Here is a 110,333-nt window from a genome sequence, read left to right on the forward strand (position 1 = left end):
CTCGGCGCCTACCTGCGGCTGCTCCTCGACTGGCAGACCACCCTGTTCGGCTACGGCATCGCCCTGGAGTCGCACCAGCAGAACATCTCCCTCGTCCTCGACCGCGGCCCGGCCGGCGACACCCGCCTGCGGCTGCTGTTCAAGGACGACGACGGCCCGCGCGTCCACGCCGCCCGCGTACGCGCCACGCTCGGCGCCGACGCCCCCCTCGGCTTCGACGACCCCCGCGCCTTCAGCGAGGACGACCGCCCGCTCACCGACCTGTTCACCACCATCACCCTGCACCTGTGCGCCGGTTCCTACGCCTTCGGGCTGGCCCGGCACGGCCGCGCCGACGCCCGGGTCCTGCTGGACCTCGTACGCGACCGGCTCGCCGAGGCCGCCGAACGGCTCGGCACCGCACCGGGGGAGCCCGGCGCCGTGCTGCGCGCCCACGTCCTGGACGCTCCGCAGCTGCCCGTCAAGGCGATGGTCACCGCCGGAACGCTGCTCAGCAAGGAGCGCTCGGGCGCCGCCGACATCAACAAGCACTACACCACCGGACCCAACTACCTCCTCCGGCAGGAGGGTTCACCATGAGTACCGAAGCCCCCGCGGACCAGCGCACGGCGGTCCCCGCCGCCGGCCCCGAGCCCGAGCTCCGCCCGGCGCTCGGCCGTAGACAGGTGCACGCGGTGGCCGGCTGCTACTTCGTGGCCTCCTTCGCGGCGCTCGGCCTGCCGCCCTTCCTCACCGAGATCCTCCCGGAGCTCGGCGACCGCGACGCGAGCTGGGCCGGGGTGCTCTACATCGTCCCCACCATCTTCGCCGCCGTCGGCGCCCCCCTGTGGGGGCGGCTCGCCGACCGGTTCGGCCGCAAGCGGCTCCTGCTGCGCGCCCAGCTGGGCCTCGCGGTGTCCTTCCTGCTGGCCGGCTGGGCCGACTCGATCGCCGCCTTCACCGTCGCCCTGGTCCTCCAGGGCGTGCTCGGCGGCACCTTCGCCGCGTCCAACGGCTACCTGGGCGCCGCGCTGGAAGGAGCACAGCTGTCCAAGGCGCTGACGCTGATGCAGGGCGCCGCGCGCGCCGCGCTGGTCTTCGCCCCGATCGTGGTCGGCAGCCTCTCCCCCTGGCTGTCCCCGCACCGCCAGTACGCCCTGCTCGCCGTCCTGCCGCTGACGGCCGCGGCGCTGATCGCCGCGCTGCCGGAATCCCGCGGCGGGCGCACACGGCCGCGTACGCCCGCGGCGGCGCCGTCCGACGCCCCGGCCGCGGAGCCGGGCGGGGAGCCGGGCCGCGGGCGGGCCACGCTGTACCGGCTGTACGCCCTGGAGTTCGCCTTCGTCTTCTCCACGGTCATCTCCTTCCCGTACCTGATCTCCCTCGTCGACGAGCGGATCCCCGGCACCTCGCCGGCGGTCTCCGGCGTCCTCTTCGCCCTGCCCCACCTGTGCTACCTCGCCGCCGCGATGTGGGTGCACTCCACGTTCCACGCGCGCCCCCGCCTCGGCGTGGCGATCGGCTTCGCCTGCATAGCCCTCGGGCTGGCCGGACACTGGCCGGCCCACTCGCTCGCCACCCTGGCCGCCGTCCGCCTGCTGCTGGGCGCGGGCCTGACCCTCGGTCTGGTCTGCCTCTCCGTGATGGCCTCCGAGTGCGCCAAGGGGCGTGCGCCGGGCGGGCTGTTCGGCTCGATCGAGTTCTTCTCCAAGGCCGGAGCCGTCGCCGCGGGCCTCGCCGCCGCCGTCGGCAACAGCCTGTACGGGCCGACCGCCCCCGTGCTGACCGGTACCGCCGTGGCCCTGGCCACCGTCTGCGCGACCGCGCTCCCGGCCCTGAACCTCCGTTCCCCCCGCTCTCTCCGCACCCGCTGGAGCCGTTGATGTCCCTGACCGATGCAAGCGGTGCCGCCCCCGTCGCCACCCGTGCCGCCGTATCCCCGGCCGGGCTGCCCACGGCCGACGAAGCGGTCGCCCACACCCTCCTGAACTGCCTGCTGCGCGAGCTGTCCGGGCCGGAACACCAGACCGCCGTGGCCGACGGCCACCTGCTGCTGTGGCTGCCCCGCCGCGGAGTGCTGCTGCGCGCCGCCCTGCGCCGCACCTCGCTGCTCGGCGCCCACCGCTTCACCGGTCCGGTGCGCGAGCGCCGGGACGGCGGGTGGGCCGCGGTCGGCTGGCGCCGGCTCGCCGAGTACGTCCAGGACGAACTGGCGCTGCGGACCGACGTGCGCAACGAGGAGTTCCTGGAGCAGGTCGCCTCCAGCCACGAGGCCGTCTCGGCCGCCCTCGCCGTACGCGCCGCCCGGCCGGCCACGGGCACCGCCGTCGGGGACGGCGACGGGCTCGCCGCCTACCTGGAGTCCGAGCAGTCCCTCGTCCTCGGCCACCGCTTCCACCCCACCCCCAAGGCCCGCAGCGGCGACACCGCCTCCTGGCTCGCCTACGCGCCCGAGACCGGCGCCACCTTCCGGCTGCGCCACCTCGCCGTGCGCGAGCACCTCGTCATCGAGGAGAGCGCCGAGGACGGTGCGACACGGCCCCTCGACGCCCTGCGCGCCGACGTCCCCGACGGCTACCGGCTGCTGCCGGCGCACCCCTGGCAGTACGAGATGCTCAGCGGGTCCCCGCAGCTGCGCGCGGCCCTCGACCGCGGCGACGTGCTGGACCTCGGCGAGGGCGGCGAGCCCTTCGCCGCCACCGCCTCGGTCCGCACCCTGTACGACGGGGACACCTTCCTGAAGTTCAGCCTCAACGTCCGCATCACCAACTGCCTGCGCAAGAACGCCAGTTACGAACTCTCCGGCGCGGTCGCCCTGACCCGCCTGCTGGCCCCGGTCCTGGCGGACCTGGAGGCCCGCTTCCCCGGCACCGCCATGCTCCGCGAGCCCGCCTACCGCAGCATCGCCCTGCCCGGCCCCGACGGCACCCCGGACCGGTCCCTCCTGGAGGGCTTCGGCGTGATCGTCCGGGAGGGCCTGCTCACCCGGCTCATGCCCGGCACCACCCCCCTCCTGGCCGCCGCCGTCGCCGACGAGTACCCCACGGGCCCCGGACACATCTCCCGCCTCATCGACACCGGGGACCCGCAGGCCGCCCTCGCCTGGTGGGCCGCGTACGTGAAGCTGCTCGTACCGCCGGTCCTGTCCGCGTATTTCGACCACGGCCTGGTCCTGGAGCCGCACCTGCAGAACGTCGTCGTCTGCGTCGACGACGAGGGCATGCCGGCCCAGGTGCTCTTCCGCGACCTCGAGGGCACCAAGCTCGTCCCCGAGCACCACGCGGACCTCCTCGCCGCACTGCCGGCCGACGTCGCCGGCCCCATGACGTACGACGCCCAGCGCGGCTGGGACAGGGTCGTCTACTGCCTGCTGGTCAACCACATCGCCGAGATGCTCGCCGCCCTCGCCGACCTCCACCCGCAGACCGAGGCCGCCCTGTGGTCCCAGGTCCGCGCCACCGTCCAGGAGCACGCCGACCGGCACGGCTGCCCCCCGCGCCTGGCCGCCCTGCTCGCCGGCGTGCCGCTGCCCGCCAAGGCGAACCTGCTCACCCGCTGGGAGCGCAAGGCCGACCGCGAAGCCGGATACGTCCGGCTGGCCTCCCCGCTCACCGAGGACGTGCTGTCCCAGGTGCTGCGCGACCACACCGACGACGACCGCACCGAAGACGCCCACGCCGAAACCACCCGGAGCCCCCGTTGACCGCCCCCACCGCAGCCGTACGCGACCGCGTCCTCGACCTCGCGGCGACGGAACTGCCCGCCTATTTGTACGACCTGACGGCCCTGCGCGAGCACGCCGCCGCCGTACGGGCCGCCCTGCCGGAGCGCGTCGAGCTCTACTACGCGGCCAAGGCCAACCCGGAGGCGGAGATCCTCGCCGCCCTCGCACCGTACGTCGACGGCTACGAGGTCTCCTCCGGCGGCGAACTCGCCCACGTCACCAAGGCGGTGCCGGGCAGCCCCCTCGCCTTCGGCGGACCCGGGAAGACCCCGGCGGAGATCGTGAGCGCCCTCGAACTGGGCGTGCAGCGCTTCCACGTGGAGAGCCTGCACGAGCTGCGGATGCTGGCCGACCTCGTCACGCGCACCGCCCCCGGCTCCGCGGCCCCCGGGGTGCTGCTCCGCTTCAACCTGCCCCTGGACGCCGCCTCCCTCGAAGGCAGCTCCCTGGCCATGGGCGGCCGCCCCACCCCCTTCGGCCTGGACCCCGACGACGCCGACACGGCGGTGCGCCTGCTCACCGACGGCACCTACCCGCGGCTGCGCCTGCTGGGCGTCCACGCCCACCTGGCCAGCGGGCTCGACGCCCCCGAGCAGCTCGCCGTCGCCGAGTCCGTCCTGACCTGGGCCGCCGGCCTCGCCGCCCGCCACCGCGTCACGTTCACGGAGGTCAACGTGGGCGGCGGCATGAACGTCGACTACGCGGACCCGGACGCCCGTTTCGACTGGACGGCCTACGGCGCGGGCCTCGCCCGGCTCGCGGACGCGCACCCCGGCCTGACCCTGCGCATCGAGCCCGGCCGCGCCCTGACCGCGTACTGCGGCTGGTACGCCACCGAGGTACTGGACGTCAAGCACAGCCGCGGCGAGGAGTTCGCCGTGGTCCGCGGCGGCACCCACCACCTGCGCACCCCGGCGACCAAGGGCCACGACCAGCCCTGCACCGTGCTGCCCGTCGCCGCATGGCCCCACCCCTGGCCCCGGCCGGGTGCCGAGGGGGAGCGGATCACGCTCACCGGCCAGCTGTGCACGCCCAAGGACCTGCTGGCGCGCGGCGTGCCGGCCGCCGGCCTGCGGGCGGGGGACCGGGTGGCGTTCGGGGTCGCGGGAGCCTACGCCTGGAACATCTCGCACCACGACTTCCTGATGCACCCGCGCCCCGGCTTCCACTTCCTGGAGGCCGACCGGACCCGAACCGGCGGCTGAGGGGCCGTTCGAGAAACGGGCCCGCGACGCGGCACGGCGTGGCCCCCGGCCGGTTCCGGCCGGGGGCCACGCCGTACGGGGCCGCGGGGGATCAGGTCTCGCGGCGACGGTCGCGCAGGGAGTCGCCCACTCCGCGCGCGCTCTCGTCGGCCTTGCCCATGGTTTCCTTCGTCTTGCCCTTGACCTGGTCCATCTTGCCTTCGGCCTTCATCCGGTCGTTGCCGGTGACCTTGCCGACGGCCTCCTTCGCCTTGCCCTTGGCCTGGTCCATCTTGCCCTTGGCCTTCTCCGCCATGGTGATCTCCTTTCCGAGAGCCTCATGGGACCGCCTGCCCAGCTTCCGCCGTCCAAACCCGATCGGGTGGAACCGGGCCCCGATGCGGTGCGGGACGCCGCCGACCGGTTACACGCCAAGGGGCGGTGAGGACCGTCAGGAGAGGCAGGCGTTTCGGCATGGACGGCCACGAAGCCACGCACGCGCAGGTCACGCTGTACGTCAACGGCGAACGGCACACCCTCGACCTGGACCACCGCACGACCCTGCTCGACGCGCTGCGCGAGCGGCTCGACCTCACCGGCTCGAAGAAGGGCTGCGACCACGGCCAGTGCGGGGCCTGCACCGTCCTCGTCGACGGCCGGCGGCTCAACAGCTGCCTGCTGCTCGCCGTCGCCCAGGACGGCGCGCGGGTCACCACCGTCGAGGGCCTCGCCGGGCCCGACGGGCGGCCCCACCCCCTCCAGGAGGCCTTCGCGGCCCGGGACGCCTTCCAGTGCGGCTACTGCACGGCCGGCCAGCTGTGCTCGGCCGTCGGCCTGCTCGCCGAGGCGAAGGCGGAGGGCGCGGACCTCACCCGCGAGGCGATCGCCGAACGGCTGAGCGGCAACCTGTGCCGCTGCGGCGCCTACCCGCGCATCGTCGACGCCGTACGGGACGTGGTCGCGTGAAGCCCTTCCACTACGTCCGCCCCGCCGGCCTCGCCGAAGCGGCCGGGGCCCACGGCGGCCGGCCCGGCTCCGCCTACCTCGCCGGCGGCACCAACCTCGTGGACCTGATGAAGCTCGGCGTCGAGCGGCCCGACACCGTCGTGGACATCGCCCGCCTGCTGCCCGCCGAGGTCGAGGCCACCGCGGACGGCGGGGTCCGCGTCGGCGCCGGCGTGCGCAACGCCGACCTCGCCACGCACCCGGTCGCCGGGGCCCGCTGTCCGGCCCTCGCCCAGGCCCTCCTGGCCGGGGCGTCGGCGCAGCTGCGCAATGCCGCGACGACCGGCGGCAACCTGCTCCAGCGCACCCGCTGCGGCTACTTCCAGGACGTGTCCAAGGCCTGCAACAAGCGGGAGCCCGGCAGCGGCTGCGCCGCCCTCGACGGCGTCAACCGCGAGCACGCCGTACTCGGGCACTCCCCGCTGTGCGTCGCCACCCACCCCTCCGACCTCGCCGTGGCGCTGAGCGCGCTCGACGCCGAGGTGGAGGTCACCGGCGCCGACGGCGTCCGCAGGGTGCCGCTCGACGGCTTCCTGCGGCTGCCCGGGGAGCACCCCGAGCGGGACACGACGCTGGGGCACGGGGAGCTCGTCACGGCGGTCATCCTGCCGCCCGGCGCGTTCGGCGTCCCCTCCGCCTACCGCAAGGCCAGGGACCGCGCCTCGTACGCCTTCGCGCTCGCGTCGGCCGCAGCGGTCCTGGAGACCCGGGACGGCCGGATCTCCCGGGTGGCGCTCGCCTTCGGCGGGCTGGCGCACCGGCCCTGGCGGGCCCGGGTCGCCGAGGAGCGCCTGCTGGGGGAGCGGCCGGCGGAAGACGTCCTGCGCACGGCCGTGGACGCGGAACTCCAGGCGGCCCGCCCGCTGCGCGACAACGCCTTCAAGGTGCGCCTCGCCCGCAACCTCGCCGTCGACGTACTGGGCCGGCTCGCCGGGTCCCTGCCGGACTGACCCCGGCGGCCGCCCCGCCCGCCCGGCGGGGTGCGCGCGGCGCGACAGAAGGAGAGACATGGAAGGCTTCACCGCGCTCGGCTCGCCCGCGACCCGGCGGGAGGCCGTGCCGAAGGTCACCGGCACCGCCCGCTACGCCGCCGACCACACCCCGCCCGGCTGCCTGTACGCCTGGCCGGTACCCGCCACCGTGGCGTCCGGCCGGACGGTCCGCGTGGACACGGCCGCGGCCGCGGCGCTGCCCGGCGTGGTGACCGTGCTCACCGCCTCCGACGCCCCCCGGCTGGGGCCGACCGAGGACGCCGAGCTGCGGCTGCTCCAGGACGCGCGGGTGCCCCACCGCGGCTGGTACGTCGCCCTGGCGGTGGCCGACACCCTGGAGCGCGCCCGGGCCGCCGCCGAGGCCGTGACCGTGACCTACGAGGCCGAGGGCGCCCCCGACGTCCGGCTGTACGAGGAGCACCCCGGCGCCTACGCCCCCGAGAAGGCCAACGGCGGCTACCCCGGGCGCAGCGAGCGGGGCGACGCGCTCGCCGCGTACGCCTCCGCGCCGGTGCGCGTCGACTGCCGGTACACGGTGCCCCCGCTGCACAACCACCCGATGGAGCCGCACGCGGCCACCGCCGTCTGGGACGCGGACGAGGGCCGGCTGACGGTGTACGACTCCAGCCAGGGCGCCAACACCGTCCGGACCGAGCTGGCCTCCCTGTTCGGCCTGCCGGAGGAGCGGATCACCGTGAACTCCGAGCACGTGGGCGGCGGATTCGGCTGCAAGGGCACGCCCCGTCCGCACGTCGTGCTCGCCGTCATGGCGGCCCGGCACACCGGCCGGCCCGTGAAGCTCGCCCTGCCCCGCGGCCACCTGCCCGCCGTGGTGGGCCACCGCGCCCCCACCCTGCACCGGCTCCGCATCGGCGCCCGCCCCGACGGCACCCTCACGGCCCTGGCGCACGAGGTCACCACCCACACCTCGCGGATCCGCGAGTTCGTCGAGCAGGCGGCCGTCCCCGCCCGGGTGATGTACGAGGCCCCCGGCCTCCTCACCGCGCACCGGGTCGTACCGCTCGACGTCCCCACCCCGTCCTGGATGCGGGCGCCCGGCGAAACGCCCGGCATGTACGCGCTGGAGTCGGCGATGGACGAACTCGCCGACGTCCTGGGCATCGACCCCGTCGAGCTGCGGCTGCGCAACGAGCCGGACGCGGAGCCGGACAGCGGACGCCCGTACAGCAGCCGCAACCTGGCGGCCTGTCTGCGCGAGGGCGCACGGCGCTTCGGCTGGGCGGACGCCCGCGCAGCCCGGGCGTCCGGCGCCCTGCTGACCGGCGCCGGCGTGGCCGCGTCCACGTACCCGGTGCTGGTGGCCCCCTCCCAGGCGCTGGCACACGCCCTGCCGGACGGCACCTACCGGGTGGAGGTGGCCGCCACCGACATCGGGACCGGGGCCCGCACCGTCCTGGCCCTGGTCGCCGCCGACGCGCTGGGCGTGCCCGCGGACCGGGTGACGAGCGTGGTCGGGCACACCGGCCTGCCCCAGGCACCGCTCGCGGGCGGCTCGTCCGGTACCGCGTCCTGGGGATGGGCGGTGCACGAGGCCTGCCGCGCGCTCGCACTGAAGCTGGAGCGGCGGGACGGGAACGTCCCCGAGGGCGGGCTCTGCGCCTCCGCCGACACCACCGCCGCCGCCAAACAGCGCTCGCCGTACGCGCGCCACGCCTTCGGCGCCCAGTTCGCCGAGGTGCGGGTCGACACGGTGACCGGGGAGGTGCGGGTGCTGCGCATGCTGGGCGTCTTCGCGGCCGGCCGCATCCTCAACCCGCTCACGGCCCGCTCCCAGTTCGTCGGAGGCATGACGATGGGCCTGGGCATGGCCCTCACCGAGCACTCCCCGCTGGATCCGGTGTACGGCGACTTCACCGCGCGCGACCTGGCCTCGTACCACGTGCCGGTGCACGCCGACGTACCCGACATCGAGGCGTACTGGGTGGACGAGCACGACAAGCACCTGAACCCCATGGGCAGCAAGGGGATCGGCGAGATCGGCACGGTGGGCGCGGCCGCCGCCATCGGCAACGCCTTCGCCCGCGCGACCGGCCGCCGGATCCGCGAGCTGCCCCTCACCCCCGACCGGGTCCTCGCCGCCCTGGCCGGGGAGGAGGCCTGAGCGGCGCGGGGTCGGCGCGCACGGTTGCCCCGCCGGAGTGCGGGTAGCCGACGATGAGGAGCCGTCCGGGAGGAAGTCCCATGATCCAGGTGTCGATACCGCTGTTCCCCGCAGAAGACGGGGGTCTGCTGATCCCCGCCGACCACGTCACCGCGCTGCTGCGCCGCCTGGCCGAGGACTGGGTGGACGCCACCGAGACGGGCGAGATGCCCGCCGACGAGCGGACGGTGTCCGACCTGGCCGACGTACTGACCGAGCTCGCCGACCAGATCGACGTCGAGTGCATCGGCTGCGCGTCCGCACAGGAGGAGCGGAAGGGCTGACGCCCTTCCGCTCCTCCTGTGGTGGCCGGCCGGTCCGGTCTCAGGTCTTCAGCAGGCGGTTGAAGAACGACCGGTAGTGCTGGAGCGCCATGCGCAGGTCCTCGGTGGCCACCTGGTCCCCGCGCTGCCACTGGCCCTGCAGGTCCTGCTTGTGCGCGTTGAACGTCCCGGCGAGGTCCTGCATGAGCTCGGCCACCAGGCTGTCCGCGGAGGTGACCGCCTCCTGCGGGTCGTCGACGAAACGGCCCTGGATCTCGCCCCATGCGGTGCGGTACCGCTCGGCGTCCGCGGCGGCGACCAGCGGCTGGTCGTCCCCGGCGCCGCCCGGCTCCGCGGGCCCGCCCCGCAGGGCGCCGTCGTCCGCGCCGGCCGTGGTGCTCCGGTCGCCGAGCCCCGCCGGTCCGAGGCCGTCGTCCTGGGAGCGCCCGAGCTCCTCGTCCCGGCCGCGTCCGAGGTCGTCGTCCCGGCCACCGGTGTCCGCGACCTGGTCGTCGCGGCCCGTCAGCGGCGCGTCCCCCTCGTCCTGGCCGCCCCTCCGCGCCTCGGACAGGGTGTCCCCGGACGCCTCGCCCGGGTAGACGGGCACCGCGCCCCCGCCGGACTCGTCCGGGCCCGCCAAGTCCTCCGTGCTCAGCGGGGTGCGCTCGGTCGTCTCGTTCTCGTCATGGTTGCGCATCTCACCGGCTCCTCTGGTCCGTGAGCAGTTCTTCGAACAGGGCGCGGTAGTGCACCATCGCCCCGCGCAGCTCCTCCGTCGTCGCCCGGCCCGCGGAGCTCCGCGTCCGGACGTCGTGAGCCGCGCGGTAGTGCTCCAGCGTGCTGCCGTGCTCGACCGACAGGTCGCGCACCGCCCCCTCGAAGCCCTCGGTGGGGTAGCCGCGTTCCCGCATCAGCCTGGACACCAGGTCGTCGGCCTCGTCGACGGCGCCCGCCGGGCGGTCGACGAAGTGCTCCTGGACGCCCGTCCACTCCTCGGCGTACCGGCGCCGCCGGTCGGCGGGGAGTTCCTTGATGTCGAGCCGGTCGTGCCGGGCCTCACGGGCGCGCAGCTCGCGCTCGGCGGCCAGCGCGCCGCCCTTCTCCTCGACCGTGCGCGCGTACTCCGGCCCGAAGCGGTCGCGCAGATGGCGCCGCCGCGCCAGCAGCCACAGAATCGTGGCGAGGGCGATCACCACGACCACCCCGGCGACGATCACCGCTATGAGCGTGCTTGTGGACATCTTGGGCCTCCGTCCTGGCGGCCTTGCGCCTTTATGGCGCGGCTGCCCACCCTGCTGCCCGACAAACCCGGCGGCCCGGCGCCACACGGCCCCGGACAGCTGCGCGCGCAGGGTGGTGGAGGGCCGTACAGTACCTCCGCCCCACCTCCGGCATGGCATCCTCGACCTATGGAGGGCGAGTCCGTGCTACCCGCCGCGGGCGACGCCGCGGCCCCTGAGCTGCTGGCGCTGGCCAGGGTCGTGGCCAGGCTGCGTGCCGAGGTCGTCGACCTGGAGAACGTCGCCTCGATGACGGCCGTCCTGGAACGGGCCAAGGGCGTGGTGATGGCCCAGGCCGGCGTCTCGGCCGACGCCGCGTACCAGTTGCTGGCCGACCGCGCCGCGCAACGCCGTCGCACCGTCCTGGAAGAGTGCTGGATCACGCTGGGGCGGGCGGGCAGCGCCCCTCCCGAGCCGCCGCCGGCCGGCCCACAGGACCCGGCCCCCGTACTCGCCCAGCCGGACGCCTCGCCCTTCCGTACGAGCCGCTACCTCGTCTCCGGAACGCCCCGGGCCGGGAGCCGGTCGCTGCTCGCCCGGCTGGCCCAGGGGCTGGCAGGCGTCCGCACCCCCGACGAGGTCGCGGAGCTGCTGCGGTCGGTGTTCGCCGAGCCGGAGGACGTGGACGCGGTGATGATCTACACCGTGGCGGCCGCCGGCAGCCTGGCGCTGGCCGGACAGGCCGGCGCGGGCGACGCGACGGCCGAACAGTGGCGCCACATCCCCCCGCTCAGCGGGGTGGCCGCCCTGGAGGCCCTCAGCACCGGCGAGGCCCTGTGGCTGGAGGACCCGGACCGGGACGCCGCCCGGTACCTGCTGATCGGCGATCCCCCCGCCCGGTGGCCCTCGCGCGCCTGGCTCCCGGTGCCCGGCAGCGCGCCGGTGACGGCGGTGGTCGGGTTCTTCCGCAGCCGCCAGGGCCCCTTCGACGCCCGCACCCGGACCCTGCTGCGGCGGGCCGTGCGGCTCTGCGGTGGCCTGCTGCGCGAGGACCCGGGTCCGCACGGACCCGACCCGCTGCGCGACGACGTGACCGCCGTCCAGACCGTCTTCGACGCCATCGCCGGACCCGCGGTCCTGCTGACACCGCTGCGCTCGCGCGCGGGGGAGGTCGAGGACTACCGGATCGAGGCGGCCGCACCCGAGTCGGTGGACGTGGCGGGGCGGCGCGGGAAGGAACTGGTCGGCCGGCGGATCCTGGAGACCTATCCGACGGTGGCCGGCACCGCGCTGTGGGAGGGCTACCTCGACGCCCTGACCACCGGGGCGGTGTACGAGGGCGAGCCGTTCGTCTACGAGGAGGTCAGCGCCGGGGTGCCGCAGCAGTCCGTGTACTCCGTGCGCGCGGCCCGGCTGGGGGAGCGGCTGGTGGTGTCGTGGATCCGCCACGACACGAGCGAGCGGGAGACCCGCCGGCTGGCCGACATGCAGCGGCTGGGGAACCTCGGCTGGGCGGGCTGGAACCTGGTCACGGACACCATCACCTGGTCCGACCAGGTCTACGCGATCTTCGACCGGGAGCCGGCGCTGGGCCCGATGCGGCTGGAGGAACTGCCCCGCCACCTGCTGGCGGAGGACCTCCCCAGGCTGGCCTCGGCGGTGCAGCGGCTGCTGGCCGACGGCAGGGCGGTCGACCAGCAGTTCCGCATCAGCACCCGTCAGGGGGTACGGCACCTGCGGATCGTGGCGGAGGCCCAGACGGACGCGGACGGCAGCCCGGTGGAGGTGCACGGCTTCTTCCAGGACCTGACCGCGCAGCGGGACGTCGAACAGGCCCTGCTGGAGAGCGAACGCGCCAACCTCGTCCAGCGCGGCATGCTGAAGGCCGAACGCGCCCTCGCCGCCCGCCTCCAGGACACCCTCCTGCCCATCCCCGAACAGTCGCTGGAGCTGGCCGGCCTGCGCGTCGACGTCGCGTACGTTCCCGCCGACAGCGGGATCAACGTCGGCGGCGACTGGTACTCGGCCATCGAACTCCCGGACAGGAGCGCCCTGTTCGTGGTCGGTGACGTCGCCGGACACGGCCTGGGCGCCGTCGGCACCATGGCCCAGCTGCGGTTCACCACCAAGGGCATGACCATCACCGGCTCCCCCCTCCCGGAGGTGCTGCGCCTGCTGAACACCCTCCTGCTGCACACGGCGGTCGATCCGCACGGGGCGACGGCCACCATGGTGATGGGCCGCTACCAGCCCTGGGACCACCGCCTGACCTGGGTACGGGCCGGACACCTGCCGCCCCTGCTGCTCCGGGACGGCGAGGCGCGCTTCCTGCCGCAGCCGGAAGGCTGCCTGCTGGGGGCCGCGTACGACTCCTCGTACGGCCAGGAGACGATCGACCTGCTGCCGGGGGACCACCTGCTGCTCTACACGGACGGCCTGGTGGAGGACCCCGGCGAGGACATCGGAGCGGGCCTCGACCGGCTCGCCGACACCGCCCTGCGGCTGCTGCGGGAGGGCCGGGGCGACACCCTCGCCCGCTCCCTGGCGGCGCTGCGGCAGCTGAACCGGGACGACATCTGCGTCCTCGACATCAACGTGCCCGGCACCCGCCCCCGGTGATCATGAACGGTGGGCGATGGGGGAGAATCGCCTGCACCGGACATGACCACCGAAGAAGGACAGGAGCACGCCCGTTGAACGAGGAAAGTCGCCAACAGGCCCGGCAGTTCCTCCAGCCGGGGGAGCACCTCATAGCCGCCTGCTCCCACGAACTCGGCCCGGGCGTGCCCACCCCTCCCGAGTCGATGCTCGCGCCGCCGGAACCCCCCGACCTCCAGCGGCGGATCGAGGCGCGCCTGCCCCGCCCGCTGCGGCAGCTGGCCAAGTCCCGGGGCCTCGACCCCCGTCGGTCGAGGCCGGCCGCCGCGGCGGACGCGGCCGACCGGATGCCGGACGCCCCGGACGGCCTCGGCTCGCGCGCGACGTACGGCACGAGCATGGAGGGCGGCTGGGAGAGCGCGGCCGGACACTTCGTCATCGGCCGCGCCAACGTACGCGGTTCGCTCACCTGCGTGCTGGCCCTCACGGACCGGCGCTGGTTCGGCCTCAGCGACGTCTCGCCGCTGTGGCAGACGACCCCCGTGATGAAGCAGTTCTGGGAAGTGCCCCGTTCGGCCGTGGCCGCCGTGCGCGCCAACCCGACGGGCGCCCTCCAGATGGGCCGTATGGACATCGAGTTCACCGACGGCTCCTGGGTCGCCCTCCTCGCCACGGCACCCGCGCACGCGAGGCCCTTCGCCGCCGCCTCCGCCCGCTACCGCTGACCCGCCCACCCGGCCGACGGTCGACCTGTCCGACGTCTGCGTCGTCGCCGCCCCCGAGACGGCGGTGGCAGAATGGCGGAACGTGAGCGAACCCCTGAGCCGCCGGCCCGTCCTGATCGTCGACGCGGCGAACGTCGTGGGCTCCGTGCCCGACGGGTGGTGGCGCGACCGCAAGGGCGCCGCGGAGCGGCTGCGCGACCTCCTCGCCGGACGGGACGCGGGCGAGGAGGTCATCCTCGTCGTCGAGGGCGCGGCCCGGGGCGTCGAGTCCGTGCCCGGGGTCCGCGTCGACGCCGCCCCCGGCAGCGGCGACGACCGCATCGTGGAGCTGGCCGCCGCCCATGCCGACCGCCCCTGCGTGGTGGTCACCGCCGACCGGGCGTTGCGCGAACGGGTGAAGGCGTACGGCGCGCAGTGCGCCGGCCCCCGCAGCGTGCGACCGTCCTAGAGGGACACCGCATCCGGCCACGCCCGGGCTCCAACGGGAAAATCCCCGACGGCGACCCTAGGCTGGTGGGCTGTTCGCCGCCGGACCGGAACAACCCGGGCAGACCCGGGCTCCACCGGGGCCCCGGACGCCTCCGGGAGCGAGACGTGAGGGCCCATGGCAGCCACACCTGAGCGTGCTGACCTCACTCTGACGGCCGACGGGGCCAGGCCGGCCGAGGCCGCCCCCGCCCCCGGCCGCGTGGTCTCGCACGGGATCCTGCCCGAAGGCGCTCTGCCCGACCGGATCCTGTCCGAGCGGGCGGTGTCCGGCGGGGTCCCGCCCGGCGAGGCCGACCGGGCTGCGGACGGTGGCGGAGAGCCGTCGGGGGGCGCCGGCGCGTACGCCCTGTTCTCCGCCGGGCCCGCCGCCCCGCCCCGCACCCTCCTCGACGTCTTCGAGGCCTCCGTACGGGCCCACCCCGACGAACCCGCCCTGGACGACGGCACCTCCCGGCTGACCTACCGGGCCCTGGCCGCGCAGGTCGAGCGCCGGCGGCGGGCGCTCGCGGCCGCCGGGGTGGGGCTCGGCGACCGGGTCGGCGTCCGCATCCCCTCCGGTACCAACGAGCTGTACGTGGCCGTCCTCGCCGTCCTCGCCGCGGGCGCCGCCTACGTGCCGGTCGACGCCGAGGACCCGGACGAGCGGGCCCGGCTGGTCTTCGGCGAAGCCGGCGTACGCGCGGTGATGGGCGCCGGACGGCGCATCGACCCCGTTGACGGCGCCCGCCCCGCCGGCCCCCGCGCTCCCGCCCCCGCCGCCCGGCCCGGCCCCGGACACGACGCGTGGATCATCTTCACCTCCGGCTCCACCGGCAGGCCCAAGGGCGTCGCCGTCAGCCACCGCAGCGCCGCCGCCTTCGTGGACGCCGAGGCCGCCCTGTTCCTCGCCGACGAGCCGATCGGGCCCGGCGACCGGGTCATGGCCGGGCTCTCCGTCGCCTTCGACGCCTCCTGCGAGGAGATGTGGCTGGCCTGGCGCCACGGCGCCTGCCTCGTGCCCGTCCCCCGCCACCGCGTCCGCAGCGGCGCCGACCTCGGTCCGTGGCTGGTGGAGCAGGAGATCACCGTCGTCTCCACCGTGCCGACACTGGCCGCGCTCTGGGAGCCCGCAGCCCTCGACGAGGTCCGGCTGCTGATCTTCGGCGGGGAGGCCTGCCCGCCCGAACTGGCCGCCCGCCTGGTCACCGAGGGCCGCGAGGTCTGGAACACCTACGGCCCCACCGAGACCACCGTCGTCGCCTGCGCCGCCCTGCTGACCGGCGAGGCACCCGTCAGGATCGGACTCCCGCTCGGCGGGTGGGAGCTGGCCGTGGTCGACGGCGCGGGCGAGCCCGTCCCCATGGGCGGCAGCGGCATGCTCGTGATCGGCGGCGCCGGCCTCGCCCGCTACCTCGACCCCGCCAAGGACGCCGAGAAGTACGCCCCGCTGGAATCCCTCGGCTGGCCGCGCGCCTACCGCAGCGGCGACCTCGTGCGCGCCGAACCGGAGGGCCTGGTCTTCCTCGGCAGGAGCGACGAGCAGGTCAAGCTCGGCGGCCGCCGGATCGAACTCGGCGAGGTCGACGCCGCGCTCCAGGCCCTGCCCGGGGTCGCCGGCGCGGCCGCCGCCGTCCGCACCGCCCGCGGCGGCAACCAGCTCCTCGTCGGCTACCTCGTCACCCAGGACGGCTGGGACCGGACCGCCGCGCTCGAACGGCTGCGCGCCGAACTGCCCGCCGCGCTCGTACCGCTGCTCGCGCCGGTCGACGCCCTGCCGACCCGCACCTCCGGCAAGGTCGACCGCGACGCGCTGCCCTGGCCCCTGCCGGGACCGGAGACGGCGGGCCCCGCCGCGCAGCTGTACGGCACGGAGGCCTGGCTCGCCGAACAGTGGAGCGAGACCCTCGGCGTCCCCGTGACCGGCCCGGACGACGACTTCTTCGCGGCCGGCGGCAACAGCCTCGCCGCCGCGCAGCTCACCACCCGGCTGCGCACCCGCTACCCCCGGGTGGCCGTCCTCGACGTCTACCAGAACCCGACGCTGCGCAGACTGGCCCGGCGGCTGGAGAGGTCCGTGCGCGAGGACGGCGCCGCCCGGACCGTCGCACCGGTGCCGTTGCGCTCCAGGGCCGCCCAGTGTCTGCTGCTGCTCCCGCTTTTCACCCTCGTCGGCCTGCGCTGGACGGTGGTCGCGCTGGCCCTGGGCAACCTGCTGCACCGGCTCGGGCCGTACCCGTGGGCGCCGACCGCCTCCTGGTGGTACGTCGCCGCCGGCGCGGCCCTGCTCTTCAGCCCGCCCGGCCGCCTCGCGGTCGCCGCCGGCGGCGCGCGCCTGCTGCTGCGCGGGGTCAGGCCGGGACGCCACCCGCGCGGCGGGAGCGTGCACCTGCGGCTGTGGACGGCCGAGCGGCTCGCCGAGTGCTCCGGCGCCACCTCCCTCACCGGCCCCTGGCTCCAGCGCTACGCCCGGGCCCTCGGCGCCCGCGTCGGCCCCGAGGTGGACCTGCACTCCCTGCCCCCCGTCACCGGCATGCTCAGGCTCGGCCGCGGCTGCGCCGTGGAGTCGGAGGTGGACCTCTGCGGCCACTGGCTCGACGGGGACCGGCTCGAGATCGGCCCGGTCAGGATCGGCGCGGGAGCGGTGGTCGGCACCCGCAGCACGCTCTTCCCCGGCGCACGGGTCGGCAAGCGCGCCGAGGTGGCACCGGGCTCCGCCGTGACCGGACAGGTCCCGACCGGCCAGCGCTGGGCCGGAGCCCCGGCCGTCAAGCTCGGCCGGGCCAAGCACGCCTGGCCGCAGGAGCGCCCGCCGCGCGGCGCCCACTGGCGGGCCGTCTACGGCGCCACCGGCACCTGCCTCACCGCCCTGCCCCTGCTCGCCGCCCTGCCCGCCCTGCTCGTCGCGGCCCGGTTCGTGCCCGCCGACGCCGGCCCCGCCGAGGCCCTGCGCGGCGCCCTCCTCGCCGTGGTGCCCGGGGCGCTCGCCTACGCCCTGGCGTACGCGCTGCTCCTGCTGGCCGCCGTACGGCTGCTCAGCCTCGGACTGCGCACCGGCACCCATCCCACCCACAGCCGCGTCGGCTGGCAGGCCTGGGCGGTGGTCCAGCTGATGGACCTGGCCCGTGCGACCCTCTTCCCGCTGTACGCCGGCCTGGTCACACCGGTGTGGCTGCGGCTGCTCGGCATGCGCGTGGGGCGGGGCGCGGAGGTGTCCACCGTTCTCGCCCTGCCGAGCCTCACCACCGTCGGCGACGGCGCGTTCCTGGCCGACGACACCCTGACCGCCCCCTGCGAACGGGGCGGCGGCTGGGTGCGGATCGGACGCTCCGAGATCGGCCGCGGGGCGTTCCTCGGCAACTCCGGGATGACCGCGCCCGGCCGCACCGTGCCCGACGGAGGGCTGGTCGGCGTCCTCTCCGCCACTCCGAAGAAGGCCAAGAAGGGCAGCTCCTACCTGGGCCTGCCCCCGGTCAGGCTGCCGCGGTCCGCCGCGGCCGCCGACCGCAGCCGTACGTACGACCCGCCCGCGCGGCTCCTGTGGGCGCGCGGGCTCGTCGAGCTGGGCCGGCTGCTCCCCGTGTTCTGCTCGGCCGCGCTGGCCGTCCTCACCCTGGCGGCGCTGTGCGCCCTCGGCTCGGGGAGCGCGCTGGGCGTGGCGGGAGCCGCCCTGGCCTCGGGGGCGGTGCTGCTCACCGCCGGTGCGGCCGCCGCCGCGGTCACCGTCGCCGCGAAGTGGCTGCTGGCGGGCCGCCACCGCCGGGGGGAGCACCCGCTGTGGAGCGGCTCCGTGTGGCGGGGCGAACTGGCCGACACCTTCGTGGAGGTCCTGGCCGTGCCCTGGCTCGCCGGATCGGTACCCGGCACACCGCTGCTGGTCCTGCTGCTGCGCGGGCTCGGGGCGCGCATCGGCCGCGGCGTGTGGTGCGAGAGCCACTGGCTGCCCGAGGCGGACCTCGTGACCCTCGGCGACGCCGTCACCGTGAACCGCGGCTGCGTGCTCCAGACGCACCTCTTCCACGACCGGATCATGCGGACGGATACTGTGGTCCTCCGCGAGGGCGCCACCCTGGGCCCGGGCGGAATCGTCCTGCCCGGGAGCACGGTCGGGGAACGCAGCACCCTGGGTCCCGCCTCCCTCGTGATGGCCGGGGAGTCCGTCCCCGCCGACACCCGGTGGCTGGGCAATCCGATCGAGGCGTGGCGGTCCTGAGCGGACCCGGGCACAGCGCAGGGAGCGGAACCGGCGATGAGCGGCCAGACGGGGGCGGCGGACCCCTACTTCCCGGACAACGGCGACCACCGGTACCGCGTGCACCGGTACGAACTCGCCCTGGAGTACCGGCCCGGGCCCAACCGCCTCTCCGGGACCGCGCGGCTCAGCGCCATCGCCGGCCCGGCCGCGCTGGCCGAGTTCCAGCTGAACCTGGCCGCGTTCCGCGTCGGCCGGGTCCTGGTGGACGGCCGGGCCCCCCAGTACACCCACCGGGCCGGCCGGCTGCGCGTCCGGCCGGCCAAACCCCTGCCCGCCACGTCCGCGTTCACCGTCGAGGTGCAGTGGGCGGGCAACCCCAGGCCGGTGCGCAGCCCCTGGGGCGGCATCGGCTGGGAGGAGCTGACCGACGGGGCGCTGGTCGCCAGCCAGCCCGTGGGAGCGCCCTCCTGGTACCCGTGCAACGACCGCCCGGCCGACAAGGCGAGCTACCACATCTCGCTCAACGTCCCTTCCGCCTACACGGTGGCCGCCGTGGGCCGCCTGCTCACCCGCACCACCCGGTCCAGCACCACCACCTGGGTGTACGAGCAGCCCGCGCCCACCCCCAGCTACCTGGTGGGCCTCTCCATCGGCCCGTACCGGACGGTGCTGCTCGGCGACCCCGAGTCCGGCGGCGTCCCGCAGAGCGCCCACGTGCCGGCCCGCCTGCTGCCCCGGTTCTCCCACGACTTCGCCCGCCAGCCCGCCATGATGCGGCTCTTCGAGGAGCTGTTCGGCCCCTACCCCTTCGGCGAGTACGCGGTGGTGGTCGCCGACGAGGAGCTGGACGTCCCCGTGGAGGCGCAGGGGCTGTCCCTGTTCGGCGCCAACCACGTGGACGGCGTACGCGGTGCGGAGCGGCTCGTCGCCCACGAGCTGGCCCACCAGTGGTTCGGCAACAGCGTGGGCATCGCGGACTGGCGCCACATCTGGCTCAACGAGGGCTTCGCCAAGTACGCCGAATGGCTCTGGTCGGAGCGCTCCGGCGGCCGCCCCGCGCACGAGCACGCGGCCGCCGCGCACCGCCTGCTGGCCTCGCGGCCCCAGGACCTCAGGCCGGCCGACCCCGGCCGCAAGCTGATGTTCGACGACCGCCTCTACCAGCGGGGCGGCCTCGCGGTGCACGCGGTGCGCTGCGCCCTGGGGGACGGGCGGTTCTTCCGCATGCTCCGCGACTGGACCACCCGGCACCGCCACGGGGTGGTGACCACCGGCGCCTTCACCGCCCATGCGGGCGGCTACGCCCCCGGACCGCTGGACGGCCTGTTCTCGGCCTGGCTGTACGAGCCGGCCCTGCCGCCGCTGCCGCCCCCGCCGTCCGGCGGCGGGGGCGGCTGAGCGGGCGGGGGCTCCTGAGCGGGCGGCGGCGTCACCGCCCGGCGCGGCCGCTCACGAGGGGCCACTCGCGGTGCAGGGCGCCCAGCGGGATGCGGCGCTCGACGAGCGGCGTGCCGAAGACCGAGAGCTGGAGCTGCAGCTGTCCGTTCAGGTCGAAGCCGCCGTACAGCGCCCAGGAGCCGTTCGCCGAGGTCTTCCCGTCGGAGGACGCGCTCGCCGCGGCGTCCGCCTCGCCGCGCAGGTAGGGGGCGAAGTCCGCGGTGACACCGACGGCCCCGTACAGGCCGACGGAGGCCTCGGCGCCGAGGGCGCCCTTGACGCGCCCGGCGGCGGTGACCGACGCCTTCACGGGGGTGCTGCGCACGGCCGAGGTGCTGACCGGGTTCCAGCCCTTGCCCGCCGCGTAGCTGCCGCCGACGCGGAAGTCGCCCTGGACGTCCTGCCGGACGTCGAGGGTGACCCGGCCGTCGGCCTCCACCTGGACGTAGCAGGTCAGTTCGAGGTTGACGACGACGGGGACCGGGCCCACCTGGATCACGGGGTTGCTGCGGAGCTTGGCGAACGGGATCCGCTTGGGCGCGCCCGTGCTCGCCGCGGCGCGGCCCTTGAGCGCCCACTGCGAGGACCAGTCGCCGCTCATGCCGAGGAAGGCGGCGTCCGGACCGTGGCCCGCGCCCTTGCCGCCGTCGTACGAGAACTCCACGCGGGGAGCGAGCTGTACGAAGCCGGACACCGAGGCGCCCGCGGAGGCGGGGGCGTCCGGGGCGGTGTCGACGGCGGCGTCCACGTCGAGCCGCAGGGTGCCCAGGGGCAGCTTGGCGCCCTCGGGCCCGAACCGGGCCCCCTGGCCCTTCGCCCACGAGAAGGTGACGCCCTTCATGAGGGGCTCGACGACGACCGAGGACGGGTCGACCGGGACCTTGCCGTCGGCCTTGTCGTCGCCGAGGGCGGCGGCCAGCGTCGCCGGAGCGGTCTTCACCTCGGTGCCGCGGTCGGTCTTCCCGACGACCTCGGTGACCGTGGCGAGCAGGCCGTCGGGAGCGCCGGGCGCCGGCGCACTGGCGATCACGTCGCCCACCGCGACGGGCTTGGCGGGGGAGGAAGGAGCGGCGGAGGGACCGGCAGAGGGACCGGCGGAGCGGCTCGGCGGGGCACCACCGCCCTGCTGGGCGGCGGATATGACGGCCCGTCCGCTCGCCTTGTCGTAGGAGGCGACCTTCAGAGCGGCCTTCTCCGGGCCCTGACCGCCGCGGGTGCGGGCGATGGGCGTGGGGGCGGACGACCCTTGGGGGGCGGCGTCCACGTCCAGTTGGCGCGTCCCGTCGGCGGCGGGAGCGAGGGCGGCGGGGCTGCCGGGCCCGTCCGCGGTCGTGGGGGCCGGAGACGAGCAGCCGGCGGCGGCGAGCGCCAGTGTGGTCAGTCCGGGCACCAGGAGGCGCCTGGCGAGCGTACGCACGTGGGTGTGACCTTCGCATAGGGGGGTGAAAGGCCGTTACCGATGGGTAACGTGAAGGCCGATCATGCCATGCGCGCCGGGTACCGGTCATATCGGGTCGGGCCCAACTCGCCCGCCTGACAAGGTGGTTGAAGTTTCATGCACGGAGCGCGCGGGTCAGCGCTGCCAGATCCTGCGGTACGCCTCGCGGTAGCCGGGCGGGTCCCAGGAGGCGGCCCCCCGGCTGTTGGCCGCCGTGGCGATGTGGACGGGGGCGACGTAGCCGCTCGCCGGCCGGCCGGCGAAGGCCCGGTTGAACTCGTCGACGATCTGCCAGCCCTGCTGGGACAGCGGCTCGGGCACCGTGGCGGCCTGGTACTGGCCCGAGTTGATGCGCTGGAAGGCGGAGGGGTCGCCGTCGCCCGCGCCGATGTTCAGCGGCGGACCCCCGCCGGGCCGCCCGGCCGCGCGCAGGGCCGCCGCCGCGTCCGCGAAGTACAGGTCGTTGATGGCGACCGAACGGCTCCACTCCTCCCGGAACCGGGACAGGAGCGAGGAGACCGCCTGCGGGGTGCGGCTGCTCGCGTCCGGGATCGGGATGTTCTCGTACGCCAGGATCCGCACCCCGGGGCAGGTGGCCAGCTCCCGCTTGATCAGCTCGGCCTTGTTGCGGGCGAAGGGGATCGAGTCGTCGGTGAACAGGACCACCCCGGCCGCGCCGCGCGACCCGGCGATGACCCAGTCGGCGCTGATCCGCGCCACGTCCCCCACCTCGGTGGTCACGTTGGTGAAGAGCGCCGGGTCCCTGCTCGGCCCGGGGGCGTCCACGGCGTGCCAGCCGATCACCGGGATGTGCGCCGCCCCCGCCCGCGCCATCTGCTGCGCCGTCAGGCGGGGGTCGAAGCCGCCGATCACGATGCCCGACGGCCTCAGGGTGACGGCCTGGGCGAGCGCCGCCTGGATGCCGGCCGGCGTGCCCTCCCCGTCGATCACCCGGACCGGCCAGCCGATGGCCCGCCCCGCCTCCTCGACCCCCTTCGCGACGCCCGCGACGCCGGGGTTGGTCATGGTCTGGGCGACGTAGACGAGGCTGCGCCCGGGGACCGCGGCGGGGCCGGTGGCGGGGCCGTTCCAGGACGCTCCGGTGCCCTCGGCCCGTCGCACGGCCGCCTCGGCCCGGGCGAGGGCGGCCGGGCAGCCGCCCTCCGACGGTCCGCTCCCGGCCGACGGGCCCTGCTCGCAGCCGGCCAGGAGGACGGCGGCCGCCGCGAGCAGGGCCGCGGTGGTGAGGGGGGTGCTGCGGTTCGGGTACACGGTGCTCCTGGCGTGGTGCGCGTACGGGGACTACGGGGTGGGCCCGGGCGGCCGGCGGGACGCGGCGGCCCCGGCGCGCAGCCGGCGGCGGGCCGCGTAGCCGGCCAGGCCGACGGCGATGAGCAGGGTCGCGCCGTTGAACAGCGGAGTGGCCCAGAACTGGGCGCCGAGCTGGCCGATCCCGGCGAGCCCGACGGCGAGCACGGCGACGGCCACGACCGTGCCGAGGGCGTTGGCGCGGCCGGGCCGGATCGTGGTGGACCCGAGGAGGGCGCCCACGAAGGCCGGCAGCAGGTAGTCCAGACCGACGCTCGGGTTGCCGGTCTGCTGCTGGGCGGCGAGGAGCACCCCGGCGAAGCCGGTGACCAGGCCCGAGCCGGCGAAGGCGGCCACGCAGTAGGCACGCGTGGGGATACCGAGGACGGCGGCGGCCCGCGGGCTGGAGCCGATGACGTACAGGCAGCGGCCGGCCGGCAGCCGCTCCAGCACCAACCACAGCACGGCCGCGACGGCCAGGACGTAGAAGGCGGGCAGCGGCAGCCCGAGGAACCGGGAGCCGTAGAGCGCGGTGAAGGAGGCGGGCAGACCCTGCGGACCGGGGACGATCCGGGCGCCGTCGGTGATCCACCCGGTGACGGCGTACATCATGCTGCCGGTGCCGAGCGTGGCGATGAAGGAGTCGATCTGCCCGAACTCGACGATCACGCCGGCCAGCGCGCCGGCCGCCGCGCCCGCGCACACCACCACCAGGCAGGCCAGGGGCCAGGGCCAGCCCTCGGTGACGACGAGCCGCATCACCATGACGTGCGCCAGCCCGAGGCCGTAGCCGATGGAGAGGTCGAACCTGCCGGTGGCGATCGGGATCGTCGCGCCGAGCGCCAGTACGGCGGGGATGGCCTGGCTGGACAGGATCGCGGCGACGTTGTCCCGGGTGGGGAAGGTGTCCGGCAGGACGAGGGAGAAGACCAGGAACAGCAGGGCGGCGAGGATCGGCAGGCCGTAACTGCCGACGTGGCGGCCGTGCAGGCGGTCCCGCGGGGAACGGGGCGAGAGGGCACGGGTCATGGGCCGGGCACGGTTCCGGTGACGGCCGGTACGGCCGAGGCGGTCCGGGTGAGCGCGGCCACGGTCAGGTCCGGGCCGGCCAGTTCGGCGTGGACGGTTCCGCGGACGAAGACCAGGGCGCGGTGGCACACGTCCGCGACCTCCTCGAAGTCGCCGGAGACGAGCAGCACCCCCAGCCCGGACGCCGCCGCCTCGTCGAGCAGCCGGTGGATCACGGCCTTGGCGCCCACGTCCACACCGGCCGTCGGCTCCTCCAGGACGAGCAGCCGCAGGCCTCCCCGCAGCCACCGGCCGACCACCACCTTCTGCTGGTTGCCGCCGGAGAGGGTGGCGATCGGCACCTCGGTGTCGCGCGGGTGTACGGAGAACCGGTCGATTAGGGCGGCCGCCCCGGCGCGCTCGCGCCGCGGCGCGGTCCAGCGCCACCAGGGAACACCGGCGGCACGGGGGTTCGCCAGGAAGTTCTCCCGCACCGTCAGGTCCGGGGCCAGACCCTCCTCCTGGCGGTTTCCGGCCACGAAGCCGACACCGGCGCGGAGGGCGCCCGCGACGGTGCGCGGGTGGTACGGGCGGCCCCCGAGCAGCACCCGGCCGCCGCGTACCGGCCGGACTCCGGCCAGGGCGCGGCCCACCTCCCGGTGCCCGGCGCCGGTCAGGCCGACCATGCCGAGGACCTCGCCGGCGCGCAGCTCCAGGCCGACCGGTCCGGCGTGCGCGGTCCGTACGCCGTCGAGCCGCAGCAGGGGTGCTCCCGCGGGGGCGGCGGCGCGCCGCCGCCGGGCCGGCTCGTGGCCCACGACGGCGTGAACCAGCCGGGCCGGGCCGTAGTCCGCGACCGCGCCCCGCTCGACCAGCCGGCCGTCGCGCAGGACGGCGAAGCCGTCCGCGACCCGGTACACCTCGTCGAGCCGGTGGGTGACGTAGAGGATGCCGTGCCCCCGGTCGCGCAGGGTGTGCAGCACTCCGAACAGCCGGGCGCAGTCGGCGGCCGGCAGCGTGGCGGTCGGCTCGTCGAGCACGATGACCTCGGCCCGCGCGGCCAGGGCCCGGGCGATGGCGACCAGCGAGCGTTCGGCGGGGGCCAGTTCGGCGATCCGGGCGTCGGCGTCGAGGTGCCCGGCGACCACCGCGAGGGCTTCCCCGCACTGCTCCCGGGTGCGGCGCCAGGAGATCAGGCCCGCGCGGCGCGGGTAGCCGGTGCCCAGGGCGATGTTCTCGGCGACCGTCATCCACTCGACCAGACCGAGGTCCTGATGGATGAACGACAGGTGCCGGGCTGCGCCGTGGGAGCCGAGGGGCTGCCCGGCCACCGTCACCCGGCCCGCGTCGGCGCGGTGGACCCCGGCGAGCACCTTGATGAGAGTGGACTTCCCGGCGCCGTTGGGGCCGAGCAGGGCGAGGACGCTGCCCCGGTGGAGGTCGAGGTCGACCGAGTCCAGCGCGAGGGTGCCGCCGAAGCGCTTGCACAGACCGCGCACGCGGACCAGAGGTTCTCCACCGAAGCGCGGAGGTGGGCTCATTCCCCGACTCTAGAGGATCACCCGGCGCGATCAGGTCACGCCGCGTCCAGGGCGCACTCGGCCCAGATGACCTTCCCCTCGGGCGTGTAGCGGGTGCCCCAGGCCTGGGCGAGCTGCGCCACCAGGAACAGGCCCCGCCCGCCCTCGTCGGTGTTGGCCGCCTGGCGCATGCGCGGGGCGGTGCTGCTGGCGTCGTACACCTCGCAGATCAGGGTGCGGTCGCGGATGAGGCGTACCCGGATGGGCTCGGCGCCGTAGCGGATGCCGTTCGTGACCAGCTCGCTGAGCAGCAGTTCGGTCGCGAAGGCGGATTCCTCCAGGCCCCAGCTGCTGAGCTGCCCCAGGGCGGCGGCGCGCACGTCGCAGACGCGGGCCGGGTCGGCGGGCAGCTCCCAGGTGGCGATCCGGTCGGCGGGCGTGGCGCGGGTACGGGCGACGAGGAGCGCGATGTCGTCGGCGGGGTGCTCGGGGGCCAGGGCGTCGAGGAGCGCCCGGCAGGTGTCCTCCGGGGAGCGGCCGGGGTCGGCGGCCAGGGTGCGCCGGAGCTCGTCCAGGGCCACGTCGATGTCGCGGTGGCGGTCCTCGACGAGCCCGTCGGTGTACAGGACCAGCCGGCTGCCTTCCGGAAGGTGCAGTTCGGCCGATTCGAAGGGCAGACCGCCCAGGCCCAGAGGGGGGCCGGCGGGCAGGTCGGGGAAGGAGACGGTGCCGTCGGGGAGCACCAGCGCGGGCGGCGGGTGGCCGGCACGGGCCATCACACACCGCTGCGTCGTCGGGTCGTAGACCGCGTACAGGCAGGAGGCGCCGACGATGGCGGTCCCGCCGAAGGCCGGGTCGTCCCCGCCCTCCTCCCGGTCCAGCCGCACCATGAGGTTGTCCAGGTGGGTGAGCAGCTCGTCGGGGGCCAGTTCCAGCTCGGCGAAGTTGCGGGCGGCGGTGCGCAGCCGGCCCATGGTCGCCGCCGCGTGCAGCCCGTGGCCGACGACGTCGCCGACGAGGAGGGCGACGCGGGTCCCCGACAGGGGGATGACGTCGAACCAGTCGCCGCCCACACCGGTTTCGGCGGGCAGGTAGCGGTGGGCGACCTCGACGGCGCTCTGTTCGGGCAGGCCGTGGGGGAGCAGGCTCCGCTGGAGGGTCAGGGCCAGCGTGTGCTCGCGGGTGTAGCGGCGGGCGTTGTCGATGCACAGGGCGGCGCGGGCGGCGAGTTCCTTGGCCAGGGCGCGGTCGTCGTCCCCGTACGGGGCGGGGTTGCGGGAACGGTAGAAGCCGACGACCCCCAGGACGACGCCGCGCGCGAGCAGCGGGACGGTGACGAGGGAGTGGATGTTGTGGGCGAGGAGCAGCTCGGCGTGGTCCGGGTCCTGGGCGATCCAGCCGAAGGCCGCCTTCAGATCGGGCTCCAGCACCGGCTGCCCGGTGGCCAGACAGCGCATGTGGGGCGTGGTCGGGCGCAGCTCCACCCGCTCGCCGACCGGGTAGAAGGGGCAGTCGTCGCGGATGCCGTGGACCACCGTGCGGTGCAGTTCGCCGGTCGGGTCCGCCGACTCCTCCCCGCGCAGGACGGATTCGGGCACGTCGACGGTGACGAAGTCGGCCAGTCTCGGGACCGCCGTGTCGGCCAGTTCCCAGGCGGTGCGGCCCACGTCCAGCGTCGTGCCGATCCGGGTGCTGGCCTCCGCCAGCAGCTCCAGGCGGCGCCGGGCCGCGACGGCGTACTTCCCCACCTCCGGCTCGCCCACCAGCACCAGGCCCCGCACCGCGCCGCGCCCGGAGCCGGCGGGGGCCGAACCGGGCGGAAGGCGCCCGGGCGGCGGCGGGGCGGCGTGCGCAAGGGCCGGCGAGCGGGCGGGCGCCGGGGCGTGGGCGGGAGCGGGGGCGTGCCGCTCCTCCTCGTCGGGGAGCAGTGCCTCGACGACGACCCCCTCCACCCCGGAGGGGCTCGTCACCGGGCGGCTGACCAGGGTGACCCGCCGTCCGCGGGACAAGGACACCTCCGCGGCGGCCCGGCGCGCGCCGGACAGCAGTTCCGTGGCCTTCTCCTTGAGGGTCGTCCGGTCGCTCTGCTCCAGCTCGCTCAGCAGCAGCTCCGCCAGGGTCAGCGGATGCCCGTCGAGGGCGGCCTCCCCGCCGGCCCGGGCGCGCAGCCGGCTCCCGGCCTCCAGGTAGGCCTGGAGCAGGTCGCGCTCGCGGGCCGAACTCTGCTCCATCAGCCGCCGTTCGATCGCCTCGGCGGCCTTGCGCACCACCGGGGCCAGCGCGGGGTCCGCGTCCGTGTAGGGGTAGCCGAGGCACAGGACGCCCTCGATGTGCCCGCTGAGGCGGTCCCGGACGGGCACCGCGGTACACGCGCTCGACTGGGACCGCTCCGCGAAGTGCTCGGCGCCGTTGACCTGCACGAGCTGCCGCTCCGCGAGCGTGAGGCCGATCCCGTTCGTCCCCGCCACCCGCTCGGCGAAGACGAAGCCGGGCTGCGTCTGGATGGCGGGCAGCCGGCCGGGCAGCGACTTGTCGCCGAACCGCCGTTCGAGGACGGTGCCGTGGCCGTCGGCGAGGCAGATGTTCATCCGGCTGCCCGCGAAGATGGACGCCAGCCGGTCGAGCACGGGCCCGGCGGCGCGCACGAGGGGGCCGTCCGCGTCGAAGTCGTGCGTGAAGGGGAGCTCGGTCTGGTCCGGTGACAGTCCGAGCAGCATGCTGCGCTGCCAGGAGCTCAGGATCGGACTGCGCACGCTGCGCACGACCGACTCGGCGGAGCCGCCGTGCAGGAACCGGTCGCGGGACTGCACGGGGCCGATGCGGTCGTCCACGAGACCCATGAGCACCACTTCCCTCGCCGCAGGAGTCTCGATGGTCCGGTATGAGTATATTCCTCCGCTTTTTCCGGGTCGTGGGGGCCGGGGACCGGCGGCGACGGGCCGTCACAGGACCGCCACCGGATTGACCGGCGAGCCCGTCCCGCCCGGCACGTTCAGCGGCGTCACCGCGAGCATGAACGCGTAGCGGCCCGCCTCGGCGCAGGCGGCCGAGAGCGCCTCCAGGTCGAGGTTGTCCAGCAGCGGCACCCCCATCGCGGCGATGGCCAGGGTGTGGACCGGCGAGTGCAGGCCCTCCACCGGCGAGGGACGTACGTCGCTGTCCCCGTCCGCGCCGAGCAGGGCGACGGCCCGCCCGGCCAGCAGCGGCAGGGCGTCCACGTGCCAGCCGGCGCTGCCCGTGCCCGGATCCCAGGGACCCCTCTCCGCGCGGCGGCGAAAGCGTCCCGAGCGCAGCAGGACCGCGTCCCCTTCCCCGATCGTCACGCCGAGCGCCCGCTCCGCGGCGATGACGTCCCGCGCGCGCACCGCGTGCCCCGGCTCCAGCCACGCCACCCCCAGGACGGCGGGCAGGTCCAGCAGCACCCCCCGGGTGACCAGCGGGCCGAGCGCCGCGACCGACCCGAACCGGGCGCCGCCCGCGCCGACCGTCGCGCGCGCCGTGCGGCCGTCGTAGAGCTGCCCCCGGTAGCCGATGTGCGCCAGCGCGTCGAGGTGGGTGACCGCTTTGCCGTGGTAGTCCGCACCCAGGAAGTCCTTGTACGCGGACGGCTCCGGGCTCTCCATGTCGCCGAGGTCGGTCATGTGGTGCAGCGCCGGCCGCGCGTTGTCCGGCCCGGGGGCGGTGTCCCAGGGCCGCCCCATCGGCACCACCGTGCCCGTCCGGACCAGCTCGGCGGCCCTGCGCACGTGCTCCGCCGTCACCCGGTTCCAGGCGCCGCGGTCGGCCGCCTCCCACCGGCCCCAGGAGCGGACCGCCTCGAACAGGGCGTCGAACTCCCGGCGGGAGACGGCGTGCCCCTCCCCGGAACCTTCCGGCGGGGCGGGGGCGTCGTCGGCACTGCGGCTCATGGGGCACTCCGGGGTTCGTACGTCCGTCGTCGCCGTCCTCATGCCCGCCGGCGCGCGCGGTTCCGTCTTTCCGCGGCTTTCCACCCCGACGGCGCAGCGGGCCGCGGCCTCAGGCGGGCCGGGCCACCAGCTGCGTCCACAGCGGCAGGAGCACCAGGGCGACGACCGAACTCTTGATGACGAGGGAGGCCGACAGGTCGACTCCGACGTCGTAGCGCTGCGCGAAGACGAACAGGTTCTGCGGCGCGGGCATCGCCGCGATCAGGACGAGGTAGCGCAGCCAGTCGCCCTCCACCCCGAAGGCGTAGCGGCACACCGCGTAGGCGATCAGCGGCAGCGCCACGCACTTGAAGCCGATCAGGCAGACCTCCTCCCGGGTCGTGCCCCGGACCTCCAGGCCGCTCCCGCCCAGGTGCAGTCCGAGGGCGAACAGCGCCACGGGGGAGGCGCTGTCGCCGACGAAGGCGAAGCTGTCGAGCACGACCCGCGGCACCGTGACCGGCAGCAGGTTGAGCACGATGCCCGCGTTGCAGGCGATCACGACGGGCGTCATCAGCGAGGCGCCGACCGCCGATCCCAGCCGCCGCGCCGGACCGCCCGTCCGGTCCGGCCGCCCCAGCTCCATGACCGAGATGACGACCAGGGACAGCACGCAGACCTGGAAGAGCAGCACCGGGAAGACCGGCGCCGCGTCGCCGAACAGCATGATGAACACCGGCACGGCGAAGTAGGCGGTGTTGACCTGGACGGCGGCCATGATGCGCAGCGCCACGGCGCGCGGCTCCCGTACGCCCAGCACCCACGCCGCCGTCCCGACCAGCGCGGCCGCGGCGCACGCCGCGGCGGCGTAACCGGACAGGGCCCGCCACGCGAACAGGGCCCCCAGATCGCTGCGGTAGATGTTCCCGAAGAGGAAGCAGGGCACGGCGAAGAGGAACGCGTAGTCCGCGAAGGCCTTGGAACTCTCCGCCGGCACGACCTTCCGCCTCGCGAGGACGACGCCGCACCCGAAGGCCAGCACCACCGGTGCGAGTCTTTCCAGAGCCCCTGTCGCTCCCATGCGCGCGTGCCCTTGCTCTTGCGGCCCCCCGGGGGGACCGGGTGATGATCATCGAGGCGGCCGAAGGGCAGAATCGCACACGCGGTCGAGCGCGCGAACGGCGGCCTCTTTCTTGCCGTCCGGAGGATTCACCGGCGGTTCGCCGGGCAGTCGCAGGGCGTGGATCAGGGAGGCCGGATGGCACGGGAAACCCCGCAGGGACGCGACGAGAGCCCCGAGGAGCGCGCGGACCGGCAGTGGCAGGAGTTGATCCAGGAGATACGGGTCGCGCAGACGGGGGTGCAGATCCTCTTCGGCTTCCTGCTGACCGTCGTGTTCACCCCGCACTTCCAGGGGCTGTCGCACACCGACAAGGCCATCTACATCGCCACCGTCGTGCTCGGCGCGCTGGCCACCGGCGCGCTCATCGGCCCCGTCTCCTTCCACCGCATCGTCTCGGGACGCCGGATCAAGCCGGAGGCGGTGATGTGGGCCTCGCGGCTCACCTTCGTCGGGCTCGTCCTGCTGCTGGCCACCTGCACCTCGGCCCTGCTCCTCGTCCTGCGGGTGGCGGCCCCGCACAGCCTGGTGCCCTGGCTGGTGTGCGCCGTCGTCGCCTGGTACCTGCTGTGCTGGTTCGCGCTCCCGCTGTGGGCGCGGATCCGGCACACCTCCAAGAGGTAGGGGCCATGGCCGGTCACGGGCTCTCCCGCAGCGAACGGCGGGCACTGACCGCCATCGAACGGATGCTGCGGACCGACGAGCGTTTCCAGCGCCTGATGGCGGTCGGCGCGGACCTCTTCTGCGAGGACCGCCCGTCGCCGGAGCGCGCACCGCACCGGGGCCGACCTGACGTCGCGCGACGGCCCGGCGGGCACCCCTGGGGCGGGGCACCGCACACCGCGGAGCCGCACACCGCGGACCCGTACCCCGCGGACCCGTACCCCGTGGAGTCCCGCCCCGCGGTACCGCGCGCCGCACAGCCGCGCGCCGCCGAACCGCACAGCAGGCTCACCCGCGCCGTCTGCGCCTCGGTCGTCCTCTCCCTCGTGCTGCTGCCCCTGGCCGCCGCCACCTCCTCGCCCGCCCTGATCTGCGCCTTCGCGGTCTCGTACGCGGTCACGCTGGCCGGTCTCGCGGTGCTGGTCCGGCGCTGGTGCGGCCGGTGCCGCTGAAGCCCGGCGACCCGTACCGGAGTGTCCGGAGCCGGGCGGGGCAGGGGCCGTAAGGGCCCGGCCGACCGGGAAGACGACCCGAGGAGTGCGACATGAGCGAGCAGGAGCGGCACCACCGGTCCGCGCGGACCACCCCCTCCCAGGCGCCCGGCGAGAGCGGCGACCGCGCAGCGCGCCGCGCCGCGGACGAAGCCGTCGCCGGCGAGGCCGGCGACACCGGACGGGACCAGGACGGCGGCCACGACGCGAAGCGGCAGCGGCCCGGCCTCGGGCGCGAGGAACAGGTGAGCCCGTACCCCGAGCCGTCCGGCACCCGGCCCGAGCGGGAGAGTGACGACCGCTGACCGGCGATCCACCAGGTGGCGGGCCCCGCGCCCCCCTTCCGGGTGACACCCCTGCCGGGCTTCGGCGCTCGGCCGGGGGCGCGGGCCCACGATCACCAGCGGCCGTACCCGCACCGCCGCCGATCGCGGGGTCCCGGACGCTTGGGAGATCACGTGCACGTCCTGCTCGTCGCGAGCGCCTTCAACAGCCTCACCCAACGGGTCCACGCCGAACTGCGCGACCACGGTCACAGCGTGGCGTTCGAGCTGGCCCTGCCCGGCACCGACCTCGCCGAGGCCGTCCGCCGCCACGCGCCGGACCTCCTCGTCGCGCCGATGCTCAAGACGGCCGTCCCCCGCGAGGTCTGGTCCGCGTACACCTGCCTGATCGTGCACCCCGGCCCCGTCGGCGACCGCGGACCCTCCTCGCTGGACTGGGCCCTCACCGAGGGCGCGGACCGGTGGGGCGTCACCGTCCTGCAGGCCGACGAGGAGATGGACGCCGGGGACGTCTGGGCCAGTGCCGACTGCACCCTCCCCCCGGTCGGCAAGAGCGACGCCTACCGGGGCGAGGTCGCCGACGCGGCACTGGCCGCCGTCCTGCTGGCCGTCGAGCGGTTCGCCGCCGGCACGCACGTCCCACTGCCGCAGACCAGGGCCACCGCCCGCCCCTACCTGCGCCAGGAGCGCCGCCGCATCGACTGGGACCACGACACCACCGAGAGCGTCGTACGCGCCCTGCGCGCCGCCGACTCCCGCCCCGGCGTCCTCGACGACCTCCTCGGCGGCCAGTGGTTCCTGCACGGCGGCCACCCCGAGGACACGCTCCGCGGCCGCCCCGGGCAGCTGCTCGCCACCCGGGCCGGCGCCGTCTGCCGGGCGACCGCCGACGGCGCCGTGTGGATCCCCGAACTGCGCGCGCGGCGCGCCCCGGGGGAGCTCGCGCCCGTCAAGCTCCCCGCCGTGCTCGCCCTCGGAGACCGGCTGCCGCCCCTGCCCGAGATCCCCGCCCCGCCGCAGGACGCCGGCGCGGAGGCCGCCGCCCCGCCCCGCACCTGGGCCGACATCGGCTACCGGGAACAGGGCGGAGCAGGCTTCCTCACCTTCTCGTTTCCCGGCGGCGCGATGAGCACCGACCACTGCCGGCGCCTGCTGGCGGCCTACCGGACGGCCTGCTCCCGCCCCACGTCGGTGCTCGTCCTCGGCGGCGGCCGCGACTTCTTCTCCAACGGCATCCACCTCGGCGTCATCGAGGCGGCCGCCGACCCGGCCGCCGAGTCCTGGGCCAACATCACCGCCATGGACGACCTGGTGGAGGCCGTCCTGACCACCACCGACCGCCTCGTCGTCGCCGCGGTCGGCGGCAACGCGGCCGCCGGCGGGGCCATGCTCGCCCTCGCCGCCGACGAGGCCTGGTGCAGGGCGGGCGCCGTACTGAACCCGCACTACCGGCTCATGGGGCTGTACGGGTCCGAGTACTGGACGTACACCCTGCCCCGCCGCACCGGCACCGGCGTGGCCGAACGGCTCATGGCCGACGCCCTGCCGGTCAGCGCCGCGGCCGCCCGCCGGCTCGGCCTGACCGACCGGACCATCGACTGCGGCCCGCAGGACTTCGCGGAGGTGACCGCACGCCTGGCGGTCCGGCTGGCCGCCTCCCCGGCCACCCAGGCCGCCATCGCCGCCAAGAAGGCCCGCCGCGACCGGGACGAGGCCGCCAGGCCGCTCGCCGCCCACCGGGAGGCCGAGCTGGCCCGGATGCGGGAGACCTTCTTCGACCCGGAGGCGCCCTACCACGCGCTGCGCCGCGCCTTCGTGCGCAAGGAGCCCGCCGACCGGACCCCGCCGCACCTGGCGCGCCCCGTACCGGGCCGGCACACCGCCCCCCTGCCCTCGCGGCGGCCCCCCGTCACCGGACCGGCCCCCTATGACAGGGCGGAGGGGCCGCGGCCCTGCTAGCAAGAAGGGTGGGGCCGAAACCGACCCGCAGGCCCCCGCCACCCCTCCCGCATCCCTCCGTCCCCAAGGAGCACCCCCATGGATGCAGCAACGCCCAGCGCGGTAGAGGACCCCCCGATCCACATCCTCTGGATCAACGCCGGCCTCAGCTGCGACGGCGACTCGGTGTCCCTGACCGCGGCGATGCAGCCCAGCATCGAGGAGATCGTCACCGGAGTGCTCCCCGGCCTGCCGAAGATCGCCGTGCACTGGCCGCTGATCGACTTCGAGTGCGGCCCCGTCGGAGGCGCCGACACCTTCATCGAATGGTTCTTCAAGGGCGAGCGCGGGGAAATCGACCCCTTCGTCCTGGTCGTCGAGGGCTCGATCCCCAACGAGAGCATCAAGCCCGAGGGCTACTGGTGCGGATTCGGCGACGACCCGGAGACCGGCCAGCCGATCACCACCAGCGAGTGGATCGACCGGCTCGCGCCCAAGGCACTCGCGGTGGTGGCCATCGGCACGTGTGCCACGTACGGCGGCATCCACGCCATGGAGGGCAACCCGACGGGCGCCATGGGCGTCCCCGACTACCTGGGCTGGGACTGGAAGTCCAAGGCCGGCATCCCGATCGTGTGCGTACCGGGCTGCCCGATCCAGCCGGACAACTTCTCCGAGACCCTCACCTACCTGCTCTACCAGGCAGCCGGGTCCGCGCCGATGATCCCGCTGGACGACAAGCTCCGCCCGACGTGGCTGTTCGGCGCCACCGTCCACGAGGGCTGCGACCGGGCCGGCTACTACGAGCAGGGCGACTTCGCCCACACCTACGACTCGCCCAAGTGCCTGGTGAAGCTGGGCTGCTGGGGACCGGTCGTCAAGTGCAACGTCCCCAAGCGCGGCTGGATGAGCGGCATCGGCGGCTGCCCGAACGTCGGCGGCATCTGCATCGCCTGCACCATGCCGGGCTTCCCCGACAAGTTCATGCCGTTCATGGACAAGCCCCCCGGCGCGACCTTGTCCACCAAGGCCAGCGGCGCCTACGGCGTGGTGATCCGCAAGCTCAGGGCGGTCACCACCCACACCGTGGACAAGGAACCCAAGTGGCGCCACAAGGGCAGGGAGCTGAGCACCGGCTACCGCCCGCCCTGGTGAGCGCACCCCCGCGCCCGCTCCCCTGCGCTCCGCCGCGACGAACTCCCCGCACCCGCTCACACGAAGGGCCACGGCACAGACGATGACACCGAAGACGAAGGCGGCCGGCGACGGCAGCGGGCTGGTCGAGATGGCCTGGGATCCGATCACCCGGATCGTCGGCAGCCTCGGCATCCACACGAAGATCGACTTCAAGCAGAAGCGGGTCGCGGAGTGCTACAGCACCTCGTCGGTCTTCCGCGGCTACAGCGTCTTCATGCGCGGCAAGGACCCCCGCGACGCGCACTTCATCACCAGCCGCATCTGCGGGATCTGCGGCGACAACCACGCCACCTGCTCCGTGTACGCGCAGAACATGGCCTACGGCGTGAAGCCGCCGCACCTCGGCGAGTGGATCATCAACCTCGGCGAGTCCGCCGAGTACATGTTCGACCACAACATCTTCCAGGAGAACCTGGTCGGGGTCGACTACTGCGAGAAGATGGTCCGCGAGACCAACCCGGGCGTCCTCGAACTCGCCGAGCGCACCGAGGCCCCGCACGCCGGCGAGCACGGCTACCGCACCATCGCCGACATCATGCGCTCCCTCAACCCCATCGAGGGCGAGTTCTACCGCGAGGCCCTCCAGGTCAGCCGCTACACCCGGGAGATGTTCTGCCTGATGGAGGGGCGCCACGTGCACCCCTCCACCCTCTACCCGGGCGGCGTCGGCACCATCGCCTCCGTCCAGCTCTTCACGGACTACATGAGCCGCCTCATGCGGTACGTCGAGTTCATGAAGCGGGTCGTCCCCCTCCACGACGACCTCTTCGACTTCTTCTACGAGGCCCTGCCCGGCTACGAGGAGGTCGGCCGCCGCAGGGTCCTCCTCGGCTGCTGGGGCGCCCTCAACGACCCCGAGTACTGCGACTTCACGTACGCCAACATGACCGACTGGGGACGGAAGATGTTCGTCACCCCCGGCGTCATCGTCGACGGCAAGCTGGTCACCAACGACCTCACGCAGATCAACCTCGGCATCCGGATCCTGCTCGGCAGCTCCTACTACGACGACTGGGAGGGCCAGGAGCAGTTCGTCACCCACGACCCGCTCGGCAACCCCGTCGACCCCCGCCACCCCTGGAACCAGCACACCATCCCCGCCCCGCAGAAGCGGGCCTTCGACGACAAGTACAGCTGGGTGATGTCCCCCCGCTGGTTCGACGGCAAGGACCACCTCGCCCTCGACACCGGCGGCGGCCCCATCGCCCGGCTCTGGTCCACCGCCCTGTCCGGGCTGGTCGACGTCGGCTACGTCAAGGCCACCGGCCACAGCGTGGTCATCAACCTGCCGCGCACCATGACCAAGCCGGAGACCACCTTCGAGTGGAAGATCCCGCAGTGGAGCAACGCGCTGGAGCGCAACCGCGCCCGCACGTACTTCCAGGCGTACGCGGCCGCCATCGCCCTGCACTGCGCAGAGAAGGGGCTGGCGGAGGTCCGCGCCGGACGCACCCAGACCTGGGAGAAGTTCGAGGTGCCGGACCAGGCCGTCGGCGTCGGCTTCACCGAGGCCGTACGCGGGGTCCTCTCGCACCACATGGTCATCCGGGACGGGAAGATCGCCAACTACCACCCGTACCCGCCCACCCCCTGGAACGCCAGCGTCCGCGACAGCTACGGCACACCCGGCCCGTACGAGGACGCCGTCCAGAACACCCCCATCTTCGAGGAGAACTCCCCGGAGAACTTCAAGGGCATCGACATCATGCGCGCCGTCCGCAGCTTCGACCCCTGCCTGCCCTGCGGCGTCCACATGTACGTCGGCGGCGGCAAGACGGTGAAGTCCCTGCACGTGCCCACCGGCCTGAGCGGACTGGGCGGATGAGCGCGGCGACGGCGGACGGCCCGCAGACGGGCCGACGGGTCGAGGAGGTCCTCGACCGGCTCGCCGCCTCCGGCGACCCGCGCGCCCGCGCGGCCGCCGAGGAACTGGTCAGCGTCCTCATGGACTTCTACGGAGCCGGGCTCGCCCGGATCGTGGAGCGGCTCGGCGCGCTCCCGCCCGGCGCGGACCCCCTGGGCGCGCTCCTGGAGGACGAGCTGACGACGAGCCTGCTCACCCTGCACGACCTCCACCCCGAGGACGTCCACACCCGCATCGCCCGCGCCCTGGACGCCCTGCCCGAGGCCGAACTGGACGCCTTCGACGAGAGCGACGGCACCCTGCGGCTGCGCTCCGTCCCGGCCGGCGGCTGCGGCTGCGGCAGCGGAGCCGAGGACACCCTGCGGCGGATCGAGGACGTCGTGGCCGCCTACGCCCCCGAGGTCACCTCGGTGGAGCTGGCGCCCGCCGCCCCCCAGCCGCCGCTGCTCCAGATCGCCGCCAGGCCCCCCGCCCCGGCGCGGACCCCGTGAGCGGGGACGGGCAGCGGGTGGCCCCCGCACGCGGGCTGCGGCGCTTCACCGGGCCGCGCGCCCCGAAGCCCGAGACCTGCGAACTGTGCGGGGTGGCGGTGGCCGGGGAAGGCCACCGCCACCTGGTGGAGACCGAGAAGCGCACCCTGGTCTGCGCCTGCGCCCCCTGTGCCCTGCTGTTCGACCGGCCCGGCGCCGGCGCGGGACGCTTCCGCACCGTCCCCGACCGGTACCTGAGCGACCCCGGCCACCGGTGGGACGACGAGGCGTGGGAACTCCTCCAGATCCCGGTCGGCGTCGCGTTCTTCTTCCGCAACGCCGCCCTCGACCGGCTCGTCGCGCTGTACCCCAGCCCGGCCGGAGCCACCGAGAGCGAACTCGACCCCGAGACCTGGCAGCGCGTCCTGGGCGCCGGCCCGCTGGCCTCCCTCCTCGAACCCGACGTGGAGGCCCTGCTGCTGCGCCGCTCGCAGGGCCGCACCGTCTGCTACCTCGTCCCCATCGACATCTGCTACGAACTGGTGGGCCGCATGAGAATGCTGTGGCAGGGCTTCGACGGGGGCGCCGAAGCCCGCTCCGCGCTCGACGCCTTCTTCGCCGAGGTCGAACGGCGCGCCGTACCCGCCGGCCGGGAGCCCGCGACGGCACCCACGGGGGAGCGGCGCCCGTGAGCGACCTCACCTTCACCTGCACCGGCGTACGCGCCGACCCGTACGCCGCCGGCCCCACCCTCCTGCTGCGGCTGCGCGTCAGCGCCCCCTCCACCACCCGCGTCCACGCCCTCGCCCTGCGCTGCCAACTGCGCATCGAACCGGCCCGGCGCGGCTACGGCCCCGGTGAGGCCGCCGCCCTCCAGGACCTCTTCGGGGAGCGCTCCCGCTGGGGCACCACCCTCCAGCCCGTCCAGTTCGCCCAGGTCGCGGTCATGGTCCCCAGCTTCACCGGGGAGACCGAGACCGAGGTGGCGGTCCCGTGCACGTACGACATGGACATCGCGGCCACCCGCTACTTCGACGCCCTGGAGGACGGCGACGTACCGCTGCTCATGCTGTTCTCCGGGACGGCCTTCACCGGAGCGGGCGGCTTCCGCGTGGAGCCCGTGCCCTGGGACCGCGAGGCCACCTACCGGATGCCCGTCGCCGTGTGGCGGGAGATGATCGAGCAGCACTTCCCCGGCTGCGGCTGGCTGCGGCTGCCCCGCGAGACGATGGCGGAGCTGCTCGCCTTCCGCTCGCGCCACGCACTCGCCTCCTGGGAGGCGACCGTACGCATGCTCCTGGACGCCGCCGCCACCGGCGACCCGGAGCCCGTCGGGGCCGCCGCCCCCCTGGACCGGCTGGTGGGGAGGACGGCACCGTGACCACGACCTCCCCGCCCGACGCCCGCTTCGCCGGTGCCCGGCAGCTGGCCGACGCCGTCCTCTTCGAGGGGTACGTGCTCTATCCGTACCGGGCCTCCGCGGCGAAGAACCGGATGCGCTGGCAGTTCGGCGTCCTGGTGCCGCCCGCCTGGGGCCCCGCACACGGCGAGCACTCCTTCCAGCGCACCGAGCTGGTCATGGAGCCCCGCGGCGAGGCCGTCCTCCACCTCGAACTGCGCTTCCTCCAGGCGTGGCGGCGTACCGTCGAAGAGGCCACGGGTGACGGCTCGTTCACGGCCGTGCCCGAACTGCACCTGCCCGACCGGGTCCTGGTCCCCTGGGACGAGGGCACCGAGGAACGGGTCGTGATGACCGTGCCCGTGGCCGAACTGGCCGCCGGCGAGGTGACCCTGCCCTTCGCCCGCCCCGCCCGCGAGGAGAGCGAGCCCGTCCCCGGCCCCGACGGCCGGGAGCGGGGCCGGCTCGTGCGGCGCGCCGAGCGGATCGACGCCGAGATCAGGCTCCGCGCCACCGAACTCGACGTGCCCTACCGGGCCCTGAAGCTCACCGCCGTGGTCGAGAACACCGGCGCGTGGACACCGGAGCCCGGCGCCGGCCGGGACAGCGCCCTGCCCAGGTCCCTGGTCGCGGCCCACCTCCTGCTGGGCCTGAGCGCCGGCTCCTTCCTGTCCATGACCGACCCGCCCGAATGGGCCCGCTCCGCTGTCCGCGGCTGCGAGAACCGGCACACCTGGCCCGTGCTCGCCGGGGAGGGCGGCCGCGCCGACGTGGTCCTGTCCTCCCCGATCATCCTCGAGGACCACGCCGAGATCGCCCCCGAGAGCGCCGGCGCGATGTACGACTCCACCGAGATCGACGAGATCCTCGCCCTGCGCACCGCCGCCCTCACCGACCAGGAGAAACGTGAGGCGCGCGGCACCGACCCCCGCGCCGCCGCCGTGGTCGACCTGGCCGAATCCATGCCCGCCGAGGTCCTGGAGCGCCTGCACGGCGCGGTCCGCGCACTGCGGGAGATCACCCGGCCGGGCCGGCCGGAACCGGCCGGACCCCCGCACGACGGGGACGTGTTCACCCCCGAGACCCCCTGGTGGGACCCGGCGCACGGGGCCGCCGCCGAACCGGCCCCCGAGCGGATCATGATCGCCGGACGGTCCGTCGGGCCCGGCAGCCGCGTCCTGCTGCGGCCGGGCCTGCGCCGCACCGACGCCCAGGACCTGTTCCTGAAGGACAGCGCCGCGCAGGTCGAAGCGGTCCTCCACGACGTCGACGGGGGAGTGCACCTCGCCGTCACCCTCGACGGCGACCCGGGCGCCGACATCCGCCGGGAACAGGGCCGGTTCCTGTACTTCCAGCCCGACGAGGTCACCCCGCTGGAGGACGCGTGAGCGGCCGGACCCTGGTCGCCGGCATCGGCAACGTCTTCCTCGGCGACGACGGGTTCGGCGTCGAGACGCTGCGGGCGCTGGCCGTGCACCCGCTGCCGGACGGAGTGGAGGCGGTCGACTTCGGCGTGCGCGGCGTCCACCTCGCCTACCAGCTCCTCGACGGCTACGACACGCTCGTCCTGGTGGACGCCACCGCCCGGGGCGCCGCCCCGGGCACGCTCCACCTCATCGAGGCCGACGGCAGCGGCCCCATCGCCCCGGGCAGCGCCGTGCTCGACGGCCACGACATGTCCCCCGACACGGTCCTGGCCCTGCTGGACACCCTGTGCGCGGGCACCGGCGCCACCCCGCCCCGGCGCACCCTGGTCGTCGGCTGCGAGCCCGCCACCGTCGAGGAGGGCATCGGCCTGAGCCCGCCGGTGGCCGCCGCGGTGCCCCGCGCCGTCCGCATGGTCCTCGACCTGCTGCCCGCCCGGCCCGGGCCCGTGGCCGCCGACACCCCCGCGAACTGAGGAGAACCCCGTGAAGAAGACCATCGCGTTCTGCACGGCCGCCGTCCTCGGCGCCGCCCTGGTGATGAACCTCCCCGACATCAGGCGGTACCTGCGCATGAGCCGCATGTGACCCGGGGCCCCTACGGGCCGCCCCCGAATGGCGTACGGGCTCCCCGGTGCGTCGGCGTGGCCGTCCGCCGCGCGCCCGCCCCGCCGGTCTAATGAGGCCCGGCAGGACGGAGTCCGATGCACGAGATGTCGATCGCCATGGCCGTCGTGGGCCAGGTGGAAGAAGCGGCCCGGGTCGGCGGCGCCCGCGCCGTCACCTCCGTGCGGCTCCAGGTCGGAGAACTGGCCGGCGTGGTACCGCAGTCCCTCGCCTTCTGCTTCGAACTGGCCTGCGCCGGCACCCTCCTGGAGGGTGCCGAACTCACCACCGAAGCCGTGGCGGCCCGCGCGCACTGCGCGGCCTGCGACACCGGATGGGCGGTCGGCATGCCCCCCGCCCTGTGCTGCCCCGGCTGCGGTGCGGCCGGCGCCGTCGAACTGCTCTCGGGCCGGGAGCTGCGCGTCCTCAGCGTCCGCTGGGAGGACGGCCCCGCCGGCCCCCAGCTGCGCGAACCGATCCCCGAGGGGGCCTGAACCATGTGCCGAGTGGTCGACCTGCGCCAGGCGGTGCTCGCCAAGAACGACGGGGCCGCGCAGGCCCTGCGCGCCGAACTCACCGCCCGCGGAACGACGGTCGTCAACCTGCTGTCCAGCCCGGGAAGCGGCAAGACGGCCCTGCTGGAACGGGAACTGCTGCTCGCCCCGGAGCGCGGTGTGACCGTGGCCGCGCTGACGGCCGACCTCGCGACGGAGAACGACGCGACCCGGCTGGCCCGTTCGGGCGCCCCGGTCAAGCAGGTGCTCACCGACGGGCTCTGCCACCTCGAGGCCCACATGCTGGGCCGCCACCTCGACGGCTGGCTCCCCGAGCACACCCGGCTGCTGTTCGTGGAGAACGTCGGCAACCTGGTCTGCCCGGCGTCGTACGACCTGGGGGAGTCCCTCCGGGTGGTGCTCGCCTCGGTGACGGAGGGCGAGGACAAGCCGCTGAAGTACCCGACCGCCTTCGGGCTGGCCCAGCTGGTGGTCATCACCAAGACCGACATCGCGGAGGCCGTCGGGTTCGACGAGGAGGCCTTCCGGGCGAACGTCCAGCAGGTCAACCCGGGGGTGGAGCTGGTCCGCACCTCGTCCCGCTCGGGCGAGGGTGCGGGGGTCCTCCTCGACCGCGCCCGGAGCATCGCCGAAGGCGCCCTCCCGCACGTCCCGGTGATGTCCCGCCTGCGCCCGTCCGCGGACCACACCCACACCCACGGTCACGGGCCCGACCACGCCCACGGTCACGACCCCGCCCACGACCACACCCACGGTCACGGCCCGGGCCCGGAGCGCGCTCCCGGCAGTGCCGCCGTCCGTGCCGGGCGGCGGTCCGGGGCGGAGCCCCGCGGAACGGGCGGAGGGCGCGCCGGGGACGGGCCCGGACCGGCCCCCGCCGGACCGGCGACGCAGACCCGCTGATGGAGGCCGTACAGCGCCGCCGGGTCCTCGTCCGCGGCGTCGTCCAGGGCGTCGGCTTCCGGCCGTACGTGTACACCCGCGCGACCGGCCTCGGCCTCGCCGGCCACGTCACCAACACCCCCGAGGGCGTCCTCGCCGAGGTCGAGGGCGCACCGGCTGCCGTCACCGCCTTCTGCGAGCGCCTCGCTGCGGACGCCCCGCCGCTGGCCGTCGTCGACGCCGTCGACCACTGCGAGGTCCCCGTCGCGGGCGGCGCCGGCTTCACGATCATCGCCTCCCGCTCCGGCGGACCCGCCCGCACCCTCGTCTCCCCGGACGTGGCCACCTGCGCCGACTGCCTCGCCGAACTGGCCGACCCGGCCGACCGGCGCCACCGGCACCCCTTCATCACCTGCACGCACTGCGGACCCCGCTTCACCATCGTCACCGGACTGCCGTACGACCGGGCCCACACCACCATGGCCCGCTTCCCGATGTGCCCGGACTGCGCCCGCGAGTACGCCGACCCCGCCGACCGGCGCTTCCACGCCCAGCCCGTGGCCTGTCCCGCCTGCGGGCCCCGGCTGCGCCTGCTCACCGGCACGCCGCCGCGCGAGGACGCGGCCGCCGACCCCGTCGCCGCAGCCCGCCGGCTCCTGGCCGACGGCGCGGTCCTCGCCGTCAAGGGCCTCGGCGGCTACCACCTCGCCTGCGACGCCACCCGGCCCCGGGCCGTCGCCGAGCTGCGCCGCCGCAAGGCCCGGGGCGACAAGCCCTTCGCCCTCATGGCCCGCTCCCTCGCCGACATCGAAGCCCTGGCGAGCGTGGGACCCGCCGAACGGGCGCTGCTCACCGGACCCGACCGGCCCATCGTGCTGCTGCGCCGCCGCCCGGAGTCCGACGCCGTCCTTGCCCCGGACGTCGCCCCGCGCAGCCCCGACCTCGGCGTGATGCTCCCGTACACACCCGTGCACCACCTGCTGCTCGGCCTGCCCGGCGACCCTCCCGGCCCCCGGCTGCTCGTGATGACGAGCGGCAACCTGTCGGGCGAGCCCATCGTCACCGACGACGCCGAGGCCCTGGACCGCCTCGGCCCCCTCGCCGACGCCTGGCTCACCCACGACCGCCCCATCCACGTGCCGTGCGACGACTCCGTGGTGCGCCTGTGCGACGGCGAGCCGCTGTTCGTACGCCGCTCCCGCGGCCACGCCCCGCTGCCCCTCGCGCTCCCGCTGGCCGTGCCCCCGGTGCTCGCCGCCGGGGGAGACCTCAAGAACGCCTTCTGCCTCGCCGAGGGCCGCAAGGCCTGGCTGTCCGCGCACATCGGCGACATGGACGACCTCGCCACCCAGTACGCCTTCGAACGCGCCGAGCGGCAGCTGGAGTCCATCACCGGAGTCACCCCCGCCCTGTTCGCCGCCGACCGCCACCCCGGCTACCGCTCCACCCGCTGGGCCGCCCGGCACGCCGGCCCCCGCCCCCTGGTGCGCGTCCAGCACCACCACGCGCACATCGCCTCGGCCATGGCCGAACACGGCCTCGACGGCGGCCGGCGCGTGATCGGGATCGCCTTCGACGGCACCGGCTACGGGGACGACGGCGCCGTGTGGGGAGGCGAGGTGCTGCTCGCCGACTACACCGGCTACACCCGCTTCGCGCACCTCGCGTACGTCCCGCTCCCGGGCGGCGACGCCGCCGTACGGCGGCCCTACCGCATGGCCCTGGCCCACCTGTGGGCCGCCGGCCTCGACCTCGGCCCGGACCTGCCCGCCGTAGCGGCCTGCCCGCCCGGTGAACTGCGGGTCCTGGAGCGCCAGCTGGAGCGCGGCCTGAACTGCGTGCCCACCTCCAGCATGGGACGCCTCTTCGACGCCGTCTCCTCCCTGGCCGGCGTCTGCCACCGCGCCGGATACGAGGCCCAGGCCGCCGTGGAGCTGGAGGCGGCCGCGCTCGCCGCCCCCGCCGGCGACCCGCACCCCGGATACCGGTTCACGCTGCGGCCCGCGCCGCCCGGTACGGGGGCACCGCTCACCGCCGACCCGGCCCCCGTCCTGGCGGCCGTCGCGGCCGACGTGCGGGCGGGCACCGCGCCGCAGCCGGTCGCGGCCCGCTTCCACACCGCGGTCGCCGCCCTCGTCGCGGACGCCTGCCTCGCGGCCCGCGAGCGGCACGGCCTCGACACCGTCGCCCTCACCGGCGGGGTCATGGCGAACACCCTGCTCTCCGGCACCTGTTCCCGGCTGCTGCGCGCACACGGCTTCACCGTGCTGCGCCAGCAGCGGGTCCCCCCGAACGACGGGGGACTGGCCCTCGGCCAGCTCATGGTGGCGGCCGCGGTCCACGCCACCGAACCACCACAGCAAGGAGGGGCACATGTGCCTGGCGGTACCCGGCAAAGTGATTGACATCGGGGAGCGGGACGGCACCCGCATGGCCACCGTCGACTTCGGCGGAGTGGTCAAGGAGGTGTGCCTGGAGTACCTGCCGGACCTGGAGGTGGGCGAGTACGCCATCGTCCACGTCGGCTTCGCCCTCCAGCGCCTGGACGAGGAGTCCGCCCTGAAGACCCTCGGCCTCTTCGCCGAACTCGGCATGCTCCAGGAGGAGTTCGGGGACCCCTGGGAGCAGGCCGCCGAAGCCGGCGCCGTGCCGGCCTTCACCGACGACGACCCCGCAGACGTCCCGCAGGAGGCGGCGCAGCAGTGAAGTACATCGAGGAGTTCCAGGACCCCGGCCTCGCCCGCCGGCTGCTCGACGACATCCACGCCACCGTCACCCGCCCCTGGGCGCTGATGGAGGTCTGCGGCGGCCAGACCCACAGCATCATCCGGCACGGCCTGGACCAGCTCCTGCCCGAGCAGGTCGAGCTGATCCACGGGCCCGGCTGCCCCGTGTGCGTGACCCCGCTGGAGGTCATCGACAAGGCCCTGGAGATCGCCTCCCGCCCGGGCGTCGTCTTCTGCTCCTTCGGCGACATGCTCCGCGTCCCCGGCACCGGCCGCGACCTCTTCCAGGTGCGCGGCGAGGGCGGCGACGTACGGGTCGTCTACTCCCCGCTGGACGCCCTGCGGATCGCGCGCCAGAACCCGGACCGCGAGGTGGTGTTCTTCGGGATCGGCTTCGAGACCACCGCACCGCCCAACGCCATGACGGTGTACCAGGCGAAGAAGCAGGGCATCACCAACTTCAGCCTGCTGGTCTCCCACGTCCGGGTCCCCCCGGCCATCGAGGCGATCATGGACTCGCCGAGCTGCCGGGTCCAGGCCTTCCTCGCCGCCGGGCACGTGTGCAGCGTGATGGGCACCGCCGAGTACCCCGAGCTGGCCGCGCGCCACCGCGTCCCCATCGTGGTCACCGGCTTCGAGCCGCTCGACATCCTGGAGGGCGTACGGCGGGCCGTGCGGCAGCTGGAGCGCGGTGAGCACACCGTCGAGAACGCCTACGCGCGTGCCGTCCGCCCCGAGGGCAACCCGGCGGCCCTCGCCATGCTGGAGGACGTCTTCGAGGTCACCGACCGGGCCTGGCGCGGCATCGGCGTCATCCCGCGCAGCGGCTGGCGGCTGTCCGCCCGCTACCGGGAGTTCGACGCCGAGCACCGCTTCTCCGTGAGCGGCATCGACACCCGCGAGCCGGCCGAGTGCCGCAGCGGCGAGGTCCTCCAGGGCCTGATCAAACCGCACGAGTGCGAGGCCTTCGGCACCACCTGCACCCCGCGCACCCCGCTCGGCGCCACCATGGTCTCCAGCGAGGGCGCCTGCGCCGCGTACTACCTCTACCGGCGCCTGGACATCCCGACCGCCAAGACGGCACCGCTGGAGGCGACCCCCGTTGTCTGACACCGCACTGGACGTCACCGGCTGGACCTGTCCGGCCCCCCTGCGCGACCACCCCCGCGTGGTGATGGGCCACGGCGGCGGCGGCGCGCTCTCCGCGGAACTCGTGCGGCACGTCTTCGCCCCCGCCTTCGGCGGCGAGGTGCTCGCGCAGCTCGGGGACAGCGCGACCGTGACCCTGGGCGGGGCCCGGCTGGCCTTCTCCACCGATTCCTACGTGGTGCGGCCGCTGTTCTTCCCCGGCGGCTCCATCGGCGACCTCGCGGTCAACGGCACCGTCAACGACCTGGCCATGAGCGGGGCCCGCGCCGCCTACCTGTCCTGCGGGTTCATCCTGGAGGAGGGCGTCGAGGTGGCCACGGTGGCCCGGGTGGCCGAGGCCCTCGGCGCGGCCGCGCGCACGGCGGGCGTGGAGGTGGCCACCGGCGACACCAAGGTGGTCGAAGCCGGCCACGGCGACGGGGTGTACATCAACACCGCCGGCATCGGGCTCGTCCCGGAGGGCGTGGACCTGCGCCCGCAGCGGGTCGTACCGGGCGACGTCGTCATCGTCAGCGGTGAGATCGGGCTGCACGGGGTGGCCATCATGAGCGTCCGCGAGGGCCTCGGCTTCGAGGCTGACATCGCGAGCGACTGCGCGCCCCTGGGCGGTCTCGTCCAGTCCATGCTCGCGGTCACCCCCGACCTGCACGTCCTGCGCGACCCCACCCGCGGCGGCCTGGCCGCCGCACTCAACGAGATCGCGGCCGCCTCCGGCGCCGGGGTGGTCGTCCAGGAGGGCCGGGTGCCGGTCCCCGAGGCCGTGTCCAACGCCTGTGCCATCCTCGGCCTCGACCCCTTCTACGTGGCCAACGAGGGCAAGCTCGTCGCGTTCGTGCCCCGCGAGCACGCCGAGGCCGTCCTCGACGCCATGCGGGCCCACCCCCTGGGCCGGCACGCCGCGGTGATCGGCGAGGCGGTCGAGGCCCACCCCGGCCTCGTCGTGGCCCGCACCGGCCTCGGCGGCACCCGCGTGGTCGACCTGCCGATCGGGGAGCAGCTGCCGCGGATCTGCTGACGGCGCGCTCCGGGGCGCGCCGGGGCGCCGGGGCGGGCCCGCGGGGTCAGGGGAGCTCGGGGATGAAGGGCAGGTAGTCCTCCGTGCCCTCCGACGGCACCACCGCGTAGCTCGCCTCGGGCAGCTCGTTCCACACGCCCGCGAGGCTTCCGAGCGGTTCGGAGACCACCAGCCGGGTCGCGTCGGACACCTCGCGCAGGTACGGCAGCTCGGGGTACAGCTGGCGGACCGTGTCGGCCCTGCTGCTGTAGTACAGGGAGCGGGACTTGCCCTGGCTGGAGTAGCGGAACGCCCATACGCGTTCGCCGTCGCTGACGGCGACGGTCATCTGGAGCGGGTCCGCCACGCCGTGCTCCTTGCCGAGCCGTTCCACAAGCCCCGCCATCCGGGCGACGGCGCCGGGGACGTCCTGGTCGAGGCCGAAGGTCACGGCCAGGTAGAACATCACCTCGGAGTCGGTCGACCCCTCGATGCAGGGGAACAGCGCCGGGTCGACGGCCATGCACAGGTCGCGCTGCAGCCGGTGGAAGTCGCTGATCGCACCGTTGTGCATCCACAGCCAGCGGCCGTGCCGGAACGGGTGGCAGTTGGTCTGCTGGATCGCCGAGCCCGTGGAGGCGCGGACGTGTGCGAAGAACAGCGGCGAGCGGACGTGCGAGGCCAGCTCCCGCAGGTTCCGGTTGTTCCAGGCCGGACCGATGTCCCGGAACACCGCCGGGGTGCCGTCACCGTCCGTGCTGTACCAGCCGATGCCGAAGCCGTCGCCGTTGGTCGACTCGACGCCCATCCGTGCGTGCAGGCTCTGGTCGATCAGCGAGTGCTCCGGCTGGTACAGCACGGCGTCGAGCAACATCGGCGACCCGGAGTAGGCGAGCCATCGACACATGTGCACCATCCCTCTCCTGAGTCCCGTCCGAGCCTAACGCGCCGCACGATCGTGCGGCTCCTCGGCCGGCCGGGCAGGTGGCGCCACGTGCGCCATGATTTCGTACGAATGTTCGGATCTGTCGGATCGATCGCGGGGTCGTGGAGGAGCGGCCGGGCCGCTGATCTCCTCCGTCGAGCCCGGGCTGCCGCCTCAGAGGCGCTCCTCCATGCGTATCGCCGATTCCAGGTCCTCGTGGGCCCGGCCCCTCCGGCCCTCCTGCCCTTCCAGGAGGGCCGCGGCGATCGCGTCGAGCTTGCGCTGGACGGCGTGCTCGGCGCGCCGTTCGGAGTTCTTGAGCAGCGCCAGCAGCAACAGCGACACCGCACCGATCGAGTCGCCCGCGAGGTGCTGCCACTCCGTCGGCAGACCCAGCACGTGCACCACGACGAAACAGGCCACCAGGGCCACGCAGAGGGCGGAGAAGACGGGGGAGCTCGTGAAGTTGGAGGCGAGCTCGGCCAGCCGCTCGAAGCGGCCGGCCCGCCCGTTCCCCTCGCCCTTCTTGGCGGGATGACGGAAGACCATGCCGGGCACCTGCCCCCGACGGCCCGCCGCACACGTGGCGTCAGCCCACCCCTAGCGTTCCGCGCCGGCGTCGTCCGGCCAGCCGTAGCCGGTACGCGGCGGTTCGGGGACGGCGCCCAGCGCGGCCAGGTCCCGGTCCGCGGCCCGGCTCAGCTGCCCCGCGAGATCCCGCATGGCGCGGCTCGCCGCCAGCTCGTCGCCGATCGCGGGAACGTCCACGTCCTGCGGATTGCACCGCGCCCGGCCCCGGCCGACCATCGTGGCCTTCCCCGTCTCGAGCACCGCCCTGGCCTTGGTCGTGCCGTCCTCCTCGATGAGGTAGACGCCGACCTTCCACTCCTCGGCGTGTGACATGGCGTGCCTCCTGACCTCCCGGGGCCTCGTGCTACCAGGATCCCTCCGCCCGGGCCGGTCCGGCCACGGCAGGGCGCACCGCCCCGGTCACCCGGCGGGGGCGAGGGTCGCCGGCGCCGGGCCGTCGGGGCGCACCGTGAGGCCGTACACCGCTCCGGCCGGGACCGAGGTGAAGACCGGGACGTGGCGGGGCAGCAGCTGCTCCAGCAGGGCGGTCGACTCGCGCAGGGCGAACTGCGTGCCGAGGCAGGCGCGGGGACCGATGCCGAAGGGCAGGTAGGCGCCCTGCCGGGCGGGCCGGCCGCCCGCGGCCGTGAAGCGCCGCGGGTCGAAGCGCTCGGGGTCCGGCCAGAGCTCCGGGTCGCGGTGGGTGAGGTACGGGCACACCAGTACGTCCGTCCCCGCCGCGACGGTGTGGCCGCCCAGGGTGTCGGCCTCGGTGGCGTGGCGGGGCAGGATCCAGGCCGACGGGTAGAGCCGCAGCGTCTCGCTGACCAGCGCCTGGAGAGCCTCCCGGCGCTCGGGTGAGCCCTCACCGCCGGCGGCGAGCGCCTCCTCGCGGGCCGCGGGGTGCCGGTCGAGCAGCAGGTACAGCCAGGTCAGGGTGGTGGCGGTGGTCTCGTGGCCGGCCACCAGCAGCGTGACCAGCTCGTCGCGCAGCAGCCGGTCCGTGTACTCGGGGTACGCGGCCGAGGCGTCGACCAGTACCTGGAGCAGCCCGGGCCCGTCCGGGCCCGCCGCCCCGTCACGGGCCGCGGCGACGGCGTGCCGGGCGACGGTGTCGATCCTGGCGAGGTCGGCGGCCACCGAGTCCCGGGCCTCGACCTCGTCGGCGGGCAGGCTCGGCAGCGCCGCCACCACGGCCGCCACGGCGGTGAGTTCCCGCGCCGTGCCGGCGTCCAGCGGATGGCCGGTGAGCGCACGCCAGATGGTGTCCAGGGCGAAGCGGCGCATCTCCTCGCCGACGTCGAAGCCCTCCCCGGTGCGCGCGTACCCGGCCCAGCGCTCGGCGGCGGCGCGGGCCGCCCCGGCGATGCGCTGCTCGTACCGGCGCATGCCCGTACCGGTGAACTGCGACTGCAACAGCCGCCGCTGCCGCTTCCACGCGTCCCCGGTCGCGGCCAGCACCCCGTCGCCGATCAGCAGGCGCGCCCGGTGGGAGCGCTTGACGTACCGGTCCGGACGCCGGGCGAGCACGTGCTGGACGGCCTCCGGCGCGGTGACCAGCACGGTGGGCCGCGGACCGATCCGCACGGCGGCCACCCCGCCGAGCCGCTCCCGCGCCAGGGTGAGCAGCTCGACCAACTCACCCCCTCCGCCGCGCCACCGCTCCACGGCGGCGGGGTCGAGTTCGGGCACCGGCCCGGTTGCGGCGTCTGTGGCCAAGGGACTTCTCCTGTCCGGCAGCGGTGGGGCGGCCTTCGCGGGGTGGTCTAGGACGGGGACGACCAGCGCTGTGAGGCGCTTCCGGTGCAGGAGTTGGTGACCAGGCCGGCGCTCATCCCCAGGTCGAGGCAGCCGCCGCTGTAGTCGTTGCGCAGGGTGCCGCCCGAGCCCGTGCGCCAGGTGCGGGCGAGGTCCTGGCCGCAGTCGCCGACGAAGACGGCCTGGCCGAGCATGTTGGCGTAGAGGCAGCCGCCCGTCTGCTGGTTGACCAGCTTGAAGCTGCCGTCGCCGCGGCTCTGCACCGTCCAGCGGGCCGTCGGGTCCGCGCAGTCCCCGTGGTCCGAGGAGCCGTAGACCTGGGTGATGCACTTGCCGTTGCCGGCGTTGCGGTAGCGGTGGGTGCCGGAGGCGGGAGGGGGGTTGGTCGTCGCCGGGCCGCCACCGGGGGTGCCGGATCCGCCCTGCCCGTTCGGGGTGCCGGGGCCGGGGCCCGGGTTGGAGCCGGTGCCCGGGCCGGTGCCCGGGCCGGCGCCCGTGCCCGCGTTCCCGGCGGCCGGGACCGGGGGCGTGACCGGGCCGGCCGGCACCTGGCCCTGGGCCGGCGGCCGGCCCGGCGAGCCCGAGGGCGGGGCGGACGGGCCGCCGCTCGCCCCCGCCGAAGGCGACGGGCCCGAGGGGGCGGAGGACGGCGCGGGGGACGGCGCCCCGGAGCCGGCCGGGCCGGGGGAGGAGGCGCCGGGCCGGGCTCCGGCCTGCAGCGGGGTCACGTGCGGGAGGTACTGCAGGGCGAGGGTCGTGCCGCCCGCGACCACGACGACCGGGAGCACCGCGAGCAGCACCCGGGTGCGGCGCCGACGCTCGGGCCGGGCGTCGGCGGGCCCGGCGGCCACGGGCACGGGCTTCCCGCCGCCCAGCGGGAGCGTCGGGAGGTCGACCTTCTGCACGTCCGTGGCGAACGTGGCCCGCTCGGTGAGCCGCACGGTGATCGCCTCGGGCCACAGCGGCGCCTCGAACGGGCCGTGCGCGCGGGCCTGTTCGAGGAGTTCGGCGGCCGTGGGCCGCCCCTCGGGGTCCTTGTCGAGGCAGGCGGCCACGACCTCCCCGAGAGCGGGGTCCAGGGCACGCAACGGCTCCAGATCGGGTTCCTCGTGGACGATGCGGTAGAGCACCCCGTGGCCCGACTCCTCGCCGAAGGGCGGCCGGCCGCAGGCCGCGTACGCGAGCACCGAGCCGAGCGCGAAGACATCGGTGGCGCCGCTCAGGGCCTTGGCCCCCGAGGCCTGTTCGGGCGCCATGTACGCGGGCGTGCCCACGACCATGCCGGTCCTGGTGAGCTGGCTCTGCTCGGCGGCCCGGGCGACCCCGAAGTCGATGAGGGTGAGCCCGTCGAGGGTCAGCATGACGTTGGACGGCTTGAGGTCCCGGTGCACCATGTCCAGGGCGTGCACCGCCGCGAGGCCCTCGGCGGCCTCCCGCAGCAGCAGCCACAGCGCCTGCGCGGGCAGCGGCCCGCCGTGCAGCTCGACCGCCTCGCGCAGGGTGAGCCCCGGTATGTAGGCGGTGGCGAACCACGGGGGCTTGGCGGTGCGGTCGCTGTCCAGCAGCGGGGCGGTGGCCTTCTCGGGAAGCCGGGCCAGGTTGTCGAGTTCGTGCCCGAAGCGCCGCCGGAAGTCCTCGTCCTCGCCGACGACCGACGCCAGCAGCTGCTTGACGGCGACGTACCGCCCGTCCAGGACCCCGAGGTACACCCGCCCCATGCCGCCGGCGCCCAGCCGGCCCGCCAGCGCGACGGGCCCGATCCGCTGCGGATCCTCCGCCTCCAGCGGCTGGGCCCCGCTTCCCCTCAGCTCTAACACGTCAGCCCCGTCAGGATCGTGATGGATTTCCAGAAACCTACCCGACGCGGCGTCATACTTCAGCAGTGATCCCGAACGATTCCGGGCCGGGCGGCCACCCGCCTCCGCCCCCGCGCCCCGAGCTCCCCGACCTGGCCGCCGCCCACCGGCGCGGGCCGGCCGCGGCGGTCGAGGCGAAGTGGGAGGCCCTCGCCCGGTACTGGCGGTGGATGGCCGGACACAGGAGGCAGGCCCTGCGGCCGGGCGGTGCGTACCCGGGCGCCTGCGCGCTCGTCGAGGCGGCCCGCGCGGTTCCCGAGCTGCGGCGGCTGTACCCCTTCACCAGCCACCTGATCCTGAAGTTCAGCAGCACCACCACGTTTCCGTACGACGTGCGGCTGCCCTCCGTCGAGCCCCTGGCCGACGGGCGGTTCCGGGTCCGCCGCCACCTGCGGGGCGCCCCGGTCATCGGGGAGCCCGCCACCCCCGGCGAGGCCCTCGCCCTCGTTCTGGCCCACCGGCCGGCCGGCCTCGGGCCCGCCGCCGCCCGCCCGGGAGGCCGGACGCGCGGCCGCTGAGCCCATACGGCCGGTGGGCACCACGACGCCCGGACACCACGACGCCCGGGCCGGCCGGCCCGGGCGTCGTGGTCGGACTGACGGCGCCGGTCAGACCAGGTCGAACCGGTCGAGGTCCATCACCTTGCTCCACGCGGCGACGAAGTCCTCGACGAACTTGCGCTGCGCGTCGTCGCTCGCGTACACCTCCGCCAGCGCCCGCAGCTCGGAGTTCGAGCCGAAGACGAGGTCGGCGCGGGTGCCCGTCCACTTGAGCGCGCCGGTGGCGGCGTCGCGGCCCTCGAAGGTGTTCTCGTCCGCCGAGGCGGCCTTCCACGTCGTACCCAGGTCGAGCAGGTTGACGAAGAAGTCGTTCGTCAGGGTGCCCGGGGTGTCGGTGAACACGCCCAGCTTGGACTGCTGGTAGGTCGCGCCCAGGACGCGCAGGCCGCCGACGAGGACGGTCAGCTCGGGCGCCGAGAGGGTCAGCAGGTTCGCCTTGTCGACCAGCAGGAACTCGGCGGGCAGGCGGCTGCCCTTGCCGACGTAGTTGCGGAAGCCGTCGGCGACGGGCTCCAGCGCCGCGAAGGACTCGACGTCGGTCTGGTCCTGCGAGGCGTCCACGCGGCCCGGGGTGAAGGGCACCCGGACGTCGTGGCCGGCGTCCTTGGCGGCCTGCTCGACGGCGGCGGAGCCGGCGAGGACGACCAGGTCGGCGAGGGAGACCCGCTTGCCGCCGGCCTGGGCGGCGTTGAAGGACTCCTGGATGCCCTCCAGGACGCGCAGCACCGCGGCGAGCTGGTCCGGCTCGTTGACCTCCCAGCCGGCCTGCGGCTGGAGGCGGATGCGGCCGCCGTTGGCACCGCCGCGCTTGTCGCTGCCGCGGAAGGACGAGGCCGCCGCCCAGGCCACGGAGACGAGCTGGGACACCGTGAGGTCGGAACCGAGGATCCGCTCCTTGAGGGACGCGACGTCAGCGTCGTCGATCACCTCGTGGGTGCGGGCCGGCAGCGGGTCCTGCCACAGCAGCGTCTCGCTCGGGACCTCGGGGCCGAGGTAGCGCACGACCGGGCCCATGTCGCGGTGGGTCAGCTTGTACCAGGCGCGGGCGAAGGCGTCCGCGAACTGGTCGGGGTGCTCCAGGAAGCGGCGCGAGATCTGCTCGTAGGCCGGGTCGAAGCGCAGCGAGAGGTCCGTGGTCAGCATCATCGGCGCGTGGCTCTTGGACGGGTCGTGCGCGTCCGGGATGGTGCCGGCGCCCGCGCCGTCCTTCGCGACCCACTGGTGCGCGCCGGCGGGGCTGGTGGTCAGCTCCCACTCGTAGCGGAAGAGGTTCTCGAAGAAGTCGTTGCTCCACCGGGTCGGGGTCGTGGTCCAGGTGACCTCGAGGCCGCTGGTGATGGTGTCGGCGCCCTTGCCGGAGCCGTACGTGTTCTGCCAGCCGAAGCCCTGCGCCTCCAGGGGCGCGGCCTCCGGGTCGACGCCGACGTGGTCGGCCGGGCCGGCGCCGTGGGCCTTGCCGAAGGTGTGGCCGCCGGCTATCAGCGCGACGGTCTCCTCGTCGTTCATCGCCATCCGGCGGAACGTCTCACGGATGTCGCGGGCGGCGGCGAGCGGGTCCGGGTTGCCGTTCGGGCCCTCCGGGTTGACGTAGATCAGGCCCATCTGGACGGCGCCGAGGGGGCTCTCCAGCTCCCGGTCGCCCGAGTAGCGCTGGTCGTCGAGCCAGGTGGTCTCGGGACCCCAGTAGACGTCCTCGTCGGGCTCCCACACGTCGGCGCGTCCGCCGGCGAAGCCGAAGGTCTCGAAGCCCATGGACTCGAGCGCGACGTTGCCCGCGAGGATCAGCAGGTCGGCCCAGGACAGGCTCTGCCCGTACTTCTTCTTCACCGGCCACAGCAGCCGGCGGGCCTTGTCGAGGTTCGCGTTGTCCGGCCAGCTGTTGAGCGGGGCGAACCGCTGCTGGCCGGCCCCGGCACCGCCGCGGCCGTCGCTGATCCGGTACGTGCCGGCGCTGTGCCAGGCCATGCGGATGATGAACGGCCCGTAGTGCCCGAAGTCGGCCGGCCACCAGTCCTGGGAGGTGGTCAGCACCTCTTCGATGTCCCGCTTCACGGCCGGGAGGTCGAGGGACGTGAACGCCGCGGCGTAGTCGAACCCCTCGCCGAGCGGGTTGGCCACGGCGGGGTTCTTGGCGAGGATCTTCAGATTGAGGCGCTCGGGCCACCACTGGCGGTTCCCGCCGCCCTGGGTGGGGTGCGGGGCGCGCTCGTGCGCGACCGGGCAGCCGCCTGCGCCCTCTGTTTTGGCGTCGACGACGACTGCGTCGTGGTTCTCAGACATGCAAAATCCTTCCGGACCAGGCGGATCACGCTGTTCAGGAACGGGTGCGGTGCGGTGGGACGGCCGGGGTGCGGTGACCGGCCCTCGCCCTGCCGTCCGTCCTCGGACGGCGGCCCGGCCCGTCACCTCGCCGTCTCCTGCCGCTGCGGGGTATTCCTATCCCTTGGCTATCAACGCATCAGATCCTACGATGGACGCAGTCCAAGTCAAGAAGCACACCAAGCCCGGATCCCATCGGTTCTCGAGCCCCTCTCAAGGGCCCGGGGGCCGCTCGAACCTGAAAAAGAGGGGGGCCGACATGAGTGACCTGCTGGAACGCCTGCGCAGGCGCGGCTGGCGGTTGACGTCCCAAAGACGTGTCGTCGCGGAGGTCCTGGACGGCGACCACGTGCACCTGACCGCCGACGAGGTGCACGCCCGCGCGGTGGGGCTGCTGCCCGAGATCTCCCGGGCCACCGTCTACAACGCCCTGGGCGAACTGGTCGCCCTCGGGGAGGTGGCGGAGGTGTCCACCGACGGCCGGGCGAAGCGCTACGACCCCAACGCCCACCACCCCCACCACCACCTCGTCTGCTCCGGCTGCGGCCTCATCCGGGACGTGCGCCCGGCCGGGAACCCGCTGGGCGACCTCCCGGCGGGGGAGCGCTTCGGCTTCACGCTGTCCGGGGCGGAGGTCACCTACCGCGGCCTGTGCCCGGCCTGCGCCGCCTGAGGTCCCGTCCTACCGGTACGCGGCGAACGCCTTCGTGAAGGCCAGCGGCTCCTGGAGGACGGAACTACAGGTGGCGTCGGCGTGGCCGAGGGCGCCCGCCGCGCACTGCCGGTCGCGGGCCGAGGACCACATCGCGAGCCGGCCGATGCCCTTGGCGCGGGCGAACCGGACGAGTTCCGTCGCGTCCGCCACCGTGAAGACCTCGCTCGCCACGTCGTTGACGCCGATCATCGGGGTGACGGCCACCGTCTTCCAGGCCTGGGCGTCGGAGAGCCCGAGCACGCCCTTGAGCTGGGCCTGGGCCGCGGTCGCCGCCTGGACCGCGTACTGTCCCATGTTCCCGCCGTACGCGGGGCCGTAGTCCATCGCCATGATGTTGACGGCGCCGATCCGTACGCCGTTCCTCGCGGCGTCGGCCAGCAGGGCCACGCCGGGCTGGGTCAGCCCCTCCGGCATCACGGGCAGGGTGAACGCCACGTCGAGGCCCGGGTGCGCCTTCTGCAGCCGGGCTATCGCCTGGGCGCGACGGGTGTTGGCGGCGGTGTCCGGCAGGGCGGCGCCCTCGATGTCGAAGTCGACCTTGGTCAGCCGGTAGGCGTCGACCACCTTCCCGTACGCGGCGGCCAGTTCGTCGGCGGTGGCGCAGTTCAGCGCCAGCTCGCGCCCGGCGGCGCCGCCGAACGACACCCGCACGTCGCCGCCCGCCGTGCGCAGCGCGCCGATCTGGGCCGCGACCTTGTCGTCCGCGAGGCCGGTGACCCCGCCCCACAGCGGCGAACAGCCCCCGCCGGCGGTGACGAAGGCGAGGTGGAACTCCTTGACGCCGGTCCGGGCCGCGGTGTCGAGGAGGTCGTAGGCGGGGTACAGGGAGGTGTCCACGTACGGGGCGAACCGCGCGCCGGCGCCGGGCGCGCCGGTGGCCGTCGGGGTGGGGGAGGGCGGCGGCACCGGAGTCGCGGTGGCGGTGGCGGTGGCGGTGGCGGTGGCCGTGGCCGTGGCGGTGGCCGTGGGCCCGGTTGTCGGGCGGCCGCTCGGCAGGGGCGTCGCGCCCTGCTCCACCGAGCACTTCACCGCGTTGATCAGGCAGCGGGTGGGGTCGCCCGGCGTCCCGGCGCCGCTCGCCACGAACCCGACGGTCACGGAGGCGCCCGGCGCCAGTGTCCCGTTCCAGCCGGCGGGCCTCACTGTGACGCGCTGCCCTTCGACCGTGTGGGTTCCGTTCCACAGCGAGTCGATCCGGACGCCCGCAGGGAGGTCGAACTGGAGCGTCCAGCCGCTCAGTTCCCGCCCCGTCCCGTTGGTGATCGCGTACTGCCCGGTGTAACCGCCGCTCCAGGAGCTGGACTTGGTGTAGGCGGCCCCGACGGACGTGGCCTGGGCCGTGCCGGAGAACGCGAAGGCCGCGCCCCCCAGCACGGCCGCCACCACGACCGCTCCGGCGGCCTTGGCCCCGCCGCTCGCCCTGCGCCGGTGCCCGTGCGTGCTGCTGCCCATGGAAATGCCTGCCTTCGTGTGACCGGGGTCGGGGGTACGGGGCAGCACGCTAGCCACCCCGAAACGGACATTCGTTCGCTTCGGGGTGTCATCGCCGAGCCTTAGGTTCCGCTTAAGCCGGCGGAAAGGTCCGCCTCAGGAATCAGGCGGCGGTCCAGCCGCCGTCCATCGGGAGCGAGGCGCCGGTGACGTGGCCGGTGTGCGGGCCGCAGAGCCACAGGGCGACCGCGGCCACCTCCTCCGGCTCGATCAGCCGCTTGATCGCGGAGCCGCGCAGCAGCACCTCCTCGACCACCCGCGGGGCGGGGATGCCGTGCGCCTCGGCCTGGGCGGCGATCTGCCGCTCCACCAGCGGGGTGCGCACGTAGCCGGGATTCACGCAGTTGCTCGTCACCCCGTGCGGGGCGCCCTCCAGGGCGGTGACCTTGCTCAGCCCTTCCAGGGCGTGCTTGGCGGTGACGTACCCGGACTTGAAGGGGCTGGCCCGCAGCCCGTGGACGCTGGAGATGTTGACCACCCGTCCCCAGCCGCGCCGGTACATGTGGGGCAGGGTCCGGCGCAGCAGCAGGAAGGGGGCGGTGACCATCACCTTCTGGAGCAGCTCGAACCGCTCGGGCGGGAAGTCCTCGATGGCGGCGACGTGTTGCAGCCCCGCGTTGTTGACCAGGACGTCGACCTCGGCGGGCAGGCGGCCGACGGCGGCCGGGTCGGCGAGGTCGGCTGGATGGGCCTGTCCGCCCACGCTTTCGGCCACTTCCGCGGCGGTCCGCGCGTCCACGTCCACGACGTGTACGAGGGCCCCGGCGCCGGCGAGCGCCACGGCGCAGGCGCGCCCGATGCCGCTGCCGCCGCCGGTCACCAGGGCCACCCGGCCCGCCAGGCCGGACGCTGTTCCACCGGATGCGGTGGTGAATCCGCTCGTCATGGCCCGAACGTTAGGGACGTACGCCGCCGCCTGCCGATGTGCGCCGCCGCCACACTCGGCGGCCCGGCGGTGGCGTCCGCCACCACCGCCGCCGTATCGCGGGGCGTGGGCGGGCCGGCCCGGGGCGCCGTTCACGCGTCCCGGGCGGGCCCTCCTACTGGGGACGCCAGTTCGGCAGGCCGGCCGACGAAGGGCGCCAGGCCATCACCTGGGCCAGGTGGCGCAGGATCTCCTCCGCCTCCCGTCGGACCTGACCGGGGACATCACCGCGCTCGCGTACGAGCTGGGCGTAGATCGGCGCATCACTGCTGGTGCTGCTCACTTAGGACTTCACTCCCCTGAAGCCGGCACCGCGGGCCGGGCGGCACAAGTGTAGGCGGCGGCCTCGCGGCAGCCGAACAGAGGTCGGTACGGGCGGAGATGGGCGCTCACGAGCAGACCGTCCCGTCGGCCGGGGCGGTGCCGTCGACGAGGAACGCGTCGACGGCCTTGGTGGCGCAGGCGTTGTGCCCGTAGGAGCCGTGCCCCTCGCCCCGCACCGTCAGGTTGACGCCGACGCCGCGGCCGAGCGCGTCGGCCATCCGCTTCGCGCCCTCGACGGGGGTGGCCGGGTCGCCGGTGTTGCCGATCACGACGATCGGGGCCGCGCCCGCGGCGCCCACCTCGGGCTTGTCGCCCGTACCGCGGACCGGCCACTGCGAGCAGCCGAGCAGGCCCTCCACCATCTCCGGGCCGAAGACCGGTGAGGCCGCGCGGAAGGCGGGCTCCTGCGCCGTCTTCTCCTCGACGGTGTACCGCCGGCTGGTGTCGACGCAGTTGATCGCCGCCTGCGCGGCGTTGGAGTTGTCGTAGTGCCCGTCCTCGCCGCGCCCGCTGTAGCCGTCCGCCAGCGCCAGCAGGATGTTGCCGGTGCCGAGCTGCCGCAGCTCGCCGAGCCCCTGGACGAGGTACTCCCAGGTCTCCTTGTCGTAGAGGCTGGCGGCGATGCCGGTGAGCGCGAGGTCGGAGGTGAGCTTGCGGCCGCTGTCGGTGGAGGCGGGCTTCGCCTTCAGCTTCTCCAGCAGCTCGTTGATCCGCTTGTTGCCCTCGGCGTCGCTCGGGCCGGTCGGGCAGTTGGCGGTGTACGTGTCGCGGCAGTACTTCATGGCGTGCTCCAGCGCCAACTGGAAGCCCTTGGCCTGGCCGAGCCCGGCCTGGGCCTCGTCCGCCGTGGGGTCGACGACGGCGTCGAACACGGTGCGGCCGACGTTCTTCGGGAAGAGGTGGGCGTAGACCCCGCCCAGCCGGGTGCCGTAGGAGATGCCGAAGTAGTTCAGCTTCTGCTCGCCGAGGACCTGGCGCATCAGGTCCATGTCACGGGCGGTGTCGGCCGTGCTGACGTGGGGGAGAAGCCTGGCGGACTTCTGCTTGCAGGCGTCGGTGAACTTCTTGATCTCGGCGAGGGTGTCGCCGGTGCCCGGGTCCTCGTCGAGCGTCTTGTCGTCCAGGCAGAGGACCGGGGCGCTGTTGCCCACGCCGCGCGGGTCGAAGCTGACCAGGTCGTAGACCGCGCCCAGCTTCTTGTACTCGTCCGCCGCCTGAGGCAGCGTGTGGACGCCGGAGCCGCCGGGGCCGCCGAAGTTGTAGACGAGGGAGCCGATGCGCTTGCCCGCGTTGCCGGCCTTCTTGCGGATCAGGGCCACGTCGATGGTCTCGCCGCCCGGCTTCGCGTAGTCGAGCGGCGCCTTCATCGTGGCGCACTCCCAGCCCGCCCCGGGGGCCTTGCCGCCACCCTGGGCGGCCGAGGGCGCCGGGCAGGTCCGCCACTCGGGCTTCTGGCCGGTCAGTGCGGCGGGCAGCGCCGGCAGCGGGGCGGGCGAGGCGGCGGCCGACCCGGAGGGCTTCGCCTGCGCCGGAGCCTTCGCGTCGCCGCCGCAGGCCGCCAGGGCGGGGACCGCCAGCAGGGCGGCAGCGGTCAGGACCGCCGCCCGGACGGGGCGGCGTATTCGGTGGGGCATGCGGGAGCTCCTGCGCGGTTCGGAGGCACGGGTAAACGAGTGACAAAGTGTAGGGGCGTATTCCGGTCAGATTTCCCCGGGGCCTCCCCCCTCACGCCGCCGGCGCCCCGCCCGTCGCCGGACCCGCCCGGTACCGGCCCGGGGTCGTGCCGAACTGGCGGCTGAACGCGTGCGACAGGGCGTACGGCGTGCCGTAGCCCACCCGGCGCGCGACGGCGGCCAGCGGAACCTCGGTGCTGCGCAGCAGGCCCGCGGCGAGGTTCAGCCGCCACCAGGTGAGGTACGCCATCGGCGGACGACCGACCAGGGCCGTGAAGCGCCGCGCCAGGGTGGGGCGGGACACCCCCGCCTCCGCGGCCAGCCGGTCGTTGGTCCAGGGGGCGGCCGGATCGGCGTGCAGGGCCCGCAGCGCGGCGGCCGCCACCGGATCCCCCAGCACGGCGGGCCAGGTGCCCGCCGCGCCCTCCGCCGTCAGCCAGGAGCGGATCATGTAGACGAGGAGCAGGTCGAGCAGACTGGGGACCGCGACGCCGGCCCCCGGCCGCTGCCCGCCCAGCTCACGGCCCAGCAGGTCGATGGCGGAACGGAGTTCGGGGTGGCTGCCCACCCGGTTCGGCAGGTGGACCACGGGCGGCAGCTCCGCCATCAACGGATGCGCCCGGCTGCGGTCGAGCCGGTACTTGCCGCACAGCATCTCCACCGCGCCCGCGTGGCCCTCCGCCCGTCCGGGTCCCCGCTCCGCGGCGCTGACCGTCTCGAACGGCACCGCCCGCGCCACGGCCTCCTCGTCCGCGGGCCCGTCGGCGAGCACGTGGCCCGTGCCGTGCGGCAGCAGCACCGCGTCGCCCGCGCCGAGCGCCACGGGCGGTCCGCCGTCCGGCAGCAGCCAGCAGCCGCCCTCCAGGACGACGTGGAAGCCGGCGCCGTCGTACGGGGCCAACCGGACGCACCAGCTGCCGTCCACGCGTACCCGGTCGGAGGAGGGCCGGCCGACCCGTACGGCGGAGATCGCGTCGCTCACCACATCCACCGGGCCACCCTACCCAGGGCTACGGCGGTGAGCCGTGCGCGTATCACCGCGAGCATCCGGAGCATTGAGGCGCTCACCGGGCGTCCGTAGATTCCGGGTCATGGAGAACACGGAGAACACGAACGGAAACAGCATGGTGCTCGGCGACGTCGAGGTCATCCGCGTCGTCGAGTGGCAGGGGCCCTTCGGACCCGCGGGCGGCCTCGTTCCCGCGGCGGGGGAGCGGGTGTGGAAGGAGAACGAGGACTGGCTGGCACCGGACCACTGGCAGCCGCAGGACGACAGCGCCGTGATGGCCCTGCAGACCTGGGTCCTGCGCAGCGCGGGGGCCACCGTCCTGGTCGACACCGGAGTGGGCAACGGGCGCGAGCGCCCCGGCTCCCCGCTGTTCCACCACAGGGACGGGGACTTCCTCGGTGCCCTGGCCCGGGCGGGGGTACGCCCCGAGGACGTCGACTACGTCGTCAACACGCACCTGCACGCCGACCACGTCGGCTGGAACACCCATGACGTCACGGGGGAGTGGGTGCCCGCCTTCCCCAACGCCCGCTACCTCATCCCGGCGGCCGACGACCACCACTTCGGCCCGCTCGGCGGGTACGCGGGCGGTGAACGGGTGGACGACCGGCTGGTCTACGAGGACAGCGTCGCGCCCGTCCACCGCTCCGGCCAAGCCGTGCTCTGGGAAGGCGCCCACCGCATCGACGCCCACCTGAGCCTGGAGGCCGCCCCCGGCCACACCCCCGGCTCCTCGGTGCTGCGCCTGGCGTCCGGCGGCGACCGGGCCGTCTTCGTCGGTGATCTCCTGCACAGCCCGGTCCAGATCGTCGCCCCGGGCTGCAACAGCTGCTTCTGCATGGATCCGCGGCAGGCGGCGGCGACCCGCCGACGGGTCCTCGCCCGGGCCGCGGACCTGCGGGAACTGGTGGTCCCCGCCCACTTCGGCGGCGCGGGAGCCGTGGAGGTCCGCCGGGAGGGGACGGGATTCGGCCTCGGCGCGTGGGCCGCCTACGGCCCCGGACCGGTGCCGGACGGGGAGGCATAGGCCGCCGTCCGGCCCGTCAGGGGTGATGACGCCGTGCGATGCGCGCGACCACCGCGCGCCGCGGATTGCGGAGTCGGATCGAACGACTGTTACCGTCCGCAGCATGCCGGAACTCGTCGCCCCCACCCCCCGTCTGCATTCCTCCTGGCTCGCCGCCCAGGACGAGTGGGGACCGGACGCCCACCTGGACGGCGCCGGGCTCGGCTCGGACGACGACGTGGCCACCCCGCAGGGCTTCGCCGACTGGACCGCCCGGCTGCGCCGCCACGCCGACCGCACGGCCCCCGTGGAGCAGGGCCGGGTCCCCACCACCTACTGGTGGATCACCGAGGGCGACACCTACCTGGGCGCCATCGACCTGCGGCACTACCTGAACGCGTTCCTCCTCGACGCGGGCGGCCACATCGGCTACTGCGTCCGCCCGTCGGCCCGCGGGCGCGGCGTGGCCACCTGGGCGCTGGGCGCTGTCCTGTACGAGGCGCGGCTGCTGGGCATGGACCGGGTCCTGCTGACCTGCGACCCCGGCAACGAGGCCTCGGCCCGCACCATCGAACGCAACGGCGGCGTCCTGGAGGACGTACGCGAGACCCTGATCGGCCCCAAGCGCCGCTACTGGATCACCCTCTGACGCCGGCGCTCCGCGAGCCGTCCGCGAGCCCGGACAGCTCCAGCGCGCGCAGCATGGCCGGCAGGTCCCAGTGGCCGCAGGAGCAGCCGGCGGCCAGCGCCTCCAGATCCGCGGGCCGGAGCTCCCCGCGCACCGCGGCGTCCAGCAGCCGCACCGCGGTCCGCCCCGGAGCGTCGTCGCGCCCGCAGCCGCAGTCGTCCCCGGCGCCGTCGAGCAGGGCCAGCAGCTCGCGGCGCTCCGTGAAACGGCTGATCCCGCAGTCCAGGCCGTCGTCGTCCAGGTCGTCCGGATAAGGCGCCCGGGCCCAGGAGCCGTTCTCCGACCAGTAGACGCAGCCGAGTTGCATGCCGGCGAGCAGGTCGCGCAGGGTCTCGTAGGGCAGCCAGTCCGGGCCCTGCGCCAGCATGTCGATAGCCGGCTCGTGCCACTTGACGCCGCTCGACTCGTCCTCGCCGTAGAGCACGTACCGCCCCTCGCCCGCCCGGGCGAAGGTCCACCAGGTGCAGCCGCAGTCGTCGAGGTGGAGCCCCTCCCCGTCGATCCAGTGGCCGGTGCGGTGGACGCCCCGGCCCTCCGCCTCGGTGCCGGCTTCCAGTACGGCGGCCAGGGCCCAGTGCGCCCACAGCAGTTCGGCGGGCGGCAGGTCCCCGGGCAGGCCGGGACGGTGGATGGTCATGGTGGCGGGATCCCCCCGGACGTGACGGCCGCTTGCCGCCCGAGCGTAGCGTTCCCGTACGGACACGGCCGCCGCGGGGCCCCTCGGCGGGTCCGCGGCGGCCGGTCGGGTCATCGGGCGTTGCGCTCCGGCAGGTCCACGTCGGCCGGGGCGGCCGCGAAGCCGCGGGCGGACGCCTTCACCGGCTTCTTGCCGCAGAAGGCCCCTTCGAGGGTGCCGCCCAGGGCGGTGTTCGCCTCGCCCCGGTTCGAGGTGTTCGCCATGGCGGTGAGGGTGCGCGCCCCGTCGCGGGTGGTGAAGGCGTAGGTGTAGAAGCCCTGGACGGTGCCCGTGTGCCCGTACACCGACGTACCGCACGACAGGTCGTAGCGGCGCAGGCCCAGCCCGTAGAAACGGGTGTTGGTGGCGTCGGTGGGGGTCATGGTGAGCATCTGGTCCAGCAGCGCGGGCGCCACGAGCTTCCCGCTCACCAGGGCGGACATGAAGGTGGCGAGGTCGGCCGGGTTCGAGATCATCGCGCCGGCCGACTGCGCCCACGACACCGTCTGCTCGGTCGAGTCGACCAGCGGGGCGCCGGCCTCGTCCGGGGTCAGGTAGCCGTGCGTGTGCAGCCCCTTGATCTTCGTGTCGGGGTGCACGTACGAGGTGTTGCGCAACTTCAGCGGCTTGATGATGCGGCGTTCGTACTCCTTGGCCACCGGTCGGCCGGTGGCCTTCTCGATGAGCATGCCGACGACCACGAAGTTGGTGTTCGAGTACTTGTACGCGAGACCCGGCTCGGTCGTGCGGGGCTCGGCCAGGGAGAGCTTGACCAGCTCCTCGTAGCCGAACACCCTGTTCCGTACGGCCTCGAAACCGGGGACCGTCTTGTCGAACATCGCGTTGGTGTAGTCCGCCAGCCCGCTGCGGTGGTTCAGCAGGTGCCGCACCGTGATCCGGTCGTCGGGCAGCAGCCCCGGCAGGTAGTGGTTGACCGGCCGGTCGAGCTCGATCTTCTTCTCGTCCACGAGCTGGAGCAGCACCACCGTCGAGAACGTCTTGGTGACGCTGCCGATCCGGAAGCGGGCCTGGGGATCCATGGCCTGGCCCGTACCGGTGTCGCGCACGCCGGTCTTCTCGACCCGGGTCCGCCTGCCGTCCGCGATCCGGGCCAGGGCGCCGGGGGCTCCGGCCGCGGTCGTGTTCCGCAGCGCCTGGGCCACGGCCTCCAGATCGGGATCGGGCAGGGCGGGGGCGGCCGTCCGGGCCGTCCCGGGGAAGGCGGGCGCGGCCTGGGCGGCGGTGGCGGGCGCGACGGCGGCCACCGTGGCCAGCAGGGCGGCGCTGACGGCCAGACGGCGGTTCAGGGGCAGGAGCACGTTGGTCCTCTGTACGGTCGGTGCGGTTGCGGGACCCGGAGGCCGCCTGCCGGAACGGTGCCGAGGGAGCAGTCGGCGGCCGAGTCGATCAAGAGCTTACGCAAGATCAGGCAAAGCCGGTCAGGGCGGGCTGCCCGAAGCCCCGTCAGCGGCCCTGCGCACGCGCCCTGTTGACGCCCCGTCCGAACACCGCCGCCCCGGCGGGCACCCGTACCGGACGGCGGACCCGGATCCCCGCGCCCCGTACGGCTGCCGGCCGCGGGAGCCCCTACCGCGCCGTTCACCGGCGCGCAACCGGACGGCCGGCCGGGACGGGGCCCGCCCGCGCTGCGCCCGGCGGAATCCCGGGGGCCGAAATATGATGGGGCCCGGATCTTCGCGCGGCGGGAGCTGGGAGCCCATGGACATACCCCGGAGGGGTCCGTGACCCCTCGGCGCCAACCCCACCGGCCCGACAGCGCCGACCTGCTCAGCATGCTGGGCCGGCTCAGCGCCCAGGCCCGGGAAGGGGCCCGGTTCCAGCACGCCAGGGTCGAGCTGGCCGAGGCCCTCCAGCGCGAGATGCTGCCCTCCGCCCTGCCCGTACTGCCGGGCCTGCGCACCGCCGCCCGCTACGCGCCCGCCCAGCACGGCCTGGAGATCGGCGGCGACTGGTACGACGGGTTCCCGGTGCCCGACGACGCGCTCGCCTTCTCCGTCGGCGACGTACAGGGGCACGACGTGGCGGCCGCCGCGTTCATGGGGCAGGTCCGGGTCTGCCTGCGCGCCGTGGCGGCGGTCGTCGCCGACCCGGGCGAGGTGCTCCGCAGGGCCAACGAGGTGCTGCTCTCGCTCGACAGCGAGCTGTTCGCCACGTGCAGCCTGCTCCGCTACGACCCGCACACCGGCGACCTCGCCAGCGCCCGGGCCGGGCACGTCCCCACCGTCTGGGCCACCACCTCCGGCCGCTACGGCATCGCCGAGGACGCGGGCGGCCCGCCCCTGGGCACGGTCCCCGGCGCGCGGTACTCGGTGACCCGGCGCAGGCTGACCGAGCCCGGCTCCATCGTCCTGCTGACCGACGGCGTGGTCGAAGGGCCGTCGTTCCCGATCGAGGCGGGGCTGGAACGGGTGCTGCGGATCGTCCGGGACGGGGCCGGAGGAGACCCCGGCGAACTGGCGGCCGAGGTGATGAAGGTGGCCGACTCCACCGGCCACGCCGACGACGCCGCGGTCCTCGTCCTCAGCCACGACGCGGCAGGCCCCTGATCCCGGACGCCAGGCGTGTCACGCGCCACCCCGGCGGCGGGCTGTTGTCTGATGCTGTGGTGCGCACCGTGGAATGGCGAGGTCCGTCCGAAGCACTGCTCCGGATCCTCGGCGTCGCCGCCGCCTACTACCTGAGCGGCAGGCTCGGCCTGCTGCGCCAGGTGGTCGTCGAGGGCTCGGTCGTCACGCCCCTGTGGCCGCCCACCGGCATCGCGCTCGCGGCCCTGCTCTGGTTCGGCCCGCGGATCTGGCCGGGGATCGGCCTCGGCACGTACCTCGCCATCGAGGGGATCACCGCCTTCCGCCCCGTCGACCTCGTCATCGTCGCCTGCAACACGCTGGCCCCGCTGTGCGCGTACGGCCTGCTCCGCCGCGCGGGGTTCAGGCCGGAGCTGGACCGGCTGCGGGACGGGCTGGCGCTGGTCTTCCTGGGCGGTCTGGCGCCGATGCTGATCAGCGCCACCGGCGGTGCGGGCACGCTGATGTCCACGGGCGACCTGCCGCCGGAGAAGTTCTGGGGGGTGTGGTCGGCCTGGTGGGCGGGCGACACCATGGGGGTGCTGCTGGTGACCCCCCTGCTGCTGGCCCTGCGCCGGGCCCGGCTCCCCCGGGACCCGTACCGGGTGGCCGAGGCGCTCGCGCTGACCGCCGCGGCGGTGGTGGTGACCGCGGTGGCCACGCACAGCGGCCTCTCGCTGCTCTTCCTGGTCTTCCCCCTGCTCATCTGGGCCGCGGTGCGCTTCCAGCTCGCGGGCGCCGCCCCCTGTGCCCTGCTGGTGTCCGTCGTGGCCGTCGGCGCGGCCACCGAGCAGACCGGCCCCTTCGCCCGCCACAGCCTCCTGGAGGTCATGGTCAACCTCCAGGCCCTCAACGGGGCGGCGGCCCTGACCGGCCTGCTGCTGTCGGCCATGGTCACCGAGCAGATCAACATCCGGCTGAAGATCGAGGAGGTGTGCGAGGACCTCGCCGAGGTGGTGGCCCACCTCGCCCCCGGCCGGCGGGACGAGTGATCAGGGCAGCGGCACGCCCCGGGCCGTGGTCCAGAGCTCGTACCACTCCTCGTGCGTGAGGTCGGGCGCGCGGAGGGCCGCGTCGCGGCAGGCGCGGATCCGCTCCGGGCGCGCGGTGCCGACGACCGGTGCGATCCCCGCCGGGTGCCGGGTCAGCCACCACAGCAGCACCGACTCCGGGGTGGTGCCCTTCGCGCGGGCCAGGTCCTCCAGCAGCGCGGCGGTGGCGTGCTCGGCGGGCGTCCGCTGCCCGCCGGTGAACCGGCCCTGGGCGAGCGCGCCCCACGCCTGGAGGCGGATGCCGTGGTCGAGGCAGTGCTCCAGCGTCCCGAAGGGGAAGCCGTGGCCGGCGCCCTCGGGGGTGTTGAGCAGCACCCCGGCCTCCACCCAGGCGCGGCTGTGCAGGCTCATCTCCAGTTGGTTGGCCACCAGCGGCACGTCCAGCCGCGCCTGGAGGCGGCCGATCTGCGCGGCGCCCATGTTCGAGACCCCGAAGGCGCGCACCAGTCCCTGGCTGTGCAGGGACATCAGGGCCGCCGCGATGGCGTCGGGGTCGGCCAGGGGGTCGGGGCGGTGCAGCAGGAGCACGTCGATGACGTCGGTGCGCAGGCGTTCGAGGCTCTCCTCCACCCGCCGGACGATGCCGGCGCCGCGCAGGTCGTACAGGGCGGGGCCGCCGTCGGCGCCGGGCAGGCGGATGCCGCACTTGGTCTGGAGGGTGATGCGCTCGCGCAGGCCCGGTGTCCGGGCGAGGACCTCGCCGAAGACGGCCTCCGCCTTGCCGTGCCGGTAGATGTCGGCGTGGTCGAAGACGGTGATGCCGCTTTCGAGGGCCGCGCGTACCGCCTCCTCGGCGGCGTCGATGTCCTGCGGCCCGTACGCACCGGGCTCCCAGCTGCCGCCCAGCCCCATGCACCCGTACAGCACCCGGCCGCCGTGCGTACCCGTCTCGGTGTTCGTCGTCACGGGCCCCACCCTAAGGACACCCCCTAGTGGCGGCGGCGGTGGGTGCGGGCCCGGCCGGACCACCGGGTGACGGCGCCGCCCAGCCCGCACAGCCACCACACCAGGACGGCCGGAGCCGCCGCGTACGAGGGCCACATCAGCCACCCGAGCGCCCAGCCGGTGGCGGCCACCAGCAGCGGCGGAGCGGTCGCGCAGGCCCATACGGGGGCGCGGCGCACCAGCCGCACGGCCAGGCGGCCGGAGGCGAACGCGGCCAGGGCGAAGAGGGCGAGCAGGAGCAGCGAGACGAGACCCACGGCGGTCGGAGCCTCCAAGTTCGGGAACGCAAGGACGATACGCGACCGACCCGCAGCGCAGATCCTGAACATCTCCTTGACTCCTCAAGCTTCTTGCGTGATGCTTGAGGAGCAAGGAGGTAGCAATGAGTGATGCGCTGGATGTGTCCCTGCGCCTGGTGAAGGCCCAGACGGCGCTGGTGCGACGTTTCGACTCCCGTCTGGGGTCGCTGTACGGAGTCAGCCTGGCCGACTTCCTGGTCCTGCTCCACCTCGGGCGGGCGGAAGGCGGCCGGATGCGGCGGGTCGACCTCGCCGGGGCGCTGGGCCTGACGGCGTCCGGGGTGACCCGGGGGCTGGGGCCGCTGGAGCGGATCGGCCTGGTGGTGCGCGAGGCGGACGCCCGCGACGCGCGGGTGGCCTACGCCGCGTTGACGGACGCGGGACGCGAACGCCTGCGCGACTGCCTCAAGGCCGCCGAGCAGGTCGCCGCCGAGGTCTTCGCCGCGCCGCAGTGGGCTGCAGCCGACGTCGACTCCCTCAGCGCGCTGCTCGCCCGCCTGGGCGGCACCGGACTGCCCGAGGACCGGGGCTCGGAGGGCTGACCGTGCGCGGGCCGGAGGTGGTGAACCCCTCCGGCCCGCGCGGCGGGTCGGGCGCCGGCCGGCGCGATCCTCGCGGCGGGCCGGCTACCAGTAGTGCCGCCGTCCTCCGACCGCGTGGCCGAGGGCTCCGAGGATCCAGAGGATGAGGCCGATCACGACCAGGATGATGCCGATGGTCCACAGGATGGAAATGCCGACCACATAGCCGACGATCAGCAGAATGATACCCAGAATGATCATGGTGTTCTCCGATCTCCGGTGGTCGTCTGCCCACTTCCGGCCCCTCAATGCATCGCTGAGGGCACGAAGCGGCGCCGGGCGGCCGGTGACCTCCGGCGGTGACGCCGCGACTACTGTGGGGTGAACACGCGGCGCCGCGCGGGCGTCGCCACCCGTGCGATCTGGGGGGAATGGAATGGCACTTCAGCCTGCCGCCGTCGATCTGCTGGAGCTCAGCCCGGACTTCGTCCGGAACCCGTACCCGGTCTACGCGGCGCTGCGGGCGCGGGGGCCCGTCCACCGCGTGCGCACGCCCGACGGCGAGGACATGTGGCTGGTCGTCGGCCACGAGGCCTGCCGTACGGCCTTCACCGACCCGCGGCTGAGCCGCGACTGGCGCCGCTCCGGGGACGTCGGCCAGATCATCAACGCCGAACAGGACCACCCGGCGCTGGCGCACATGCTGATGGCCGACCCGCCGGACCACACCCGGCTGCGCCGCCTGGTGGCCCGGGAGTTCACCCCGCGCCGCATCGAGGCGCTGGCGCCGCGCATCCAGCAGATCACGGACGGACTGCTCGACGCCATGGAGGCCGACGGGGACCGCCGCGGCGACCTCGTGGAGGCCTTCGCGTTCCCCCTGCCGATGACCGTCATCTGCGAACTGCTCGGCGTCCCGGCCCTGGACCGCGATGCGTTCCGCGGCTGGTCCAACGAGATGGTCGCCCGCACCAGCCCGGAGGCGGAGGCCGAGGCGTACGCCGAGATGCCGCGGTACCTGAGCGGGCTCATCGACGCCAAGCGCGCCGAACCGGGCGACGACCTGCTCAGCGCGATGATCCACGCCGTCGACGAGGGCGGCGACCGGCTCTCCCCGGCCGAGCTGATCGGCATGTGCGTCCTGCTCCTCATCGCCGGACACGAGACCACCGTCAACATGATCGGCAACGGGATGCGCGCGCTGTTCGCCCACCCCGACCAGCTCGCCGACCTGCGCGCGGACCTCGGCCTGCTGGACGGCGCGATCGAGGAGATGCTCCGCTACGACGGCCCGGTCGAGACCTGCACGGAGCGGCTCGCCCTGGAGGACGTGAAGATGGGCGGGGTGGTGATCCCCAAGGGCTCCGCCGTGCTGATCGCCATGGCCGACGCGGACCGCGACCCCGCCCGCTTCGCGGAGCCGGACCGCTTCGACATCCGCCGCGACGCGCGCGGCCACATCGCCTTCGGCCACGGGCTCCACTACTGCCTCGGCGCGCCGCTGGCCCGGACGGAGGGCCGCATCGCGCTCCGCTCGCTGCTGGAGCGGTTCCCGGACCTGCGCAGCGATGCCGACGAGGCCGAGCTCTCCTGGGTGCCCGGCATGCTGATCCGGGGCGTACGGGAACTGCCCGTGCGCTGGTGACCACGGCCCCCGGCCGGCGCTACTCCGGGGCGGCGAGGTGCCCCTCCGCCGCCCGTACCGCTTCGTGGGTGGTGGGCCGGCCCATCAGCACGCACAGGGTGTAGGCCACGTCGTCCATGGCCCGCAGGGTGCCGGGGTTCGTGGGGTCGGCGGCGAGGCGGGCCTGGCAGCCGCGCAGGCGGGAGAGGACCTCCTCGGTCCGGGGCCGGCTCGGCAGGATCCCGACGCTCCGGAAGGCGCCCGGCGGCATGGGGGTGCGGGCCGCCTGCACCGCGCGCCGCAGGGCACGTTCCACGCGTACCGGCACCGGCAGGCCGAGCGAGCCGGCGACCATCGCCTCCGCCGCCTCGGCCGCCGTGATCCGGGCCCGGTCGGCCGCCGCGAGCAGGATCTGCTTCGCCTCGCGTGCCGAACAGGGCGTCGTGGCCATCAGCAGGCCCACCGCGCGCAGTTCGGTCGGCGCTTCACCGTGGGGCCGTCCCGGAAGGGGAGCGGCCCCGGCCGCCAGGGCGGCGGCGGACGGCGGATCACCAGGAGACGCCACGAAAGGATCCCTTCAGCGGGGTGTGCCCTCCCACGCTGACACAGGCGGTGACGTTCCGCATTCCGCCCGGGGCCGCCCCCGCGGGCCGGTTCCCGGGGCTGTGACCTCTCAGAACGCCGAGTTGGCGAACCAGCGGTCGAGCAGCTCCGCGTCCCCCGTGGCCGCGACCGCCGGCGCGGTGCGGTCCAGGCGCCCGTAGAGCACGAGCAGCAGGTCCGCCGCCGCGGCCCGGACCTCCGCCGCGGCGGGGGCCCCGGGGTCGTCCGCGACGAGGCCGAAGCCGTCGGGCCGCAGCCGGACCAGCCAGGTGCCGTCCGTGTCGGTGCACCGGAACCGGATGGCCTCGCCGGATCCGCGCAGGTGGGCGACCTTGGGGGCGAACAGGGCGGCGAAGGGCAGGTTGGCCAGGAACTCGTCCACGCCGTCCCGGGCGAGCTCGGGGTCGATCGCCGAACCGAGCCCCAGGGTCCGTTCGGCGTCGACGCGGTGCACGAGCGTCTCGAACAGCATCCGGCGGACCCAGAACCGGGCGTGTCCGTCCGCTCCCCACACCCACATGGGCGCGTCCAGGTCGGTGTCCGCGAAGACCTGCGCCGCCGCTGCGGCGCCGGCGCTCAGCCATGCGGCGTAACCGTCCTCGCGTGCGGGCAGGCCCAGGTCCACGTCGCGGCTCGTCGGCGGCTGCTGGATCCGCTGTCGCAGCAGCACCGAGAACCAGCGCTGCACACCGCCCGTGTGCCGGACCAGGTCGCCCAGCGTCCAGCCGGGACAGGTGGGCACGGGGGCCGTCGGATCGGCGTCCGCGAGCAGGGCCGCGAACCGGGCCGTCTCCGCCGCGACCGCGGCCCCGTGGTCGATCCGGTCGCCAGTGTGCATGGTGGGGCCCTTCCGTCCTGTCGTACGCGCGCCGTCGGCACTCTTTCACAGCCCTGGAGCGGGCCCGGAGCGGGCCCCCGGGAGCAGGGCCCCCCGGGAGCAGGGCCCCGGCCGTCCCCGGAGCGCCCCCTCACCCGGCGTCGCCGGCCGGCCCCTCCCACAGGCGGCGCAGGTGGGCGTGGAGCACCTCCTCGGCCTCCTCCGGGGCGAGGTGCCCGATCAGGACGTGGGTGGTCAGGCCGTCCGCGAGGGCCAGGACGGCGCGGGCCTCACGCCCGGGATCCTGGGGAGCCGCACGGCCGGCGCCCCCGCCGGCCTCCGCGATGAGGTGCGCGAACGCCTCCTGGAGGGCCGCGTAGTTCGCCCTCAGCGTCGCGGCGAGCGGCGGGCTGACCGCGGCCTGTGCGACGAAGGCGAGCCAGACCCGCGCCTCGGCCCGGTGCTCCGCCCGCAGCAGCGCGACCTCGGTGGCCGCGTGGCCCAGCGCGGAAGCCGCCGACTGGGCGGGGCTCCTGACGAGCCGGGCGCGCACGCGCTCGCCGATCCGTTCGCCGACGTACCCGAGGGCGAAGACCAGCATCTCCTCCTTGGTGGCGAAGCAGCGCTGCACCGCGCCCATCGAGACCTGTGCGCGGGCGGCGACGTCGCGCAGGGTGACGCCTTCCAGCCCGCGTTCGTCCGCGAGGCGGCAGACGGCTGCGGCGATGAGACGGCGCCGCTCCTCGTGGTCCACCTGCCGGGGCATCCCCGTCGCCTCCCCTGGTTCCGCCGGGCCGTACGGGTCCCCGCACGCGGCCCCAGCTTATTCGATGCGGGTGCATCACTTCCTCGGCTATGGTTCCGATGCAAGCGCATCACAACAGCAGGGGGAGGACCCGGGATCATGCAGGAAGCCATCTGGCGGCGGCCGGCCGCCGCGCAGGCGGAAGCGGTACGCAGTGCGGAGGCGTCGGCCGTGGAACTGGTCGAGAGCCACCTGGAGCGGATCGCCCGGGTCAACCCGCACGTCAATGCCGTGACCCAGCTCATGGCGGACCGGGCGCTCGAAGCCGCCGCCGCCACGGACCGCAGGCGCGCCGCCGGCGAGCCGCTCGGGCCGCTCGCCGGCGTGCCGTTCACGGTGAAGGAGACCACCCCCGTCGAAGGCGTTCCGACCACCTTCGGCGTGGAGCGCTTCCGCGACCTGGTGGCGCCCGCCGACGCACCCCCGGTGGCCCGGCTGCGCGCCGCCGGCGCCATCCCGATCGGGCACGCCAACATGCCCACCCTGGTCCTGGCCGGGATGCACACGCGCAGCGAACTGTTCGGCGACACCGTGAACCCCTGGGACCCGGCCCGCACCCCGGGCGGCACCAGCGGGGGCGACGCCGTCGCCGTCGCCACCGGCATGGCGGCCCTCGGCCTGGGCAACGACTCCGGCGGTTCCGTCCGGATCCCCGCCCAGTTCTGCGGTGTGGCGGCGCTCAAGCCCACCACCGGGCGCTTCCCCGCCGACCACCGCGTCCTCGGCCCCGACGACCCCGGCCCGGCCTCCCAGACCCTGGTCACCGACGGCCCCCTGGCCCGCACCGTGGGCGACCTGCGGCTGGCGTACGAGGCGCTGGCCGGCACCGACCCGCGCGACCCCCGGGCCGTCCCGGTCCCCGTCTACGGGCCCCCGCTGCCCGGGCCCGTGAAGGTCGCCGTGGTGGCGGACCCCGGCGGCCACGGCGTCCACCCGGACGTCCGCGCGGCCGTCGCCGACGCGGCCGACGCCCTGCGCGACGCCGGCTACGACGTGCGCGAAGTGGCGGACGTGCCCCGGCTGGACGAGGCCCTGGAGGCGTACGGCCTGCTCACCGTCACCGAGTTCGCCCCGAGCTGGCCGGTGGTGCGCGGCCTCCTCGGCGAGGGAGGGGACCGCTACATCGCGATGGCGATGGAACGCACCCCGCCCGCCACCGCCGCCGAGCTCGTCGCCCTCATGGGCACCTGGCTGAACATCCGCCGCTCCTGGGCCGGTTTCCTCGAGGAGTACCCGCTGTTGCTCGGGCCCTCCTTCACCGAACCCCCGGTCGAACCGGGGCTGGAGTCCCGCGACAGGGCGGGCCGGGACCGCGTCGCGACGGCCATGCGGCTGTGCACGGCCACCAGCTTCGTGGGCGTGCCCTCGGTGGCCGTGCCGACCGGCCTCTACGCCGGTCTGCCCGGCGGGGTCCAGATCGTCGGGCGCGCCTTCCGGGAGGACCTGTGCCTGGACGCCGCCCAGGCCGTCGAGGACCGGCTCGGCGTCCTCGCCCCGGTCGACCCCCGCCCGGCGGCCTGAGCCCCCGCCGGACCGGGACGCGGCCCCCCGCGGGACACCCCTTAGGGTTTGCCCATGGGTTTGACAGCGGGTCACGAAGGAGGAGCCCTGCCCGGTCCGATGGCGCCGGTGCAGGGCTGGCAGGCGCCGAGCGCGGTCGAGCGGGGGCTATACGAGGCGAGGACCCGCGGCGACTGGCCCGCGTACTACGACCTCGTCGCCCGCGCGGACCTGTTCATGATGCAGTCGCGGGCCCAGATCGACGCGAACCCGGGCAACACCCGCTTCCACCCGTACTGGAACCCGCTGACCCAGAGCATGTGCCTGGCCGTCTACACCGGCGGCATGCTGCCGCCGCCCGCCGCCGACCCGGTCTACAACTGCTACGACCTCGGCTGGTTCGCGGAGGTCTGGAACGCGGACGACCCGCCGTACCTCGTCGTCAACCCCGGCAGCCCCTGCGAGGGGGTGCTCCCGGCCGGGCCGGAGGGCCGGGCCCTGTGGCAGCGCCACGCGGCGCAGGTGGAGCGCCCCGGGCTCGCCGGGGACGTCATCCACACCCTGGAGCTGGGCGGGCCCCGCGGCGGCCCGGTCGCCTTCGGCCTCGCCGTCGGCGCGCACATCGCCGTGCGCAACGGCCGCTACTGGAACGCGATGGCCTACCACGGCTGCGGCTACCTCGACGAGAAGCGCAGCCTGGAGCGCTGGTGGGGAGTCACCACCCGCGAGGACTGGCTGGAGACGGTGGAGCGGCTGCTGCGCGCGGGCATGGTCAGCGGCGTCTGGGAGTTCGTCCTGCAACTGCGCCGCTCCATGGCGCTGGACTTCGCGGGCCCCGTCGAGGTCGACCACTGGCGCCAGGCCGCCGCCCACGTGGTGCGCCGGCGCGCGGAGGCGGCCGCCGAGCCACGGCTGACGGCGGACGGCGTCACCCAGGGCCGCCCCGTCACCCCGGCGGAGACCGAGGGCCAGGTGACGGGCGTCCAACGGCTGATCGGCCGCATCGCCCGCTACGAGGCGCGCTTCCGCGCGGACGGCCTGCTGCCCGAAGGCGGCTTCGTACGCTCCGTCGAGGCCTGGGACTACGGCCGGGCCTCCGGCATGGCCCGGTGGGGCCTCGCCGCCCGCCTGGGCTCCCTGCAGGAGGCGGAGGCGGCGGTGGTCCGGGCCGGCCGTCTCGTCCAGCTCAACTACCGCTCGTGGGAGGACTTCTCCGCCGCCTACGTCCTCGGCCGCTGCCTCCACTTCGACGAGGAGGAGTTCGGGGAGTGGTACGAGACGGTCCTGGCCACCCACCGCGTCCTGACCACCGACCCCGCCAGCCCCTGGCGCACCCTCCCCTGGACCTGACCCGATCCGACCTGACCTGACCCGATCCGACCTGACCCGATCCGACCGGCCCCGGCCCGGGGGACGGCTCAGCGGCCGGGTTCGGCTCCGGCGGGCACCTCGTGGACCGTCCCGTCGACACCCGCCCGGTAGAGCCTGCCCGCCGAGAAGCCCCGGTCGCCCCGCCCGTAGGTGAGCTGCGTGGAGAGGGGGAGGCCCGACTCCACGGCGCACAGCCCGCCGTCCCCGGCCCGCCAGATCTCTCCCGCCGCATGGGTGGCGATCAGCGGGCGGCCCAGGCCGTCGAGGGTCAGCCCGTCGGGCAGGGCCAGGGCGTCTCCGGCGTCGGCGGACAGCCAGCGCCGGGGGTGCGCCGGATCGCCGACGGGGATCCGGTACAGCCCGGGGGCGACGGTCGTCTGGACCACGTACACCTCGCTCCCGTCCGGGGAGACGGCGATCCCGTTGGGCTGCGGCACCCGGGCCCAGGCCGGGTCGACCCGCCCGTCCGCGGTGACCCGGCCGATGCTGCGGCCCCCCAGGGTCGTGGTGTACACGGTGCCGTCGGGCGCGAGGGCGACGCCGTCGATCCCGCCGAGGCCGGAGGCGTACGTACTGACCGTGCCCGAATCCGGGTCCACGCGCAGCAGCTTCGAGGTGGGGAAGAGGTCACCGGTCAGCGAGTGCGCGAGGTCGTTGCCCGTGCCGACGAGCAGCTGCCCGTCGGCACCGACGACGATCCCGCCGTTGGCCCCGATGTTCCCGGTGAGCGCGACCGGGGCGCTGCCCGGCGCGTCGATGCGGTAGACCCGGCCGCTGAAGTAGGCGGTGGCGAACATCCGGCCGCGCCCGTCCACGGCGATCGATTCGACCCAGTCCGCCACCCGCGCCACCTGCCTCGGCGCGGCCGCCCCGGGGGCCTCGCAGCGGGCCGCCGCGTGCGCGGGCCCCGCGGCCGGCACCGCGGCGGTCGTGGCCAGCAGGACCGCTGCCGCCCATCCGGCGCGCGGCCCGCGCAAGGCGGTGCGGAACGTCCTGGTGAGCCTCATCGCTTCCCCTCCACGGTCGGACCCGGCTGCCCGTGAAGTATCGGCGCGCGCACCCGGACGCACCACCCCGCCTCCCCCCCCCAAAAAAAGTTGGGCTCGGCTCAGGAGGGCTTGGCGGCCGAGAAGGCGGTGACGGTCGCCTTGTTGTCGCACAGGGCGAAGGTGCCGTCGGTCATGGCGATCTGGTGCGAGCCCGCGCCGGGGACGCCGACGACGAGGGTCGGGAAGCTGGCGGGAGTGGCACCCGAGACGCAGTACCCGTCCGCCTCGCCCTGGACGTTGACGAAGGTGAGCTTCGTCCAGGCGCGGGCGCCGGGCGCCAGCGGGACCGTGGACGCCGTGCCGCTGTGGGTGGTGGCGAGGGGGAGGTTCTTGCCGGGCGCGCCGTTGCCCGCGCCGGCGACCGTCGGGAACCCGTTCAGGGTGCAGGCGTGCTTCGAGGTGTTGGTGACCGCGACGACGGCGGCCCCGGTTCCGGTCCCCGGCGGGCGGACGGCGGCCTGCTCGGCGTCGGAGACCTTGACCTCGCTGATCGTGCAGGGCTTCCCCGCGCCGCCGGCCGGGGTGGGCGCCGTCCCGCCCCCGCCGGTGGAAGACCCGCCGGTGGAAGACCCGCCGGTGGAGGACCCGCCGGTGGAGGACCCGCCGGTGGAGGACCCGCCGCCGGAAGAGCCCCCGGTCGAGGAGCCGCCCGTCGGCGTCGGCGCGGCCGGCACCGAAGCCGCGGGCGCCGGCGGCGCCCCCGTCGCGCCGTCGTCGGCCGGACCGCAGCCGGTCATCAGGGCGGTGGCCGCCGCGGCCGCCACCAGAGCCGCCGCCGTGCGGCGGACGCCTGCTGTGTACTGCATGGGGAGCTCCTCGGTGTCTGCCGGCCGGCCCCGCACCGGCACGCGCGTGGAGGGACACGCCGCCGCGCTCCGACGCAGTTCCCGGCCTGCGCGGTTGTGGCCGTCCTGTCACGCAACCATGACGTACGCCCGCCGGCCGCCCGGGTGGAGAGCGGCGGGCGGCCGGGGCGCCTCGTACGGTACGCGGCGCCCCGGGCGCCCGGGCGGATGCGGACCGTCGCGTTCCGGCGTGGCGCGGGCCGGACCGCCGGGGGCCGCCCGGACGGGTGAGCGGCTACGCTGCCGCCGTGACCGGAACGGGGATGGCGCGTCGGCGGCTGCTGGGGGCCGGGCTCGGTGCGGGCGCGGCGGTGCTCGCCGGCTGCGGAGCGGACTCCGGCCCGGTGCGCCGGCTGCGGCTGGCGACCGGTCCGCGCGGGGGCCCGTACAACGCCTTCGGCCAGGCCCTCGCACGCGCCGCCGCCACGAGCGGTCAGCGCCTGGCCATCGTGCCGGTGGACACCGCCGCGAGCGTGGACAACCTGAAGCAGCTGGACGACGGGTCCGTGGACCTGGCCCTGGCCATGGCGGACGTCGCCGAGGACGCGGTGCTGGGGCGCGAGCCGTTCGCCCGGCCGGCCGCGGTCGCGGCGCTCGCCCGCGTCTACGTCAACTACACCCACCTCCTCGTCCCGGCCGCCGGGCCGGTGCACGCCGTGCGCGACCTCGCCGGGCGCCCGGTCGCGGCGGGCGCGACCGGGTCGGGGGTCCAGGTGGTCGCGGGGCGCATCCTGCGGGCGGCCGGACTGAGCGGGACCGGTGCGGACCCCTCGCCGGCGTACGAACGGCAGCTGGGCCTCGCCGCATCGACGGTGGCCCTGCGCACGGGCACCGTCGACGCGCTCTTCTGGTCCGGCGGCGTGCCCACCCCGGCACTGTCGGAGCTCGCGCGCGAACTCCCGCTGCGCTTCCTCGCGCTGGACGGCTACGTGGCCCCGCTGCGCGAGCGCCACGGCCCCGTCTACACGGCCGTCACCCTGCCGGCCGGAGCGTACGGACTGCCCGCGCCGATCGGCACCCTCGGCGTCGGCAACTACCTCCTGGCCCGCGACGACGTGGCGGCGGACGCCGTGAGCGCGCTGCTCCGGGTCGTGTTCGACCGGTGGCGCGACCTGCTGCGCGACGTCACGGCCGGGGTACGGCTCGAACCCCGGTTCGCCATCTCGACCGGGGCGGTGCCCCTCCACCCGGGCGCGGCCGCCCACTACCGGTCGGTCTACGGCTGAGCGGGCCCGGTCGGGCGGTCCCCGGCCGGCCGGCGGTCACGCCGACGGCAGCCGCAGCTCCACCGCCAGCCCGTGCGGCTCGTTGGCGCCGACGCCGAGCCGGCCGCCGCTGACCCGGGCGATCTCGTCCGCGATGGCCAGGCCCAGCCCGCTGCCGGGCACGTTCTGGTGTGCGGGCAGGCGGGCGAAACGCCGCAGCAGCAGCGGGAGCTGGTCGGCGGGGGCACCGGGGCCGTCATCGGCGACCCGTACGACGGCCGTTCCGTCCGCGCCCCGCCGGGCGCCCACCTCCACGCGGCCCCCGCGCGGCACGAACTTCACCGCGTTGTCGAGGACCGCGTCCAGGATCCGCCCCGCCGCGTCCGGCAGGGCCCGGGCCCGCAGCTCCCCGGGCAGGGTGGCCGTCAGCTCCACCCCGGCGGCCCCGAAGACCGGGGTCCAGGCCCGCACCCGCTCCCGTACCGCCCGCACCACGTCCTGCTCGTGGAGCTCCACCGAGGCCGACTCCACCCGCGCCAGCGCCAGCAGCCCGTCGAGCAGCTCCTCCAGCCGCTCCGCCTCCTCCAGCGCGCGGCCGTGTTCGGCCCGGCCGGGACCGGGCGCGAGGTGCGGCTCGATGTTCTCCAGCTGGAGCACCAGGGTGGCCAGCGGATTGCGCAGCTGGTGCGAGGCGTCGGCGACGAAGTCGCGCTGGCGGCCGATGGAGTCGGCCAGGGCCTGCGCCATGGCGTTGAAGTGCCGCCGCAGCCGGCGCAGTTCCGGCGGGCCGGTGCCGGAGACCGCCCGGGTCTGGAGGCTGCCGGCGGCGAGCCCCTCCACCGCCCGGTCCAGATCGAGGAGCGGGCGCATCAGCCAGCGCGTGATGCCCGCCGCCACCAGGGCCGCCGCGGCGAAGGCGGCGACCGCCCCGGCGGCGATGAGCGACCAGCGCACCGCCACGTCCCGGCGGGCGGCGTCGGTGCGGACCGCCAGCAGGACCGCCCCGCTCACCCGCTCGTCGCGCCCCACCGGCTCCGCGAGCACCACCCGCGCCGGGCCCCAGGGCCGCAGCGTGGGCAGCCGGTCGGTGGAGCGGCCCGTCAGCGCGCGGTGCCGGGCGTCCGCCGCGGCGGCCCGGGTCCCGCCCGCGTCCGCCCCGGTTTCCGTCAGGGCCTCCAGGGCCGGTCCCGCTCCGGCCCGTGCCACCGTCGCCCCCGCCGCGTCGACCACGAGCACGCCCGCCCCGTACAGCTGGGCGTACCGGCCGATCTCGGCCGCCAGCTCCGCCCGGTCGGCGCCGGTGCCCGTGCGGTCGGCGAGGTCGGCGAAGCGCACGGCCTCCGAACGCCGTTGCAGGAGGAGGTGCTCGGTCCGCCCGCGCGCGTAGGCGTCGGCCAGCGGGACGCACAGCAGCAGCGCGGCGGCCCCCATGAGCACCATCAGCACCGCGAGCAGCCTGCGCCTCACGGGCCGTCGTCCCGCTCGCCGTCCGCGGCCGGCGCGCCGAGCCGGTAGCCGAACCCGCGCACCGTACGGACCAGGCCGGAACGGCCGGTCTTGGCGCGGATGCCGGCCACGTGCACGTCCAGGGAGCGGGACGCGCCGAGGAAGGCGTCGCCCCAGATCCGGTCCAGGATCTCCTCCCGGGAGTGCACCTCGTCCGGTCGTGCGGCCAGGAAGGCCAGCACGTCGAACTCGCGGCGCGTCAGGCGCACTTCAGCACCGGCCACGGTGACGGTGCGGCCCGCCAGGTCCACCTCGACGTCCCCGCTGCGCACCGGCCGGCCCGGGCCGTGTGCGGGGCCCGCGCCCGCGTGCGCGGCCCGTGGGCCCGTCCGGCGGCGCACGGTGTCGATCCGCGCCATCAGCTCGGCCATCCGGAACGGCTTGACGACGTAGTCGTCGGCTCCCGCCCGCAGCCCCTGCACGACGTCGCGTTCCTCGCAGCGCGCGGTCACCACGATCAGCGGTGCGTCACAGACGGTACGCAGCCGCCGCAGCAGTTCGAGCCCGTCGAGGTCGGGCAGGCCCAGGTCCAGCAGCACGAACTCGGCCTCGCGGACGTGCCGCAGCGCGTCCAGCGCCCGGGCCGCCCGGCGGACCGTGTGCCCGCGCTGGGCGAGGGCGGTGCCGAGGGCCCGGGCCATGCGGTCGTCGTCCTCGACGAGCAGTGCGTGCATGACGGTTACCTCGAGACGCGTGACCGGTGCCCGTGGCCGGGGGCGGAAGCAGCTTACGGGAGCCGCCGTCGCGGGTCACGGGGCGGATCAGAGGGGCGGGATCAGCGGGCGGCCCCCGCGGCGGCCTTCACCGACGGGCCGTCGTCGCCGCCGCGGGGACCGCCGTCCGATGCGGCCTCGGCGCGGCTGAGCGCGGCGTTGCGGGTGTCCGGCATCAGGACGTAGGTCACGAGCGAGACCAGCGCGCAGCCGGACACGTACCAGAAGAACATCTTCTCGTGGCCGCTGCTCTTGAACCACAGCGCCACGTACTCCGCCGTCCCGCCGAACAGCGCGTTGGCGATGGCGTACGGCAGCGCCACCCCGAGGGCGCGCACGTGCGTCGGGAACAGCTCCGCCTTGACCGCCGCGTTGATCGACGTGTAGCCGGTGACGATCACCAGGGCCAGGAGGGACAGGCCCAGCGCCGGCCAGTAGGAGTCCGCCGACCCGAGGGCCGTCATGATCGGGTACGTGCCGACCGTGCAGCCCACCGCGAAGGTGATCAGCAGCGGACGGCGGCCGATCCGGTCGGACAGCATCCCGGCGAAGGGCTGGAGCACGGCGAAGAGCGTCAGGGCCGTGAAACTCACCAGCGTGGCCGTGGTCTTGGCCATGCCCGCGCTGCCCACCAGGTACTTGGTGAGGTAGGTGGTGTAGGTGTAGTAGGCCACGGTGCCGCCGAGGGTCAGCGCCATGACCAGCCCCGCCTGCCGGCGGTGCTGCCACAGCGCCTTCAGCGAACCGCGCGGGCTGTCGTCGCGGGCCACGCCGTCCGACGAGGACTCCTCGGTGAACGCGTCGGTCTCCTGGAGCCGCCGCCGCAGCCAGAAGACCACCACGGCGAACAGCGCCCCGACGACGAACGGGATCCGCCACCCCCAGCCGGAGAGCTGGGCCGGCGTGAGCGTGTGCTGCATCGTGATGAGGATGCCGAGGCCCAGCAGCTGGCCGCAGGTCATGGACACGTACTGGAAGGACGAGCCCAGGCCGCGCCGGTCGCGGGCCGACGCCTCCGTGAGGTACGTGGCGCTGGCCGCGTACTCGCCGCCGATGCTCATCCCCTGGAGCAGCCGGGCGATCAGCAGCACCAGGGCGCCGAAGTACCCGGCCTGGCCGTAGGTCGGGGCGACGGCGATCAGCAGGGCGGCCACGGACATCATGGTGACGGTGAGCGTGAGCGCGCTCTTGCGTCCGTGGCGGTCGGCGGCCCGGCCGAGGACCCACCCGCCGACGGGGCGCATCAGGAAGCCGACCGCGAAGATGCCCGCCGTGTTCATCAGCTGGGTGGTCGGGTTGTCGCCGGGGAAGAATGAGTCGGCGAAGTAGATCGCGAAGCTGGCGTAGACGAACCAGTCGTACCACTCCACGAGGTTGCCGAGCGACCCGCCGATCAGGGCGAGGCGGCGCCTGGCGCGCTCGTCCCGCGGCGGCGACTCGGGGGTGACGGCGGACGAGGACATGGCGGCTCCAGAGGGAAGTCCCTGATGGGGAGGGGGAACGCCCCGGATGAGGGGGTGCCCAGAGCATGGGTCCGCCGCCGGACCCGGACAAGGGCCACCGCCCAGATCTAACGTTCCGCTAAGAAACCCGCAGGCGCCGGCGCCGGCCGGCCGCTCCGGGCTCCGTTCCCGGGGCGGCGTACGGCCATCCGGCCGTGGCAGGGGCAGGAGTTCACCCCCGGGGTTCCTTGGCCGCGGCCGGGCGGCGTGTTTCCGGCCCTGTTCGACATCCGGAACGCCCTGGGTGCCCGCACCGCCGACCGGATCATCATCAACGCGCAGTTCGGCTTCGGACCCGGCACCAGCTTCCGGGACGCGGCGCTGACGACCATCGAGACGGCCCGCCGGATGTACGGCGACACGCAGGCGGACGCGGTGCGGGCGGCCTTCGCGGCCCGGCAGATCCCCGGCGTCGCGTAGGCCCCAGGGGCGGCGCTCCGCCGCCGCTGCCCGCTCTCGGGTGCCGCCGCACCGGCGCCGTCACGGCTGGTGGAACCGCACCTCCGGGAACCGCGGCGACGGCCCGTCGAGCAGCGGCGACGCGCCGCCGCAGCCCAGGTGCGTGCCGATGAACGCGGACACGTAGGCGCGGGTGGCGGCGTCGGCGCGGTCGCCGTCGAGGGGCTGGAAGGGGACCCCGAGCTGCTTGGTCAGGACCGCCAGGTCGGTGAAGGAGAGGTGCTGGGTGCCGTCGACGGTCAGCCAGCGCTTCCAGCCGGTCGTCATGCCCCAGGTCTTCTCCCAGGTGGCGTCGTCGCCGCCGGGTACGTGGCCGGGCCGGCCCAGCATCAGCAGCGGCCGGTCCAGCGGCCGGTCGGGCAGGACGTGGAAGTTGCCGTCCATGTCGACGCCCGCCTTGATCCGCGGGTCCGACAGCATGGCCGGGACGGTGCTGAAGCCGCCGGCCGAGTGCCCGACCATCGCGACCCGGTCCGCGTCGAGGAGCGTGCCGTTCCCCCACACCGGGTCCCGGCCGGTGAGCCGGTCCAGCACGAAGGAGACGTCCTGGGCGCGGACGGCCCCGACCGTGGGCCAGGGGGCCTTTCCGCACGCGTCGCATGTGGTGGTGTGCCCGTCGGGGAAGGAGGTGACGGAGGACTCGTGGTCGTGGCCGATCCCGGCGACGGCGTAGCCGCGGCCGGCCAGCTCCTCCGCGAGGCCCGTCAGGGTGGCGCGCGGCATGCCGAAGCCGGGGGAGAGGAGGACCAGCGGCAGTCCGCCGCGCGTCCGTACGGGCGGGGCGTCGACGGTCGCGTGGGTGGCCACCTTGGTGAAGGCGTCGGCCGGCAGGACCACCCCGTGCCGGGCGAGGAGGTCCGCGTTCTCCTTCACGTAGAGCTCCGACTCCTTCCCGGTCATGTACGGCGCCGGCACCCCCGAGGGCCGGCCGGCCGGATACCAGAGCGAGACCATCAGCTCGCGGCGCGTCCCCGGCACCCATGGGTCCGCGCGGCTGTCGTCCTTCAGGTGGAGGACGCTCCTGCCGATGGGCTGCCGCCCGCCGGGCGCGGGCAACGCCATCACGGTGTCCGCCGACGGCTCCGCCGCAGCCGTGGCCCGGGCCGGACCGGCGCCGATCACCGTGCCGGCCATCAGCAGCGAAACGACCGCCCCGGCAAGGATCCTGTGCTTCATCGCGCTCTCCGTCCGTTGATTCCGATGCCTGAATGCTAGGAATCCGCACGCGGTCGGCCATCGGCTCACGGGACTACATCCGCCGACGGGTACATCCCCGGGCGTACGCCCCCGGTGTTACCGTCACGCCATGGCCAAGACCGAAATAGACCTGGTGACCGCCGAGTTCTTCGGCGCCTTCGACAACCGGGGCGGCAGGAAGGCCGATCTCGCGGAAATCGGCCGCCTGGTCCTGCCGGGCGGAGTGATCGTCAAGACCGGCCCGGACTTCACCGTCTACACCGTCGACGAGTTCGTCGAGCCCCGCCGCCGGCTCCTGTCCGAAGGCCGGCTGACGGAGTTCCGCGAGTGGGAGACCTCCGAACGGACCGAGATCCGGGGCGACATCGCCTCCCGCTTCGGCGAGTACCGCAAGTCCGGGGTCCTGGACGGCGAACCGTTCGAGGGCGGCGGCACCAAGACCATCCAGTTCGTCCGCACCCCCCAGGGCTGGCGCATCGCCGCCTTCTCCTGGTACGACCACCCCTGACGCCGGGCACCCAGGGCGACCGCAGCCCCCTGCGGACGCCCGTCCGAGGAGGCACGTCACCCGCCGTCAGCCGGCCGGGACCGTCGCCGTCGGGACGTTCCAGCCGGAGATCCGCAGCGCGGGCTCCGCACCGCGCAGGCCGGACGTGCGGTAGGTCGCCGTCAGCGTCGCCGACTCGCCCGGCCAGAGGGTGATCTGGTTGTCACTCCACCGGACGGGCAGCAGCGGCGCGCCCCCGGCTCCCAGCAGGTGGACGTCCGTCAGCAGGGCCGGGGCGCTGCCCGCACCCGCGTGGCGCACCGTCACCGTGGTCGTGGACGTCCCCCGCCCGTCCGCCGTCGTGGCGGCCGTCGCCGTGACGCCCGCCCGGGGCATCGAGTTCAGCCCCCGCAGGTCGGCGTACGCGGTGGTCGGCGTGTGGTACCAGTCGGTCTCGGAGTAGTCGAGTTCGTCGGGCTCGGTGGACAGCCAGTAGACGTTGCGGCTCAGCTCCCGTCCCGCGCCGTCGGTGAGCAGCAGCCGCGCGAGATGTGTGGTGGACAGCCCCTCGACCGACTCGGGCAGGGTCAGCGCGGTGCTGCTCGCGCCGCCGCCCCCCACGCTCAGGCCCGGCACCGTCCGGTCGTACCGTTGCGTGCCGTCGGGGTCGAAGAGCGTCACCCGCGCCGTCAGACCCGAGACCGCGCGCGTCCCGCTGTTGACGACCGACACCGTCCGGTCGTCGTACCCGTACTGGACGTGCAGGGGCTCGTTCGCCTTCTTCGCCCCGAAGTACGCCCCGCCCTGGTCGAGGTAGCGGTCCACCAGCTGCCAGTGCAGCGAGGTCCAGCCGCTGTTGAACATCCAGTAGACGACACCGGTCGACGGCGCGGAGGCGTCCTTCGCGTTGCGGGCGTACGCCTCGAACTGCGCCCGCACGTTCTCGTACTGCGCGAGCTGCGCCTTGCGCACGTAGTCCTCCAGGCCCGTCGGGGGGCCGTAACGGGCCGCCAGGGCAGCGTCGTACAGCCTGAGGGTCGCGAAGGTGCGCGAGGGCGAACGGTGGTACTGGGCCGCGGAAGGGTCCCTCCACAGGGTGTCCAGCTCGGCCGGCGACATCATCCGCCGCAGCGTGTCGAGGGTCGGTACGTCCGGTCCGGCGCTGGTCTCGGAGTTGAAGCCGGTGGCACCGCCCTCCCGCTTGGCGTACCAGTAGCCGGGCGGGACCCAGTCGTAGGGACCGGTCATCCTCATCCCGGAGGCGCCCGTGATCGGCGAGGGACGGTCGGAGGCCGACGGGATCACCGGCGCCGTCCAGTCGGCGTCCTTCAGCGCGTCGAGGTAGCCCTGCTCGATCCTGCGGTCCGGTGCGAAGTCGCTGCCGATCAGGAAGGAGGCCACGCTGGGGTGGTGGCGCAGCCGTGCGGCCTCGGCGGCCATCGAGGCCTTCGCGACGCGGTAGTCGGCGCTCTCCCATCCCACCCCGGCCTCCGAGCCGTTGACCTCTCCCTCCCACTTGCCGCAGCACTCCCACCCGGGCAGGGTGAGGATCCCGTACCGGTCGGCGAGGTCGAAGAACTCGTCGGGTTCGAGGTGTCCTTCCAGGCGGAGCGTGTTCAGCCCCAGGTCCAGGGCGTACTTCAGCCGGTCCTCGGCGTAGGTGCGGTCCCAGCGCAGGAACTCGTCGGGGGACCAGCCGCCGCCCCTGATCAACAGCGGGCGTCCGTTGACCACGTACTGGCGCGCCCCGTCGGCGTTCAGCGGTGCCCGTACGTCACGGATCCCGAAGGACTGGTGCGCGGTGTCGGAGGGCCGGCCGTCCACCGTCGCGGTCAGGTCGAGGGAGTACAGCGGCTGCCCGCCCATGGCGGCGGGCCACCACACCCGCGGGGAGGCCAGCCGCAGGCCGGGGTGGTCGGCGGGGGAGAAGACCACGGTGCGGCTCTCGTGCGCGGCCAGGGTGAGGCTGCGGCTGACCGCGACCGGGCCGACGGTGCCCGAGAGCGTGGTGGTGACGGCGGTCGGGGCGTCGTTGCGCACCCGCGCCTTGACCGTCAGATCGGCCGAGGAGAGGGAGGGCAGGGCCAGGGACGCCACCACGTGGGCGTCGCGCAGGGCGACCGGGCCGCCCCGGCGGACCGTGACGTCGCGGACGATGCCCATGTTCGCGTCGGGCGGAGGCTGCAGCCAGTCGAGCCAGCCCGTCGTGAGCCGCTCGCGCGGATCGTTGGGCTGGATCCGGAACGCGACCGTATTGGTACCGGCCCGGACCAGGTCGGTCACATCGAGTTCGTGGCGGGTGTAGGCCCCGGCGACCGTGTCCGGGCCGGCGATCCGGCGCCCGTTGACGAAGACGTCGGCGGCGGAGATCACCCCGCTGAAGTCCAGGTGGGTACGGGCGCTCGTGTCGGGGACGGAGAAGTCGGCCCGGAACCACCACGGCACGGTGAAGTCCCCGGCCGGGATCTCCTCCTGGTTGGCGGAGTAGAAGGGGTCGGGGTACGCGCCCGCCGCGAGCAGGGCCGCGAGCACGGTGGAGCGGGGGCCGGCCGGGTACCAGCCGGCCGCCGGATAGCCGGGGCTGGACACCGTGGCGGCGGGCTCCGTGACCTTCGCCGTCGACTGGATCGCGTACCCGGCCAGCGCCGTCGCGCTCCCGGGAGCCGTCCCGACCACCGTCACCCGCGGCCCGGCGGCCGGCGGGGGAGCGGGCGCCGCGGGTGAGGGTACGGCGGCGAGGGCGAGGGCGAGGACCACGGCGCCGACGGCCAGGGCGGCGGTCCTCGCGTAGACGGGGACGGGGCGGTGGAACACGGGGGGCCTCCCGCGGGGACGGTGCTCGGGACTCCGCGCGGAGTCTGTCACGCCCGGCCCCCGACACGGCCGCGCCGGCTCCCGCACGGCGCGCCGTGCGTTGCCGCCGGGGCTACCGCCGGCCGCGCCTCAACGGGTCATCCGGAAGATCACCGAGTGCGGCGGTCCCGGCGCCGGGGCCGCCCTCAAGCTGGTCCTGATCGACGCGGTGATCGGGGGAGTGGCCCTGGTGTCCGAAGCGCTCCGGCTCGGCCAGGCCCTCGGACCTGGTCCGCGGGGAACCGGCCAGGGGCCCGCTGGCGGGAGCGGTCGCCCGCACCTTCGCCGCCGGCTCGCACTTCCCGGTGGCGCCGGCCGCGAAGGACGTCGCCCCGGCCCTGGACGCCGCCGCCACCCCGCTCCCGCTGCTGCGGGCGGTCCACGCCGCACTGGCCTCCCGCCCGGACCTGGCCCCCATCCGCCCCCTGGGCGCCGCCCGGGCCGGATGCGGGAGATGATGGCGCGGTGAGCCTGCCTGCGGCCGGCGGGGGCGGCGCCGCCGGAGTACCGGGATTCCTCGACGTGGCCCCGACGCCCCGGACCGCCGTCGCCTGGCTTCCGCCGGCGGGGCTGTGGCCGTCCGTCCAGGGCATCAGGGCGGAGCACGACCCCCAGATCCGCCGCTGGCCACCGCACGTGAACCTGCTCTTCGGCTTCGTCCCGGAGGCCGATTTCCCCGCCGCGCTCCCGCTGCTGGCGGCAGCGGCCGCGCGGTGCGCGCCCTTCGCCATCCGCCTCAGCGGCGTACGCGCCTTCCGCCACCGCGCGTACGCCACCCTGTGGCTCGACCCGGCCGCGGCGGGCCGGGGCCCCTGGACGGCGCTCCAGGAGGCCCTGGCCGAGCCCTTCCCCCGCTGCCGGGGCCGCCACCCGGGCTTCACCCCGCACCTGTCACTGGGGCGTACCCGCGATCCGCGCCGCCTCGCCGCGGAGTGTGCCGTCCTCCTGGGCAGTACGCCGGCGCGGGTCGAGGAGGTCGTGGTGCTCTCCCGCCGGGGCGAGGGGCCGATGCGGCCGCGCGTCACGCTCACCCTGGGGACGGGCGAGACGGCCTGGCACCACGAACCCGACCCGTCAGCGGGGCCCGGCTGCTAGCAGGCGCGTCCGGAACAGGTCGAGGACGGTGTCCAGGGCCTGCCGGGTGGGCTCGCCGGGCTCGTCCACCAGGTGCTCCGTCAGGACGGAGTGCGGGGGCAGCGCGCTCGCCGGGTCGGCCGCGTCGTCGTCCAGCTCGACGGCGACGAACGCCTCGCCCGGTTCGCGGCGCAGGTACGCGAACCGGTCCCCGGGCACCAGCCGGTCGCCCCGGAAGCGCAGCCCGAGCACCTGGAGCCCCTCGCGCTCGCACCGGCCGCGGACGACGGCCAGGTCGGCCGGGGAGATGTCGATGCGGCCCGCACGGCCGGAGGTGCACGCCAGCGGCAGCGACGGCTGGGCCAGCACCGGGGCGAGGAGGCGCTCGTCCGTGGCCATGGCCAGGGCGAAGCCGCCGGTCAGGCACATGCCGACGGCGCCGACGCCGGGGCCGCCGCACCGCTCGTGCTCGGCGGCGGCGAGCGCCCGCAGCCAGCCCACCACCCGCTGCGCCCCGTGGCCAGCAGGGTGAACTCCCGGCTCACGCACACCCGCCACATCGACGCCGCCAGGTAGCGCCCCGCCTTCGGCCAGCCGACGGCGGCGGGGTCCGGGTCACGGCCGGGTTCCCCGAAGAGCACCGGGAGCACGGCGGTGCATCCGGCCTCCGCGACCCGGGAGGCGAACCGGAGGACCTTGGGGGTGATGCCCGGGATCTCCGCGATGACGATCACCGCCGGCCCCGAGCCGCGGCGCAGCACCCGGCGGGTGGCGCCGTCATGACGGAAGGTGCCCTCGGTGAAGCCGGTCAGGTCGTGGTCTGGCACGGTGGCGCTCCCCGCGTCGAAGTCTGCTCGGCCGCCCACAAGTTACCGGCACGTAGGGGCGGGGCGTCAACCGGACCCCCCGCCCGATTTCAAGATCATCAGGGTGCAGAATGACCCGTATGTCGATCACGAACCAGCCGAAGACGGCAACGGCCGACGACGCCCCGTCGATCAGCCGCGCCCTGGCCCGCGCCTTCCACGACGACCCGATGATGAGTTGGTTCTTCCCCGCCGAGACCTCGCGCGAGGAGACCCTGGCCCGCTACTTCAGCACCCTCTACACAGGCCAGTACCTCCGCCACGGGGTGTGCGAGCGCACCGCTGCTGCGGCCGCCTTCTGGGTATCGCCCGAGGGGCACGAGAAGGCCGTGCCCGACGCGGAGACCATCCAGGAGCTGACGGCCCTGCTCGGGGACCGGGCCCACCTCTTCCGGGACGCCGTCGAGGCGGCGGCCCGGCACGCGCCGCAGGAGCCGCACTGGTACCTGGCGCTGATCGGCGCCGACCCGGCCGGCCAGGGCCAGGGCCACGGGGCGGCGCTGCTGCGCTCGGGCCTGGCCAGGGCCGACGCCGCGGGCCTGCCCGTCTACCTGGAGTCCTCGAAGCCGGCCAACCTGCCCGTCTACGAACACTTCGGCTTCACGGTCCAGGGCGAAGTCCGGCTCCCGGGCGGCGGCCCCCTCCTGTGGCCCATGCGCCGGGCCCCCCGCACCCCGGCGTAGCCGCCCCGCCACCCCGGCCGTCCCCGGCCGGGGACGGCCTGCCGGTCCGACCGGACGTTCCCGTCGCCGTGCAGCGGGTGCGGGGTGCGGCCGGATGGGGGAAGCTGGGCATGGCCGCGCGCCGACGGTACGGACTGGCGAGGAGGGGCTGATGGAGGCTTCACGAATGACCCGGCCCGGACGGACACGCCGGTCCGGAGCGCGGAGAGCGGCGCTGGCGTGCGCGCTGGCAGCCTGCGCGGCGGCCGCCGTCCCGGCCTCCGCCGCCCCGGCCCCGGCGCCCGATCCGGTCGTCGTGGTCGACTGCTCCGCGCAGGCCCAGGTCCGTCCCGAGGAATACCTGCTGGCCTGCGGCGACGGCAACAACCGGCTGGTCGCGCTGCGCTGGGAGACGTGGGGGCCGAGCACCGCCACCGCCACCGGGACCGACATGGTCAACGACTGCCGCCCGTACTGCGCGGCGGGGCGCTTCCGCTCCTACCCGGTGACGGTGACCCTGAGCCGGCCGGAGGCCTGGCCCGACCGCCCCGACGTCCGGCGCTTCACCACGATCCGGCTCCTCTACACCGACACGGCGCCGGCCCCGGTGCCGAAGGACGTGACGTACAAGCTCGTCTACTGAGGAGCCCGAAAAGACGAAGGCCGGTCCGGCGCCCCTGGCGCCGGACCGGCCTTCTCCGTGCTGCCGGTCAGTCCGTGCCGAACTCCATCGCGGCGCGGTCCAGCATCTCCTCGTCGGCGGAGACCTCGCCGCGCGAGGCGATGGCCTCGGCGCCGCCCTGCGGCATCTCCGGCATGCTGCCGATCAGCCCGGTCGAGGCCGCCTGGGCGGCGCCGACGGCGGGGCTGCCGGTCCCGATCAGGCCGAGGACCGCGTACTGCTCCAGCTTGGCGCGGGAGTCGGCGATGTCCAGGTTCCGCATGGTGAGCTGGCCGATCCGGTCCACCGGGCCGAAGGCCGAGTCCTCGGTGCGCTCCATGGAGAGCTTGTCCGGGTGGTAGCTGAACGCCGGGCCCCGGGTGTCGAGGATCGAGTAGTCCTCGCCGCGCCGCAGCCGCAGCGTCACCTCACCGGTGACGGCCGCGCCGACCCAGCGCTGGAGGGATTCGCGGACCATCAGGGCCTGCGGGTCCAGCCAGCGGCCCTCGTACATCAGCCGGCCCAGGCGCCGGCCCTCGTTGTGGTACTGGGCGAGGGTGTCCTCGTTGTGGATCGCGTTGACCAGGCGCTCGTACGCGGCGTGCAGCAGCGCCATGCCGGGCGCCTCGTAGATGCCGCGGCTCTTGGCCTCGATGATCCGGTTCTCGATCTGGTCCGACATGCCCATGCCGTGGCGGCCGCCGATGGCGTTGGCCTCCATGACCAGGTCGACGGGGGAGGAGAACTCCTTGCCGTTGATCGAGACGGGGCGGCCCTGGTTGAAGCCGATCGTCACGTCCTCGGTGGCGATCTCGACGGACGGGTCCCAGAACCGCACGCCCATGATCGGCTCCACCGTCTCCACGCCGGTGTCCAGGTGCTCCAGGGTCTTCGCCTCGTGGGTGGCGCCCCAGATGTTGGCGTCGGTGGAGTACGCCTTCTCGGTGCTGTCGCGGTAGGGCAGGTCGTGGGCCAGCAGCCACTCCGACATCTCCTTGCGGCCGCCCAGCTCGGTCACGAAGTCCGCGTCGAGCCACGGCTTGTAGATCCGCAGGTGCGGGTTGGCGAGCAGGCCGTAGCGGTAGAACCGCTCGATGTCGTTGCCCTTGAAGGTCGAGCCGTCGCCCCAGATCTGGACGTCGTCCTCGAGCATCGCCCGCACCAGGAGGGTGCCGGTGACGGCGCGGCCGAGCGGGGTGGTGTTGAAGTAGGCCCGCCCGCCCGAGCGGATGTGGAACGCGCCGCAGGTCAGCGCGGCCAGGCCCTCCTCGACCAGCGCCGCCCGGCAGTCGACCAGGCGCGCGATCTCGGCACCGTAGGCCTTCGCACGGCCGGGCACCGAGGCGATGTCGGGCTCGTCGTACTGGCCGATGTCGGCGGTGTAGGTGCACGGGACGGCACCCTTGTCGCGCATCCACGCGACCGCGACGGAGGTGTCGAGGCCGCCCGAGAAGGCGATGCCGACGCGCTCGCCGGCGGGAAGGGAGGTGAGGACCTTAGACATAGGAAGATTATGCATGCTCCCGCATGGTCATGCAATTCCGGTCCGCGTGGCGTGGCCGCGGGCCTCTCCGCTCCCGCCGCCGAAGCCCCAGGACGCGATGTCGCGGTAGTGGATCGGCCCCGGGCCCCGGCCGACGTTGCTGCCGACCAGGTGCAGGCGCCCGGCCTCCCAGGGCCGCCCAGCGAAGCCGGCGAGTCCGGCGGCGGCCTCCACAGCGGCCGAGGGATCGTTTCGGCGGGCCCGGGCCAGCGTCAGGTGCGGACGCAGCGGCCGGTCCGCGAAGGCGATGCCGCACTCCTTGACCACCGCGCGCACCTCGGAGGCCAGTACGTGCAGCTCCTCGACCTCCCCGTCGATCCCGCTCCACAGCACCCGCTCGTCGAAATGCCCGCCGCCGCGCAGGGACAGCCGTACGGGCCGGCGCGCCGCCGCCAGGGCCGCGAGCGGCGGCCGCAGGAGCGGGACGGCCCCGACCGGAAGCTCGCCGAGGAAGGCCAGGGTGATGTGCCAGTCCTCGATCCGGTTCCACCGCATGCGGGGGTACGCCTCGTAGGCGGGCAGCAGCGCCCGCTCCAGTTCCTGCTTCGCCGCATCGGGCGGGGCGAGGGCGATGAACACGCGGACGGTCGCGGCCTGGGTCTTTTCCTTCACCTACGCCTTGTACCTCCTCCGGGCTCCTCCCGTCACCTCCCGCCCCGTCAGCGGCGCCGCGGGAGCGGCCGGTCCCGTGACCGGCGGGGTGACGCCGGGGCCGCCGCCCGGCCCGGCCGCGGTGCGCCTGCACCCGTGTCAGAAACACTGCTTCGTCGGGAACATTGCGGCGGGGCGCCTCGTTCATCCCACGCACGCCGCTCCCCACCGCTCCACACCGCCGACCGAGGAGTACCTTGACCGACGCTTCGCCCGCCACCCCCGTGCCCTCCCTCCCGCCGCTCGCCACCCAGGCCGACCAGCTGATCCGCCTCGGCGTGCACGACATCGCGGGGATATCCGCCGACGAGCTCCGCGCCTTCGCCGAGGACGCCGGCGCCGGACACGGCGGCGCCCTGCTCGCCGTCCACCCGGAGCGCGCCCCCGCCTCCGCGCTCGCGCCCCTGCTCCGCCACGACGGCAAGCCCGGTTTCGTCGTCACCGACATGACCGACGTCGACGACTTCGCACCCGGCGCCGTCGAGCTGCCCGACGCCCCCCTCTACCTCGTCACCGGCGTCAACCGGGGTGATCACATGGCCAACTGGAGCCCGGAAGAGGCGCTGCCCGCCCTCGCCGAGGAGGACCGCACCCCGCTGCTGCTCACCGAAGGCATCCACTGGGTGCTCCAGCAGCCGGAAGTCCTCGAACGCGACCGTTGCTTCATGACCATCGGCTCCCGCCTGCGCAAGCCGAACGGCGCCCTGGACGCACGCACCCCCGCGATCTGGATCAGCAACGGCACGGGACGGGACGGCCGTGAGCGGCGCAACGCCCCGAAGGTCGGCTGGTGCTGGTGGGGCAACCGCCACACCTGGCTCGGCTTCGCCTCCGCCACCGGCCGCCGCGGCGCGGCCGCTTCCTGAAAAGCGGCCGCCGAGCCCCTACCCGGGAGTTGTAGGGTCGGGGCTCGGCGGCCGCGGACGGCGCCCGCGCCGGAGGGAAAGGGGTGCGCCGTGGCGAAACGGCACGCGGTGGTGGCCGGAGCCGGAATCGGCGGTCTCACGGCGGCCCTCGCACTGCACCGCCGCGGCTGGGACGTCACCGTCTGCGAACGTGCCCCCGAACTCCCCGCCACCGGGGCGGGCATCGGACTCGCCCCCAACGCCCTGCGCGCACTCGATGCCATCGGCGTCGACGCGGCCCGCGCCGCCGGCAGCCGCGTACCGGAGGCGATGGGCGTACGCCGCTCCGACGGCCGGTGGCTCACCCGGGTCGCCACCGCGGACATGGCGGCCCGCTACGGAACGCCCCCGATCGCCGTCCCGCGTCCGGCCTTCACCGCCGCCCTGGCGGCAGCCCTGCCACCGGGGGCCCTGCGCTACGGCACCGCCGTGACCGGCGTCGACCTGACCGGCGCCGACCTGCCCGATGCCTCCGTACCCGGTGTCGCCGTGCCCGCCCTCGGGGCACCGGCCGCCGACGGCGTCACGGGCCGCGCGAGCGTCCGCACGGCCACCGGCCAGGAGTTCACCGCCGATCTGGTCGTCGCCGCCGACGGCATCCACAGCCCGCTCCGCCGGGCGCACTTCCCCGCCCACCCCGGCCTGCACTACCTCGGCGAGACCGCGTGGCGGGCCCTCGTGGACGCCCCGGACCTGCCGGTGCCGGCCATGAGCGAGACCTGGGGGCGCGGCGAGCGGTTCGGCGTGACGCCGCTCGCCGACGGCCGGTACTACCTCTACGCCACCGCACGCGTCCCGGCCGGCACCCGGTCGGCCGACCCCCGCGCCGAACTCCGCCGCCGCTTCGGAGTCTGGCACGACCCGATCCCGGCCCTGCTGGAACGCGTCGGCCGCCTCGACGCCGCCGACGTCCTGCAGAACGACCTCCACGACCTGGCCGCCCCGCTGCCCCGCCTGCACCACGGCCGGATCGCCTGGCTCGGCGACGCCGCCCACGCCATGGCCCCCAACCTGGGCCAGGGCGGCTGCCAGGCCATCGAGGACGCGGTGGTCCTCGCCCGCCTGCTCCCGGCGGGTGACGGCCCCGACGGCCAGGGCGGCCCGGACCCCGTCCCGGCCGCGCTCGCCGCGTACACGGCGGCCCGCCGGGACCGCACCGACGCCGTACGCGTCCGCGCCCGCCGGGTCGGCCGGCTCGGCGCCCTCGGCAACCCGCTCGCCGCGGCGGCCCGCGACCTCGCGGTCCGGGCCGTCCCCGCCCGTCTGGCGCTGCGCGGCATGGACGACCTCTTCAACGGCTTCCGCCTGCCCGGCTGATCGTCAGGCCCGGATCACCCGGGGGCCGCGGGCGGCGACCTCGGCCTCCTGCTCCTCGGTCAGCCCGGTGTCCGTGACCAGCACGTCCACCTGTGCCAGCGCGGCGAACCGGGCGAAGTGGCGGGCGCCGTACTTGGAGGAGTCCGCGACGAGGATCACCCGGCGGGCGGCGCCCACCATGGCCCGTTTCACCGCCGCCTCTGCCAGGTCGGGGGTGGTCAGTCCCGCTTCCGCCGAGAAGCCGTTGGCCGCGATCACCGCCACGTCAGCCTCCAGCTCGGCGAGGTCGCGCAGTGCCCACGCGTCCACCGCCGCCTGCGTACGGTGCCGCAGCCTGCCGCCGACGATGTGGAGGCCGAGCCCGGGGTGCTCGGCGAGCCGGGCGGCCACCGGAAGGGCGTTGGTGACCACGGTGAGCGTGGAGTCCAGGGGGAGCAGGGCGGCCAGCCGGGAGACCGTCGTGCCCGCGTCCAGCAGCAGACTGCCCTCCTCCGGGAGCAGCCCGAGCGCGGCCCTGGCGATCCGCTCCTTCGCGGCCGCGGCGGTGGAGTCGCGCTCCGCGAGCCCCGGCTCCAGGTGCAGCCCCCCGGCCGGCAGGGCGCCGCCGTGCACCCGGCGCAGCAGGCCGGCCCGTTCCAGGGCGGTCAGATCCCGCCTGACGGTCTCCTGCGTGACTCCGAACTCCGCTGCCATAGCGAGGACTTCGACGCGCCCGCGCTCCTGGGTCAGCTGCACGATCCGCTGCTGACGCTCGGGTGCGTACATGGGGGATCGGATCCGTTCGTGGGGGCCGGTGCCTGTCTACGACGGACCCTACTCGCATCCGGACCGGCAGGAGTCGACCCGGCCGCCGCGCAGCCCCGGCGCCCGCGCCGGCATACCACCCCGGCCGCCGCGCAGCCCGGCGGAGCGCCCCGCACACGGCGGCGCGCCCCGCGACCAGCCGGTCCCGGGGCGCGCCGTCCGGGCTCGGCTCAGCCCTCGCCGCCCGGGGTGTACGGCGCGAACCCCGCCCACCCCTTGACCGCGAAGGCGCCCGCGTCCCGGACGACCTCCACGGCACCGTGGGAGCCGAAGTGCGCCGGAACCAGCAGCGCGTTGCGGTCGGCGGCCCAGCCGAGCAGCCGGCGCCGGGTGGCCCGCGACTGTCCGGGGTCCTCGCAGAAGCAGCTGTTGGCGTCCGGCTCCATGATCTGCACCGGGCTGTGCAGCAGGTCGCCCACGAACACCGCCCGGTCTCCGCCCGAGGCGAGGGTGAGCACGCTCGACCCGGGGGTGTGCCCGGCGGCGAGGTCCAGCCGGAGGTTGGCGTCGATCACATGGCTGTCCTCCCACAGCACGACCTGGCCCGCCTCGTGGACGGGGGCCACGCTGTCCTCGAAGACACCGGCGTTGCCGTCGCCGAGGACGGAGGTGTGGCCGTTCGCGGGGTTCCAGAACTCGAAGTCGTTCCGGTTGATCAGATAGCGGGCGTTCGGGAAGGTGGGCACCCAGTCGTCCCCGTGCAGGCGGGTGTTCCATCCGACGTGGTCCCCGTGCAGGTGGGTGTTGACGACGAGGTCGACGTCCTCGGGCTTGACCCCGGCCCGCGCGAGGTCGTCCAGGAAGGCGGTCTCCTGCCGGTCCCACGGGGTGCCGGGCCGGGCCTTGTGGTTGCCGCCGCCGGTGTCGACGAGGACGACGCGGCCCTCGCTGCGCAGCACCCACGTCTGCAGCGCGACCTGCGCCACAGGCGGCTCGCCGTCGGTGAAGTCGGGCCGCAGCCAGTCGGAATGCGCCGTCCAGACGTCCTCGCTGCTCTCGGGGACGAAGCCGCGCGGGGGGAGCCCGAGCGGTCCGTAGTACTCGCGGACCCGGGTGACGGTGACGTGGCCCAACTCGATGGTGTCTGTGTTCATGGCCCCCACCCTGCGCGGCGCGGCGCGGCGCAGCCACACCCTCCGCTGCCTATCCCCGGCAGGGAGAGGCAAGCGGGCCGCGGGCCCGGCGATACTGGGGCGCATGGACGGACAGAGCAGCCTCGGCGCGTTCCTGCAGGCCCGCCGGTCCCGGCTGACGCCGGGGGACATCGGCCTCGACACGTACGGCGAACGGCGCCGGGTCCCGGGCCTGCGCCGCGAGGAGCTGGCCCTCCTCGCCGGGGTCAGCGCCTCGTACTACGCGCGGCTGGAACAGGGGCACTCGCACAACGCCTCGCCGGAGGTGCTGGACGCCCTCGCCCGCGCGCTGAACCTCGACGAGGCCGAGCGGCGGCACGTGCACGACCTCGCCGGCCTGGCCGTGCGGCGGCCGCCCGCCCGGCGCCCGCCCGCGGAACGGGTCGACGCGGCGACCCGCCGGCTGCTGGACTCCATGCCGGACGTCCCGGCCGTCCTCACCGGCCGCCGCGCCGACGTCCTGGCCTGGAACCCGCTGGGTCACGCCCTGTTCGCCGGGCACCTCGACCCCACCGCGCCCGACCGGCCCGCCGACCGGCCCAACATGGCCTCGTCGATCTTCCTCGACCCGTACCTGCGCGAGCTGTACGTCACCTGGGAATCCAAGGCCAGGGCCGCCGTCGCCAATCTGCGGTACGCGGCCGGCCGCCATCCGGACGACGCGCTGCTGGGGGCCCTCGTCGGCGAACTCAGCATGAAGAGCGACGAGTTCGCCACGATGTGGGCCGACCACCGGGCCCGGCCCTGCACCGCCGCCGAGCAGCGGATGTGGCATCCGCTGGTGGGCACCCTGACCGTCACCCAGCAGGCGCTGCGCGTCACGGACGACCAGACCCTGCTGGTGGCGACCGCCCCGGCGGGCTCCGAGGACGACACCGCCCTCAGGCTCCTGGCGCAGGCCACGCCCCGCCCCCCGGCGGCCTGACACCGCGCCTCGCCGCCTTGCCGGAGGGCCCGGGGACAGCCGTAACCGGGCCTTCCTCCGCCTCGGGACGCACGGCGCCGGGCGCCGCGGGCTCGACCGGCGGGATCCGGCAGGGACGGCCCGGGCCGCCTCCGCGGGAGGCCGGGGCCCGGGCCGGAGCCGGTCCGGTCAAGCCTCGGGCTGCGGCGGCCGGATCAGGCGGCGGACGGATTCGACGACCGCCTCGCGGTGGCGGGCCAGCCGCTCGGCGGGCCACGGCGCGGCCGGGCCGCCCGTAGCGGGGCCGCCGACCTCGCCGGTCCACGCCTGGGCCAGCCCCATGACCAGCGTGAGGACGTCCGCCGGGTCGAGCCCCGGGTCGACCAGCCCCGCCGCCTGTGCCCGCTCCACCGCTTCGAGCTTGGCCCGGTAGGACTGCGCCACGAGCTCCGGGGTCTCAGGCCGCTCCAACTGCTTCCACTGCACCAGGCGCGTCAGGTCGGGGTGCGCCGCGAAGTGGTCGAAGACCGCCCCCGCGTACCCGGGCAGGTCCTCCGCGTCGAAGGGCACGGACTCCGAGCCCGTCTCCAGCGCCCGCTGGAGCACGGCGTCGAACAGTTGCTCCTTGTTGCCGTAGTAGACGTAGATGAGCCGCTTGTTCGCCTGCGCGTGCTCCGCGATGCGGTCGACGCGGGCGCCGGCGATGCCGTACGCCGCGAACTCGGAGAACGCCGCGTCGAGCAGGCGTGCCTTGGTTGCGCTGGAATCCCGTGCCATACCGGGGAGCCTAGCAAGTAACTATCTGGTTATTGACATCCGGCGCCCCAGGGGTGCAGACTCAAACTATCCAGTTAGTTACTTACCCCGGGAGGACACCATGGAGATCCGCGCACTGGGCGGCCAGGGACTGAAGGTCGGCGCCGAGGGCCTCGGCCTCATGGGCATGAGCGCCCACTACGGAGCCGCCGACGAGACCGAATCCCTCGCCACCATCGACCGCGCCCTCGAACTGGGCGTGACCCTGCTCGACACCGCCGAGGGCTACGGCCCCTTCATCAACGAGCAGCTCCTCGGCAAGGCCCTCGCCGGCCGCCGCGACGCCGCCGTCATCGCCACCAAGACCGGCGTCGAGTTCACCGACCAGGGGGAGTTCCGCGGCCACAACGGCACGCCCGAGTACATCCGCCGCGCCGCCGACCGCTCCCTGCGCCACCTCGGCACCGACCACATCGACCTGTACTACCTCCACCGCGTCGACCCGGCCGTCCCCATCGAGGAGAGCATCGGCGCCATGGCCGAGCTCGTCGCCGCCGGAAAGGTCGGCCACATCGGCATCTGCGAGGCCGCCGCGTCCACCATCGTCCGCGCCCACGCCGTGCACCCGCTGGCCGCCGTGCAGACCGAGTACAGCCTCTTCGAGCGCGGGATCGAGCACGACGGCGTACGGGATACCCTGCGCGAGCTCGGGATCGGCCTCGTCGCCTACTCCCCGCTCGGCCGCGGCTTCCTCTCCGGCGCCGTGACCAGCCCGGACGACTTCGCCGCCGACGACTTCCGGCGCACCGACCCCCGCTTCCAGGGCGAGAACTTCGACCGCAACCTCGCCGTGGTCGACCGGGTCCGCGCCCTGGCCGCCGAGAAGGGCGTCACCCCCTCGCAGCTCGCGCTGGCCTGGACCCTGCGCATGGGCGCCGTGCCGATCCCCGGGACCAAGCGCCGCCGCTACCTGGAGGAGAACGTCGCCGCGACCGCGGTCGCCCTCACCGACGCCGACCTGGCCTCCATCGACGCCGTCGCGCCGCACGGCGTGGTCTCGGGGGACCGGTACGCGCCCGAGCTCATGACGTCACTGAACGGCTGACACCGGAGCGGGGGCCGCTCCGGCCGCGACCGGGAGGTCGACGGAGCGGAACTCCTCCAGTACCGCGAAACCGGTGGAGTCGTACAGGCTCATCGCGACGTCGTTGCCGCCGAAGACGTTGAACATCATCGCCTCGTCCCCGCCCTGCCGGGTGGCCCACTCGCCGACGGCCATCGCGGCCCGGCCGTAGCCCTTGCCGCGGTGCTCCTCGTACACCTCGAGCGAGAAGCCGAAGGTGACGCCTGGCAGGAACCCGTGGTTCACCCAGCCGGTGCCGATCACCTGACCGCCGGCCTCCATGGCGTAGAAGGCGTGCCCCGGGGTGCGGTAGCCCTGGGGCAGGTGCAGGGCGAAGTCCCGGTCGGACTTCTCCTTGGCCTGCTCGGGCGTCAGGGCCCCGGCCCGGACGATGTCCGCGACGTACGCGGCCTCCTCGCCGGCGTACCAGGCCGGGTACTCCTCCTCCGTGAGCCGGCGCACCGTAAGGCCCGGGGGCAGCTGCGGCTCCCGGGCCACGGCGCGCATCCGGTTCTGCCCGCGTACGGGGTAGTCGGCGAAGGCTCCCGCCCCGCCGGTGAGGCGGACCTCCACCCGCCGCGCTCCGTGCTCGGCACACCACCGCTCGGCCCACGCGCGGCCCTCGGGGAACGTCAGGTCGTGGATCCGGCCCACGGGCACCCCGTTGTCCTCCGACACGGAGACCGCGACCCATCCGGTGCCGTCGGTGGCCACCGTCCAGCCGTCCATCCCCTGTGCCGCCCGTTCCAGCAGGGCCCTGGCCAGGGGCTCCGGGCACCCCGCGCCCCGGTACCCGGCCAGCAGCCGCTCTTCGAACCCGCCCCGCCACTCGGCCCGTTCGGTGACGATCTCCATCTCGCTCATCCGTGCAGCCTAATCACGGGCGCTGACAGCGGCCCTTCCTTTTCGCCCGCGCTGGCCGGGCGGCCGACACGCCTCGCCGCCGAACTCCGTACGGCCGCCTATCACTTGACGGATCGATCTTGACGTCCACTCCTCGCCTCGGTATATCCTGATGCAGTCGCTGCACATCAGTGCAGCAACTGCATGTGAGTGATGCTCGACCACCGGTTTCCGCGAGACCGGAAACGAAGGAGAGATCATGACCGACAAGACCGACGTGGTGGTGCTGGGCGGCGGCTACGCGGGCGTCATGGCGGCCAACCGCCTGACCCTGCGCGGCGACGTGGCGGTGACGCTGGTCAACCCGCGCCCCTCGTTCGTCCACCGCATCCGCCTGCACCAGCTGGTGGGCGGCAGCGACGAGGCCGTTGTCGACTACCGGGACGTCCTGGCCGACGGGGTACGGCTGGTGGTCGACACCGCGGCGCGCATAGACGCTCCCGCACGCACCCTGTCCCTGTCCTCGGGCGGCACGCTCGGCTACGACTACCTCGTCTACGCCGTCGGCAGCACCAGCGCGGCCCTGCGCGTCCCCGGAGCGGCCGAGCACGCCTACCCGGTCGCCACCCTGGAAGAAGCCCAGCGGCTGCGCCCCGTCCTGGACACCGCACCCGCGTCCGCCCCGGTCACGGTCGTCGGAGCCGGCCCCACCGGCATCGAGACCGCCGCCGAGCTCGCCGAAGCCGGCCGCACCGTCACCCTGGCCTGCGGCGGCGTCCTCGGCCCCTACCTCCACCCCCGCGGCCGCCGCTCCGTCGCCCGCCGCCTGGCCGCCCTGGGCGTACGCGTCATCGACGGCCCCGACAGCACGGTCGATGCCGTCACCCGGGACACCGTCCGCCTCACCGACGGCCGCGAACTGCCCAGCAGCGTCACCATCTGGACCGCCGGCTTCGCCGTCCCCGACCTCGCCGCACGCAGCGGCCTGCGCACCGACCCCGTCGGGCGCCTGCTCACCGACGAGACCCTGACCAGCGTGGACGACGTGCGCATCGTCGCTGCCGGCGACTCGGCCGCCCCTTCGGGCGTGCCGTTGCGCATGAGCTGCCAGGCCGCGATGCCGCTGGGCGCCCGGGCGGCCGACACCGTCCTCAGCCGGATCGCGGGCGAGCGGCCGGAGCGCCTCAACCAGGCGTTCGGCGCCCAGTGCATCAGCCTCGGCCGACGCGACGGCATCTTCCAGTTCGCCACCCGGGCCGACGTCGCGATCTGGCTCCACGTCGACGGCCGACCCGGCGCCAAACTCAAGGAAACCGTCTGCAAGGGCGTCGTCAAGCACCTGGCCGACGAGGCCCGCAAGCCCGGCGGCTACCGCCTGCACCGCATGTCGGGCGGCGGCACGCGCCAGAAGCAGCTCCGGGCCGGACAGGGCGGGGCGCCGGCCACCGCCGAACAGCCGGCCTGACCACCGCGTGGCCCGGCGGGACGGGCGGGACCGACCGGAATCGAACCGGCGTCCTCGCGGTGTTGGAGACCGCGCGCGACGACCTCTGCGCTACGGCCCCGCCCGTCCGGATCCTACGGGGTGTCCGCACAGTCCCGCCTGCCCTGCGACGCCCTTCGGGCGGCCGGCGCTACTGTGCGGACACCCCCTAGGCCATCGGCCCGGTGCCTTCCCGGGCCGTCAGTCGGTGTGCACGAGCTGGATGAGGTTGCCGCAGGTGTCGTCCAGGACCGCGGTGGTGACCGGGCCCGACTCCACCGGCGGCTGGGTGAACCGCACCCCGAGCACCCGCAGCCGGTCGAACTCCGCCCGTACGTCGCCCACGGCGAAGGACGCCGCCGGGATTCCGTCCCTGACCAGCGCCTCCTTGTACGGCCCCACCGCGGGGTGGCCGTCGGGCTCCAGCAGCAGTTCCGTCCCGTCGGGATCCTCCGGCGAGACCACGGTCAGCCACCGGTCCGCGCCCAGCGGCACCTCCGCCTTCTTCAGGAACCCCAGTACGTCCGTGTAGAAGGCCAGTGCCTTGTCCTGGTCGTCGACGAAGACACTGGTCAGGTGGATCCTCATGAAGCGCTCTCCCTCGTTCCGGGCTGCTCTTCGACCGCGCTGGTACCGCTGCCCTCCTGGGACTCCCACGTCCAGGCCTCCTCCAGACGCAACCGCCCGTCGGCGAGCTCCGTCACGCGCGAGACGCAGTGGCCGGAGGCGGTCGTGCCGTCGTGGCGGAGCTGGACGTAGCGGAAGTCGACGGTGTCGTCCGCCCGGGTGCCGACCAGGTGTCCCCTGACCACGTCCCCGCCACGGTACTCGGCCCAAACCCGGCCGTCCTGCTCGTGGTAGGCGAACCGGGTCCGCCGGCCCACCTGGCCGGGGGACTGGTCGGCGACCGGGAAGAAGACGAGGCCGTCGAGCGAGCGCGCCATGGACAACTCCTGGAGGAAGGCGGTCCGCAGGCCCGGACCCCGGCTGGTGGATCTCCACTTCACCCTAAGGGGCGCCCACCCCACGGGGGCCGATGGGAGCAGTGGCGGCTGCGGAACGGCCCGGGGCGTGGTGGCATCGGTCGTATGAAGGATCCCTTCGGATGTGACGAGCCGGCGCTCCTGGCCCGGGCGGGCAGCGTGGACCGGGCCGCGGCCCGCCGCGCGGTTGCCTCCCGCGCCACCAGCGCCGAAGACCTCGAATCGCTGCTGGACATGATCGGCCTGTGGCCCCGGGACGATCCCCCCGAGAAGCGGCTGCGGCGCTGAACCCGGGCCGCACCCGGCCGGAGACCGCGGACGGGTCCGCTCGTCGCGGCAACGCCGCGCGCGGGGACGGTACTTCCCGTGATCCGCTCCGGACGATGCGCGGTCCGCCCGTCACGATCGTCCGCGCCGGTCCGCACGACGGCGCGGGCGGCAGCCCCACCGCGGTGACGGACGGGGCACCGCCCAGCGACGACGAGCGCCGTCGCGTGCCGGTCCTCGCGTACACCTCGAGCGACCGCGTCGGCGGCGGGACGGGACAGAGCCCGGCCGGGTGACTACGGGCCCGGCCGGGCTCTGCGTGCGCGGGGCGGAGCCCCGCTCAGAAGTCGTCGTCGCTCAGGTCGTGTTCCTCGCCCCGGCGTTCCGCCGCGCGGCGCCGCCCCTTCTCCACGATGTCCTGCCCGCGGGACGGGGTGAGGGGCTCGGGGTGGACGGGATCCTGGCCGGACGGCTGCGGACGCTTCTGTTCCTCGCGGCCCTTGCCGGGCTCCTGGCGCTTGTCCTTCATACCGCCCATGACGGGTGACTCCTCGATGCCTGGGGTGTACGGATGGCTCTCCCCGTTCACCGTGCCACGGATCGGCCCCGTCCGCTCCCCGCCGGCCGCGGATCGTGGCGTGAGGGTGATGTCCGGACGCCGTGCGGACGCGTCGCCGCGGAAGCGCGGGCCGGGTGCCCAGGATGGTGCGAGCCCCGACCACCCCGAGCCCCGAGGAGCCGATCCCATGCTGGAGCGCAAGCTGCACAAGGACCGTACCGAGGTCACCTTCGTCCTCCCCGGGGACCGGCCGCCCGGCCCGGTCAGCGTGGTCGGGGACTTCAACGACTGGCAGCCCGGCGTCCACACCCTGCGCCCCCGCAAGGACGGGAAGCGCGCGGTGACGGTCGAACTGCCGAGCAAGGGCGCCCACTCCTTCCGGTACCTGGCGGCGGGCGACTACTGGTTCAACGACGAGAGCGCGGGGGACCAGGACGGCCCCAACAGCCTCCTCCACACCTGAACGCCCCGGCCCCGCACCGCGCGGACGGAGTGTCGGGAGCACCCTCCCGTCGGCTGTAGGGTGACGTGCGCCCGTCAAGACGGGCCTCTTGCTCACTGATACGTCAACGGGGTTTTTGAACGTGAAGCTTCGCCATGTCCGCGCGGTCGCTGTTTTCGGCATCGCCGTCGTCGCACTCACCGGAGCCCGTGGCTCGCACGGTGCCAGCTGTGGCGGCAGCAGCCACAGCTCCAGCTCCCACTCCGGCTCCAGCAGCTCCACCGGCGGCAGCAGCACCACGGGGGGCACCACCGGCGGCAGCCAGGACAGCAGCAGCACCAGCGGCGGTACCGGTTCCACGTCCACCGGCGGCACCGTGCCGGGTGGTTCCAGCAGCAACAGGGCCGAGCGGGACATCAGGATCGACGGCTGCAAGATGGACAGCACGGGCAAGAACCTGGTCGCCAGGCTCACCGTCACCAACAGCGGTGCGCTGGACTACACCTACAACATCACGATGAAGTTCCGCGGGGACGCCGCCTCCACCGCGATCCCCGCCCAGGCGCGCGTGACCGGCCTGAAGGTCAAGGCGGGTGCCTCGCAGCAGACCGAGGCCACGGCCCCGTACACGGGCAAGGGTGACGGCAGCGAGTACAAGGAATGCGTGGTCGCCAGCGCCTCGCGGAGCTGACGCCACATCGAGGAGCCCCGTGTGCCCGGTGTCCGGGCATACGGGGCTTTCCGCATTCCGTGACATGCGACACACCGCCCCCGGCGGCCCGGCGGGCCTCGCGGAGATCGCCGACGCCTCCACATTTCGCCATTTGTCCCTGTTTGGCGTTGACATGCCGCACTCCGCCAGAAACGGAATTGTCGACTTTCATTACTGCTCGCCCAACGGGACTGACGAGGGGCCGTTCTAGCGGCACGTCAGCTGGGTGCGCAGGGGGCCCCGACGGGGGCATGCACGTTCTTCCGGCCCTTTCAAGCCGGGGGCCGCGGGGCCCCCCGCCGCCGGCCGGTTCCGGCTTGCCATGCCGCTGCGGGGCTCCTGAGAATGGCGACTCCTCCGGCGCCCTCGTGGTCCGGCGCCGGGAGCTTCGCGATCACCGAGTGAGGTCCCGCATGAAGAAGCACCGCAAGAAGACGCACTACAGGAAAATAGCCGTCGCCGTCGGGGCGCTGGCCATCGTGGGCGTGCCGACCGCCGCCATGGCGTGCCTGGATCCCCACGACACCCGCGCCGACGGCCCCGTACGGCACGTCGCCCACCACCGGGCCGCGCCCCTCGGCGCCCCGGCGGCCCCGCTGCCGCAGGAGGCTCCGGTCCAGGCTCCGGTGCGGGCCGAGGCCCCCGCCGAGCCCGTTGCCGAAGAGCCCGCCGAGCCCGTCGCCGAGGCACCCGCCGAGCCCGTCGCCGAAGAGCCCGCCGAGCCGGTCGTCGAGGCCGCGCCGCCCGCAGCTCCGCAGCCGCAGCCGGTCGAGGCCTCCGCCGGGACCGCCGCGGCCCCGCAGGCCGCCGGAGCGCTTCCCGAGGCCCAGGCGAAGGTCCTCGAGCTCGTCAACGAGGAGCGCGCCGCCGTCGGGTGCCCGGTGCTCACCGTCAACGAGAAGCTCACCAAGGCCGCGCAGGACCACAGTGCGGACATGGCAGCCCACGGCAACATGTCCCACACCGGCTCCGACGGTTCCGACCCGGGCGGGCGCATCACCCGCGCGGGCTACCAGTGGCGGACGTACGGCGAGAACGTCGCCTACGGCTACGGCAGCCCCGAGCAGGTCATGGAGGGCTGGATGAACAGCCCGGGCCACAAGCGGAACATCCTCGACTGCTCCTACAAGGAAATCGGCATCGGCCTCGCCCAGCCGGGCCAGTACTGGACGCAGGACTTCGGCGCCACGCGCTGACCCGTCCGGCGCAGAGCGAGGATCCGGCCGCGGCGCCCTTCGGTGAGGCGCCGCGGCCGCCGCGTGCCGGGCGCCGAGGGGCGCGGCCGCGCGGGGCGGGAAATCCGGTCAGGGGCCCGCGGTACGGCCCGGCGCCGCCTGGGCGGGGACGGTGGAGGCGATCAGGGCTGCCGCGAGGTCCTCCCGGCGCATCCGCTGGTCGACGTAGAGCAGGGCGACGACCAGTTGCGGGTAGCCGAGCTGGAACAGCGCGCTGACCATGGAGCCGATGAGCAGGGAGACGGCGTAGACGACGATCCCGGAGACCACCATGCCGAGGTCGCCGTCGCCCGAGCCGGCTTCGAACATCGCGGGGAAGAGCCCGAGCATCCCGACGAAGCCGAACGGCAGCTGGATGGCGTAACCGACGGCCATCCCCACGAGGTACGCCAGCAGGGTGATGCCGAAGACGCGCCACCAGGCGTCGCGGACCAGCCGCGCGGAGCGCCGCAGCGCCGCGACGGGCCCCAGTCCCTCGAACACGGCCACGGCGGGCGCGAAGCTGAACCGCGTCATGAGCCAGGTCGAGACCGGCATCCAGGCCATGACGCCCGCGAGCAGCAGGAACAGGCCGGCCGGCGGCTCGGAGGAGTCCGCGGACAGGACGACCAGCGGAAGGCCGATCGCGTAGAGGAGGAGCACCGGCCCGCCCGCGATCAGTCCGATCAGCGCCAGGACGCCGAGCACCGAAGGCAGCCGGGACCAGCAACGGCGCCACATGGCTCCGAACGTGGCGGGCCGGCCGAGCACGGCCTCCTGGGCGACGGCGGGGCACAGGGCGCTGATCAACGCCGCGCCCAGCAGCAACGTGACCAGCAGGAGCACGCCGGCCGGTACGAAGGCCAGGACCACGGTCGTCACGTCCTCGCCGGTGGGGCGTTCCCCGGGCGGGAGGTCGAAGACGGCGGAGAAGCGGCTGCGCACGGCCATGACGGCGATGCCGATCGCGGCGGCCACGATCAGCAGGCCGGCGCCCTGCACCGAGAGCATGATGCCGACGAGCGGCTTCCAGTACCGGCGGAAGGCGGAGAAGCCGCCGCCGATCATCTCTCCCACGCCCAGCGGCCGCAGGGGTATGACCCCCGGCTGCGGGGGAGGGGGTGGATACCAGCCGCCTCCCCACTGCGGTACGGACGGCTGCGGCTGCTGTTCCCACCCTGCGTGGTGCGACATCGCTGTTCCCCCTTGACCTGGAGGGACACCGTAACCCGCCGTGCGCGGTGGGATCTCGCGCGGGTCGCACCCCAGTGCGCGGACGGTGCCGCCGGTGGGACCCGGGCGGCACCGTCGGGAGCGGCCGCGGCCGCGGCGCGGTCAGGTGTTGACGCAGGTGTTGCCGGCGGTCCCGCCGACCAGGCCGATCAGGCCGATGGAGTTGCCGCACGCGCTGATCGGCGCGTGGAGGGGCACCTGGATGACGTTGCCGGACAGTACGCCAGGGGAGCCGTAGGCGAGCCCCTCGGCGGTCACGTCGGCGACGGCGGAACCGGTGGCGCCGAGGATGCCGGCCGCGGCCAGAACGGTGGCGGCGATCGCAGTTCGAATACGCATGTCACTCCCAAGTCGATGACGGAACGTCGAAGCAGGATCACACCGCCTCCGAGGGCCTCATGCCCGGCATTCACCTGACCAACGGCGTGTTACGGCGGCCTGGGCCGTTCGTGCGGCCCGTCGGCGTGTCGTATGCTTGTTCTCGAGCTCGCCGCCGTGGAACACGGTGGTGGGACCGGCGTTGGTGGTCCAAGGAAAGACACCCCACTTCCCGTGGGGGGATGCAGGTGCAAGGCCTGCCCAGCGCTCGATCAAGGCCCCGGCCTCCTCACGGAGACCGGGGCCTTTTGCTCGCCGGGCCGGCTGCGCACAGGTGGCGCGCCAGGCCGCCCGGCGTTCTGGTCGACTCGCCCGCTTGCACGCCGCAGTTGGGGACGACCCTCTCGAACAGGCCCCGCACCGTGCGGTGTTCGAGGCCGAACCGGTCAACGGCGGTGTCCCCGGCGGGCGGTCAGACCTCGCCCCGCCAGGCGCCCGTCTCGGTGCCGCGCGACTCGATGAACAGCTTGAACCGCTTCAGGTCCCCGGCGACCTGCCGCTTGACGAAGCCGAGCTTGTCGGCGGCCGTCTCCGCCAGCCCCTCGGGCACCCAGTTCATGTGCAGGACGACCTTGGTGGTGCTCGCGTCGATCGGCTGGAAGGTGACCAGCCCGGCCTGCCGGGTTTCCCCCTCGACCGTCATCCACGCGACGCGCCGGTCCGGGAGCTGCTCGGTGATCTGCGCGTCGAACTCGCGCTGGACACCGTTCACGTTCGTCACCCAGTGGGTGAGCGTGTCCGTGCGCTGCTCGACGCGTTCGACCCCTTCCATGAACGCGGGGAAGTCCTCGAACTGCGTCCACTGGTTGTACGCCGTGCGCACCGGAACGCAGACCTCGACGTACTCCTCGACGTGCGACATGTGCACCCCTTCCGTGGTCCCCGCGGCTCCCGCACCCCCTGGTGCGGGCCGCCGCCGACAGGACGTCACCGCCCCGGGTACCCGTCCCCCGGAGCGCCATGCGCCGGACCGGCGGCCCCGCGCCCGGGGCTTGCCGACCTCTCCGCTCCTCCCGTTAGCTCTGCGTCCCCACGGGTACACGCGCTGCGACCGGCTCGCAGCCGCCGGCCGGCGCCGACCGGAAGGGACCCCGCCATGGCACGCGAAGCGGACCTCATCGCCGAACTCACCACCGACCACCGGGAACTGGCCGGCCTCTTCGCCCGGATCGAGCAGACCGTCCCCGTCGGCGAACGCCGCAAGGCGGCGGAACAGCTGACCATCGAACTCGTCCGGCACGCCGTGGCCGAGGAGGAGCACCTCTGCCCGGCGATCCGCGCACACTTCCCGCAGGGCGAGGGCGCCCTCGTCGCCGACGGGGAACTGGCCGACCACGCCCGCGTCGAGAAGCTGCTGAAGGACCTCGAAGGACTGGACGCCGACGGACCGGATTTCGACCGGCTGATCGCCGCGCTGAAGGCCGAGGTCACCGCCCACGTCCACGACGAGGAGGAGAACCTCTTCCCCCGGCTCCGCGAGGCCTGCCCCCGGGAGACGCTGGAGGCGCTGGGGTCCGAGGTGCGGCGCGCGAAGAAGTTCGTGCCGACCCGCCCCCACCCCGGCATGTCCGCCCCGCAGCCGCACCACCGGCTGCCGGCCGTCGGCACCGGGCTCGTCGACCGGGCACGGGACCTCGCGGGCGGCCGGGGCAAGTAGAGCGGTGTCGGCCCTCCTCGTCGGGGCAGGTGCGGGGAGGCCATGTCCTCGACGTCTACACCCGCTGAGGAGATATGAACGCCGCACTTCGCCTGCTGACCGTCCTGGGGGGCTCGATCCTGCTGACCGCCGCCGCGGGCTGGATCGTCGACCTGCTGCTGCGCCGGGCTGACGCCCGCGACCCCGGAACGCCCCTGTGGCACTCGCTGCGCCGCTGCCGCCCGGCACTGCAGATCGTGCTCCTCGCCGCGCTGCTCAGGGCCGCGTACCACCAGACCGCGTGGCGGCCGCTCCAGGAGCACCAGGCCGCCGTCGGCCGGGCCCTCTCGCTCGCCCTGATCGGTGCCGGTGCCTGGCTCATCGTGGGCGTGGCCTCCGCCGTCGTCGAGTCCGGGTACGCCCGCTACGCCACCGGGACCCGTGACCCGGCCCGGGTCCGCCGGGTCCGTACCCAGGTGACGCTGATCATGAGGGTCGTGACCGCCGTCGTCGCCGTCGTCGCGGTCGCGGCGATGCTCCTGACCTTCCCGAGCTTCCGTGCGCTCGGCACCTCGGTGCTGGCGTCCGCCGGGATCATCGGCATCGTGGCGGGCGTCGCCGCCCAGTCGACGCTGGGGAACCTCTTCGCCGGCTTCCAGATCGCCTTCGGCGACATGGTGCGCATCGGGGACACGGTCGTGGTCGCCGGCGAATGGGGCGTGGTGGAGGACATCACGCTGACCTTCCTCGCCGTGCGGACCTGGGACGAGCGCCGGATCACCATGCCCGTCTCCTACTTCACCACCCGGCCCTTCGAGAACTGGTCCCGGGGCGGGGTGCAGATGACGGGCACCGTCTTCCTGCACTGCGACCACGCCGCCCCCGTGGACCTCATCCGCGAGAAGGTGCACGAGATCCTG

The 110,333-nt window shown here is 74.7% G+C and carries 110 protein-coding genes and 1 tRNA gene (2 of these 111 cut by a window edge); 60 read left to right on the forward strand and 51 right to left on the reverse strand.

Annotated elements, in window-relative coordinates; translation table 11 throughout:
• The 4 genes in view from ACZ501_RS17915 to ACZ501_RS17930 are tightly spaced (each overlapping or abutting the next) and all read left to right on the forward strand, a layout consistent with a single transcriptional unit that may run on beyond the window.
• Positions 1-579, forward strand: partial view of an IucA/IucC family protein gene (locus ACZ501_RS17915; RefSeq protein WP_468796411.1) — the end only. Its footprint begins 1,215 nt before the window's first position; the window shows 579 of its 1,794 coding nt (coding positions 1,216-1,794); the start codon falls outside the window, past its left edge; the stop codon is at positions 577-579.
• Positions 576-1,862, forward strand: a complete 1,287-nt coding sequence (locus ACZ501_RS17920; protein WP_468796413.1) for an MFS transporter — start codon at positions 576-578, stop codon at positions 1,860-1,862. The genes ACZ501_RS17915 and ACZ501_RS17920 overlap by 4 nt, the downstream gene beginning before the upstream one ends.
• Positions 1,862-3,682 (forward strand): IucA/IucC family protein, encoded by a 1,821-nt coding sequence (locus ACZ501_RS17925; protein ID WP_468796415.1) that lies wholly within the window; start codon positions 1,862-1,864, stop codon positions 3,680-3,682. The genes ACZ501_RS17920 and ACZ501_RS17925 overlap by 1 nt, the downstream gene beginning before the upstream one ends.
• Entirely contained in the window at positions 3,679-4,908 is a 1,230-nt protein-coding gene (locus tag ACZ501_RS17930) for a type III PLP-dependent enzyme (protein ID WP_468796417.1), read from the forward strand. The genes ACZ501_RS17925 and ACZ501_RS17930 overlap by 4 nt, the downstream gene beginning before the upstream one ends.
• A 91-nt stretch (positions 4,909-4,999) precedes the next feature.
• Here ACZ501_RS17930 and ACZ501_RS17935 read toward each other — a convergent pair whose 3' ends face one another.
• Entirely contained in the window at positions 5,000-5,203 is a 204-nt protein-coding gene (locus tag ACZ501_RS17935) for a CsbD family protein (RefSeq protein ID WP_362457760.1), read from the reverse strand.
• Positions 5,204-5,361: 158 nt separating this feature from the next.
• Between ACZ501_RS17935 and ACZ501_RS17940 the strand changes: the two genes are divergently transcribed.
• From ACZ501_RS17940 to ACZ501_RS17955, 4 genes are all read left to right on the forward strand, one after another.
• The gene (locus tag ACZ501_RS17940) at positions 5,362-5,853 is read left to right on the forward strand and encodes a (2Fe-2S)-binding protein (protein ID WP_468796419.1); all 492 of its coding nucleotides are present in this window, start codon (positions 5,362-5,364) and stop codon (positions 5,851-5,853) included.
• Positions 5,850-6,842, forward strand: a complete 993-nt coding sequence (locus tag ACZ501_RS17945) for an FAD binding domain-containing protein (RefSeq protein ID WP_468796421.1) — start codon at positions 5,850-5,852, stop codon at positions 6,840-6,842. Before ACZ501_RS17940 ends, ACZ501_RS17945 begins: the two co-directional genes overlap by 4 nt.
• A 58-nt stretch (positions 6,843-6,900) precedes the next feature.
• Entirely contained in the window at positions 6,901-9,006 is a 2,106-nt protein-coding gene (locus ACZ501_RS17950) for a xanthine dehydrogenase family protein molybdopterin-binding subunit (protein ID WP_468796423.1), read from the forward strand.
• 80 nt (positions 9,007-9,086) lie between these two features.
• Entirely contained in the window at positions 9,087-9,329 is a 243-nt protein-coding gene (locus ACZ501_RS17955) for a DUF6213 family protein (protein WP_362457748.1), read from the forward strand.
• A 40-nt stretch (positions 9,330-9,369) separates the two neighbouring features.
• Here the strand turns inward: ACZ501_RS17955 and ACZ501_RS17960 are convergent, their stop codons facing one another.
• Together ACZ501_RS17960 and ACZ501_RS17965 are read right to left on the reverse strand one after the other, a co-directional pair.
• A complete protein-coding gene (locus ACZ501_RS17960; protein WP_468796425.1) occupies positions 9,370-10,005 on the reverse strand; it encodes a hypothetical protein in 636 nt (211 codons plus the stop codon).
• A gap of 1 nt (position 10,006) precedes the next feature.
• Entirely contained in the window at positions 10,007-10,549 is a 543-nt protein-coding gene (locus ACZ501_RS17965) for a hypothetical protein (protein WP_361610641.1), read from the reverse strand.
• Between the two features lie 168 nt (positions 10,550-10,717).
• Here ACZ501_RS17965 and ACZ501_RS17970 point away from each other — a divergent pair, with 168 nt between their 5' ends.
• The 5 genes from ACZ501_RS17970 to ACZ501_RS17990 all read left to right on the forward strand — a co-directional run bounded on the left by ACZ501_RS17970 (position 10,718) and on the right by ACZ501_RS17990 (position 19,909).
• Positions 10,718-13,147, forward strand: coding sequence for a SpoIIE family protein phosphatase (locus ACZ501_RS17970; protein ID WP_468796427.1), 2,430 nt, complete (start codon positions 10,718-10,720; stop codon positions 13,145-13,147).
• A gap of 74 nt (positions 13,148-13,221) precedes the next feature.
• On the forward strand, positions 13,222-13,851 hold the full coding sequence (locus ACZ501_RS17975; protein WP_468796429.1) for a hypothetical protein: 630 nt from the start codon (positions 13,222-13,224) through the stop codon (positions 13,849-13,851).
• 82 nt (positions 13,852-13,933) lie between these two features.
• Positions 13,934-14,299, forward strand: a complete 366-nt coding sequence (locus tag ACZ501_RS17980; RefSeq protein WP_361610635.1) for an NYN domain-containing protein — start codon at positions 13,934-13,936, stop codon at positions 14,297-14,299.
• Positions 14,300-14,455: 156 nt separating this feature from the next.
• Complete coding sequence (locus ACZ501_RS17985; protein ID WP_468796431.1) at positions 14,456-18,529, forward strand: Pls/PosA family non-ribosomal peptide synthetase; 4,074 nt, start codon at positions 14,456-14,458, stop codon at positions 18,527-18,529.
• A 36-nt stretch (positions 18,530-18,565) separates the two neighbouring features.
• Positions 18,566-19,909, forward strand: a complete 1,344-nt coding sequence (locus tag ACZ501_RS17990; protein ID WP_468796433.1) for a M1 family metallopeptidase — start codon at positions 18,566-18,568, stop codon at positions 19,907-19,909.
• A 31-nt stretch (positions 19,910-19,940) separates the two neighbouring features.
• Here ACZ501_RS17990 and ACZ501_RS17995 read toward each other — a convergent pair whose 3' ends face one another.
• The 7 genes from ACZ501_RS17995 to ACZ501_RS18025 all read right to left on the reverse strand — a co-directional run bounded on the left by ACZ501_RS17995 (position 19,941) and on the right by ACZ501_RS18025 (position 30,190).
• Entirely contained in the window at positions 19,941-21,365 is a 1,425-nt protein-coding gene (locus ACZ501_RS17995) for a hypothetical protein (RefSeq protein ID WP_468796435.1), read from the reverse strand.
• 156 nt (positions 21,366-21,521) lie between these two features.
• Positions 21,522-22,658 carry a substrate-binding domain-containing protein gene (locus tag ACZ501_RS18000; RefSeq protein ID WP_468796437.1) on the reverse strand — a complete coding sequence of 379 codons (1,137 nt, stop codon included), beginning with the start codon at positions 22,656-22,658 and terminating at the stop codon, positions 21,522-21,524.
• A 30-nt stretch (positions 22,659-22,688) separates the two neighbouring features.
• Entirely contained in the window at positions 22,689-23,723 is a 1,035-nt protein-coding gene (locus ACZ501_RS18005) for an ABC transporter permease (RefSeq protein WP_468796439.1), read from the reverse strand.
• Positions 23,720-25,243 carry a sugar ABC transporter ATP-binding protein gene (locus ACZ501_RS18010; RefSeq protein WP_468796441.1) on the reverse strand — a complete coding sequence of 508 codons (1,524 nt, stop codon included), beginning with the start codon at positions 25,241-25,243 and terminating at the stop codon, positions 23,720-23,722. The genes ACZ501_RS18005 and ACZ501_RS18010 overlap by 4 nt, the downstream gene beginning before the upstream one ends.
• Positions 25,244-25,278: 35 nt before the next feature.
• Positions 25,279-28,062 (reverse strand): SpoIIE family protein phosphatase, encoded by a 2,784-nt coding sequence (locus ACZ501_RS18015; RefSeq protein WP_468796442.1) that lies wholly within the window; start codon positions 28,060-28,062, stop codon positions 25,279-25,281.
• A 102-nt stretch (positions 28,063-28,164) separates the two neighbouring features.
• A complete protein-coding gene (locus ACZ501_RS18020; RefSeq protein WP_468796444.1) occupies positions 28,165-29,130 on the reverse strand; it encodes a cyclase family protein in 966 nt (321 codons plus the stop codon).
• A 109-nt stretch (positions 29,131-29,239) separates the two neighbouring features.
• Complete coding sequence (locus ACZ501_RS18025) at positions 29,240-30,190, reverse strand: AEC family transporter (RefSeq protein ID WP_468796446.1); 951 nt, start codon at positions 30,188-30,190, stop codon at positions 29,240-29,242.
• Between the two features lie 177 nt (positions 30,191-30,367).
• On the opposite strand from ACZ501_RS18025, the gene ACZ501_RS18030 reads away from it, so the two are divergent.
• From ACZ501_RS18030 to hypE, 18 genes are all read left to right on the forward strand, one after another.
• Positions 30,368-30,853 (forward strand): DUF6328 family protein, encoded by a 486-nt coding sequence (locus ACZ501_RS18030; RefSeq protein WP_361611059.1) that lies wholly within the window; start codon positions 30,368-30,370, stop codon positions 30,851-30,853.
• Between the two features lie 5 nt (positions 30,854-30,858).
• Positions 30,859-31,344 (forward strand): hypothetical protein, encoded by a 486-nt coding sequence (locus tag ACZ501_RS18035; RefSeq protein ID WP_468796448.1) that lies wholly within the window; start codon positions 30,859-30,861, stop codon positions 31,342-31,344.
• A gap of 92 nt (positions 31,345-31,436) precedes the next feature.
• Positions 31,437-31,688, forward strand: a complete 252-nt coding sequence (locus tag ACZ501_RS18040) for a hypothetical protein (protein ID WP_468796450.1) — start codon at positions 31,437-31,439, stop codon at positions 31,686-31,688.
• 153 nt (positions 31,689-31,841) lie between these two features.
• Positions 31,842-33,626 (forward strand): enoyl-CoA hydratase-related protein, encoded by a 1,785-nt coding sequence (locus ACZ501_RS18045; RefSeq protein ID WP_468796452.1) that lies wholly within the window; start codon positions 31,842-31,844, stop codon positions 33,624-33,626.
• Between the two features lie 78 nt (positions 33,627-33,704).
• Positions 33,705-34,760 carry an NADH-quinone oxidoreductase subunit B family protein gene (locus tag ACZ501_RS18050; RefSeq protein ID WP_361610662.1) on the forward strand — a complete coding sequence of 352 codons (1,056 nt, stop codon included), beginning with the start codon at positions 33,705-33,707 and terminating at the stop codon, positions 34,758-34,760.
• A gap of 82 nt (positions 34,761-34,842) precedes the next feature.
• Positions 34,843-36,627, forward strand: a complete 1,785-nt coding sequence (locus ACZ501_RS18055; protein WP_468796454.1) for a nickel-dependent hydrogenase large subunit — start codon at positions 34,843-34,845, stop codon at positions 36,625-36,627.
• Entirely contained in the window at positions 36,624-37,157 is a 534-nt protein-coding gene (locus ACZ501_RS18060; RefSeq protein WP_361610665.1) for a hypothetical protein, read from the forward strand. The genes ACZ501_RS18055 and ACZ501_RS18060 overlap by 4 nt, the downstream gene beginning before the upstream one ends.
• Positions 37,158-37,174: 17 nt before the next feature.
• Entirely contained in the window at positions 37,175-37,828 is a 654-nt protein-coding gene (locus tag ACZ501_RS18065; RefSeq protein ID WP_362457694.1) for a DUF5947 family protein, read from the forward strand.
• Positions 37,825-38,517 carry a DUF6084 family protein gene (locus ACZ501_RS18070; protein ID WP_362457691.1) on the forward strand — a complete coding sequence of 231 codons (693 nt, stop codon included), beginning with the start codon at positions 37,825-37,827 and terminating at the stop codon, positions 38,515-38,517. Before ACZ501_RS18065 ends, ACZ501_RS18070 begins: the two co-directional genes overlap by 4 nt.
• Entirely contained in the window at positions 38,514-39,923 is a 1,410-nt protein-coding gene (locus tag ACZ501_RS18075) for a hypothetical protein (RefSeq protein ID WP_468796456.1), read from the forward strand. Before ACZ501_RS18070 ends, ACZ501_RS18075 begins: the two co-directional genes overlap by 4 nt.
• Positions 39,920-40,435, forward strand: a complete 516-nt coding sequence (locus tag ACZ501_RS18080) for a hydrogenase maturation protease (RefSeq protein WP_468796458.1) — start codon at positions 39,920-39,922, stop codon at positions 40,433-40,435. The genes ACZ501_RS18075 and ACZ501_RS18080 overlap by 4 nt, the downstream gene beginning before the upstream one ends.
• A 10-nt stretch (positions 40,436-40,445) precedes the next feature.
• A complete protein-coding gene (locus tag ACZ501_RS18085) occupies positions 40,446-40,547 on the forward strand; it encodes a DUF6893 family small protein (protein ID WP_468796460.1) in 102 nt (33 codons plus the stop codon).
• Between the two features lie 116 nt (positions 40,548-40,663).
• Positions 40,664-41,059, forward strand: a complete 396-nt coding sequence (locus ACZ501_RS18090; RefSeq protein ID WP_468796462.1) for a hydrogenase maturation nickel metallochaperone HypA/HybF — start codon at positions 40,664-40,666, stop codon at positions 41,057-41,059.
• Between the two features lie 3 nt (positions 41,060-41,062).
• The gene (gene hypB / locus ACZ501_RS18095) at positions 41,063-41,983 is read left to right on the forward strand and encodes a hydrogenase nickel incorporation protein HypB (RefSeq protein WP_361609370.1); all 921 of its coding nucleotides are present in this window, start codon (positions 41,063-41,065) and stop codon (positions 41,981-41,983) included.
• Positions 41,983-44,367: a carbamoyltransferase HypF gene (gene hypF / locus ACZ501_RS18100; protein ID WP_468796464.1), complete on the forward strand. Its 2,385-nt coding sequence runs from the start codon at positions 41,983-41,985 to the stop codon at positions 44,365-44,367. The genes hypB and hypF overlap by 1 nt, the downstream gene beginning before the upstream one ends.
• A complete protein-coding gene (locus ACZ501_RS18105; RefSeq protein ID WP_468796466.1) occupies positions 44,336-44,668 on the forward strand; it encodes a HypC/HybG/HupF family hydrogenase formation chaperone in 333 nt (110 codons plus the stop codon). The genes hypF and ACZ501_RS18105 overlap by 32 nt, the downstream gene beginning before the upstream one ends.
• The gene (gene hypD, locus ACZ501_RS18110; protein WP_361609376.1) at positions 44,665-45,798 is read left to right on the forward strand and encodes a hydrogenase formation protein HypD; all 1,134 of its coding nucleotides are present in this window, start codon (positions 44,665-44,667) and stop codon (positions 45,796-45,798) included. Before ACZ501_RS18105 ends, hypD begins: the two co-directional genes overlap by 4 nt.
• Entirely contained in the window at positions 45,791-46,852 is a 1,062-nt protein-coding gene (gene hypE / locus ACZ501_RS18115) for a hydrogenase expression/formation protein HypE (RefSeq protein WP_361609378.1), read from the forward strand. Before hypD ends, hypE begins: the two co-directional genes overlap by 8 nt.
• A 46-nt stretch (positions 46,853-46,898) precedes the next feature.
• On the opposite strand, the gene ACZ501_RS18120 is transcribed toward hypE, so the two are convergent.
• The 5 genes from ACZ501_RS18120 to ACZ501_RS18140 all read right to left on the reverse strand — a co-directional run bounded on the left by ACZ501_RS18120 (position 46,899) and on the right by ACZ501_RS18140 (position 51,901).
• A complete protein-coding gene (locus tag ACZ501_RS18120; protein WP_361609380.1) occupies positions 46,899-47,738 on the reverse strand; it encodes a class II glutamine amidotransferase in 840 nt (279 codons plus the stop codon).
• A 192-nt stretch (positions 47,739-47,930) separates the two neighbouring features.
• Complete coding sequence (locus ACZ501_RS18125; protein ID WP_362457673.1) at positions 47,931-48,305, reverse strand: hypothetical protein; 375 nt, start codon at positions 48,303-48,305, stop codon at positions 47,931-47,933.
• A gap of 51 nt (positions 48,306-48,356) precedes the next feature.
• A complete protein-coding gene (locus ACZ501_RS18130) occupies positions 48,357-48,659 on the reverse strand; it encodes a DUF1876 domain-containing protein (RefSeq protein WP_361609384.1) in 303 nt (100 codons plus the stop codon).
• Positions 48,660-48,746: 87 nt separating this feature from the next.
• Positions 48,747-50,045 (reverse strand): cytochrome P450, encoded by a 1,299-nt coding sequence (locus ACZ501_RS18135; RefSeq protein WP_468796468.1) that lies wholly within the window; start codon positions 50,043-50,045, stop codon positions 48,747-48,749.
• A gap of 47 nt (positions 50,046-50,092) precedes the next feature.
• Positions 50,093-51,901 carry a serine/threonine-protein kinase gene (locus ACZ501_RS18140; protein ID WP_468796470.1) on the reverse strand — a complete coding sequence of 603 codons (1,809 nt, stop codon included), beginning with the start codon at positions 51,899-51,901 and terminating at the stop codon, positions 50,093-50,095.
• Between the two features lie 65 nt (positions 51,902-51,966).
• On the opposite strand from ACZ501_RS18140, the gene ACZ501_RS18145 reads away from it, so the two are divergent.
• Entirely contained in the window at positions 51,967-52,458 is a 492-nt protein-coding gene (locus ACZ501_RS18145; protein WP_468796472.1) for a DUF6193 family natural product biosynthesis protein, read from the forward strand.
• A 90-nt stretch (positions 52,459-52,548) separates the two neighbouring features.
• Here the strand turns inward: ACZ501_RS18145 and katG are convergent, their stop codons facing one another.
• Entirely contained in the window at positions 52,549-54,780 is a 2,232-nt protein-coding gene (katG, locus tag ACZ501_RS18150; RefSeq protein ID WP_361611145.1) for a catalase/peroxidase HPI, read from the reverse strand.
• Positions 54,781-55,078: 298 nt separating this feature from the next.
• Between katG and ACZ501_RS18155 the strand changes: the two genes are divergently transcribed.
• A complete protein-coding gene (locus ACZ501_RS18155; protein WP_362457661.1) occupies positions 55,079-55,492 on the forward strand; it encodes a Fur family transcriptional regulator in 414 nt (137 codons plus the stop codon).
• Positions 55,493-55,501: 9 nt separating this feature from the next.
• Here ACZ501_RS18155 and ACZ501_RS18160 read toward each other — a convergent pair whose 3' ends face one another.
• The 5 genes from ACZ501_RS18160 to ACZ501_RS18180 form a co-directional block, all read right to left on the reverse strand.
• Entirely contained in the window at positions 55,502-56,986 is a 1,485-nt protein-coding gene (locus tag ACZ501_RS18160; RefSeq protein WP_468796474.1) for a cellulose binding domain-containing protein, read from the reverse strand.
• 142 nt (positions 56,987-57,128) lie between these two features.
• Positions 57,129-57,911: a 3-hydroxybutyrate dehydrogenase gene (locus ACZ501_RS18165; RefSeq protein ID WP_468796476.1), complete on the reverse strand. Its 783-nt coding sequence runs from the start codon at positions 57,909-57,911 to the stop codon at positions 57,129-57,131.
• Between the two features lie 154 nt (positions 57,912-58,065).
• Entirely contained in the window at positions 58,066-58,233 is a 168-nt protein-coding gene (locus ACZ501_RS18170) for a hypothetical protein (protein ID WP_361611516.1), read from the reverse strand.
• Between the two features lie 106 nt (positions 58,234-58,339).
• A complete protein-coding gene (locus tag ACZ501_RS18175) occupies positions 58,340-59,908 on the reverse strand; it encodes an alpha/beta hydrolase (protein WP_468796478.1) in 1,569 nt (522 codons plus the stop codon).
• Positions 59,909-59,999: 91 nt separating this feature from the next.
• Positions 60,000-60,938 (reverse strand): AraC family transcriptional regulator, encoded by a 939-nt coding sequence (locus ACZ501_RS18180; RefSeq protein ID WP_468796480.1) that lies wholly within the window; start codon positions 60,936-60,938, stop codon positions 60,000-60,002.
• Between the two features lie 100 nt (positions 60,939-61,038).
• Here ACZ501_RS18180 and ACZ501_RS18185 point away from each other — a divergent pair, with 100 nt between their 5' ends.
• A complete protein-coding gene (locus tag ACZ501_RS18185; protein ID WP_361610893.1) occupies positions 61,039-61,983 on the forward strand; it encodes an MBL fold metallo-hydrolase in 945 nt (314 codons plus the stop codon).
• A 103-nt stretch (positions 61,984-62,086) separates the two neighbouring features.
• Complete coding sequence (locus tag ACZ501_RS18190; RefSeq protein WP_361610891.1) at positions 62,087-62,611, forward strand: GNAT family N-acetyltransferase; 525 nt, start codon at positions 62,087-62,089, stop codon at positions 62,609-62,611.
• Here the strand turns inward: ACZ501_RS18190 and ACZ501_RS18195 are convergent.
• On the reverse strand, positions 62,601-63,287 hold the full coding sequence (locus tag ACZ501_RS18195) for a hypothetical protein (protein WP_468796482.1): 687 nt from the start codon (positions 63,285-63,287) through the stop codon (positions 62,601-62,603). The two genes, ACZ501_RS18190 and ACZ501_RS18195, sit on opposite strands and share 11 nt — an antisense overlap.
• Positions 63,288-63,397: 110 nt before the next feature.
• Positions 63,398-64,639, reverse strand: a complete 1,242-nt coding sequence (locus tag ACZ501_RS18200) for a serine hydrolase domain-containing protein (protein WP_468796644.1) — start codon at positions 64,637-64,639, stop codon at positions 63,398-63,400.
• Positions 64,640-65,068: 429 nt separating this feature from the next.
• Between ACZ501_RS18200 and ACZ501_RS18205 the strand changes: the two genes are divergently transcribed.
• Together ACZ501_RS18205 and ACZ501_RS18210 are read left to right on the forward strand one after the other, a co-directional pair.
• Positions 65,069-65,893, forward strand: coding sequence for a PP2C family protein-serine/threonine phosphatase (locus ACZ501_RS18205; RefSeq protein WP_468796484.1), 825 nt, complete (start codon positions 65,069-65,071; stop codon positions 65,891-65,893).
• A gap of 56 nt (positions 65,894-65,949) precedes the next feature.
• Complete coding sequence (locus ACZ501_RS18210; protein WP_468796486.1) at positions 65,950-66,903, forward strand: MASE1 domain-containing protein; 954 nt, start codon at positions 65,950-65,952, stop codon at positions 66,901-66,903.
• On the opposite strand, the gene ACZ501_RS18215 is transcribed toward ACZ501_RS18210, so the two are convergent.
• Both ACZ501_RS18215 and ACZ501_RS18220 read right to left on the reverse strand, forming a co-directional pair.
• Entirely contained in the window at positions 66,904-67,869 is a 966-nt protein-coding gene (locus ACZ501_RS18215) for an aldo/keto reductase (protein ID WP_468796488.1), read from the reverse strand.
• A 23-nt stretch (positions 67,870-67,892) separates the two neighbouring features.
• The gene (locus tag ACZ501_RS18220) at positions 67,893-68,183 is read right to left on the reverse strand and encodes a hypothetical protein (RefSeq protein WP_468796490.1); all 291 of its coding nucleotides are present in this window, start codon (positions 68,181-68,183) and stop codon (positions 67,893-67,895) included.
• A 107-nt stretch (positions 68,184-68,290) separates the two neighbouring features.
• Between ACZ501_RS18220 and ACZ501_RS18225 the strand changes: the two genes are divergently transcribed.
• Positions 68,291-68,749, forward strand: coding sequence for a MarR family winged helix-turn-helix transcriptional regulator (locus ACZ501_RS18225; protein ID WP_468796492.1), 459 nt, complete (start codon positions 68,291-68,293; stop codon positions 68,747-68,749).
• Positions 68,750-68,833: 84 nt separating this feature from the next.
• Here the strand turns inward: ACZ501_RS18225 and ACZ501_RS18230 are convergent, their stop codons facing one another.
• Positions 68,834-68,989: a DUF6131 family protein gene (locus ACZ501_RS18230; RefSeq protein ID WP_361609941.1), complete on the reverse strand. Its 156-nt coding sequence runs from the start codon at positions 68,987-68,989 to the stop codon at positions 68,834-68,836.
• 175 nt (positions 68,990-69,164) lie between these two features.
• Here ACZ501_RS18230 and ACZ501_RS18235 point away from each other — a divergent pair, with 175 nt between their 5' ends.
• Entirely contained in the window at positions 69,165-70,373 is a 1,209-nt protein-coding gene (locus ACZ501_RS18235; protein ID WP_361609942.1) for a cytochrome P450 family protein, read from the forward strand.
• A gap of 19 nt (positions 70,374-70,392) precedes the next feature.
• On the opposite strand, the gene ACZ501_RS18240 is transcribed toward ACZ501_RS18235, so the two are convergent.
• The 3 genes from ACZ501_RS18240 to ACZ501_RS18250 all read right to left on the reverse strand — a co-directional run bounded on the left by ACZ501_RS18240 (position 70,393) and on the right by ACZ501_RS18250 (position 72,538).
• Positions 70,393-70,917 (reverse strand): DUF5133 domain-containing protein, encoded by a 525-nt coding sequence (locus ACZ501_RS18240; RefSeq protein ID WP_361609943.1) that lies wholly within the window; start codon positions 70,915-70,917, stop codon positions 70,393-70,395.
• A 108-nt stretch (positions 70,918-71,025) separates the two neighbouring features.
• Entirely contained in the window at positions 71,026-71,793 is a 768-nt protein-coding gene (locus ACZ501_RS18245) for a maleylpyruvate isomerase family mycothiol-dependent enzyme (RefSeq protein WP_361609944.1), read from the reverse strand.
• A gap of 130 nt (positions 71,794-71,923) precedes the next feature.
• Positions 71,924-72,538, reverse strand: a complete 615-nt coding sequence (locus ACZ501_RS18250) for a TetR/AcrR family transcriptional regulator (protein ID WP_468796494.1) — start codon at positions 72,536-72,538, stop codon at positions 71,924-71,926.
• 138 nt (positions 72,539-72,676) lie between these two features.
• Here ACZ501_RS18250 and ACZ501_RS18255 point away from each other — a divergent pair, with 138 nt between their 5' ends.
• Entirely contained in the window at positions 72,677-74,098 is a 1,422-nt protein-coding gene (locus ACZ501_RS18255; RefSeq protein WP_468796496.1) for an amidase, read from the forward strand.
• 54 nt (positions 74,099-74,152) lie between these two features.
• A complete protein-coding gene (locus tag ACZ501_RS18260) occupies positions 74,153-75,427 on the forward strand; it encodes a DUF1266 domain-containing protein (RefSeq protein WP_361609947.1) in 1,275 nt (424 codons plus the stop codon).
• A 68-nt stretch (positions 75,428-75,495) separates the two neighbouring features.
• Here ACZ501_RS18260 and ACZ501_RS18265 read toward each other — a convergent pair whose 3' ends face one another.
• Positions 75,496-76,455, reverse strand: a complete 960-nt coding sequence (locus ACZ501_RS18265) for an SMP-30/gluconolactonase/LRE family protein (protein WP_468796498.1) — start codon at positions 76,453-76,455, stop codon at positions 75,496-75,498.
• 101 nt (positions 76,456-76,556) lie between these two features.
• On the reverse strand, positions 76,557-77,303 hold the full coding sequence (locus ACZ501_RS18270) for a DUF4232 domain-containing protein (RefSeq protein WP_468796500.1): 747 nt from the start codon (positions 77,301-77,303) through the stop codon (positions 76,557-76,559).
• Positions 77,304-77,590: 287 nt separating this feature from the next.
• Between ACZ501_RS18270 and ACZ501_RS18275 the strand changes: the two genes are divergently transcribed.
• Positions 77,591-78,568 (forward strand): TAXI family TRAP transporter solute-binding subunit, encoded by a 978-nt coding sequence (locus tag ACZ501_RS18275; protein WP_468796502.1) that lies wholly within the window; start codon positions 77,591-77,593, stop codon positions 78,566-78,568.
• A gap of 36 nt (positions 78,569-78,604) precedes the next feature.
• Here ACZ501_RS18275 and ACZ501_RS18280 read toward each other — a convergent pair whose 3' ends face one another.
• From ACZ501_RS18280 to ACZ501_RS18290, 3 genes are all read right to left on the reverse strand, one after another.
• Positions 78,605-80,014: a sensor histidine kinase gene (locus ACZ501_RS18280; protein WP_468796504.1), complete on the reverse strand. Its 1,410-nt coding sequence runs from the start codon at positions 80,012-80,014 to the stop codon at positions 78,605-78,607.
• Entirely contained in the window at positions 80,011-80,727 is a 717-nt protein-coding gene (locus ACZ501_RS18285) for a response regulator transcription factor (RefSeq protein ID WP_361610996.1), read from the reverse strand. Before ACZ501_RS18285 ends, ACZ501_RS18280 begins: the two co-directional genes overlap by 4 nt.
• Positions 80,728-80,828: 101 nt before the next feature.
• A complete protein-coding gene (locus ACZ501_RS18290; protein ID WP_468796506.1) occupies positions 80,829-82,229 on the reverse strand; it encodes an MFS transporter in 1,401 nt (466 codons plus the stop codon).
• 246 nt (positions 82,230-82,475) lie between these two features.
• Here ACZ501_RS18290 and ACZ501_RS18295 point away from each other — a divergent pair, with 246 nt between their 5' ends.
• Positions 82,476-82,688 (forward strand): hypothetical protein, encoded by a 213-nt coding sequence (locus ACZ501_RS18295; protein ID WP_468796508.1) that lies wholly within the window; start codon positions 82,476-82,478, stop codon positions 82,686-82,688.
• Between the two features lie 60 nt (positions 82,689-82,748).
• Here the strand turns inward: ACZ501_RS18295 and ACZ501_RS18300 are convergent, their stop codons facing one another.
• Positions 82,749-83,903 carry an alpha/beta hydrolase family protein gene (locus tag ACZ501_RS18300; RefSeq protein ID WP_468796510.1) on the reverse strand — a complete coding sequence of 385 codons (1,155 nt, stop codon included), beginning with the start codon at positions 83,901-83,903 and terminating at the stop codon, positions 82,749-82,751.
• Positions 83,904-84,033: 130 nt separating this feature from the next.
• Here ACZ501_RS18300 and ACZ501_RS18305 point away from each other — a divergent pair, with 130 nt between their 5' ends.
• Complete coding sequence (locus tag ACZ501_RS18305; RefSeq protein WP_361610948.1) at positions 84,034-84,432, forward strand: nuclear transport factor 2 family protein; 399 nt, start codon at positions 84,034-84,036, stop codon at positions 84,430-84,432.
• A gap of 66 nt (positions 84,433-84,498) precedes the next feature.
• Here ACZ501_RS18305 and ACZ501_RS18310 read toward each other — a convergent pair whose 3' ends face one another.
• Positions 84,499-87,225, reverse strand: coding sequence for a glycoside hydrolase family 2 protein (locus ACZ501_RS18310; RefSeq protein WP_468796512.1), 2,727 nt, complete (start codon positions 87,223-87,225; stop codon positions 84,499-84,501).
• Positions 87,226-87,569: 344 nt separating this feature from the next.
• On the opposite strand from ACZ501_RS18310, the gene ACZ501_RS18315 reads away from it, so the two are divergent.
• A complete protein-coding gene (locus ACZ501_RS18315; protein WP_468796514.1) occupies positions 87,570-87,722 on the forward strand; it encodes a hypothetical protein in 153 nt (50 codons plus the stop codon).
• Between the two features lie 7 nt (positions 87,723-87,729).
• On the forward strand, positions 87,730-88,359 hold the full coding sequence (locus ACZ501_RS18320; RefSeq protein ID WP_468796516.1) for a 2'-5' RNA ligase family protein: 630 nt from the start codon (positions 87,730-87,732) through the stop codon (positions 88,357-88,359).
• On the opposite strand, the gene ACZ501_RS18325 is transcribed toward ACZ501_RS18320, so the two are convergent.
• Positions 88,339-88,842 carry a hypothetical protein gene (locus ACZ501_RS18325; RefSeq protein ID WP_468796518.1) on the reverse strand — a complete coding sequence of 168 codons (504 nt, stop codon included), beginning with the start codon at positions 88,840-88,842 and terminating at the stop codon, positions 88,339-88,341. The genes ACZ501_RS18320 and ACZ501_RS18325 overlap by 21 nt on opposite strands.
• Positions 88,758-89,165 carry a hypothetical protein gene (locus ACZ501_RS18330; RefSeq protein WP_468796520.1) on the reverse strand — a complete coding sequence of 136 codons (408 nt, stop codon included), beginning with the start codon at positions 89,163-89,165 and terminating at the stop codon, positions 88,758-88,760. Before ACZ501_RS18330 ends, ACZ501_RS18325 begins: the two co-directional genes overlap by 85 nt.
• 110 nt (positions 89,166-89,275) lie before the next feature.
• On the opposite strand from ACZ501_RS18330, the gene ACZ501_RS18335 reads away from it, so the two are divergent.
• On the forward strand, positions 89,276-89,887 hold the full coding sequence (locus tag ACZ501_RS18335; RefSeq protein WP_468796522.1) for a GNAT family N-acetyltransferase: 612 nt from the start codon (positions 89,276-89,278) through the stop codon (positions 89,885-89,887).
• 151 nt (positions 89,888-90,038) lie between these two features.
• Complete coding sequence (locus tag ACZ501_RS18340; protein ID WP_468796524.1) at positions 90,039-90,509, forward strand: hypothetical protein; 471 nt, start codon at positions 90,039-90,041, stop codon at positions 90,507-90,509.
• A gap of 67 nt (positions 90,510-90,576) precedes the next feature.
• On the opposite strand, the gene argG is transcribed toward ACZ501_RS18340, so the two are convergent.
• Entirely contained in the window at positions 90,577-92,031 is a 1,455-nt protein-coding gene (argG, locus tag ACZ501_RS18345) for an argininosuccinate synthase (RefSeq protein ID WP_361611645.1), read from the reverse strand.
• A gap of 27 nt (positions 92,032-92,058) precedes the next feature.
• Positions 92,059-92,682: an RNA 2',3'-cyclic phosphodiesterase gene (gene thpR / locus ACZ501_RS18350; protein WP_362460750.1), complete on the reverse strand. Its 624-nt coding sequence runs from the start codon at positions 92,680-92,682 to the stop codon at positions 92,059-92,061.
• Between the two features lie 236 nt (positions 92,683-92,918).
• On the opposite strand from thpR, the gene ACZ501_RS18355 reads away from it, so the two are divergent.
• Both ACZ501_RS18355 and ACZ501_RS18360 read left to right on the forward strand, forming a co-directional pair.
• Positions 92,919-93,587 (forward strand): DUF5701 family protein, encoded by a 669-nt coding sequence (locus ACZ501_RS18355; RefSeq protein ID WP_468796526.1) that lies wholly within the window; start codon positions 92,919-92,921, stop codon positions 93,585-93,587.
• A gap of 90 nt (positions 93,588-93,677) precedes the next feature.
• Entirely contained in the window at positions 93,678-94,943 is a 1,266-nt protein-coding gene (locus tag ACZ501_RS18360) for an FAD-dependent oxidoreductase (protein WP_468796528.1), read from the forward strand.
• Positions 94,944-94,946: 3 nt separating this feature from the next.
• Here the strand turns inward: ACZ501_RS18360 and ACZ501_RS18365 are convergent, their stop codons facing one another.
• Complete coding sequence (locus tag ACZ501_RS18365) at positions 94,947-95,708, reverse strand: DeoR/GlpR family DNA-binding transcription regulator (protein WP_468796530.1); 762 nt, start codon at positions 95,706-95,708, stop codon at positions 94,947-94,949.
• Between the two features lie 209 nt (positions 95,709-95,917).
• The gene (locus tag ACZ501_RS18370; RefSeq protein ID WP_468796532.1) at positions 95,918-96,841 is read right to left on the reverse strand and encodes an MBL fold metallo-hydrolase; all 924 of its coding nucleotides are present in this window, start codon (positions 96,839-96,841) and stop codon (positions 95,918-95,920) included.
• A 103-nt stretch (positions 96,842-96,944) separates the two neighbouring features.
• On the opposite strand from ACZ501_RS18370, the gene ACZ501_RS18375 reads away from it, so the two are divergent.
• The gene (locus ACZ501_RS18375) at positions 96,945-97,805 is read left to right on the forward strand and encodes a helix-turn-helix domain-containing protein (protein WP_361611634.1); all 861 of its coding nucleotides are present in this window, start codon (positions 96,945-96,947) and stop codon (positions 97,803-97,805) included.
• A gap of 168 nt (positions 97,806-97,973) precedes the next feature.
• On the opposite strand, the gene ACZ501_RS18380 is transcribed toward ACZ501_RS18375, so the two are convergent.
• Positions 97,974-98,561, reverse strand: a complete 588-nt coding sequence (locus ACZ501_RS18380) for a TetR/AcrR family transcriptional regulator (protein ID WP_468796534.1) — start codon at positions 98,559-98,561, stop codon at positions 97,974-97,976.
• 100 nt (positions 98,562-98,661) lie between these two features.
• Here ACZ501_RS18380 and ACZ501_RS18385 point away from each other — a divergent pair, with 100 nt between their 5' ends.
• A complete protein-coding gene (locus ACZ501_RS18385; RefSeq protein ID WP_361611130.1) occupies positions 98,662-99,645 on the forward strand; it encodes an aldo/keto reductase in 984 nt (327 codons plus the stop codon).
• On the opposite strand, the gene ACZ501_RS18390 is transcribed toward ACZ501_RS18385, so the two are convergent.
• Positions 99,631-100,527, reverse strand: coding sequence for a GNAT family N-acetyltransferase (locus tag ACZ501_RS18390; protein WP_361611129.1), 897 nt, complete (start codon positions 100,525-100,527; stop codon positions 99,631-99,633). The two genes, ACZ501_RS18385 and ACZ501_RS18390, sit on opposite strands and share 15 nt — an antisense overlap.
• Positions 100,528-100,765: 238 nt before the next feature.
• Between ACZ501_RS18390 and ACZ501_RS18395 the strand changes: the two genes are divergently transcribed.
• Positions 100,766-101,971: an NAD(P)/FAD-dependent oxidoreductase gene (locus tag ACZ501_RS18395; protein ID WP_468796536.1), complete on the forward strand. Its 1,206-nt coding sequence runs from the start codon at positions 100,766-100,768 to the stop codon at positions 101,969-101,971.
• A 25-nt stretch (positions 101,972-101,996) separates the two neighbouring features.
• On the opposite strand, the gene ACZ501_RS18400 is transcribed toward ACZ501_RS18395, so the two are convergent.
• From ACZ501_RS18400 to ACZ501_RS18410, 3 genes are all read right to left on the reverse strand, one after another.
• Positions 101,997-102,071 (reverse strand) — tRNA-Trp (locus ACZ501_RS18400).
• Between the two features lie 119 nt (positions 102,072-102,190).
• Entirely contained in the window at positions 102,191-102,577 is a 387-nt protein-coding gene (locus ACZ501_RS18405; protein WP_468796538.1) for a VOC family protein, read from the reverse strand.
• On the reverse strand, positions 102,574-102,933 hold the full coding sequence (locus ACZ501_RS18410) for an avidin-fold protein (RefSeq protein WP_361611208.1): 360 nt from the start codon (positions 102,931-102,933) through the stop codon (positions 102,574-102,576). The genes ACZ501_RS18405 and ACZ501_RS18410 overlap by 4 nt, the downstream gene beginning before the upstream one ends.
• A 144-nt stretch (positions 102,934-103,077) precedes the next feature.
• Between ACZ501_RS18410 and ACZ501_RS18415 the strand changes: the two genes are divergently transcribed.
• Positions 103,078-103,260, forward strand: a complete 183-nt coding sequence (locus ACZ501_RS18415; RefSeq protein ID WP_361611206.1) for a hypothetical protein — start codon at positions 103,078-103,080, stop codon at positions 103,258-103,260.
• Positions 103,261-103,355: 95 nt separating this feature from the next.
• Positions 103,356-103,535 (forward strand): hypothetical protein, encoded by a 180-nt coding sequence (locus ACZ501_RS18420; protein ID WP_468796540.1) that lies wholly within the window; start codon positions 103,356-103,358, stop codon positions 103,533-103,535.
• Positions 103,536-103,579: 44 nt separating this feature from the next.
• Here ACZ501_RS18420 and ACZ501_RS18425 read toward each other — a convergent pair whose 3' ends face one another.
• On the reverse strand, positions 103,580-103,777 hold the full coding sequence (locus ACZ501_RS18425; protein WP_362460775.1) for a hypothetical protein: 198 nt from the start codon (positions 103,775-103,777) through the stop codon (positions 103,580-103,582).
• 208 nt (positions 103,778-103,985) lie between these two features.
• Here ACZ501_RS18425 and ACZ501_RS18430 point away from each other — a divergent pair, with 208 nt between their 5' ends.
• The 3 genes from ACZ501_RS18430 (at position 103,986) to ACZ501_RS18440 (ending at position 106,148) form a co-directional block, all read left to right on the forward strand.
• Positions 103,986-104,261 (forward strand): isoamylase early set domain-containing protein, encoded by a 276-nt coding sequence (locus tag ACZ501_RS18430; protein ID WP_361611200.1) that lies wholly within the window; start codon positions 103,986-103,988, stop codon positions 104,259-104,261.
• A 121-nt stretch (positions 104,262-104,382) separates the two neighbouring features.
• Complete coding sequence (locus ACZ501_RS18435; protein ID WP_361611199.1) at positions 104,383-104,931, forward strand: hypothetical protein; 549 nt, start codon at positions 104,383-104,385, stop codon at positions 104,929-104,931.
• 434 nt (positions 104,932-105,365) lie between these two features.
• Positions 105,366-106,148: a CAP domain-containing protein gene (locus ACZ501_RS18440; RefSeq protein ID WP_468796542.1), complete on the forward strand. Its 783-nt coding sequence runs from the start codon at positions 105,366-105,368 to the stop codon at positions 106,146-106,148.
• Positions 106,149-106,256: 108 nt separating this feature from the next.
• On the opposite strand, the gene ACZ501_RS18445 is transcribed toward ACZ501_RS18440, so the two are convergent.
• From ACZ501_RS18445 to ACZ501_RS18455, 3 genes are all read right to left on the reverse strand, one after another.
• Entirely contained in the window at positions 106,257-107,360 is a 1,104-nt protein-coding gene (locus ACZ501_RS18445; RefSeq protein WP_362460781.1) for a DUF7847 domain-containing protein, read from the reverse strand.
• Between the two features lie 141 nt (positions 107,361-107,501).
• Positions 107,502-107,738, reverse strand: coding sequence for a chaplin (locus tag ACZ501_RS18450; RefSeq protein WP_361611545.1), 237 nt, complete (start codon positions 107,736-107,738; stop codon positions 107,502-107,504).
• Positions 107,739-108,189: 451 nt separating this feature from the next.
• Positions 108,190-108,639 (reverse strand): SRPBCC family protein, encoded by a 450-nt coding sequence (locus ACZ501_RS18455; RefSeq protein ID WP_361609085.1) that lies wholly within the window; start codon positions 108,637-108,639, stop codon positions 108,190-108,192.
• 234 nt (positions 108,640-108,873) lie between these two features.
• Here ACZ501_RS18455 and ACZ501_RS18460 point away from each other — a divergent pair, with 234 nt between their 5' ends.
• On the forward strand, positions 108,874-109,434 hold the full coding sequence (locus ACZ501_RS18460) for a hemerythrin domain-containing protein (protein ID WP_361609083.1): 561 nt from the start codon (positions 108,874-108,876) through the stop codon (positions 109,432-109,434).
• A gap of 74 nt (positions 109,435-109,508) precedes the next feature.
• A protein-coding gene (locus tag ACZ501_RS18465; protein WP_468796544.1) for a mechanosensitive ion channel family protein crosses the window boundary here: on the forward strand, positions 109,509-110,333 show its 5' portion. 264 nt of this gene lie beyond the right edge of the window; the window shows 825 of its 1,089 coding nt (coding positions 1-825); its start codon is at positions 109,509-109,511; its stop codon lies beyond the right edge, outside the window.

Source organism: Streptomyces sp. NPDC034085, assembly GCF_055575555.1.

What these genes read in the sequence shown, in the direction of transcription:
- ACZ501_RS17920 (WP_468796413.1), top strand. Translation starts at nt 576, where the DNA reads ATGAGTACCGAAGCCCCCGCGGACCAGCGCACGGCGGTCCCCGCCGCC.
- ACZ501_RS17925 (WP_468796415.1), top strand. Translation starts at nt 1,862, where the DNA reads ATGTCCCTGACCGATGCAAGCGGTGCCGCCCCCGTCGCCACCCGTGCC.
- ACZ501_RS17935 (WP_362457760.1), bottom strand. Translation starts at nt 5,203, where the DNA reads ATGGCGGAGAAGGCCAAGGGCAAGATGGACCAGGCCAAGGGCAAGGCG.
- ACZ501_RS17940 (WP_468796419.1), top strand. Translation starts at nt 5,362, where the DNA reads ATGGACGGCCACGAAGCCACGCACGCGCAGGTCACGCTGTACGTCAAC.
- ACZ501_RS17950 (WP_468796423.1), top strand. Translation starts at nt 6,901, where the DNA reads ATGGAAGGCTTCACCGCGCTCGGCTCGCCCGCGACCCGGCGGGAGGCC.
- ACZ501_RS17955 (WP_362457748.1), top strand. Translation starts at nt 9,087, where the DNA reads ATGATCCAGGTGTCGATACCGCTGTTCCCCGCAGAAGACGGGGGTCTG.
- ACZ501_RS17960 (WP_468796425.1), bottom strand. Translation starts at nt 10,005, where the DNA reads ATGCGCAACCATGACGAGAACGAGACGACCGAGCGCACCCCGCTGAGC.
- ACZ501_RS17965 (WP_361610641.1), bottom strand. Translation starts at nt 10,549, where the DNA reads ATGTCCACAAGCACGCTCATAGCGGTGATCGTCGCCGGGGTGGTCGTG.
- ACZ501_RS17970 (WP_468796427.1), top strand. Translation starts at nt 10,718, where the DNA reads ATGGAGGGCGAGTCCGTGCTACCCGCCGCGGGCGACGCCGCGGCCCCT.
- ACZ501_RS17985 (WP_468796431.1), top strand. Translation starts at nt 14,456, where the DNA reads ATGGCAGCCACACCTGAGCGTGCTGACCTCACTCTGACGGCCGACGGG.
- ACZ501_RS17990 (WP_468796433.1), top strand. Translation starts at nt 18,566, where the DNA reads ATGAGCGGCCAGACGGGGGCGGCGGACCCCTACTTCCCGGACAACGGC.
- ACZ501_RS18005 (WP_468796439.1), bottom strand. Translation starts at nt 23,723, where the DNA reads ATGACCCGTGCCCTCTCGCCCCGTTCCCCGCGGGACCGCCTGCACGGC.
- ACZ501_RS18010 (WP_468796441.1), bottom strand. Translation starts at nt 25,243, where the DNA reads ATGAGCCCACCTCCGCGCTTCGGTGGAGAACCTCTGGTCCGCGTGCGC.
- ACZ501_RS18015 (WP_468796442.1), bottom strand. Translation starts at nt 28,062, where the DNA reads ATGGGTCTCGTGGACGACCGCATCGGCCCCGTGCAGTCCCGCGACCGG.
- ACZ501_RS18020 (WP_468796444.1), bottom strand. Translation starts at nt 29,130, where the DNA reads ATGAGCCGCAGTGCCGACGACGCCCCCGCCCCGCCGGAAGGTTCCGGG.
- ACZ501_RS18025 (WP_468796446.1), bottom strand. Translation starts at nt 30,190, where the DNA reads ATGGGAGCGACAGGGGCTCTGGAAAGACTCGCACCGGTGGTGCTGGCC.
- ACZ501_RS18030 (WP_361611059.1), top strand. Translation starts at nt 30,368, where the DNA reads ATGGCACGGGAAACCCCGCAGGGACGCGACGAGAGCCCCGAGGAGCGC.
- ACZ501_RS18035 (WP_468796448.1), top strand. Translation starts at nt 30,859, where the DNA reads ATGGCCGGTCACGGGCTCTCCCGCAGCGAACGGCGGGCACTGACCGCC.
- ACZ501_RS18040 (WP_468796450.1), top strand. Translation starts at nt 31,437, where the DNA reads ATGAGCGAGCAGGAGCGGCACCACCGGTCCGCGCGGACCACCCCCTCC.
- ACZ501_RS18050 (WP_361610662.1), top strand. Translation starts at nt 33,705, where the DNA reads ATGGATGCAGCAACGCCCAGCGCGGTAGAGGACCCCCCGATCCACATC.
- ACZ501_RS18055 (WP_468796454.1), top strand. Translation starts at nt 34,843, where the DNA reads ATGACACCGAAGACGAAGGCGGCCGGCGACGGCAGCGGGCTGGTCGAG.
- ACZ501_RS18060 (WP_361610665.1), top strand. Translation starts at nt 36,624, where the DNA reads ATGAGCGCGGCGACGGCGGACGGCCCGCAGACGGGCCGACGGGTCGAG.
- ACZ501_RS18090 (WP_468796462.1), top strand. Translation starts at nt 40,664, where the DNA reads ATGCACGAGATGTCGATCGCCATGGCCGTCGTGGGCCAGGTGGAAGAA.
- hypB (WP_361609370.1), top strand. Translation starts at nt 41,063, where the DNA reads ATGTGCCGAGTGGTCGACCTGCGCCAGGCGGTGCTCGCCAAGAACGAC.
- hypF (WP_468796464.1), top strand. Translation starts at nt 41,983, where the DNA reads ATGGAGGCCGTACAGCGCCGCCGGGTCCTCGTCCGCGGCGTCGTCCAG.
- ACZ501_RS18105 (WP_468796466.1), top strand. Translation starts at nt 44,336, where the DNA reads ATGTGCCTGGCGGTACCCGGCAAAGTGATTGACATCGGGGAGCGGGAC.
- ACZ501_RS18120 (WP_361609380.1), bottom strand. Translation starts at nt 47,738, where the DNA reads ATGTGTCGATGGCTCGCCTACTCCGGGTCGCCGATGTTGCTCGACGCC.
- ACZ501_RS18125 (WP_362457673.1), bottom strand. Translation starts at nt 48,305, where the DNA reads ATGGTCTTCCGTCATCCCGCCAAGAAGGGCGAGGGGAACGGGCGGGCC.
- ACZ501_RS18130 (WP_361609384.1), bottom strand. Translation starts at nt 48,659, where the DNA reads ATGTCACACGCCGAGGAGTGGAAGGTCGGCGTCTACCTCATCGAGGAG.
- katG (WP_361611145.1), bottom strand. Translation starts at nt 54,780, where the DNA reads ATGTCTGAGAACCACGACGCAGTCGTCGTCGACGCCAAAACAGAGGGC.
- ACZ501_RS18155 (WP_362457661.1), top strand. Translation starts at nt 55,079, where the DNA reads ATGAGTGACCTGCTGGAACGCCTGCGCAGGCGCGGCTGGCGGTTGACG.
- ACZ501_RS18160 (WP_468796474.1), bottom strand. Translation starts at nt 56,986, where the DNA reads ATGGGCAGCAGCACGCACGGGCACCGGCGCAGGGCGAGCGGCGGGGCC.
- ACZ501_RS18165 (WP_468796476.1), bottom strand. Translation starts at nt 57,911, where the DNA reads ATGACGAGCGGATTCACCACCGCATCCGGTGGAACAGCGTCCGGCCTG.
- ACZ501_RS18175 (WP_468796478.1), bottom strand. Translation starts at nt 59,908, where the DNA reads ATGCCCCACCGAATACGCCGCCCCGTCCGGGCGGCGGTCCTGACCGCT.
- ACZ501_RS18185 (WP_361610893.1), top strand. Translation starts at nt 61,039, where the DNA reads ATGGAGAACACGGAGAACACGAACGGAAACAGCATGGTGCTCGGCGAC.
- ACZ501_RS18190 (WP_361610891.1), top strand. Translation starts at nt 62,087, where the DNA reads ATGCCGGAACTCGTCGCCCCCACCCCCCGTCTGCATTCCTCCTGGCTC.
- ACZ501_RS18195 (WP_468796482.1), bottom strand. Translation starts at nt 63,287, where the DNA reads ATGACCATCCACCGTCCCGGCCTGCCCGGGGACCTGCCGCCCGCCGAA.
- ACZ501_RS18225 (WP_468796492.1), top strand. Translation starts at nt 68,291, where the DNA reads ATGAGTGATGCGCTGGATGTGTCCCTGCGCCTGGTGAAGGCCCAGACG.
- ACZ501_RS18230 (WP_361609941.1), bottom strand. Translation starts at nt 68,989, where the DNA reads ATGATCATTCTGGGTATCATTCTGCTGATCGTCGGCTATGTGGTCGGC.
- ACZ501_RS18235 (WP_361609942.1), top strand. Translation starts at nt 69,165, where the DNA reads ATGGCACTTCAGCCTGCCGCCGTCGATCTGCTGGAGCTCAGCCCGGAC.
- ACZ501_RS18245 (WP_361609944.1), bottom strand. Translation starts at nt 71,793, where the DNA reads ATGCACACTGGCGACCGGATCGACCACGGGGCCGCGGTCGCGGCGGAG.
- ACZ501_RS18250 (WP_468796494.1), bottom strand. Translation starts at nt 72,538, where the DNA reads ATGCCCCGGCAGGTGGACCACGAGGAGCGGCGCCGTCTCATCGCCGCA.
- ACZ501_RS18255 (WP_468796496.1), top strand. Translation starts at nt 72,677, where the DNA reads ATGCAGGAAGCCATCTGGCGGCGGCCGGCCGCCGCGCAGGCGGAAGCG.
- ACZ501_RS18260 (WP_361609947.1), top strand. Translation starts at nt 74,153, where the DNA reads ATGGGTTTGACAGCGGGTCACGAAGGAGGAGCCCTGCCCGGTCCGATG.
- ACZ501_RS18265 (WP_468796498.1), bottom strand. Translation starts at nt 76,455, where the DNA reads ATGAGGCTCACCAGGACGTTCCGCACCGCCTTGCGCGGGCCGCGCGCC.
- ACZ501_RS18270 (WP_468796500.1), bottom strand. Translation starts at nt 77,303, where the DNA reads ATGCAGTACACAGCAGGCGTCCGCCGCACGGCGGCGGCTCTGGTGGCG.
- ACZ501_RS18285 (WP_361610996.1), bottom strand. Translation starts at nt 80,727, where the DNA reads ATGCACGCACTGCTCGTCGAGGACGACGACCGCATGGCCCGGGCCCTC.
- ACZ501_RS18290 (WP_468796506.1), bottom strand. Translation starts at nt 82,229, where the DNA reads ATGTCCTCGTCCGCCGTCACCCCCGAGTCGCCGCCGCGGGACGAGCGC.
- ACZ501_RS18300 (WP_468796510.1), bottom strand. Translation starts at nt 83,903, where the DNA reads ATGAAGCACAGGATCCTTGCCGGGGCGGTCGTTTCGCTGCTGATGGCC.
- ACZ501_RS18305 (WP_361610948.1), top strand. Translation starts at nt 84,034, where the DNA reads ATGGCCAAGACCGAAATAGACCTGGTGACCGCCGAGTTCTTCGGCGCC.
- ACZ501_RS18335 (WP_468796522.1), top strand. Translation starts at nt 89,276, where the DNA reads ATGACCCGTATGTCGATCACGAACCAGCCGAAGACGGCAACGGCCGAC.
- ACZ501_RS18340 (WP_468796524.1), top strand. Translation starts at nt 90,039, where the DNA reads ATGGAGGCTTCACGAATGACCCGGCCCGGACGGACACGCCGGTCCGGA.
- argG (WP_361611645.1), bottom strand. Translation starts at nt 92,031, where the DNA reads ATGTCTAAGGTCCTCACCTCCCTTCCCGCCGGCGAGCGCGTCGGCATC.
- ACZ501_RS18365 (WP_468796530.1), bottom strand. Translation starts at nt 95,708, where the DNA reads ATGTACGCACCCGAGCGTCAGCAGCGGATCGTGCAGCTGACCCAGGAG.
- ACZ501_RS18370 (WP_468796532.1), bottom strand. Translation starts at nt 96,841, where the DNA reads ATGAACACAGACACCATCGAGTTGGGCCACGTCACCGTCACCCGGGTC.
- ACZ501_RS18375 (WP_361611634.1), top strand. Translation starts at nt 96,945, where the DNA reads ATGGACGGACAGAGCAGCCTCGGCGCGTTCCTGCAGGCCCGCCGGTCC.
- ACZ501_RS18380 (WP_468796534.1), bottom strand. Translation starts at nt 98,561, where the DNA reads ATGGCACGGGATTCCAGCGCAACCAAGGCACGCCTGCTCGACGCGGCG.
- ACZ501_RS18385 (WP_361611130.1), top strand. Translation starts at nt 98,662, where the DNA reads ATGGAGATCCGCGCACTGGGCGGCCAGGGACTGAAGGTCGGCGCCGAG.
- ACZ501_RS18390 (WP_361611129.1), bottom strand. Translation starts at nt 100,527, where the DNA reads ATGAGCGAGATGGAGATCGTCACCGAACGGGCCGAGTGGCGGGGCGGG.
- ACZ501_RS18395 (WP_468796536.1), top strand. Translation starts at nt 100,766, where the DNA reads ATGACCGACAAGACCGACGTGGTGGTGCTGGGCGGCGGCTACGCGGGC.
- ACZ501_RS18405 (WP_468796538.1), bottom strand. Translation starts at nt 102,577, where the DNA reads ATGAGGATCCACCTGACCAGTGTCTTCGTCGACGACCAGGACAAGGCA.
- ACZ501_RS18410 (WP_361611208.1), bottom strand. Translation starts at nt 102,933, where the DNA reads ATGGCGCGCTCGCTCGACGGCCTCGTCTTCTTCCCGGTCGCCGACCAG.
- ACZ501_RS18415 (WP_361611206.1), top strand. Translation starts at nt 103,078, where the DNA reads ATGAAGGATCCCTTCGGATGTGACGAGCCGGCGCTCCTGGCCCGGGCG.
- ACZ501_RS18420 (WP_468796540.1), top strand. Translation starts at nt 103,356, where the DNA reads ATGCGCGGTCCGCCCGTCACGATCGTCCGCGCCGGTCCGCACGACGGC.
- ACZ501_RS18425 (WP_362460775.1), bottom strand. Translation starts at nt 103,777, where the DNA reads ATGGGCGGTATGAAGGACAAGCGCCAGGAGCCCGGCAAGGGCCGCGAG.
- ACZ501_RS18430 (WP_361611200.1), top strand. Translation starts at nt 103,986, where the DNA reads ATGCTGGAGCGCAAGCTGCACAAGGACCGTACCGAGGTCACCTTCGTC.
- ACZ501_RS18440 (WP_468796542.1), top strand. Translation starts at nt 105,366, where the DNA reads ATGAAGAAGCACCGCAAGAAGACGCACTACAGGAAAATAGCCGTCGCC.
- ACZ501_RS18445 (WP_362460781.1), bottom strand. Translation starts at nt 107,360, where the DNA reads ATGTCGCACCACGCAGGGTGGGAACAGCAGCCGCAGCCGTCCGTACCG.
- ACZ501_RS18450 (WP_361611545.1), bottom strand. Translation starts at nt 107,738, where the DNA reads ATGCGTATTCGAACTGCGATCGCCGCCACCGTTCTGGCCGCGGCCGGC.
- ACZ501_RS18455 (WP_361609085.1), bottom strand. Translation starts at nt 108,639, where the DNA reads ATGTCGCACGTCGAGGAGTACGTCGAGGTCTGCGTTCCGGTGCGCACG.
- ACZ501_RS18460 (WP_361609083.1), top strand. Translation starts at nt 108,874, where the DNA reads ATGGCACGCGAAGCGGACCTCATCGCCGAACTCACCACCGACCACCGG.